The organism is Micromonospora sp. II (assembly GCF_001709195.1).
In the GTDB taxonomy this organism is placed as follows: domain Bacteria; phylum Actinomycetota; class Actinomycetes; order Mycobacteriales; family Micromonosporaceae; genus Micromonospora; species Micromonospora chalcea.
Genome location: NZ_LYXF01000067.1, coordinates 341,263 through 453,237, shown reverse-complemented (window position 1 = coordinate 453,237; position 111,975 = coordinate 341,263). Strand labels below are relative to the sequence as shown.

The window sequence follows — 111,975 nt, the reverse complement described above, 5'->3', positions numbered from 1 at the left end:
CCGGTTCACCTCGTTCCTGGCCGGGCTGCGCCCCGACCCCCGGCCCACGCTGCACTTCCTGCACCTGCTGATGCCGCACTCGCCGTGGGCGTACCTGCCGTCCGGGGCGCACTACGCCGCACCGGAGGACCTGCCCAACGACGGGACCGGCTGGGTCGACCTGGCCCGCGCCCGGCACCTGGCCCAGCTCGGCTACACCGACCGGCTGATCGGCGAGACGCTGCGGACGCTGCGAGCCACCGGCCTCTACGACAAGGCGCTGGTGGTGGTCACCGCCGACCACGGGGTGAGCTTCCGGCGGGACTGGCAGGGGCGGGGGATGGACGCCATCGAGCACGCCGCCAACGAGGTGGCCTGGGTGCCGATGTTCGTCAAGGAACCCGGCCAGCGCGCCGGCCGGGTGGACGACCGCAACTGGGAGCACGTGGACCTGCTGCCCACGATCGCCGACGAGACCCACATGCGGGTGCCCTGGCAGATGGACGGCCGGTCGGCCAAGGCGGCCCCGCGCGAGCGAGCCGACAAACGCTTCTACGACCGCCCCGGCCAGCCGGTGACGATCACCGGCGGGGTGCCCGCCCCGCTCCCGCCGCCGGCCGCTGATCCGCTCGTCGGGACCCGGGTCGGGAACGTGCCGATGGGCGGGTCCGCCACGGTGGCGAACCGGGACGCGTTCGACGCGGTCGACCCGGCGCGCGGCGGCCTGCCCGCGCTGGTCTGGGGGACGGTCCCGGACGACGTGCCCGACGGGACACGGCTCGCCGTCGCGGTGAACGGCACGGTCGGGGCGGTGGCGCCGGTGGTGCCCCCGGACGCCGGTGGCCGGCGCTTCGCGGCGTTCCTCCCCGACGACCGGCTCTTCGCCGCCGGCGCCAGTCGGCTCGACCTCTACCGGGTCGGCGACGACGGGGCGCTGCGGCGGCTCACGCTGTCGTGACGGGCCCCCGGCCGGCGCCCATGGTCGCGCTCCCAACCGGTTTCCGAACCGCCTGGCCGGGAAACAGGTGACGCACACCTCACCCCGAAACCATGACGAGCGGTGTTCTCCGCGCCGTGATTACGGTAGAAGCGAAGGCAATTCAACGAAGATCTTGCCGGCGAAGCGAGGAACAGATGACGGAAGTCAAGCTCGACCACCCCGGTGGGCAGCTGTCGATGCCGGTGCAGTCCGCGGTTGAGGGCCCCGCCGGGATCGGGGTGAGCAAGCTGCTCAAGGAAACCGGGATGACCACGTACGACCCCGGTTTCGTGAACACCGCGTCCTGCTCGTCCGCCATCACCTACATCGACGGTGATGCCGGCATCCTGCGGTACCGGGGTTACCCGATCGACCAGTTGGCCGAGAAGTCCTCCTTCCTGGAGGTCTCCTACCTGCTGATCTACGGCGAGCTGCCGACCCAGGCGCAGCTGTCGGAGTTCAGCGAGCGGATCCGGCGGCACTCGCTGCTGCACGAGGAGATGCGCCGGTTCTTCGACGGCTTCCCCCGTGACGCGCACCCGATGGCCGTGCTCTCCTCGGCCGTCAGCGCCATCTCCACCTTCTACCAGGACAGCCTGGACCCGTTCGACTCCGAGCACGTGGAGATGTCCACGGTGCGGCTGATGGCGAAGGTCCCGACCATCGCCTCGTACGCGTACAAGAAGTCGATCGGGCAGCCGCTGCTGTACCCGGACAACTCGCTCGGCTACGTCGAGAACTTCCTGCGGATGACGTTCGGTGTGCCGGCCGAGCCGTACGAGGTCGACCCGGTGGTGGCCCGGGTGCTGGACATGCTGTTCATCCTGCACGCCGACCACGAGCAGAACTGCTCCACCTCCACCGTGCGGCTGGTCGGCTCCAGCAACGCCAACCTGTTCGCCTCGGTCTCGGCCGGCGTGAACGCGCTGTTCGGCCCGCTGCACGGCGGCGCCAACCAGGCCGTGCTGGAGATGCTCCAGAAGATCCAGGCCGACGGCGGCGACGTCCGCTCCTTCGTGCAGAAGGTGAAGGACAAGCAGGACGGCGTGAAGCTGATGGGCTTCGGGCACCGGGTCTACAAGAACTACGACCCGCGTGCCGCCATCGTGAAGAAGGCCGCCCAGGACGTGCTCGGCCGGATGTCCAAGCCGGACCCGCTGCTCGACCTCGCTGTGCAGCTGGAGGAGATCGCGCTCGCCGACGACTTCTTCGTGTCCCGCCGGCTCTACCCGAACGTGGACTTCTACACCGGCCTGATCTACAAGGCCATGGGCTTCCCGACGAAGATGTTCACGGTGCTGTTCGCGCTGGGCCGCCTGCCCGGCTGGATCGCGCAGTGGCGCGAGATGATCAACGACCCGGAGACCAAGATCGGTCGCCCGCGGCAGATCTACACCGGCGCTACCGAGCGGGCGTACGTCCCCGCCGACAAGCGCTGAGCGTGCAAGGAAGGGCCCCTTCTTAACGCCTCCGGTAGAGGAGGGGCCCCCTTTTAACACGCGGACGACGAAGGCCGCCGACCCGAGCAGGGTCGGCGGCCTTCGTCCTGTGCACCGGGGGGAGGGGCGTTAACAAGGGGCCCTTCCTCTACCCGAGGCGTTAATAGGGGGCCCTTCCTTACCGCAGGCCGGCGGCGGTGAGGAGGTTGCCCTCGGGGACGCGCGGCGTGGGCCGGCCGTGTGTCATGCGGTGCTGGGCGCGGGCGGCGGTGAACGACGGGTCGCCGGCGATCGCGGCGGCGTACGCGGCAGCCGTGCGGGACGCGATGGCCGCCCAGCCGTACCGCTCGTGGACCATGGCGCGGGCCCGCCGGGCGAGCACGCGGGCCCGCTCTCGGTCCGACAGCAGCGCGTGCACCGCCTCGACGAGCCCGTCCGGGTCGTGCGGGGCGAACGTCATCCCGGTGACGCCCGGCTCGACGATCTCGGCCAGGCCGCCGGTACGGGCCACCGCCAGCGGCGCGCCCGCGGCGGCCCCCTCCAGCGCCACCATGCCGAACGGCTCGTAGATGCTGGGCACCGCGAAACAGTCCGAGGCGGCCATCACCGCGGGCAGGTCGGCGCCGCCGAGGAACCCGGGCATGCTGACGGTGCCGCCCAGCCCGAGGCGGTGCACCTCGGCCTCCAGGTCCGCCCGGTACGGCCCGTCGCCGACGATCACCGCGCGTAGGCCGGGGTGCCGGTCGCGCAGCCGGGGCAGCCCGGCCAGCAGGTGCTGTACGCCCTTCTCGTACACCAGGCGACCGGCGAACGTGACCAGCGGGCCGTCGGCGGCGAACCGCGCCCGGGCGGCGGCGACCGCCGACGCGGGCACCCGCCAGCGGTGCGGCTCGACGCCGTTGGGCACCACGTCGACGCGGGCGGCGTCCACGCCGAACAGCGCGCCCACCTCGTCGCGCATGTAGCCGGAGCACACGATCACGCGCCCGGACTCGCCGGCGAGCCAGTGCTCGACGCCGTGGATGGTGCGGTTCATCTCCTCCGGCAGCCAGCCCTGGTGCCGGCCCGCCTCGGTGGCGTGGATGGTGGTCACGAGCGGCACGTCCAGGTGCTCGCGCAGCGTCATCGCGGTGTGCGCGACGAGCCAGTCGTGGGCGTGGATCACGTCGTAGGCGCCGGACGAGGCGGCGCGCAGCGCGGCCCGCGTCAGCGTGTGGTTGAACGCCATCGTCCAGGCCAGCAGTGACCCGGTGGCCAGGGGGAAGGTGACCGGGTCCTCGGCGGCGCGGACGATACGGACGCCGTCGGCGTACTCCTCCAGGGGAGCGCCCTCGGCGTGGCGGGTGACGACCGTGACCTCGTGCCCGGCGGCGGCCAGCGCCACGGACAGCGCGTGGACGTGGCGGCCGAGCCCGCCGACGAGCACCGGCGGGTACTCCCACGACAGCATCAGGATGCGCCGGGTCCGGGGCCCGGCCCCGGCCGGCGACGGCGGGGCCGGGCGGGAGGTGAGAGTGGGCCGGTGGAGCCGGTCCGTCGCGGTGGCGGGCTGCGCGCCGACCCGCAGAGTGGTCACGTCGATCTCCGTCCATGCAGGGTGAGGCACGCCGGCAGCGGTGGCGGCGTCGAGCGGTGGTCAGGAGCGACCGGACGGCCGGCCGGGCGCCGGCACCAGCTCGCCGACGACGGCCTGGCCGGATACCGATCGCGGGCCACCGGGAGGGTGCTGACGTCGATCGGCAACCGGAACCGTCCAGTCACCCTGCCAACCTACTGTGCCGGATCCTCTCGCGCGCGGTGAGCGATCCTCATCACTCTCCGACGCCTCCGCGCACATGGGACGGTCACGGGAACGGGTGCGGATACGGGTTGATCTCCTCCGGGGCGAGCGGTTCGGCCCGGTGTCCGAGCCGGACCGGCAGCTCGCGCAGCCGGGGCAGGTCGACGCGCCGGTTGCGGTGACCGAACGTCATCGGCAGCAGCCCCGGGATCAGCACCTTCACGCTGGTGAGGCCGACGGCCTCCTGCTCGCGGGCGGTCTGGTCGACGACCACCACGTCCAGGCCCTCGTCGAGGTAGCGTCCGGTCACGTGCCGCAGGTCGTCGAGCAGGTCCGCGGCCGGGCGGTAGCGCGCCGCCGGTGGGAACGCCTCCGCCATGGACCGGATCTCGTCGCGCTCGTACAGGAACGCGAAGCGCGGCCAGGCGTCCGGGTCGGCCGCCACCAGCAGGTGGTCCTCCATGGTCCGGACCAGGTCGGAGTCGGCGACCAGGCCGGGGGCGGTGGTGTCCTCGGCGACCATCTCCCGGGTGGCCTCGGCGACGCTGGCGAGTTCCACCAGCGCGGACCACAGGGCGCGCTCCGGGTCCAGGTGCGCCCCGGCGCCGCAGAACGCCCGGGGACGTCCCGGCCGCACCTCGTCGTCGACGAGCATCAGCCAGACCGCCGGGACGCCTTCGGGCATGGTGATGTCGAAGACGTCCAGGCGGCTGCCGGTGGTGCGCTGGATCCAGTCGACGAGCACGCGGGTCATCGGGTCGGCGGAGGTCATCGGGTCCACGCGCGGCACCGGTAGCCGGGCGTACCAGGTGGACAGGAAGGCGTCCCGCTCGGCGACTTCGAAGATGCCGTGCAGGATCGCCTCTTCGAGGTTCGCGCCCAGCGCGCAGCCGTTTGAGCACTCCGGACCGAAACCCGTGCCGTGTGAGCCGTAGTAGGCGAAGGTCTCCGGCACCAGCACCGGGCCGTCGCGCCGGAACGAATACGCGTACACCCATTCCACGGGCCGGTCCGGGTCGTACGCGACCGCGTGGTCGTCGGGCGGCGCGGGCGGCAGCCCGAACTCCGTCGGCTCGACGGCCCGCCGCGGTCCGAGCTCGCGGAACGAGGCGCGGGTGACGGTACGGCGGGCGCGTGGCACGTTGCCGCCGAGCCGTTCCAGCGCCTCGGCGACGGCGACGGCCACGCTCGCCGGGTAGGTGAAGGTCCGGCCGTAGCCGGCCAGTTCACCACAGCACAACGGGCCACCGATCGCGCCGGCGAGGACCATCGGATGGTTGTGGTGGACGGTGATCGACGACAGCAGCCCGGTCTCCTCGTCGTGCAGCGCCGCCAGCAGGGCGAGGTGCTCGTCGGGAAGGCTGCGGGCCCGGTAGTCGTCCGGTGCCCGCTTCGGCCGGGACGTCAGCGTGAAGGTGCCGGCGGCCGGGCCGTCGTCCGGCAACGGGCCGCACACCGGGCAGCCGGGTTCGGGGACGAACCGGTGCCGCTTGACGGCCATCGAGGCCGTGGCGACCTCCAGCACCGCTTCCGCGCACCGGCCGTCGCCGCCCTGCGCGACCCGGCGCAGTTCGTCGGCCACGAGCGCGGCGACCGCGGCGCGTACCGGCGGGCCGAGGACGGGCCGGGCGGGCTGCACGGTGCCGTCGTAGAGCCCCTGCCACAGCGCGGACCGGTGCGGTGTCCCGGTGGTCCGCGCCCGGCGTTGCCGCACCTGGAGGCAGTGGTGGCAGCCCGGCCGGCCGGGTGTGACGAACGGTCCGATCCGTACGCCGCGCGGCGTGGTGTACACCGGCAGGAAGGACCGGCCGGCGTCGGCGGCAGCCCGGGCGGCCACGTCGACGTCCTCCGGTGGCCCGTCGACGACGAAGACGTCGACGTCGGTGACCGGGGCGGCGCCCAGCGCCTGTTCCACCGCCCGGCGCAGGGCGCCGACGCCGAGGATCCGCAGGCCGGGACGCGGCGCCACGTCGGACGGGGCGGGGACGGCCGGTGTGGTCGTGACGTCGGTCATGCGCTGCTCCCCGCTCGTGGCGACCACGCCGCCCTGATCATGAACGGCATCACCCGCTGCGCCCCGGGCAGCGAGTCGGCGGGCCGCACCAGCAGCGACCGTCCGTCCCGTGCCAGCTCGCGCAGCAGCGGCGGCAGCGCCGTGTCCCAGTCGTAGCCGCCCACGTCCGGCCCGATCTCGGCGCCGTCCGGGCGGCGTCCGGTCAGGACGGCGACCGCCGCCTGCATCGCGTTCGCCAGGGCGGTGTCCGTGTCGGTGGCGCAGCTGCGGGCGACCCATCCGCCGCCGACGGCGACGAACACGGTCGGGGTGCTCGATCCGTCGTGCCACGCCCGCGGCTCGTGGCCGAGGAGGGCCAGCTCGTGTGCCATGACGCGGGTCGGCTCCGGCCACCGCGCCCGGTCGAGCCAGCCGCCGGGCGGCCCACCGTCGGCGACCTCCGGCGGGGTCGCGGCCGCGCGTCGCAGTTTCAGGATCGCCCGGCCGCGCGCCTCCGCCCAGGTGTGACCGCCGGCGATCACCACGCCGTCCGGCCGTGCGTCGACGACAGCGCCACGCGCGGTGTCCCACCACACCGTGGCGGCGTCGCCGGCGCAGGCCCGCGCCGCGAGCGTCTCCAGTGCCGCCGTGGCGGCGCGCAGCAGCGCCTGCTCCCGGCTTGCGCCGACGGCGGTGAGCAGCCGCGGTGCGCCGCCGGCCAGGTCCACGACCGTCGCCTCGACGCAGCTGACCGAGATCTGCGAGTGGGCGCCGGTGTCGATGGCCAGCAGCGGGCCCAGCCGCGCGTCGACCAGGAACGGCATCCGGGCGACGAACTCCTCGACGCCCACCGGCGTGCGGGCGGCCATCGCGTCGACGTGCGCGGCGAGATCGGCGTACGGGGCCGGGGGCCGGCAGGAGCGGCAGCGGGGGTGCACGTCGAGCAGATGCTCGCTGGTCACAGCGTTTTCCAGGTCCACGCGGGTCATCCGGTTCGTGGCGGTGCTCTCCGCTCCCACCCGGTGGCGCAGGTACGCGAACCCGAGCGCCGCGCCGATCAGGCCGCAGACCGGCGCCGACAGCCACTCGGACGTCGTGTCGGGCTCGTCGGCGTCACCCGGGGGGAGCCCGGCGCCCTGCCGGCTGAGCAGGCCGCACTCCCAGCAGCCGCCGGTGACGCCGCCGCCGGTCGGGCCGATCCACGCCTCCGCGCCGCCGGGCACCGCGTGCAGGACCGGCACCCCGATCGCCCGGGCCGCCCGGTTCAGCCGCGTCGCCCGCCCGGCCATCGGACGCGCGGCGCAGTGCAGCACCGCGTCGTACCCCGTCAGCAGGCCGGCGAGCCCCTCGTCGGTGTCGAGGGCGGCGGCCGCGTCCAGCAGCGTCAGCCCGGTCGTCGGATCCTCGGCTCGACGCCGCTGCACGATCCGCCGGAAGCCGTCGCGTTCGGTGCCGGTCTCGGTGGTCTCGACCAGCGAGGCCGTACGCAGCCCGAGTTCGAACAGCGTCTGGACGAGCGCGAGCATGCCGGCGCCGGCGCCGACGAGCAGCACCCGCCCGTCGCGGAACGCCTCGAAGCGGCTCAGCGGCGCGTCGGTGACGTGCTCGGCGAACGCGATCGAGTCCCGGTAGGTGTCGAGTTCCCAGTCCCGCAACGTGTGTGGCGGCTCGCTGTCGAGGTCGCGGGCGATGCCCCGCCGCACCAGCATCCGGACCAGGTCGGTGACGAGCTGCCGCTGCGCCGGGGGCAGACCCGCGGTCAGCGCCTCCACCGTGCGGGTGCCGTCCAGATGCGGGGCGAGCCGCTGCACGAGGCCGTACGCCGACGCGCCCGCCAGGTGCGTGCCGGCGAGTCCCGTCTCCAGGTACACGCCGTCGTCGACCGGCACGTACATCAGGTCGTCGCGGAGCTTGACCCTCACGCGGCCCCCTCCTTCCGCAGGTGTCCCATCCGCACCGCGACCGCGCGTCCGGCGTCGGTGAACGCCTGCCGGCCGTGCAGGTACCGGGAGTTGTCCACGACCAGCACGTCACCGGACCGCCACGGCACCGCCACCGTCAGCCGCGCGGCGACGTCCGCGGCGGTGGCCACGAGGTCCTCGGGCACCGGCGCGCCGGTACCGGAGCGCACCCGCAGCCGCCGGTCGTGGTACTCGCCGGGCTGAGGGCGGCTGATGAACAGCGAGTTGCAGAACGCCGGCACACCTTCGAAGAGGGTCGGTGGCGTGCACCGGGTGCCGAAGCCGACAGTCATCGCGTCCTCGTCCACGTCGATGTGGATCGACTCCCACGGCCGCAGGTACGGCTCCCACTGCCGCAGCATCCGCTCCGCCGCCGCCGGGTCGGTCGTGCCGCACATCCGCTGCCACACCGGTGTGGGCAGCTCGCTCTCCCAGCGCAGCGTCAGTTCCTCGCAGGCGGCGCGGACCGTGGCGGGCAGGGCGGCCAGCAGCGCGAGACCGTCGCACAGCGTCGTGGCCCCGCCGTCGGCGGCGGGCCGCTCGCACCGGAACATCAGCAGGTCCGGCGCGCCGGGCGCGTACGACGCCTCCCGGTGCAGCGGCATGCCCTGCGTTCCCCGGGTGACTGTGGTCGTCGTCGGGTCACCGCCGATCACGTCCCGCTCGTCGTGGAACCCGCCCTGGTACGGCGACGCGGTCATCAGCGCGTCGCCGAGCGCGACGTAGTCCTCGTGCCGCCACCCGCCGCGCAGCAGCACCGCGCCGTGCTCGGCGACCGCCGCGAGCACCGCGTCCGGCGTGGGGGTGCCGACGAGCGCCGGAACGTCCTGTTCAGCCATGAGGGTTCCCTTCGGTGAGATGGGCCGCCAGCGCCCCGGGACGCGGCGCGGGCGTGCCGACCAGCAGTTGTGTCAGCGGGGACGCCCCGTCCGGCAGGCCGAGCCGGGCGGCGACGGCGTCGGCGGTGAGGCCGCCCAGCGCCCGGCTCGCCGCGCCGGTCGCGGTGGCGGCGAGCCCGGCCAGGTGAAGGGCCACACCGGCGAGCAGGTGCAGCCGGTGGAACGAGGCCGGGGAGAGCTGGTCGACGGGCCGGCTCCCGGCGTGGACCAGGTAGAGGGTCGCGCCGCGGGTGACCATCCGGCGGTCGACCCGGTGCGGGTACGCCGCCGCGTCGTCGGCCGCCCCCGGCGGCCCGGTCGGCACCAGCCGGTGGTGGTGCGGCTGGTAGCGGTACGCGTCCGCCGGGATGCCGTCGACGGCCCGGGCGAGGCACCAGAGCTCCGGGTACAGCGGCTGCCGGGCCAGCGCCGCCAGGGCCGGCGAACCGGCCCGGCCGGCGGCGCAGGCCAGGATGTCGGCGACCTGCCCGGCGGTCAGCCCCGGGCCGAGGTTCGCGGCGGAGGCGCGGCGGGCGGCGGCCGCGACCAGGTCGAGCGGCCGGGCCGGCGGCAGGTCCAGCGCCCGGCCCGCCGCCGGACCCACCGGAAGGCGGTCCGCCGGGAGGCGCCGGGCCGGGACGCCGTCGGCCGCAAGACGGTCGGCCGAGGGTGGCTCGGCGTCGGCGTGCCGGTCGTACCTTGCCCGGTGCAGCGCCACCGCGCTCGGGTGGGCGGCGTCGTGGCCGAGCCGGTCGTGGTCCAGCCCGGTCGCCGGGGGCGGCCCGCCGGACGCAAGCGGTGTCCCGGGGACGTCCGCGTGCGCGGGGAACTCGATCGCCGCGTAGGTGGCCTCCAGCTCGGCGTCTAGTCCGAGCAGCTCACCGGCGAGCGCCGGATCGAGGTCCAGGCGCGGTGTCGCGTCCACCGGCGACGTGAGCAGCTGGGCCAGCAGGACACCGGAGTCGACGATGCCCAGCCGGTAGCCGAACGCCCCGTACTTGCTGGTGTTCTTCCACGGCCGGTGGGTCAGCAGCAGCGCGTGCCGGGGCGCCGCCGCGACCCCGAGGAGCCGGTCGAGCCGGGCGGCCGGGCTGCCCGGGCGCAGCAGTTCCAGGCAGTGGTGCGGCGGGTCGTAGTGGTAGACGCCGGCCGCGAGGTCGGGGGAGCCGGCCCAGGCGAGGTAGATCTCGTTGGGGTGGAACGCCCCGCCGGAGGGCACCGACCGGCGCAGCGTGTGCCAGCCGGGCAGCAGCCGCGACGGCGTGCGCGTGTCCGACGGGGCGCCGGTCAACGCGGACAGCCCGGCCAGCGTGATCGTCTCCGCCCGGCGTGGCGCGTACCCGAGCAGCATCGCGCTGAGCCGGTCGAGGCAGCCGTCGCCGAGCGGCACGGACCCCGGGCCGGGCCACCGCAGCGGCCGGCGGGTCGCGCCCGGGTACCGCTTGCCGCACGGCGGCAGGTACGCCGTCGGCTGCCCGGTGTCGTCCCGCACCGCCGCCAGGTACCGGCCGGTGACGCCGGCCCGCGTGGCTGCCATCTCAGCTGCCCGCGCTCTCGTACCGGCGCAACCCGGCCCGGAAGACCGCCCACGCCCCGGCCGCGCAGGCCGCCGCGACGACCGGGGTGAGCGCGCCCGCCGTGGTCGAGGCGCCCTTGTCCAGCAGCGCGGCCGTCGGGAAGTAGCCGACGAACGCGACGGGTACGAGCGTCAGCAGCGAGCGCAGGCCGGTGCCGTACAGGGTCAGCGGATAGCGGGCCAGATCGCCCAGGGTGTGCACGCTCGCCGCGAGCGAGCTGGACGGGCTCAGCAGCCAGAAGACGACAGCGTTGGTGGCCAGGTTGACCGCCAGCTTGACCAGCACCCCGCTGGCGAGCAGCACCACCGCCCAGAGCACCGTCAGCGGCGTCCAGGCCAGGTCGAGGTGGACGGCCGCGGCGCCGAGCAGCGCCGCGCCGAAACCGACGTTGCCGAGGCCGTTGAACCCGACCGCGTTGCCGGTGACCTGGAGCACCACCGGGTAGGGCCGGACCAGCAGGTAGTCCAGCAGGCCGAGGTTGACCAGGCCGCCGAGATGCCAGGTCCCCTCGAACAGCAGGGAGCCGACGCCCTCGGCGAGCATCACCATGGCGCAGACGTACAGCACCTCCCAGCGGGTCCACCCGCCGAGCGCGGTCACCTGCCGGAACACCATCACCACGAAGACCAGCCCGGCGAGCTGACCGAGCACCGTCGCCCCGATGGTCAGGAGCGCGTCGGCCCGGTACTCGAGCACCGCCCGCAGATGCGCGCCGAGCAGCCGGCGGTAGATCCGTGCCTCGTGCATCATCGGCCGGTCACCCGCCGTGCGCGGTCAGCCGCCGCACGCCCGCGGACCACAGCAGCCGGGCCGCGCCCCACAACACCAGAACCCAGAGCAGCTGTACGCCGATCAGCGTCACCGCCTCGGCGCCACGTACCTGCCCCAGGTAGATCAGCGCCGGGGTGGAGACGATGCCGGGGAACGGGGAGAGCTGGCAGACGACCTGGAGCCAGCCGGGGAACAACGCGATCGGCACCAGCGCCCCGGACAGGATGTTGGTGACCGCCACCCGGGACAGGCTCAACCCGTGGAAGTTGCCGGTCCAGAAGCACAGCAGCCCGACGAGGTAGACCAGGCCGAACTTCAGCGGCACCACCGCCAGCAGGCTGAGCAGGAACAGCCCGGCCTGCCCGGCGGCGGGCAGCGCGGCGCCGCCGAACGCCGACACCAGCGTCGCCGCCATCACCGCCACCGTCAGCACTTCACCGACGACGTATCCGAGCGACAGCGCGAAACGCGAGAGCTGGTAGTCGATCGGCCGGACCAGGTCGAGCGCCACGGTGCCGTGCAGCACCGGGCCGGCGATCTGCGCGTCGGTGAAGCTCGACAGCAGCGCCCCGGTCAGGAACGCCACGACCAGGTAGCCCTTCATCTGCTCCCAGGACAACCCGCCCACCTCGCCGCCGGCCGCGCCGGCGAAGACCGCCTGCCAGACCGCGAACAGCGCCACTGTCTGCACCACGACCCCGGTGAGCTGGAGGAGGAACTCGCCCCGGTAGATCAGCAGCGTCGACCAGGACATCCGGGCCAGCGTCAGGTACGCCCTCATGCCGGCACCGACGGGCTCAGCTCGCCGGCGTACGCCCGGCGCACCACGTCCTCGATGGACGGCTCGTCGATCCGGATGTCCACCACCGGCGCCCGGCGGGCGACCACCGAGACGATCTCGCCCGCGCCGTACGCGCCGTGGTCGAACGTGACGGCGATCTGCCGTGCCGACCCGTCGTGGACCAGCCGGACGCCCGGCAGGTCGGCGTCGAGGTCGCCGTGCCAGTCGGCGCCGAGCGTCAGGTGCACGGTCCGCTGGTCGGCGACCAGCCGGCGGACGGCGTCGATCGAGCCGTCGAAGATGATCCGGCCCCCGTCGATGATCACGAGCCGGCGGCAGACCTGCTCGATGTCACCGATGTCGTGCGTGGTCATCAGCACCGTGGTCCCGCTCGCGCGCTGGGCCCGCAGGAAGTCCCGGACGGCCTGCCGGGCGACGATGTCCAGCCCGATGGTCGGCTCGTCGAGGAACACCACGGGCGGTGCGTGCAGCAGCGCGGCGGCCAGGTCGGCTCGCATCCGCTGGCCGAGCGAGAGCTGCCGGGCGACCACCGGCAGCAGCCGGCCGAGCCCGAGCAGCGCGTCGAACTCCTCCAGGCGTGCCGCGTACCGGGCCCGGGGGATGCGGTGGATGTCGCGCAGCAGCGCGAGGGAGTCGCGGACCTGCAGGTCCCACCAGAGCTGGCTGCGCTGGCCGAACAGCACGCCGATGTTGCGGGCGTTGGCGTGCCGGTCGCGGTGCGGGTCGAGGCCGCAGACGCGTACCCGCCCGGCGGTGGGGTGCAGGATGCCGGTGAGCAGCTTGACCGTCGTCGACTTCCCGGCGCCGTTGGGCCCGACGTACGCGACCGCCTCGCCGGAGGAGATCGACAGGTCGACGCCGTCCACCGCCACGTGCTCGACGTGCCGTGGCCGTACGAGATGGCGCAGCGAGCCGCGCAGGCCCGGCTGCTTGTCGGCGATCCGGAAGCGCTTGGTCAGGCCACTGGCCTCGATCACTGGCATCGGCGGTGTCGTTCCCGGTCAGCCGGCCGCGACGGCGGCACGGTGGTGCGGGCGCAGCCGCAGCACCGTGCCGAGGCCGTCGACCTCGGTCAGGGTGGTCTCGAACGCGGCGCCCATGACCCGGCCCAGGTAGCCCAGGCTCGCCGGGTCCGGGTCGAACCGCGCCGAGAGCTCCGCGCCGGTGGAGACCAGGTGCACCTCGTCGGCGAGGGCACCGGCGACGTTGACGAACTGGCACAGGTCCTCCCAGTAGAGGTACCGCCAGAAGTCGACGCTGACCACGGCGTCCAGGCTGTCCGCGGCGACCGGTGGCCTGATCCCGACCAGGTGGAAGTTGGCCGGACCGGCCGGCGCCCCGTAGTCGTAGGTCAGCGCGCCGTCGGGCAGCCCGGCCTCGGCGCTGCCGGTGCCGACCCACAGCACCCGGTCGCCGGGCAGGCGACCGGCGAGCCGCTGCACCGCCGGCCCGATCCGGCACCAGGAGCGGCGTACGCAGTCGTCCATCGCCCGGCGGTAGTGCACCACCCGCTCGGCCGCGCGGGCCACGTCCACCGGCCCGGCGAACTCCCACTCCACGACCGGGTACTTGAGCGCGACCCGATCCAGGTTGTCCATGAAGTCGTTCCAGTTCTGGATGACGTTGCGGTGGTGCGGCAGGTGGTAGACGGCGGCCAGGTCGTCGTAGGCGAAGTTGCGGTTGAGTACGCCGAGGTGCGCGTGCACCCGGTAGAAGAGCTCCATGTCCTCCAGGCCCCAGCGCAGGCCGAAGCCCTCGTCGAAGCCGCCGACCGCCTCGAACACGTCCCGGCGCACCGAGGCGTTGTGGGTGAAGCAGAACAGCCACCCGGCCAGCAGCCAGTCGTCGCCGGACGGTCCCTCCTCGGTCCCGAACCGCATGTCGCCGCCGCCGCGCCCACGCAGCCGGGGTACGGGCATGGTCGGCTGGTCGGCCAGCGCCGCGTGCACGTGCTCGATGCCGGTCTCGTCGCGCCGGCCCATCAGCACCGCCGGCGCGGACGGGTCGCGGTGGTGGTCGAGGTGGCGGCGCAGCAGGTCCGGCGTGGCGTACGAGTCGGCGTCGAGGAACAGCAGCAGCGGCGCGGTCGCCCGGCGCGCGGCCTCGTTGCGGGCCGCCGCCCGGCCGCCGCGCTCGGGCCGTTCGACGAAGTGCAGGCGCAGCCCCTTGCCGGCGTCGGCGATGCCGGAGTACTGGCTGCCGTCCCCGCCGTCGCGGACGACGATGACCTCGAAGCGGTCCGGGTCCAGCGTCTGACGCCGCAGCGACCGCAGCGTGAGCTCCAGGCAGGGGGCGTCCGCGTGGGTGGGGATCACCACGCTCAGCTCGACGGCTCGACCGGGTTCAACGCTCATCTGACGTACCTCTCCGCTTGTCCCACGAGCCGGGCCACCGGCCGCGCTGACGATGGGACGGAGCCGCCGGCGATCGCCGGCGGCTCCGCGATGATCAGTGGCAGTTGACGCAGCACCACTGGATCGGCCGGCCCTGGCACGCGGCGCCGCCGCAGGAGCCCTTGCCCATGGCGGACGGGTCGGTCAGCGTGATCCCAGCGGCCGTCGGCATGGCGTAGAGCCCCGCCGACGCCTCGTCACCGGCACCTGACCAGGAGACCGCTGTGGTGTCCAGGTCGGACAGGTCGATCGACATGTTCCTGCTTTCACCCATCGATTCATCCTCTTTTCGGATCGATGTGGACAGTGGAACGAAGCGTAGGCCGGTCCTGGCGGGATTCGCACCGCGCTGATGTAACAGGGAGATAAAGCGAGGCGGAACCGTCAATTCGCGCAGGTGAAGGCCGGTCGGGAACGGAAAGATTCCGGGCGGTGACGCGGCGTAGTTCGGGGATCCACTATTCGAGACGCCCAGGTCAGGTGGGGTCGAACGATGAATCACCGCATCAATTGCCTCCTTCTCCGATCGCGTGAAGCCGATGTAACGAGAAGATTAAGTAGGGGAAGGTGTCAATGAATGCGGGCGACCCTCTATTGTGAAGTGACCTGCTTATTCGCCGACCCCGGCTATGGAATGCCGGGACGGGTGGCCCCGATCGCCGCAGGCGGGCCCGAACGTGACATCCGGCCCCACGAGGGCGGATTTCGGTTACCGTCCGAACGGGTGGATTGACGAGGCGTACGACTGGGCATCACCGGCGTGCGCATCGGCGGCCCCCTGTCCGCTGCGCTCACGATCATGGGCCGAAGGAGCGACATGCAGGTCTGGCCGGGCGAGAGCTACCCCCTCGGCGCCACCTACGACGGGATGGGCACCAACTTCGCGATCTTCTCCGAGGTGGCGGAGAAGATCGAGCTCTGCCTGTTCGACGAGTGGGACATCGGCACCGAGCGCCGGGTGGAGCTGCGCGAGGTCGACGCGTACGTCTGGCACGCCTACATCCCCGGCGTCGAGCCCGGCCAGCGCTACGGCTACCGGGTGCACGGGCCGTGGAACCCGGCCGAGGGGCTGCGCTGCAACCCGCACAAGCTGCTGCTCGACCCGTACGCGAAGGCGGTCGACGGGGAGATCATGTGGCACCCGTCGGTCTACGACTACGAGGTCGGCGGCGACCCGGACCGGATGAACACCGAGGACTCGGCGCCGTACATGCCGAAGTCGGTGGTGGTGAACCCGTACTTCGACTGGGGCAACGACCGGCCGCCGCGCACCCCGTACCACCACTCGGTGATCTACGAGGCCCACGTGCGCGGGCTGACCATGCGCCACCCGGGCATCCCGGAGGAGCTGCGCGGCACGTACGCGGCGATCGCCTCGCCGGTGATGATCGAGCACTTCAAGCGGCTCGGCGTCACGGCGGTGGAGCTGATGCCGGTGCACGAGTTCGTGCACGACCACCGCCTGGCCGACCTGGGGCTGCGCAACTACTGGGGCTACAACACCATCGGCTTCTTCGCCCCGCACCACGGCTACTCCGCGCTGGGCCGCCTGGGCCAGCAGGTGCAGGAGTTCCGGGGCATGGTCAAGGCGCTGCACGCCGCCGGCATCGAGGTCATCCTCGACGTGGTCTACAACCACACCGCCGAGGGCAACCACCTCGGGCCGTCGCTGAGCTTCAAGGGCATCGACACCCCCAGCTACTACCGGCTCTCCGAGGACGACCGGCGCTACTTCGTCGACTACACCGGCACCGGCAACAGCCTCAACGTCCGCAGCCCGCACTCACTTCAGCTGATCATGGATTCGCTGCGCTACTGGGTCACCGAGATGCACGTCGACGGCTTCCGGTTCGACCTGGCGGCCACGCTGGCCCGCGAGTTCTACGAGGTGGACCGCCTGTCCACGTTCTTCGAGGTGGTGCAGCAGGACCCGGTGGTCGGCCGGGTGAAACTCATCGCCGAGCCGTGGGACGTCGGCCCCGGCGGCTACCAGGTCGGCAACTTCCCGCCGCAGTGGACCGAGTGGAACGGCAAGTACCGCGACACCGTACGCGACTTCTGGCGCGGCGAGCCGGCCACGCTCGCCGAGTTCGCCTCCCGCATCTCCGGCTCCGCAGACCTCTACCAGGACGACGGCCGCCGCCCGTTCCACAGCATCAACTTCGTCACCTGCCACGACGGGTTCACGCTGGCCGACCTGGTCTCCTACAACGACAAGCACAACGAGGCGAACGGCGAGGACAACCGGGACGGGGAGAGCCACAACCGGTCCTGGAACTGCGGCGTCGAGGGCGAGACCGACGACCCGGGCGTACGCGCGCTGCGGGCCCGGCAGCGGCGCAACTTCCTGGCCACGCTGATGCTGTCCCAGGGCGTGCCGATGCTCGGCCACGGCGACGAGCTGGGCCGCACCCAGCGCGGCAACAACAACGCCTACTGCCAGGACAGTGAGATCGCCTGGGTGGACTGGGACCGGGCCGACGACGAGCTGCTGGACTTCGTCCGCCGGCTCACCGACTTCCGCAACCGGCACCAGGTGTTCCGCCGCCGCCGGTTCTTCACCGGCCTGCCGGTGGGCGGCCGGGCCGCCGGCTCCGGACTGCCGGACCTGGCCTGGTACACCCCGGACGGCCGGGAGATGACCGGCGAGGACTGGGGCAACGACTTCGGCCGCTCGGTGGCCCTGTTCGTCAACGGCGACGGCATCGGGGAACGCGGCCAGTACGGCCAGCGCCACCGGGACGACTCGTTCCTGCTGCTGTTCAACGCGCACGACGCGCCGCTGGACTTCACGCTGCCCGGCGAGGAGTTCGGCAGCCGGTGGGAGTTGGTGATCAGCACCGCGGAACCCGACCCGGAGAAGACGACACTGGTCGAGGCGGGCGGCACGGTCTGCGTACCGGACCGCTCGCTGCTGGTCCTGGAGAGGACGGCCTGACCCATGCCCGACACCCCCCGCTCGACCTACCGGGTCCAGGTGCGTCCCGGCTTCGACCTGGACGCCACGGCCGAGCTGGCGGGCTACCTCGCCGCGCTCGGCGTCACCCACCTCTACACCGCGCCCCTGCTCACCGCCACGCCCGGCTCCACGCACGGCTACGACGTGGTCGACCACCGCGCGGTCAACCCGCAGCTCGGGGGCGAGCCCGCCCGGGCCCGGCTGGTCCGGGCGCTGCGCGCGGCCCGGCTGGGCCTGGTCGTGGACATCGTGCCCAACCACGCCGGCGTCGCCCGGCCCGAGGCCAACCCGGCCTGGTGGGACGTGCTGCGGCGGGGACGCGAATCGCCGTACGCGCGCTGGTTCGACATCGACTGGGACCGGGGGCGGCTGCTGCTGCCGGTGCTCGCCGACAGCGCCGACGCGCTCGACGACCTGAAGCTCGTCGACGGGGAGCTGCGCTACCACGAGCACCGCTTCCCGGTCGCCGACGGCACCGGTGACGGGACGCCCCGGCAGGTGCACGACCGGCAGCACTACGAGCTGGTGAACTGGCGGCGCGGCGACGCCGAGCTGACGTACCGCCGGTTCTTCGCCGTGTCCGACCTGGCCGGCCTGCGGGTGGAGGACCCGGAGGTGTTCGACGCCACCCACGCGGAGATCCTGCGCTGGGTCGACGCCGGGGAGGTCGACGGCATCCGCGTCGACCACCCGGACGGGCTGCGCGACCCGGCGGGCTACCTGGCCCGGTTGCGCGCCGCCGCGCCGCAGAGCTGGCTCGTGGTGGAGAAGATCCTGGAGTACGGCGAGGACCTGCCGGACTGGCCGGTCGACGGCACCACCGGCTACGACGCGCTGGCCGCCGTGTCCGGACTGTTCGTCGACCCGGACGCCGAGGCGGACTTCACCGCGCTCGACGGCCGGCTCACCGGCCGGCACACGTCCTGGGCGGACCTGACGCGCGCCACCAAGCTGGAGGCCGCCACCCGGCTGCTCGCCGCCGAGCTGACCCGGCTGGCCGCGCTCGTGCCGGAGCTGCCCGGCGAGCAGGTCCGCGCCGCCCTGGCCGAGCTGGCCGCGTGCTTCCCGGTCTACCGCGGATACCCGCCCGAAGGCGCCCGGCACCTGGCCGCCGCCCGCAGCGAGGCAGGCCGCCGCCGTCCCGACCTGACCGGCGTGCTCGACCAGGTCACCGCCCGGCTGCGCGACCCCGGCCACGAGCTGGCCGCCCGGTTCCCGCAGCTGACCGGCGCGGTGATGGCCAAGGGCGTGGAGGACACCGCGTACTACAGGTGGAGCCGGTTCGTCGCGCTCAACGAGGTCGGCGGCAGCCCGGCCCACTTCGGTGTGCCAGCGGCCGAGCTGCACCGCTTCGCCGCCGCCCGGCACGTGCGCTGGCCGGCGAGCATGACCGCGCTGTCCACCCACGACACCAAGCGCGGCGAGGACGTCCGCGCCCGCCTCGCGGTGCTGTCCGAGCTGCCCGGCCGCTGGGCCGAACGGGTCACCGACTGGATGTCGCGCGCGCCGCTGGCCGACCCCGCGCTGGCCCACCTGCTCTGGCAGACCGCCGTCGGGGCGTGGCCGATCGAACGGGAACGACTGCACGGGTACGCCGAGAAGGCCGCCCGGGAGGCGTCCGTCACCACCAGCTGGGCCGACCCGGACCCGGGCTTCGAGCACGAGCTGCACGCCCTGGTCGACCGGATGTACGACGACCCGGAGCTGCACGCCCAGATCACCGCGTTCGCCGCCGAGATCACGCCGCCCGGCTGGTCGAACGCGCTCGGGCAGAAGCTGGTCCAGCTCGCCATGCCCGGTGTGCCCGACGTCTACCAGGGCACCGAGCTGTGGGAGAACTCGCTCGTCGACCCGGACAACCGGCGGCCGGTCGACTTCGCCGTACGCCGGGACCTGCTGGCCCGGCTCGACGCCGGCTGGCGGCCCGCGGTGGCCGCCGACGGCGCGGCCAAGCTGCTCGTGGTGTCCCGGACGCTGCGTCTGCGCCGCGACCGCCCGGACCTGTTCGGCGGCTACCGGCCGGTGCCCGCGCGCGGCCCGGCCGCCGCGCACGCGGTGGCCTTCGACAGGGGTGGGGCGGTCGCTGTGGCGACCCGGCTGCCGCTGCGGCTGGCCCGCTCCGGCGGCTGGCGGGACACGGCGCTGTCACTTCCCGTTCACGAGTGCACCGACTTGTTCACCGGACGGGTCTACAGTGGTTCTGAGCTGCTCCTTCATGATCTGCTGAGCACCTACCCCGTCGCCCTCCTCGCACCCACCGACTCTGTGGAGGCCGCCGCATGACCGAGTTCACGGTGTGGGCGCCCGAGGCCGCCCGGGTGCGGCTGCGCCTGCCCGGCGTCGCCGACCACGCGATGCGTCAGGCGCCGGACGGCTGGTGGCGGGTCGAGGTCCCCGGCGCCGGGCCCGGCACCGACTACGCGTTCCTGCTCGACGACGACGCCCAGGCGCTGCCCGACCCCCGCTCGGCCTGGCAGCCGGCCGGGGTGCACGGGCCCAGCCGGCTCTACGACCACGCCGCGTTCGCCTGGACCGACGCCGCCTGGACCGGCCGGCAACTGCCCGGCAGCGTGCTGTACGAGCTGCACATCGGCACGTTCACCCCGGAAGGCACGTTCGACGGGGCGATCGCCAGGCTCGACCACCTCGTCGACCTCGGCGTGGACATGGTCGAGCTGCTGCCGGTGAACGCGTTCAACGGCGAGCACAACTGGGGCTACGACGGCGTCTGCTGGTTCGCGCCGCACGAGCCGTACGGCGGCCCGGACGGCCTGAAACGGTTCGTCGACGCCGCCCACGCCAAGGGCCTGGGGGTGATCCTCGACGTCGTCTACAACCATTTCGGGCCCTCCGGGGCCTACGCGCCGCGGTTCGCGCCGTACCTCACCGAGCAGAGCAACACCTGGGGCCGCACCGTCAACCTGGACGGCCCGCACTCCGACGGGGTACGCCGCTACATCGCCGACAGCGTGCTGGGCTGGCTGCGCGACTACCACGTCGACGGGCTGCGGCTGGACGCCGTGCACGCCATGCCGGACGGCCGGGCCGTGCACTGGCTGGAGGAGGTGGCCGCCGAGGTGGAGGCGCTGTCCACGCACCTCGGGCGGCCGCTGTCGCTGATCGCCGAGAGCGACCTCAACGACCCGCGCCTGATCACGCCGCGCGAGGCGGGCGGGTACGGCCTGCACGCCCAGTGGAACGACGACGCCCACCACGCGCTGCACACGCTGCTCACCGGCGAACGGCAGGGCTACTACGGCGACTTCGGCTCCCTGGAGTGCCTCACCGACGTGCTGACCGGCGGGTTCTTCCACGCCGGCACCTGGTCCAGCTTCCGCGGCCGCAGCCACGGCCGCCCGGTCGACAGGCAGCGCACGCCCGGCCACCGCTTCGTGGCGTACCTGCAGAACCACGACCAGATCGGCAACCGGGCCACCGGCGACCGGATCTCCGCCACGCTGTCGCCCGGCCTGTTGCGCGTCGGCGCGACGCTGCTGATGACCGCGCCGTTCACGCCGATGCTGTTCATGGGGGAGGAGTGGGCTGCCGCCACGCCGTGGCAGTTCTTCACCAGCCACCCCGAGCCGGAACTCGCGACGGCTGTCGCCACCGGCCGCAGACGCGAGTTCGCCGACCACGGCTGGGCCACCGACGACGTGCCGGACCCGCAGGACCCGCAGACGTTCCTGCGGTCCCGGCTGGACTGGGCCGAGCTGGACAAGCCCGACCACCGCGAGACGTACGACCTCTACCGGCGGCTGATCGCGCTGCGCCGCTCCCGGGCCGACCTGTCCGACCCCCGGCTGGACCGGGTCGACGTCCGCCACGGCGACCGGTTCCTGGTGATGCGGCGCGGCGACACGCTCGTGGTGGCGAACCTGGCCGGCCGGGCGCAGCGGATCAACCTGCCCGGGGTGGTACGCCGGGTGCTGCTCGCCACGTCCGAGGGCGTCACGGTGATGCGCGACGGGATCGAGCTGCCGCCGGAGTCGGCCGCGATCGCGGCGCTCTGACCGCTCCCGCGGCCCCGCTCCCGCGGCCCCGCTCCCGCGGCCCCGCTCCCGCGGCCCCGCTCCCGCGGCCCCGCTCCCGCGGCCCCGCTCCCGCGGCCCCGCTCCCGCGGCCCCGCTCCCGCGGCCCCGCTCCCGCGGCCCCGCTCCCGCGGCCCCGCTCCCGCGGCCCCGCTCCCGCGGCCCCGCTCCCGCGGCCCCGCCCCCGCGGCCCCGCCCCCGGGCCTCCGGCCCTCGGCGCCGATCTTGGAGTTGTGGCGCCTCGAAGGTCGCGCATGCCGGGTTTGCGAACCACCACAACTCCAAGATCGGCGGGGTGGGGAGCGGTGAGTTCGTCGACGGGGCGGGGTCCTAACTCCGACGACCCGGCCCCTGGAGGTTTCATGTCCGACACGCTGACCCGCCGTGAGCTGTGGGCGCTCGCGCACGCCGAGCGCGCCGCCTTGGCCGACGACCTCGCCGGAATCGACGCGGCGCAGTGGGCGCGGCGCTCGCTGTGCGGACGGTGGACCGTTGAGGAGACACTCGCGCACCTGACGGCGGCGGCAAGCGTCGGCCGGGCCCGCTGGGTCGCCAGCGTGCTCGGCGCCCGGTTCGACTTCGACCTGCACAACGACCGCCGGCTGGCCGAGCACCGGGGCGCCGACCCGGGGGAGACGCTCGACCGGTTCCGGCGGATCATCGGCAGCACCACGTCGACGTTCGGCCCGACCGAGGCGTGGCTCGGTGAGGTGGTCGTGCACGCCCAGGACATCCGGCGGCCGCTCGGCCTGGCCCGGACGCCCCCGGTCGAGGCGGTGACGCCGGTCGCCCGGTTCTACGCCGGGCGGGACTTCACGGTGGCCGGGCGCAGCGCGATCGACGGCCTGCGGGTGGAGGCGACCGACGGGCCGTTCACCGCCGGCGACGGCCCGCTGGTCAGCGGCACCACGCTGGCGCTGACGATGGCGATGGCCGGGCGGGCCGCGTACTGCGACGACCTCACCGGGCCCGGTGTCCCCACGCTGCGGGAGCGCTGCACGCCCGTGTGACCACGGCGGGTGCCCGGGTCACGGCTTCGGCAGCGTCAGGATCTCCGCGCCGTCGTCGGTGATGGCGATGGTGTGCTCGCTGTGCGCGGTGCGGCAGCCGGTCGCGCTGCGCAGCGTCCACCCGTCGGCGTCGGTGACGAGCGTGGCGGTGTCCGCCATCACCCACGGCTCCAGCGCCAGCAGCAGCCCGGGGCGCAGTTTGTACCCGCGTCCGGGGCGGCCGGTGTTCGACACGTGCGGGTCCTGGTGCATCGTCGACCCGACGCCGTGCCCGCCGAACTCGGTGTTGACCGTGTAACCGGCCGCGGTGAGGACCGATCCGATTGCGTGCGAGAGGTCGCCGATCCGGGCGCCGGGACCGGCGGCGGCGATCCCGGCCTGCAACGCCCGCTCGGTCGCGTCGATGAGCGCGACGCTCTCCGCGGGCCGGGCGTCACCGACGAGGAAGCTGATCGCGGAGTCGGCCACCACTCCGCCGAGGCTGACGGCCAGGTCGAGGCTCAGCAGGTCGCCGTCGGCGAGCGTATAGTCGTGCGGCAGGCCGTGCAGCACCGCGTCGTTCACCGACGTGCAGATGTAGTGGCCGAACGGCCCGCGCCCGAAGGACGGCTCGTAGTCGACGTAGCAGGACTGCGCCCCGGCCTCGACGATCATGCGCTGGGCCTGCCTGTCGATGTCGAGCAGGTTGGTGCCGACGGTGGTGCTGCTCCGGAGGGTCTGCAGGATGTGGGCGACCAGGGCGCCGGTGTCCCGCGCCCGCCGTACGTCGGTGGGGCTCAGGATCTCGATCATGCGGGCGCCTTCCTCACGCGACCAATAAGTATCCCGGTCATGTTATCCCGGTATTAGAATCTCGGCATGGTCCGGTTGCCCCTCACTCCCGCCGAGGTCGAGCGCGGGCAGCGCCTCGGCGCGCTCCTGCGCCGCGCCCGGGGTGAGCGATCCATGCTGCTCACCGCGCTCGACGCGGGTGTCTCCCCGGAGACGCTCCGCAAGATCGAGTCCGGCCGGGTGGCCACCCCGGCGTTTCCCACCATCGCCGCCATCGCCGACGTCCTCGGCCTCTCCCTGGATGCGGTCTGGTCGGAGATCAACCACTCCGACGACGTGGCGCGTCTCGCGCCGTCCGAGCGGCGCCTCGCCTCGTAGGGCAGCCCTCTCGACGGGGTCGAGCATACCGAGTATGTAAGATTCCGCGCATGCCACCCTCGCGTCGCGCCGTCGCGCTTGTCGTTCCCGTCGCCGGTTTCCTGCTCGGCTTCCTGGACTTCGTCTGGATCAAGTGGGTGCCGTTCCCGTTCGCCGAACTGGGCAACTCCACAGCCACCTGGGCGGTGGCCGCGTTCGCGCTGGGCTGGTGGATCCGGTCGGGCGCGGTGCGTGCCGCCCTGGCCGCCAGCGTCCTGCTGATCGTCGCGGTGCCCAGCTACTACCTGGCGGCGACGCTGCTCCAGGGCGACGACCTCGCCGTGATCTGGGCGCTCACCTCGTTCGTCTGGATGGCGTTCGGCGTGGTGGCGGGCGTGGTGTTCGGCGTCGCCGGCATCTGGGCGCGGACCGACGGATGGCGGCGCGTCGTGGGGACCGCGCTGCCGGTGGCCGTGTTCGTGGAGGAGGCGCTGCGGTTCGCGCTGAAGTCCGGGTCCTACCCCGGAGCCTGGTGGAACGTGGCGATCGACCTCGGGCTGGCCGTGCTGCTCGTGGTGCTGATCGGCCGGTCCGCCCGGGTACGGCTGCTGGCCGCCGCGGTGGCGCTGCCGCTGGCCGCGGCGGGCGCGCTCACGTTCGCCGCCGTCGCGGGGAGCTGACCTGCCCCGCCGCCGAGGCTGCGAGCCACCCCGCCGGCCGAGGATGCGGGCCACCGCGTCGGCCGAGGCGGCGGGCCGTCGGCCCGACCGGGATCGGCGACAATGACCCGAGAACGGTTTGGTCCGGATGACGGGGGAGGAAACGGATGATCCGACGGCAGGTGCTCACGGCGGCGATGCTCACGGCGACGGCCCTGGTGGCCGGCTGCACAAAGGACCGGCCCGAAGCCGCGTCGCCCACCAGCGCCCCGACCGCACCCGCCGCGTCGGCGACGCCGAACGCCGAGCCGGTGCCCGCGCCGGCCGAGCTGGCGGCGCTGGAGCGGCGCTTCGGCGCCCGGATCGGCGTCTACGCCGTCGACACCGGCACCGGCCGCACCCTCGCGCACCGGGCCGACGAGCGGTTCGCGTACGCCTCGACGTGCAAGGCGCTCGCCGCCGGCGCGATGCTGGCCGCCACGTCCGACGCCGACCGGGACCGGGTGGTCCGCTACCGGCGCGCCGACCTGGTGGCGCACTCACCGGTGACCGAACGGCACGTGGAGACCGGAATGACGCTGCGGGACGCCGCCGAGGCGGCGGTGCGGTACAGCGACAACACCGCCGGCAACCTGCTGTTCGACGCGCTCGGCGGCCCGGCCGGCTTCGCACGGGCGCTCCGGGAGGTGGGCGACTCGGTCACCCGGCCCGCCCGTACCGAGCCGGACCTGAACGCGGCCACGCCCGGCGACGAGCGCGACACCAGCACGCCCCGCGCGCTGGCCGGCTCGCTGCGGGCGTACACGCTGGGTGAGGCCCTGCCGCCCGCGGACCGGGACCTGCTGTTGAGCTGGATGCGGGCCAGCACCACCGGCAGCGGGCTGGTCCGGGCCGGCGTGCCGGCCGGGTGGCAGGTGGCGGACAAGTCCGGCACCGGCGGGTACGGCACCCGCAACGACATCGCCGTGGTGTGGCCGCCGGACTCCGCGCCGATCGTGCTGGCGGTCATGTCCAGTCGCGGCAGCCGCGACGCGAAGCCCGACGACACCCTGGTCGCCCAGGCCGCGCGGGCGACGGTGACCGCGTTGCGCTGACGGGAGGCCGGCTCAGGGGATGGGCCACTCGTGCACGGGCCGGTTGCTGTGCATCAGGTCGACGTAGTGGCGGACCACCTCGCGCAGCGCCGCCGGACGGTCCAGGTGGTCGGCCGACTCCAGCCGGTGCAGCGTCTCCACCTGCCAGGTCGCGCCGTTGCGGCTGGTCAGGCAGCGCTGCTCGACGATGCCGAGCAGCCGGTCCCGCTCGGCGGGGTCGAGGCCCCACCGGTCCAGCCCGTGGTGGGCCATCGGCAGCAGCCGGCGCAGCACCAGCTCGGTCACCGGCAGGTAGCCCAGGCCGGGCCAGTACACCTGGGCGTCGATGCCGTGCCGGGCGCAGGCGTTGAAGTTCTCCTCGGCCGCGCTGAACGACATCTGCGACCACAGCGGACGGTCGGACTCGGCGAGCGCCCGCACCAGGCCGAAGTAGAACGCGCCGTTGGCGACGGTGTCCAGCACCGTCGGCCCGGCCGGCAGCACCCGGTTCTCCACCCGCAGGTGCGGGCGGCCCTTCAGCACGTCGTAGACCGGCCGGTTCCACCGGTAGATGGTGCCGTTGTGCAGCCGCAGCTCGGCCAGTTTCGGCACGCCGCCGYTGTGCAGCGTGATGGCCGGGTCCTCCGGGTCGCAGACCGGCAGCAGCGCCGGAAAGTAGCGCACGTTCTCCTCGAACAGGTCGAACACGGAGGTGATCCAGCGTTCCCCGAACCACACCCGCGGGCGTACGCCCTGGGCCTTGATCTCCTCCGCCCGGGTGTCGGTGGCCTGCTGGAACAGCGGCACCCGGGTCTCGCGCCACAGCTCCCGGCCGAAGAACAGCGGCGAGTTCGCGCCGAGCGCCACCTGGATGCCGGCGATCGCCTGGGCCGCGTTCCAGTAGTCGGCGAACTGCGCCGGGCTGACCTGGAGGTGGAACTGGGTGCTGGTGCAGGCCGCCTCCGGGGTGATCGTGTCGGCGGTGGTGGCCAGCCGCTCCACCCCGCTGATCGCGATCGGCAGGTCCTCGCCCCGGGCGGCGAAGATCTGCTCGTTGAGCAGCGCGTACCGGGGATTGGCCGACAGCGTCTCGGCGGTCAGGTGCTCCGGGCGCAGCGTCGGCAGGATGCCGACCATCACCATGTGCGCGCCGACCGTGCGGGCCTTTGACTCGGCGGCGTTCAGGCTGGCCCGCACGTGTTCCTCGAACGCGGCGGTGCCGGTGCCGGCCAGCCGGCGCGGCTCGACGTTGATCTCGACGTTGAACTGGCCCAACTCGGTCTGGAACGCCGGGTCGGCGATCGCCTCCAGCACGTCGGCGTTGCGCATGGCCGGGTCGAAGTCGTCGTCGACCAGGTTCAGCTCGATCTCCAGGCCGGTCATCGGCCGCTCCACGTCGAACCGGGACTCGCGCAGCATCTCGGCGAACACGTCCAGGCACCGCCGGACCTTCTCGCGATAGCGGGCCCGGTCCTCCCGGCTGAAGGTACGCACGCCGACGTCCTCGCCCATGGTCACCACCCTGTCACCGTTGGTTCTTCCCAACCTCGCACGGAGTGGCGGGTCAGGAAAGGTCCGCCAGACCCTTTTCTGTACCCCGTGGCGGCCCCGGTGATCCCCGTCGCGGGGCAGCGGGTTCTGTCCGGGCCGCCCGGCCCGGGCGGCTAGCATGGCCGCCGACGGCGAAGGGGAGTGGCTGATGCGCGACGGGTGGATCCGGGCGTTCGTGGTGGCGGCGTTCGCCGAGGGCTGCTCGTGGGCGGCGCTGCTGGCCGGCATGGCGGTCAAGTACGGGCCGCCCGGAAACGAGATCGGCGTGAAGATCTTCGGCCCGATCCACGGCGCGTTGTTCGTGGTCTACGGACTGCTGACGCTCGTGGTGGCCCGGCGGCGCCGCTGGACGCTCGTGCAGACCGGGCTGGCCCTGGTCAGCGCGGTGCCCCCGTTCGCCACCGTGCTGTTCGAGCGCTGGGCGCGCCGCCGGGGCCTGCTCGACGCGCCGGCCCCGGTCGAGCGACCGCTCACCCCCGCCGGTCGCTGACCGAGGCAAGGTCCTCCGCGAGGAAACCGGCCAGCACGTCGGTCAGCTCCCGCGGCGCCTCCTCGGCCATGTGGTGCCCGGACGGGATCGAGGCGGTCCGCACGTCGTCGGCCCAGTCCCGCCAGATCGCGGCCGGGTCGCCGTACAGGTCGACCATGTCGTCGCGCTCGGACCAGGCGAACAGCACCGGGCAGCCGATCCGGCGTCCGGCGGCGCGGTCCGCGTCGTCCGCCGCCCGGTCCGGACCGAGCCCGGCCCGGTAGTCCTCACACATGGCGTGCACGGTGGCCGGATCGTGGATGGCTCGCCGGTAGTCGGCGTACGCCTGCTCGCCCATCTCCTCCGGTGAGCCGCCGTACCAGGCGTCCGGATCGGCGTTTATCACCCGCTCGGCCGGTTTGGCGAGCTGGCCGAGGAAGAACCAGTGCCACCAGCGGGCGGCGAACCGGGCGTCGCAGCGGGCCAGCGCCTCACCGATCGGCACCCCGTCCAGCACACCGAGGCGGCTCACCCGGTCCGGGTGGTCCAGGGCGGTGCGCATGGCCACGTACGCGCCGCGGTCGTGTCCGACGACGGCGGCCCGGCGGTGGCCGAGCGCGTCGAGCAGCCCGACCACGTCCGCGGCCATCGCCCGCTTGGAGTAGACCGTGTGCTCCGGGTCGCTCGGCGGCTTCGACGAGCCGCCGTAGCCGCGCAGGTCCGGGCAGATCACCGTGTGCCGCGCGGCCAGCCGCGGCGCCACCCGGTGCCAGGTCGCATGGGTACGCGGGTGCCCGTGCAGCAGCACCACCGGCGGCCCGGAGCCGCCGTGGCGTACGCGCAGGCGCACCGCGCCGGCGTCGATCTCGGTGAGCGTGAATCCGGCGAACATGGCCGCAGCGGTGCCCGCCACCGGCGACGGGGAAACCTAGGTCAGCGCGGAGCAGGCGGCCACGCCGAACAGCAGCACGGCGCCCAGCACGGCCTGGAGCAGCAGCGCCGGACCCAGGTGCGACCAGAGCGTGGCGGTGCGCGGGGTGAGCAGCTGCCCGGTGGTCAGGTTGACGATCCGCTCGATCCGGGGCGGCAGATCCTCGTCGCGCTGCGCCCGCAGCGTGAGCTGGACGTGGTCGCCGGGGTGCAGCGCACTCTGCGGCAGGTGGCCGTGCAGCTCGACCTCGACCAGCCGGCCGGCGGCGTCGCGGACCCGGACCGGGGTGACCAGGAACTCCGGCCCCTTCTTCAGCTCCTTGAAGCTGCGCCGGGCCCCGCCGCCACCGCTGCTGAGCAACGCGCGCACCACCTTCAGCAGCAGCCCCACCACCCCCGCGGCGGTCAGCACCGCGACCAGCGCCGGCTGCCCGACCCGTACCTCCCGGGCGTAGCCCTCCATCAACCGGACGAGACGTCCGGTGACGACGCGCTCCGCCGGGTGGACGACGCGACGGGTATGCAGCTCCGTGTCCATGTTCACCACCGAGAGTTCCGATCCGTGCACAGATGGTATCGACCCGTGGAGTTGAACGACGTGAATGAACACCGGTCACGCCCGGGCGGCCGGCAGGTGAACTCCGCCGGGGCGCGGGTATGCGTGCGGCCGAGCCGGAAAGGGGTCGAGCATGCAGCTGTCCTTCCTGCGCCCGCTCTACAACCGTCCCGGGCCCTGGTGCTCGGTGTACATGGACGCCTCCCGCGACACCCAGGACGCGCGAGCGCAGGTCGACCTGCGCTGGCGGGCCCTCAAGGGCGATTTGCTGAGCCAGGGCGCCGACCCGGTCACCGTCGAGGCGGTGGAGGAGGTCGTCCGCCGGCACCAGCCGATGCCCGGTGACTACGGGATCGCCGTGTTCGCCACCCGGGGCCGCGTGGTGCTCACCGAGTACCTGTCCGCGCCGCCGCTGCGTGACCTGGCGAGCTGGTCGGCGCTGCCGCACACCATGCCGCTCGTGGCCCAGCGCGGCGAGCAGGTGGCCTGGGTGCGGGTCCTGGCCGACCGTACCGGCGCGGACGCGATGGCGGTCAGCGCCGGCGGCGTTCCGCGCCGCGCCCACGTCACCGGCGGACAGAGCCGGCAGCTGCGGCGCGGACAGCCGGGCGGCTGGTCACAGTCCCGCTACCAGCGCGCCGCCATGGAGGCGTGGCACCAGAACGCCGGCGACGCCGCCGCGGCCACCGCAGACCTGGCCGAGCGGGTCGGCGCGGACGTCGTGGTGGTGGCCGGGGACATCCGCGCCACCGGCATGATCGCCGCCCAGCTGCCGGAACGGTGGCAGGACGTGCTGGTCCGCACCGACGCCGGCGCCCGCGACGTCGGCGCGGACGACACGCTGATGGACGACATCACGGCGCAGACCGTCGCCGAGGTCGCCGACCGGCGCGTCACCGCCGCCCTGGACCGCTTCGGCGTGCAGGAGGACGTCGGGGCCGGCCTCGACGCCGTGGTCTCCGCGCTGCAACGCAACCAGGTCGACACCATGCTCATCGTGGACGACCCGTCCGCCGACGGCGAGCTGTGGGTGGGCCCCGAGCCGACCGAGATCGCCACCGACCCGGGGCAGCTGTCGGACATGTCGGTGGCCGACCCCCAGCGGGTACGCGCCGACGCCGCGCTGCTGCGCGCGCTGATCGGCACCGACGCGGACCTGACGGTGCTCGCGCCCGAGGAGGCGCCGGAGCTGACCGACGGGGTCGGCGCGGTGCTGCGCTACGTCGACGCGAGCACGCCCGGGCGGGGTAATGGCTGAGCGCATCGTCGCCGACCTGGTGGTCGAACGCCTGCGGGCCTGGCGGGTGCCGCGGGTCTTCGGCTGTCCGGCCGCGGCGATCGCCCCGCTCGTGGGCGCGCTCGACGACGCGGGCGGGGACCCGGCGTTCGTCCCCGCCCGGCACGAGGAGACCGCTTCGTACATGGCCACCGGGCACGCGAAGTTCACCGGCGGCGTCGGGGTGTGCCTGGCCACCCAGGGGCCCAGCGCGGTGCACCTGCTCAACGGGCTCTACGACGCCAAGCTGGACAGCAAGCCGGTCGTCGCGATCGTCGGCGAGGACGTCACCGGCCCGCTCGGCGGCGCGCACGAGGAGATCGGGCTGAGCCGGCTCTTCGGCGACGTGTGCAACCAGTTCGTCCGCTACGGCCGCCGCCCGGAGCAGGTGCCGGCGCTGCTGGACCAGGCGTTCCGTACCGCCGCCGCGACGCGCAGCCCGACCTGCGTGGTGCTGCCGCGCGCGTTGCAGGTCACCGCCGTACCGGACCTGCTGCCGCAGACCGCCGGAGTGGTCACCGCGACGCCCGGCGAGCCGCTGGCCCGGGTGCTGCCGCACGACGCCGACCTGGACGCCGCCGCCTCGCTGCTGGGCAGCGGGCAGCGGGTGGCGATGCTGGTCGGCCAGGGCGCGCACGGCGCGGCCGAGGACATCGTCGCGCTCGCCGACCGGCTCGGCGCGGGCGTGGCCACGTCGCTGCTGGGCAAGCCGGTGCTGGACGAGCGGCTGCCGTTCCACACCGGCGTGCTCGGCGAGGTCGGCACCACCGCCGCCGCGCAGCTCATGGGCGGCTGCGACACGCTGCTGATGATCGGCACCAACGATCCGTGGACCGACTGGTTCCCGATGCCCGGCCAGGTACGCACCATCCAGATCGACATCGACGGCCGGCGCGTCGGCACCCGCTACCCGGTGGACGTGCCGCTCGTCGGCGACACCGCCGAGACGCTGCGGGCACTGCTGACCCGGGTGCCCGACCAGCCCCACCGCGAGTGGCGCGGCATGGTGGAGAAGATGGTGGACCGGTGGCGGGAGACCGCCGCCGAGCGGGCCGCCACGCCCGCCGAGCCGGTCAACCCGCGGCTGGTGCTCCACGAGCTGTCCGCCCGGCTGCCCCGGCACGCCTCCGTCGCCGTCGACGTCGGCTCGGTCGTCTACTGGTACGCCCGGCACCTGGAGCTGCCACCGGGGGTGCAGGCGCGGCTGTGCGGCACGCTCGGCTCGATGGGCTGCGCGCTGCCGTACGCGGTCGCGGCCAAGCTGGCCCGCCCGGACGAGCCGGTGATCGCGCTGCTCGGCGACGGCGCGATGCAGCTCAACGGCCTGGCCGAGCTGATCACGGTGGCACACCACTGGACGCGGTGGCGCGATCCCCGGCTGATCGTGCTGGTGCTGAACAACCGGGACCAGTCCGGTGTGGGCGGCGGGCGTACGCCCGGGGGACGACGCTCCGACGTGCCGTACGCCGGGTGGGCGCGCCTGCTCGGGCTGCACGGCGTACGGGTGGACCGGCCGGACCTGGTCGGCGCTGCCTGGGACGAGGTGCTCGCGGCCGACCGGCCCGCCGTGCTGGAGGCGGTGGTGGATCCGTCCACGCCGCTCGACGTGCCCGAGCCGGCGCTGGCCGACCTGCGCGGCCTGGTCGCCGACGGGGACGCCGCCCGCCGGGTGCGGGAACGGGTGATCCAGACCGAGGCCATCGCGGCCGACGAGATCGTCTAGCGGCATCCGGGCGGCCCACCCTCTCTTCCCTCGCGATCTTGCAGTTCCGGCCCCCCGAGTGCCCGGTTCAGGACGGTTTTCCGGGGACCGAAGTGCAAGATCGCGGGGAAGGTGGCAGGGGGCAGCGCTCGCGGTCGCCGGGCGGCCCGGAGACGTCTCGATACTCGGGTGTGACCAGCGCGAAGTCGTTGCGTTCCGGCGGCGGTCCGTCCCGGTACGGGGGTGATGGTCGCCGCCGGGGTGCTCCCGTCGTCGGGCATGCGCCGTGCAGTGCCCGTCCCGGTCCGGCCCATACCCGCCCGTGACGGCGGGCGCGCGGCGCGACGGCGTACCTGGGTGCCGCGGGCGGTGCGGCCACCGGGCGGGCCTTGGTCCTGCCCCGTGGGGAGATGCCCCGTTTAGACCCCAGAGGGACGGGAAGCCGGGCCGCGTGGTGAGCGAACGAGTCGAACGGGCCGGCGGCGCGGGACTGCCCGCCGAGCGGGTGGTGGCGGCCGGCAGCGCCGCCCGGACCCTGGTCGCCGCGACCGCCCGGGCGCTGCGCGGCGACGACTGCGGCGACCTCGGCCACCCGGGCGCGCTGTCGCGCCTCGGTGGCGCGCCCGAGCCGGTACGCCGGGCCGCCGCGTCGCGGGCCGCCGGGCGGGCCGCGCTCACCGCCGCCCAGATCGCCGCCGTGGACGCCGAGCGGGTGGCCGGATGGTTCACCGGACAGTACCCGGACCGGCGCTGGCCCGGCGTGGTGCTCGGTTCACCGCACGGCGCCGCCGCCCACCTCGCGGTGGCGCTCGGCGTGCCGTGGTTGCCGGCCGGCTTCGAGATCACCGCCCGGTGGAGCCGGGGGACGGTGGACCGCCCGGACGCCGCGTACGCGCACGGCGCCACGCTGGCCGCCCGGATTCTCGACGCCAATCCGCGCGTGCACGTACGCCAGGTGCACTGCCCGGCGAGCCGGGGCGCGGCGGCGGGCGCGGTGGTGACGTTCGCGGTGCGCTGGCGCACGCTGCCGAAGGCGTACGCGCGTTTCCTGGCCGACCGGCTGGAACCGGCCGCGCCGGTGCTGCTGCTGCACGACGCCCGCACCTGGCCGGTGCGCGACGGCGGCGACGGGCACAGCTTCCAGACCGGCTGCCCGGCCGGCGGGCTGGACCCGGTCGACTTCCACCCGGACGCCCGCGCGCTGGGTCAGGTGCTGCGCGCCGCCGGCGGGGACGAGTCGCGCTGGGTCACGCCGGAGGTCACTGTCGCGGGCGCGTTCGCCGAGCACGGTGTGGAGTCCGGTTTCGAGCACGACGCCCGGTCTGCGGGGGACCGGCACGGGCACCCGCTGCACCGGGTCGTGGTGCCGCAGCCGGACGCGCTGAGCGCGGTGACCGCCGACCTGTACCGGCGCTGGCTGCGGCGGGCCGGCAAGACCGGGGACCGGCTGGTGGTGGAGTGCGGGCGGCTGCTCGATCCGGGGCAGGTGCTGCGGGCCGGCCTGGTGCCCTACTGGTGCGAGAACGCCACCGCGCGCCGGGTCGCCGGCGTCGAGTGGTGGCTGGCCGGCAGCGAGCCGTTCAGCTCGGTGGACGTGCTGCCCGAGCCGCCCGGCCTGCGCTCGCCCGCGCACGCGAGCCTGCCCCAGTGGCTGGCGGTGGCCGGTTTCGGGCGCAAGCGGCGGGCCCTGGACCGGGGTGCCGCCCGCGGCTACCCGGTCGCCTCGGTACCCACCCGACGTGCCACGGAGGTGTTGCGCAACCAGCCCTGCGACCTGCCCACGCCGCCGCCGCTGCGGGCGGCCGAGGCCCTCACCGCGCTGCGTGACGCGGGCGCGCACCAGGGCCTGCTGGTCTGCTGAACCGCCGCCGGGACCGGCTGCCGGGCAACCTGGCGAAACTTCCTCGCGATCCTGCGGTCCGTGATTGAGTACCTACGGAGCGGGAAGACCGCTCGCCGCGGAACGGCCCACGACGCCGTGCGGCGGACGGCCACCGCCTTCGACGTACTCCGTCACGTAACCCAACTTCCTCACCCGGTGCGTGGTCCGACCACGCGCACGACCGGTTACGACCGGGCGGGGACCTTCGGCGAGGGGGGCGCGGATGTTCGGACAGACCACCACACCCACACCACCGACCACCGACCGGGGTCTGGAGGACCTGGACGCCGCGGCGCTCGCGTACGCGGCCCGGATCGAGGGACTGCCACCGGAACGGCGGCAGGAGGCGCGGGACGACCTGGTCCGGTTCGCGCTGCCGTTCGCCGGCCGGCTGGCCCGGCGCTACCGGGGACGCGGCGAGCCGCTGGAGGACCTGGAACAGGTGGCCCGTCTCGGGCTGGTCAACGCCGTCGACAGGTACGACCCGGAACGGGGCTCGTTCACCGCGTACGCGGCGATCACCATTGTCGGCGAGATCAAACGGCACTTCCGTGACCGCACCTGGGGCGTGCACGTGCCGCGCCGGTTGCGCGACCTGATCCTCGAGGTCGGGCAGGCCACGGCGACGCTCACCAGCGAGCTGTCCCGCGCCCCCACGGTGGCGGAGCTGTCCGCCCGGCTGGAGACGCCGGAGGAGGAGATCCTCGCCGCGCTGGAGTCGGCCGCCGGCTACAGCCCGGCGTCGCTGAACGCGCCGGTCGGCGGGGAGAGCTCGGCCGAGTTCGGTGACCTGGTCGGCGAGTCCGACCACGCGCTGGAGTCGGTGGACGACCGGGTCACGGTCAGCGGCCTGCTGCACCGGCTGCCCTGGCGGGAGCGCCGCATCCTGGCGATGCGCTTCTACGGCAACCAGACCCAGGCGGAGATCGCCGCCCGGTTCGGCATCTCGCAGATGCACGTGTCCCGGCTGCTGTCGCGGGCGCTGACCTGGCTGCGTCAGGCGATGCTGGCCGAGGCGCCGCCGCCCTGGCAGAACGGCGCCGCCGAGGCCGAGCCGGCGAAGGCCCGCATCTCGGTGAAGCAGAACGGCGACCGGGTGGTGGTCGAGGTCGGCGGCGAGGTCGACCGGGCCGGCGCGGACCAGCTGCGCCGGGCCGTGCTCAAGGCGGTCACCGGGCAGCCCCGCGAGGTGGTGGTGGACCTGGTCGGCGCGGGTGGCTTCGACGCCGGCGGGATCGCCGCGCTGATGGCCGGTCGGGACGCCGCCGCGCGTACCGGGGTGCCGCTGCGGCTGACCCGGGTGCAGCCGGCGGTGCGCCGCTCGCTGACCGCTGCCGGACTGCCGGCCGCCGACTGACCCGCCGCACGCACGTACCGCGCCGGCTCCCACCACGGGAGCCGGCGCGCGGCGTACGCGACGGGGGCCGGCACCCGCACGGCGCCGGCCCCCGTCGGGTGTCTCAGTTCTCCGGGGTGTCCCCGTGCCCGCGCGGGTGCCGCCACCTGTCGTTGGGCTGGTCGTCGCGCTCGGCGTTGAGGGCGCTGTCCTCCGGCTCGTCGGTCTCCTCGAAGCTGGGCCGGCGTACCTCCTCCGGCACCGGCACCTCCACCGGCCGGGCGCCGGACTGCGGAGCGGGCTGGTAGTCCACCGCCTCGGGCGCCCCGTACGCGCCGCCGGCCGACGGGGACTCCGGCAGGTGCCGCTCGTGGCGCAGCTCCTCGCGGAAGCTCTGCGGCGGCTTGGTGGTGCGCTGCGGCAGGTCGCGGCCCAGGTCGGAGACGAGCGGGCCGTACTTGAGGTCGAACGCCGGCCGCTCGGAGCGGATGCGCGGCATCCGGTCGAAGTTGCGCAGCGGTGGCGGGCACGTGGTGGCCCACTCCAGCGAGTTGCCGAAACCCCACGGGTCGTCCACGGTGACCATCGCGCCGTACCGCCACGACTTCCAGATGTTCCAGATCACGAACAGGGTGGACGCGCCGAGGACGAACGAGCCGATGCTGGAGATCGTGTTCAGCGTGGTGAAGCCGTCACCGGGCAGGTAGTCGGCGTACCGGCGGGGCATGCCTTCGTTGCCGAGCCAGTGCTGCACCAGGAACGTGGCGTGGAAGCCGACGAACATGGTCCAGAAGTGCATCTTGCCCAGCCGCTCGTCGAGCAGCCGCCCGGTCATCTTCGGGAACCAGAAGTAGAGCCCGCCGAACGCGGCGAACACGATGGTCCCGAACATCACGTAGTGGAAGTGCGCCACCACGAAGTAGCTGTCGGTGACCTGCCAGTCCAGCGGCGGGCTGGCCAGCAGCACCCCGGTCAGGCCGCCGAGCAGGAACGTCACCAGGAAGCCGACGGCGAACAGCATCGGCGTCTCGAACGTGATCTGTCCCTTCCACATGGTGCCGATCCAGTTGAAGAACTTCACGCCGGTCGGCACCGCGATCAGGAAGCTCAGGATGCTGAAGAACGGCAGCAGCACCTGCCCGGTGGCGAACATGTGGTGCGCCCAGACCGTCATCGACAGCACCGTGATGGCGATGGTGGCCAGCACCAGGCCGGTGTAGCCGAAGATCGGCTTGCGGGAGAACACCGGAATGATCTCGGTGATGATGCCGAAGAACGGCAGCGCGATGATGTAGACCTCGGGATGGCCGAAGAACCAGAACAGGTGCTGCCACAGCATCGGCCCGCCGGTCGTCGAGTCGTACACGTGCGAGTGCAGGAGCCGGTCCGAGGCCAGCGCCATCAGCGCGGCCGCCAGCAGCGGGAACACGAAGATCACCAGCACGCTGGTGAGCAGCGCGTTCCAGGTGAAGATCGGCATCCGGAACATGGTCATGCCCGGGGCCCGCAGCGTCACGATCGTGGTGATCAGGTTGACCGCGCCGAGGATCGTGCCCAGGCCGGACACGGCCAGGCCGACCACCCACAGGTTCCCGCCGACGCCGGGGGAGTGCTGCGCGGTGCTCAACGGCGTGTACGCGGTCCAGCCGAAGTCCGCCGCGCCGGCCGGGGTGGCGAACCCGCCCACGACCATCAGCGCGCCCAGGAAGTAGAGCCAGTACGCGAACGCGTTCAGCCGGGGGAACGCCACGTCGGCGGCGCCGATCTGCAGCGGCACCAGGTAGTTGGCGAACCCGAAGAACAGCGGCGTCGCGAACAGCAGCAGCATGACCGTGCCGTGCATGGTGAACATCTGGTTGTACTGCTCGGGGGAGACGATCTGCATCCCCGGCCGGGCCAGCTCCGCCCGGATGACCAGCGCCAGGATCCCGCCGACGATGAAGTACGCGAACGACGTGATCAGATAGAGCAGGCCGATCTGCTTGGCGTCGGTGGTGCGCAGCAACCGCCACAGCGCGTTGCCCTTCACCGCTTCCCGTACGGGCCCGGGGAAGCCCCCGAACCGGGCCGGCGCGAGGATCGCGGGCCCCCGGTCTCGTGCCGGTTCCGTGACTACCCGCTTGGGCATGGCATCTCACCCCGTGTGACGACAGACAGGACGGGCGGGCGTACCCGGCCCTCTGCCCATGTAACCAGGCGAGAGCGGAGAATTCGGTCAATTAGCGGGGAGCATGGCCCAGACGACCTTGCCGGCGCCGACCGGGGTGCTGCCCCAGCGCTGGGTCAGCTCCCGCACCAGCATCAGCCCGCGGCCCCCCTCGGCGCGCGGGTCGCGGCTGGTCGCGGCGCGCGCGTCGGCCGGGCTGCCGTCCATCACCGCCACCCGCAGGTACGGCCGGCGCAGCGTCAGCGTCACCTGCATCGGGGTGCCGGCGTGCCGCACCACGTTGCCGACCAGCTCGCTGAGCACCAGCGAGGCCGGGCCGGCCAGCTCCGGCACGTTCCACCTGCCGCACGCCTCGGTGACCAGCTCCCGGGCCCGCCGGCAGGCCCCGGCCACCGGCTCCAGCCGCGCCCGCAGCCGGGGCGCCGAATCCGCGCCGGCCAGCGCCGCCGCCTCGGCGCAGTCCCGGCGCACCGGCACCACCCGGCAGGCGGTGGTCTCGTTCAGCCAGGCCGCCGTCTCGGCGCAGGGCGCGGCGAGCACCATCGGCACCGCCGGCCAGTCGGCTGCGCGCCGCGCGGCGGCGGCGAAGACGGACAGCGCCAGCGGCTCGCCGACCTCGATCTCCTCCAGGTCGACCACCAGGGCGTCCGGCTGCGCGGCGAGGCACCGGTCCAGCACCTCGTGCACCGCGCGCATCGTGCCCAGGTCGAGCGCGCCGGCCAGCCGTACGACAGTGACCGGCGACTCGTCGCGGACCTCGCACCTGATCCGGGTCACCATCGCCGTCCTCGTTTCCGTTTCGTCGGGGAGGGTCGCCCGGCCGCGGCGGTCGCCGCCTCCCGCAGCCGGAGGACTACGGACGTACCCGGGCCCCCGGCCCCCGAAACCGGGCATCCGGGCCGCCGGGGCGCAGGTCAGCGGCGGTCGCCGCGTCGCGACGCGAGCAGCCCCAGGACCAGCATGGCGGCGCCCAGCAGCAGGTGCAGCCAGGCGTCGGCGCGGTTGACCGCCAGCACGTTCGCCGAGTCGCGCCGGTCGACCGCCAGGCCGGTGAGCCACAGCGCCAGGTACACCGCCCCGGCGCCGACCAGGAACGCGCGGGCCCCGGCGACGGTACGGGCCAGCGCCAGCCCGGCCACCCCGAGGACCAGGTGCACCAGGTTGTGCACGACCGAGACCTGGAACAGCCCCAGCAGCCGGGCGCCCGACCCCGGGCCGGCGAAGCGCAGATCCGCGTAGTCGCTGGTGATGCCGGGCACGAAGCCCAGCGCGCCGAGCAGCAGCAGGAGCACGGCGAACCCGGAGGCGATCCGGCGCACCGGCGCCCGGCCGTCGGCCGGGTTGCGGCGCGCCCGGGAGTGCGCCATCGAGTTCGTCACGCCGGCCTCCTCGCCACGCGGGGAGCGACGGTTTCCCGGGCCCGGCGCGGGCAAACGCCGGGCCGGCGGCGTACGTCAGGCGGGCTGCAACGGCTGCGCCGCGCCCTGGCGGACCCGCTCGTACAGCTCCAGGTAGCGCTGCGCCATCCGGGCCGGGGTGAACCGGCGCGCCGCCTCGCGCCGGCACTCGTCCGGCTCCAGGCCGCCGGCGGCGAGAACCAGGCCGCCGGCGGCGAGAACCAGGTCGCCCAGCTCCTCCTCGACGCCGGTGAGCAGGCCGGTGCGGCCGTGCTCGATCAGCTCCGGCAGACAGCCCCGGGCGGTGGCCACCACCGGCGTGCCCAGCGCCAGCGACTCGACCACAGCGGTGCCGCCCGGCTCCTCCCAGCGCAGCGGGAACAGCGACGCCCGCGCCGAGGCGACCAGGTCGTCGCGGTCCCGCCCGGCCACCGTGCCGACCCAGCGCACCCGGTCGCCGTCGACGTACGGCGCGACGTGGTCGTGGAAGAAGCGCACGTCCGGGTTCTGCCGCGCCTCGTCGCCGGCCGCGGCGAGATCCTCCGGCCGGTGGTACGGCCCGACCGGCCCGGCCAGCACCAGCGGGAAACCGGCCTCGTGGGCGAGCCGCGCGCCCAGGTCCTGCCCCTTGCCCGGGTTGATCCGGCCGAGGATCACCACGTGGTCGCCCTTGGGCACGGGCGCGTGCCGGTCCGCGTCCACCGCGAGCGGGGTGGACAGGTGCACGTGCCCCACCGAGTGCGCCCGGAGCGCCTCCGGCGCGCGGGCCAGCTGCGACGCGGACACCCCGTTGACCCGTACCCGGTCGCCGCCGTCGAGGTTGCCGTACAGCTCGGGGTGCTTGGCCAGGTCCCAGTGCAGCGTGTGCAGCGCGGGCGGGGCGTCCGGGCCCATCGCCGCGAGCGTGGCCAGCCCGACCGCCTCCACATGGTCGTGCACGAGGTCGATGTCATCGCGGGCGTGCAGCGCCCGCACCACCCCGGACAGGTGCGCCTGGGACACGCCGCAGACCTGGTTGTACGGCCGTTGCAGCGCGTGGAACTGGCCGTCCGGGAAGACCGCTATCTTCTCGTCCACCGGCAGCGTGCTGCTCTCCACCGAGGCCAGCACCACCCGTACGCCCAGCCGGCGCAGCTCCGGCACCAGCGTGGCCACCACGTTCTCGATCCCGCCGTAGCCGGGCGGCGGCACGGACAGCCACGGACCGGCGTTCATCAGCACGGTGAGCGTCACGGCTTGCTCCTCCTCGCGCTCACGCGGCCGCGACCCGGCGGCGGCGCGGGATGCGGTGCCGCAACTGCGCCAGCGGCGGGCGCTCCTGCACCGACACGTCGTTGACCACGATCTCGCGGTCCAGGTTGGGCAGCGTCTCCGAGCCGCCCCGGCGGAACTGGGTCAGCAACGCGCCCGGCATCACCCCGGGCGCCGCCCAGCCGCGCCGTTGCAGCCGCGACCAGGCGGTCAGCATGATCTGCGCGGACATCCGGCCCAGCGCCGCGGTGTCCTGGTGCCGGTGCTTGCGCTCGCCCAGGTCGACCTGGGCCAGCGCGTCCAGCCCGACCAGCTCCAGCAGGTCGATGAGCATGGCCGTCTCCACCCCGTACCCGGTGACGAACGGCACTCGCTCCAGCACCTGGCGGCGGCCGGCGTACTCGCCAGCGAGCGGCTGCACGAAGCCGGCCAGCTCCGGCCAGAACAGGTTGAGCAGCGGCCGGGCCATCAGCTCCGTCACCCGTCCGCCGCCGTCGGGCTCCACGCTCGTCGCGCCGACCAGCGGCCGGTGGTAGAAGCCCTTGACGAAGTCCACGCTCGGATCGGTGAGCAACGGCCCGAGCAGCCCGGTCACGAAGTGCGGCCGGAACTCGCGCAGGTCGGCGTCGATGAACGCGACCACGTCCCCCTCGGCCGCGGCCAGCCCGGCCCAGAGCGCGTCGCCCTTGCCGGTCAGCCGGGGCAGCCCGCGTGTCATGGCGTCCTGGCTGACCACCTCGGCGCCGGCCGCGCGCGCCACCTGCGCGGTCCGGTCGGTGGACCGGGAGTCGACCACGATCAGCTCGTCGACCAGCGGCACCCGGTCCATCAGGTGCTCCCGGACCGTCGACACGATCGCGCCGACTGTCGCCTCCTCGTCGCGCGCCGGCAGCACCACGCTGACCCGGCTGTTTCCCTTTGCCCGGACCAGTCGCTGCGCCGGCCAGTCGGCGGCGGTGCTGGTGCGGTACGTGGCCCACGCCTCAACCACTGGTGAGACGGCTGAATCTGCTTCCCGCACAGGCACCCCCATTGACGGTGGAATAGCGGATCTGGTTTTCCCAATCCCGCATCCGCGCTAACCGGATCTTGCCCAACATCCTGATCACCTGGCGCGTACCGGGAGGTTCCGGGCGTATGAACGTTGCGTTGCGCACCGCGGCGGAGTTTGGCGAGACGCCGCCGGGGGGAGTGGTGTCCGCAGTTTGCCAGTCGTGCGAGAGGGTTGATCGGATGCGTGCCTGCCGGGTGGGACTTGTCGGAGCCGGCGGGGTGGCGCAACGCCACGCCCGGGTGCTCACGGGCTTCGAGGACGTGGAACTGCTCGGCGTCACCGACGTCGCGCCGGACGCGGCGGGGGCGCTCGCCGGCACGTACGGCGGCCGGGTGTTCCGGGACGTGGACGAGCTGCTCGCGGCCGCCCCGGACGCGGTGTACGTCTGCGTGCCGCCGTTCGCGCACGGCCCGGTCGAGGAGGCGGTGGTCGCCGCCGGCGTGCCGATGTTCGTGGAGAAGCCGGTGGCGCTGGACCTGGAGACCGCCGAGCGGGTCGCGGCGCTGGTGGAGCAGCGCGGGCTGCTCACCGGCGTCGGGCACCACTGGCGTTACCTGCACGTGGTGGAGGAGGCCCGGCGGCTGCTGGCCGACCGTCCGGTGCGGATGGTCAACGGCGCCTGGCTGGACAAGGTGCCGCCGGTGGCGTGGTGGGCGCGGCGGGACCGCTCCGGCGGCCCGGTGGTCGAGCAGGCCGCGCACGTGCTGGACCTGGTCCGCCTGCTGGCCGGCGAGGCGGTCGAGGTGACCGCGTACGGCGACGGCAGCCCGCCGCCGGTCGACGGCGCCGACATCGACTCGGTGACCGCCGCCACGCTGCGCTTCGGCTCCGGCGCGGTCGGCACGCTCGCCGCGTCGTGCGTGCTGGGCTGGAAGCACCGGGCCGGCCTGGAGATCCTCGCCGACGGGCTGGCGCTGTGGCTGGCCGAGGACGGCCTCACCATCCGCGACGGCGACGGCGAGCGGCACCTGCCGGCCGACCCGGACGGCGCGCGGGTCGCCGTCGACCGGGCCTTCGTCGACGCCGTGTGCGGCCTCGGCGACGACGTCCGGGTGCCGTACGCCGAGGCGCTGCGCACCCACCGGCTGGCCCTGGCGGTCGCCGAGTCGGCGCGTACCGGTCGGCCGGTGGCGCTGCCGACCGGCCCGGCGGCCCGGCTCACCGCGCCGGTCGCGGACGCGGGGGTGAGCGTCGATGCGTGACCGGGTGGTGGTGGTCGGCGGCCCGGGCCGGGTCGAGCTGGCCGAACTGGACGCGCCGGAGCTGCGCGAGGGCACGTTCCGGGTGGAGACGCTCTACAGCGGCGTGTCGGCCGGCACCGAACTGAGCTTCGTCAAGGGCACCAACCCGTACCTGCACGTCACCTGGGACGCCGCGCTCGGGCTGTTCCGGCCCGGCGGGGCGAGCACGCCGTACCCGGTGACCCGGCTCGGCTACATGCAGGTCGGGCGCGTGGTGGCCAGCCGCACCCCGGCCGTCGCGGTGGGCGAGGTCGGGGCCATGACGTACGGCCACCGCAGCGGCTGGGTCGCCGACCCGCTCACCGAGCGGTTCGTGCCGCTGCCCGACGACCTGGACCCGCTGCTCGGCGTGTACGTCGCGCACATGGGCCCGATCTGCGCCAACGGGCTGCTGCACGCCGCCGCCGACCTTTGCGGCGCCGACGTGCGTACGCTCGGCGACGGCGTACGCGGTCGCCGGGTGGCGGTGGTCGGCAGCGGCGTGGTGGCGCTGCTGACCGCGCTGTTCGCCCGCCGCCACGGCGCCGCCTCGGTGGTCGTGGTCGACCCGACGCCGGCCCGGCGGCAGGTCGCCGAGGCGCTCGGCCTGGACACGCTCGACCCGGACGCGGACGACCCGGCGGTGGTGCTCAAGACCCGGTGGAACCACGCGGCCGGGGACCGGGGCGCGGACGTGGTCTTCCAGTGCCGCGGCCAGGACTGGGCGTTGCAACTGGCGCTGCGCCTGCTGCGCCCCCAGGGCACGGTGATCGACCTGGCGTTCTACCAGGCCGGCGCGGACGCGGTCCGGCTCGGCGAGGAGTTCCACCACAACGGGCTGTCGCTGCGCTGCGCGCAGATCGGCCGGGTGCCGCGCGGCCTGGCCCCCGCCTGGGACCGGGAACGGCTGTCCGCGGAGACGGTGGAGCTGCTGCGCCAGTACGGCGACGTGATCCGCAAGCACCTGATCTCGGCCGTGGTCCCCCTGGACGAGGCCCCCACCCTGCTGACCGACCTGGCCCAACGCCGCCGCACCGAACTCCAGGCGATCCTGACCCCCTGACCCCACCCCCGCTCGCGTCGATCATGAGGTTGACGGCGACAAATCGGACGCCGGCGGCCGCCAACCTCATGATCGACGGAAGCGGACGCGAAGGGCGGAACCCGGCGCGCGGCGGGCGGGGGTCACAATCGGCTCCGGTTCGCGTACCGTTGCCGCTCATGGGTGTGTCGCAACGGTTGAAGACCAGGTTCCGCCGGTTCCTCCAGCGCCCGGGGACGACTGTCGACCTGGCTCCGCTGGAGAAGCTGCTGCCGGCGATCGAGGCGCGCGAGGCTGACCTGGAGAAGCTCTCCGACGCCGAGCTGACCGAGGCCGCCGGCCAGGCGTCGGGGTACGAGGAGATCTGCGCGATCGGGCGGGAGGCGGCCCGGCGTGGGCTCGACCAGCGCCCCTACGACGTGCAGCTGCTCGGCGCGATGGCGCTGCTGTCCGGCAAGGTCGCCGAGATGGCCACCGGTGAGGGCAAGACGCTCACCGCGACCGTCGCCGCGTACGGCCACGTGCGGCTGGGCAACGGCCCGGTGCACGTGCTCACCGTCAACGACTACCTGGCCCGCCGCGACGCCGAGTGGATGACCCCGGTCTACGACCTGCTCGGGCTCAGCGTCGGCTGGGTCAACGAGGCGTCCACGCCCGACGAGCGGCGCGCCGCGTACGCCTGCGACGTCACCTACGTCTCGGTCAGCGAGGCCGGCTTCGACTTCCTGCGCGACCAGCTCGTCACCGACCTGGCCGACCGGGTGCAGCCGCCGCTGAAGACCGCGATCGTGGACGAGGCCGACTCGATCCTGATCGACGAGGCCCGGGTGCCGATGGTGCTGGCCGGAGCGGTCGGCGGCGAGCAGGACCCGGTGCACGCCGCCGCCGCGCTCGTACGCGGGCTGCGCAAGGGCAAGCACTACACCGTCGCCGAGGACGGCCGCAGCGTCGCCTTCACCTCGGTCGGCCTGGCCACCGTCGAGGCCAAGCTCGGCGGCATTGACCTGTACGACGAGGAGCACGTCGGGCAGCTCTCCGCGGTGAACGTGGCGCTGCACGCGCACGCCCTGCTGCACCGCGACGTGGACTACATCGTCCGGGACGACTCGGTCGAGCTGATCGACGAGATGCGCGGCCGGGTCGCCCAGCGCCGCCGCTGGCCCGACGGGCTGCAGGCCGCGGTCGAGGCGAAGGAGGGGCTGGACGCCACCGCCGAGGGCGAGGTGCTGGGCACGATCACCGTGCAGGCGTACATCGCGCTCTACCCGACGGTCTGCGGCATGACCGCGACCGCGGTGCTCGTCGGCGACCAGCTCCGCGAGTTCTTCGGCCTCGAGGTGGCGGTGATCCCGCCGAACACCCCCTGCGTCCGCGAGGACGAGCCGGACCGCATCTACGCCACCCGCGCCGAGAAGGAGGAGGCGCTGGTCGACGAGATCACGCGCTGCCACGAGGCGGGGCGGCCGGTGCTGGTCGGCACGCTCGACGTCAAGGAGTCCGAGGGGCTGGCCGCCGCGCTGAACGCCGCCGGCGTGTCGTGCGTGGTGCTCAACGCCAAGAACGACGACGAGGAGGCCGGGATCATCGCGGAGGCCGGCGCGTACGGCGCGGTGACGGTCTCCACCCAGATGGCCGGCCGGGGCGTCGACATCCGGCTGGGCGGCAGCGACCAGGCCGACCGGGACCGGGTGGCCGAGCTGGGCGGTCTCTACGTGATCGGCAGCGGCCGGCACGACAGCCGCCGGGTCGACGACCAGCTCCGCGGCCGGGCCGGGCGGCAGGGCGACCCGGGCGGGTCGGTGTTCTTCGTCAGCCTGGAGGACGACCTGGTGGTCCGGCACGCCGGCGACACCGTGCCGGCCTCGCCCCGGATGAACGCCGACGGCCTGGTCACCGACCCGCAGGTCGACTACGCGGTCGAGCACGCCCAGCGCGTCGCCGAGGGCGTCAACCACGAGATCCACCGCAACACGTGGCGCTACAGCCAGGTGATCGAGCAGCAGCGCAAGGCGCTCGCCGAGCGCCGGGAGCGGCTGCTGACCAGCGACATCGCCGCGCTGATGCTGCTGGAGCGGGTGCCGGAGAAGGCCGGCGAGATGGACGAGGACCTGCTCGCCGACGTGGCCCGCAAGATCGCCCTCTACCACCTGGACCGGCTCTGGGCCGACCACCTGGCCGAGCTGTCCGAGGTCCGCGAGGGCGTGCACCTGCGGGCACTGGGCCGCCTCGACCCGCTCGACGAGTTCCACCGCAGCGCGGTGCCGGCGTTCAACGCGCTGGTGCCCGAGATCGAGACGCGGACCGTGGCCACGTTCGAGGAGACCGAGTTCGACGAGGGCTGGGAGCCGGACTCGTCGAAGCTGGTGCGGCCGAGCGCCACCTGGACGTACCTCGTGCACGACAACCCGTTCGGCTCGGAGCTGGACCGGCTGATCGCCTCGGTGGGCCGGCGGCTCATCTCCGGGTCGCGCTGACCCGCGCGGAAAGGCCCTTCCCGGCGCGACCGGGAGGGGCCTTTTTGCGCGGTTTCGCCCGCGGTCTGGGAGGGTAGTAGGCCGAGGCCCGGCCACAGGAGGGACGGACATGGGACAGGCAACGGCGCCGAGCGGGGACATCGGGTGGACGGTGGAGGCCACGGCCCGGTGAACCTCGACACGCGCCAACCCATGATCGACAACCTTGGTGTGCTGGAGACCGCCGCGCTGCTGCGCGAGCTGACCGCCGGACTGATCGGCGCGGCCGGGTTCGACGAGGCGCTGGACCGCCTGGTCCGCATCGCCCGCGACGCCGTACCGGCCGTGGACAGCTGCGGCTTCACCGCGCTGCGCGCCGGTGAGCCCGCCGGTGTGGCCGCCTCCGATCCGGAGCGGGCCGAGCTGGACGACCTGCGGCACGGCCCGGACACGCCCGCGATGACCGCGATCCGCCGCCGGGAGATGATCACCGCGGGCGGGCTGTCCGGCGACCCGCGCTGGCCGGTCTGGAACGAGCGGGCCCGCGCCCTGGGGGTGCACGGGGTGATCTCCGCGCCGGTCGACATCGACGAACAGGTCATCGGCGCGATCAACCTCTACGCCGACTCGCCCGACGCGCTGACGCCCCGGCACCAGCTCACCGCGATGCTCCTGGCCGAGCACGCCGGGCTGCTGCTGGCCGCCGCGCGCGACCGCGAGCGGGCGGCCACCCGCGCCGGTCAGCTCGACGACACGCTGCTGGCCGAGGGGGTGGTCGGGCAGGCCGTCGGCGTGATCATGACGCAGCGCGGCTGTCCCGCCCCGGAGGCCCTGCGGGTGCTGCGCAGCGCGGCGTCCTCGCTGGACATCCCGCTGCGCGAGGTCGCCGAGCGGCTCGTGCTGACCGTCTCCCGGCCCCGGGACAACTGAGCGACAGTCGTTTCGCCCCGCGGCGCCTCGGGTAGCACTCTGGACTGGTGAGCTGCGCGGACCTGGGGAGGAAGCGATGCAGAGCCGTCTACGGGTGCAGGGGCACCCCATCCAACCGATGCTGGTGACGTTCCCGTTCGGCCTGTTCGTCTGTGCCGCGGTCTTCGACCTGGCCGACGTGGCGGGCGGTCCGGCGTTCCTCGGTGAGGTGGGCTACTGGACCGCGGTGGCCGCGCTCGTCGCGGCCGGGCTCACCACCGTCGCCGGAATGGTCGACCTGTGGGACGTGCGGGCCGGCCGGACCAGCCGGACGGTGCTGATGTTCAACCTCGTCAACGCCGTGATGGCGGCGCTGTTCCTGCTCTCCTGCCTGATCCGGGCGAGCGCGCCGCAGCGGGGCGCGACCGGTGTCCTGCTCGCCGCGGAACTCGTGGCGCTCGCCGTCGGCGCGGTCGGCGTGGCCCTGGGCGCGCGGCTGATGCAGCAGTTCGACCGGGTCACCGAGCCGGCCGGGTTCGAGCCGTTCGCCGACGTGCCCGCCGGTTCCACAGTCGAGATCGCCCGCCCACGCCCGTACTGACGCCGGCCGAAATCCGTTGCCGCGGTCGGCGCGGAGCGGCAGGCTCGCGGGCATGGTCGGGACGTTCGAGGAACTGGTAGCCGAAGCCGAGGCGGCGCCGGTCGAGGGCTGGGGCTTCGACTGGCTGCGCGGCCGCGCCACCGAGGAGCGCCCGCCCTGGGGGTACGCGCGACTGGTCGGCGAGCGGATGGCTGCCGTGAAGGCGGCGCTGGACATCGACACCGGCGGGGGAGAGGTGCTGGCCGAGGTGCCCGCGCCGCCGCCGCTGCTGGTCGCCACCGAGGCGTGGCCGCCGAACGTGCCGGTGGCCCGGCGCAACCTTCGCCCGCTCGGCGCGACAGTGGTGCGGGTGGGCGACCGCCCGCCGCTGCCGTTCCGGGACGCCGCCTTCGACCTGGTGGTGAGCCGTCACCCGGTGCACACCTGGTGGGACGAGGTGGCCCGGGTGCTGCGGCCCGGCGGCGCCTACCTGTCCCAGCAGATCGGCCCCGGCACGGTGCGGGAGCTGAGCGAGGCGATCCTCGGGCCGCTGCCGCCGCCGGAGCACCGCCACCCGGAGGTGGCGGTCGCCGACGCGCGGGCCGCCGGGCTGAACGTCGTCGACCTGCGCGAGGCCACGCTGCGTACCGTCTTCCACGACATCGGCGCGGTGGTCTGGTTCCTGCGCAAGGTGGTCTGGACGGTGCCCGGCTTCACCGTGGGCCGCTACACCGACGAGCTGCGCCGCCTGGACGAGCGGATCCGCGCCGACGGACCGTTCGTCGCGTACGCCCGCCGTTTCCTCATCGAGGCGCGCCGGGGCTGAGCGGGCCGGGCCGGTGGGCGGCGGCGTGGTGCGCGGCCAGCACGTCGGCGCCGAAGTCACCGGCCGGGCGGCGCAGCACGGTGTGCGCGTGGTTGCCGTCGTCGGTGGTGTTGTCGTACTCGATCAGCAGGTCGTCGCCCTGCACCCGGTAGTAGTGCCGCCGGCCCGGCTCGACCGGCCCGGCCCAGGCGAAGTGCAGCTCGCCGCCGTCGAGCCGGTCGGCCTCCCGGGCCGCCAGCTCCGGCGGGAGCCGGTCCAGGTAGAGCGCGACCAGCCGGTCCAGCAGCGCCCGGCCGGTCGGCCGCAGCCGCCCCCGGGGTACGCCGGGCGGGTCGAGCCGGCCGGGGGCGGTGGCCCGGGTGGCGCTGATGATGTCGGCGGGCGCCTCGTCGGCGATGATCGCGGCGGACCGGCCGCCCGGACCGAGCGCGTCGAGCAACTCGCGGGCCAGGTCCTCCTCCGGGCCGAGCGGCCGGGTCACCGGGCGGCCGGCGTGCCGGACGGTGGCCGGGTTCGCGCCGAGGAAGACCGGCGCGGGGGAGACCCGGTCGTCGGCGACTGTCATGCTCACCGACAGGTGGTGTCCCTCGAACCGCCAGGCCCAGTCGTCGTCGCGGTCCGGGTCGCCGAAGACGGCCACCCAGTAGTCGCCGCTGTGCCGTCCGCGCCGCCAGTCCTCGGCCCGGTCCAGCACCTCCTCCAGGGCCATCACGGTCATGGCCTGCGCGTACGCGGCCGGGCTGAGCGCGGTGGCGAGCAGCCGGTGGGCGGCCTTGCGGGCGTCGACGTCCAGGCCGGCGAGCGCGACGCCGGGCCGGGGCCGTGGCCGGTACTCCAGCCAGCGCCGGGCCGGCTCGTCGTCGAAGGCATGCCGGGCGGCGTCGCGGGCCGGCTCGTCCAGCGCGGCCAGGAACGCCGCCGCGGCCGCGCGCATCTGCTCGGGTACGGGATCCTCCACCGTCTCTGTATACCGCCTGGGGCTCACTCGCGGCGCAGCAGCGCCAGCATGTCCGGCAGCTCGAAGAACCGGGCGGTCTCGACCGCCGACGGGCCGCCGTGGTCCGGGTCGGCGCCGGCGTCCAGCAGCGCGCGGACCGCCGCCTCCTGACGCCGGAACACCGCAGCGGCGAGCGCGGTCTGTCCCCTGTCGTTCACCCGCGCCGGGTCGGCGCCCCGGGCCAGCAGCGCGGCCACCGTGTCCGGGTGGGCGTGGTACGCGGCGAGGATCAGCAGCGTGTCGCCCTTGGCGTTGGTGAGGTTGACCGGCAGCCCGGCGTCCACGTTGGCGGCCAGTTCCTCGGTGGCGCCGGCCCGGGCCAGGTCGAACATCCGGTGGGCGAAGGCGATGGTCTCGTCGTCGAGTTCGTCGGGCATCCGCCCAGGCTATGGCGTCGCGGCCGGACGCGCCTGGTAGCTTGCGCAGCCGGGCACGGGAGGCGCGCGCATGGACGATCGGGTGTACGTGGGCAACGCGGCGGTGGACGGCGCGACCGACGCGGGCTGGCTGCTGGGTCACTTCAAGCCGGCCGGGGACGTGCGGCACAGCACCGACGTCGAGGTGAAGTGGGGCGTGCACCCGGCGGGGGAGAGCCGGTCCCGGTGGGCCACCGGTGAGCGCCGTACCGCCCTGCTGGTGCTGATCAGCGGCGCGTTCCGGATCGAGTTGACGGACCGCACGGTGGTGTTGCGCGCGCCCGGTGACTACGTGGTGTGGGGCCGGGGCGTGGACCACTCCTGGTACGCCGAGCGGGAGTCCACGGTGCTCACCGTCCGCTGGCCGTCCGTGCCCGGCTACAAGGTCGATCCGCCGGTCCTGCGCTGAGCCCGCGAATCGGCGTCCCAGCATCTGGTATTACCTACTTAACCGATAGGCTTTGCCGTCTAAGCTGTGCGGGTACATCCGCTCCGCACCGTGAGGACGTCCCGCCGATGACCAGCACCGCTCCCGCCGATCTGCTCGCCGTCGCCGCCCGCTGGGCCGACCCGGACGGCTGGCCGGTGCCGCTGTGCTTCGACGCGTCCGAGCGGTGGTACGCCCGCCTGGACGCCGGCGACGAGCACGAGGTGTGGGCGCTGAGCTGGCTGCCCGGACAGGGCACCGGCCTGCACGACCACGGCGGCAGCGCCGGCGCGTTCCTGGTCGTGGCCGGCGTGCTCACCGAGGAGACGGTCAGCGGCGCGCGGCTGCGCCCGCACCGGCTCGCCGCCGGCGCCGGGCGGCGCTTCGGCGTACGGCACGTGCACCAGGTCACCAACCACGGCGACCAGCCCGCCGTGAGCGTGCACGTCTACCGGCCGGCGCTGACCCGGATGACCCGCTACCGCCTCGTCGCCGGCCGGCTCCAGGTCGCCGAGGTGGCCGAGGCCGGCGTGGCCTGGTGACCCACCCCCGCAACCCCGACGAACGGAAGGACGCCACGATGGCGCAGATCCCCACCACCGCAACCGAGCGCTGTCCGGCTCCGCCACCCGGCTCGCGGGGCATCGACGAGATCCTCGCCGCCGCCCGGGCCCGCCTGCGCCGCCTCGACCCGGAACAGGCGCACCTTGCGTGCCGGGCCGGGGCGCTGCTGGTGGACATCCGCCCGGCCGCCCAGCGCGCCGCGCAGGGCACCGTGCCGGGCGCGCTCGTCGTCGAGCGCAACGTGCTGGAGTGGCGCTTCGACCCGCGCTGCGCGGCACGGCTGCCGCAGGCCGTCGACTACGACGTGCCGGTGATCGTGCTCTGCCAGGAGGGCTACACCTCGTCGCTGGCCGCGGCCGCGCTCCAGGACATCGGCCTGCACAAGGCCACCGACGTCGTCGGCGGCTTCGCCGCCTGGCACATCGCCGGCCTGCCCACGCTCGGTCCCACCCCGCCGACCCGACCCTCGTCCGCCGCGCCCCCGGTCACCGCCGGTGGGGCGCTCCGCTGACCGTCCCGCCACACCGGCGGGGCGGGGCGACCGCCCGCACAGGAGGCTCCCATGTCCGTCGTCGCCCTCACCACCCGTCCGGCTCGATCGGGCCGCCCCGACCGGGCAGTGCCGCCCCGGCCGCGTACCGCGCCGACCGTGACCATCACCCTCGACCTGGGCGCCGGCCCACTGACGCCGGGCCTGGCCCGCCTGGCCGAACTGCTGGACGAGCTCGCCGCCTCCGGCGAGGCGGTGGTCGGCCCGGACGAGCAGCGGGCCGCCCGTACCGTGCTCGACCTGCGTCGCGCCGCCACCGCGCCGCCGCCACCGGCTGGCGGCGGCGTGCGCATCCTCACCGGCACCCGCCGGGTCCGGCTCGGCGACACCGAGATCACGCTCACCCGGATCGAGTACGACCTGCTGCTCTTCCTCGCCGAGCACCCGCGCCGGGTGTTCACCCGGCTGCAACTGCTCGCCAACGTCTGGGGCTACGAGCACGCGGTGGCCCGGACCGTCGACGTCCACGTCCGCCGGCTGCGGGCCAAGTTCGGGCCGGACACGCCGCTGGTCACCACCGTCTACGGCGTCGGCTACCGCCTCGCCGACGACGCCGCGATCACCGTGGACCGCGACGCCTGACCCGCCCTTCCCGCACGCGGCGCATCCGGAGAACCGGGTGCGCCGCGTTCACGTTCAGGTCGCATCCGCCATTGTGAACCGCCGGGGAGACCCCCCGTACCAGCCCGAAACGACGCTCTGCTGTAATCAACGGGCCTCGCACGCAGAGCGAGCGCACGGCTCCGATGTGTTCGTCAAATGTCACATTCATGCAACGCAGCCGCCTCTTGACCCTCGCAGAGACGCCGGGAAGCATCGATGAGGCGGCGTCCCGGGCCGTGGGGAGATACCCGGACCAGCCCAAGGAGGACCATGTCGGTCAGCCCCGCCTCGTCGCGCGCCGGATGGCATACGTCCCAACCCGCGGTTCCCGGTCGTCCCCCCGGCGGCCAGCGTCGTCCCGCCAACACCGCCGCGCCCATGCTCACCGTCACCCTGAACATCCCACTGGCCTGTGAGGAGTCGCTCACCCCGGCCGCGCGCCGGCTGCTCGACGCCGCCCGCGAGATGCTCGAACGCGGCGACGCGGTGGTCAGCGCCGCGGTTCCGGCCGAGCGCCGGCCCGACGCCGTCCCGGCCGGCCGCGCGCCGTCCCGGCCGCTCGCCCCGACCATCCCGACCCTGCACATCCTGGCCTCGTCCCGGTCGGTGCTGCGCGACGGCGAGCCGCTGCCGCTGACCCGGCTGGAGTTCGACCTGCTGCTGCACCTGGTCGCCCACCCCCGCCGGGTGTTCACCCGCCTGCAACTGCTCAACGCGGTCTGGGGGTACGAGCACGCCGGCGTCCGCACCGTCGACGTGCACGTCCGCCGGCTGCGCGGCAAGGTCGGCGTGGACGTCCCGCTGGTCACCACCGTCTACGGCGTCGGCTACCGGCTCGCCGACGACGCCCGCGTCACCATCGACCGCACCGGCTGACCCGGGACACCCACGCGCCGATCGCCGCCGGACGGAGCCCTGACCGCCCGGAGGGATCAGGTGGTGACCCGCCCACCCGCGCGGCACGATGGTCCGATGCGTGTCCGCCCGATCAGCCCCGACCGGCTCGTCACCGAGTTGGCCGGGCGTCTCGCCCGCACCGGGACGCCCGGCCGGCTGCGGGTCGCCGTGGACGGCCCGCCCGCCGCCGCACCGGACACGCTCGCCGAAGCCCTCGTCGCCCCGCTGCGCGCCGCCGGCCGGCCGGTGCTGCACGTACGCGCCGACGACTTCCTCCGCCCCGCCTCGGTCCGCCTGGAGCACGGCCGCACCAACCCCGACGCGTACTACGAGGGCTGGCTCGACGAGCCCGGGCTGCGCCGTGAGGTGCTCGACCCGGCCGGCCCGGACGGCTCCGGCCGGCTGCTGCCGTCGCTCTGGGACGCCGCCGCCGACCGGGCCAGCCGGGCCGCGTACGTGGATCTGCCGCCCGGCGGGGTGGTAGTGGTCAGCGGCGCGCTGCTGCTCGGCGGCGCGTTGCCGTTCGACGTCACGGTCCACCTCGTGCTGTCCCCGGCGGCGCTGGACCGGCGTACCGACCCGGCGCTTCGCTGGACGCTGCCCGCCTTCGCCCGCTACGCCGACGAGGTCGACCCCGCGTCCTTCGCCGACGTGGTGGTCCGGGCCGACGACCCGCGCCGCCCCGCGCTGGTCGAGGCGGCCTGACCAGCGGCTACGGACTCACCGGAAACACTCAGGAACAGCCGGTTTGGGCCGCCGTGGGCGGGGGTAATCGCCCGGCTCACAGAGCACGGGTGATCTCGTCGCCCGCGCATCCACAGTCGGACCGGGGTCCGGGGCGCTGGCCGCCCCGGTCCGGTATGAGGACGTAGGAAAGGCAGGCAGCGATGCTCGTCCACGACACGACAGCCACCGGCCGCTCCCAGGCGGAGGTCGACCAGATCCGGCAGTCCCTGCGGTCGCGGTACGACGAGCTGACCGCCGAGTACGAGCAGACGCTGGCGCAGAGCCACGTGCTGCGGCTGGTCGAGGTCGGCGACACCGCCGGCGACGACCAGGCCGACAGCGGCACCAAGACCGCCGAGCGGGACACCGCGCAGTCGCTGCTCCGCACCATCCTGGACCGGCGTGCGCAGTTCGAGCACGCGCTGACCCGCCTGGACGAGGGCACCTACGGCTTCTGCGAGGGCTGCACCGCCCCAATCCCGGTGGAGCGGCTGGAGATCTTCCCCTCCGCCACCTCCTGCGTGGCCTGCAAGCAGACCCGGGAGCGGCGGGCGGCCTGAACGCCGATGCGGTTGCCGGTCGGTCCGCCGACGCGATGAACTCCCACCATGGGTGAGATCAAGGTGGGCACCGCCTCGTGGACCGACCGGACGCTGCTCGACTCCGGCTGGTATCCGGACAGCGCCGACACGCCGGAGCGCCGGCTGTCCTACTACGCCCGGCAGTTCCCGCTGGTCGAGGTGGACGCCACCTACTACTCGCCGCCGGCCGAGCGCACCGCCCGGCTGTGGGCCGAACGCACCCCGGCCGGGTTCACCTTCAACGTCAAGGCGTTCAGCCTGCTGACCGGCCACCCCACCCGTGTCTCCGCGCTCTACAAGGACCTGCGCCCGGACACGGACAAGCGCAACGTCTACCCGGACGACCTGCCCGCGCAGGCGTACGAGGAGGTGTGGACGCGGTTCCTGTCCGCCCTGGACCCGCTCGTCGACGCGGGCAAGCTGGGCGCGCTGCTGTTCCAGTTCCCGCCCTGGTTCACCATCAAGCGGGACAACAAGCAGTACCTGCTGGAGGTGGCACGCCGGTGCGCGCCGCTGCGCCCGGTCTTCGAGTTCCGGCACGCCTCCTGGTTCGACGGCGACAACGCCGAGGAGACGCTCGGCTTCCTGCGCGAGCACGCGCTGCCGTTCGTCTGCGTGGACATGCCGCAGGGACACAAGTCGTCCGTCCCCCCGGTGCTGGCGGCCACCGCGGACCTCGCGATGGTCCGCTTCCACGGGCACAGCGACAAGTGGACGAGCAAGGACATCCACGAGAAGTTCGGCTACGACTACTCGAAGCGGGAGCTGCGCGACTGGGCGCCGAAACTGCGCGAGCTGGCCGGCGAGGCCGAGCAGACACACGTCCTGATGAACAACTGCTACCGGGACTACGCGCAGCGCAACGCCACCACACTCGCCGGCCTGCTGGATGCCTGAGTGGCTCACCCGGTAAGGGTGAGGCTCGCTCACCCGCCCCCGCCGCAGCATGGACCGTGGGCGCCAGCTCGGGCGCCGCGACGAGGAGGTGGGTCATGACGGTACGGGTGGTGGCGGATCGACGCCGCGGTGGCGTACTGCACGTGGTCGGCAGCTCCGAGGCGCCTCGGCGGGCCGAACGGCCCGGCCGGTTCAGTCCGACCCGGTTGTGGCGGGGACCCAGCGGACCGCCGCGCCGTGCCGAAGACCGACGCTGGGAGACCGAAACCCGGGGGTGAGCCCGATGGCCGAACAGCTGTTGTCCGCGTTCGAGTCCTCGCTGGACAAGACGAACGTGATCCTCAAGGAGATCGAGTCCGCGTACGGCTGGCCGAAGGACCAGCGCAACCAGTCCTACGCCGCGCTGCGTACGGTGCTGCACCTGCTGCGGGACCGGATGCCGGTGCAGGAGAGCGTCGAGTTCGCCCAGCAGTTGCCGGTGCTGGTGCGCGGCATCTACTTCGACGGCTGGCAGCCGGAGAACGTGCCGATCAAGCTGAACCGCGACGACTTCCTCTACGAGGTGCGCCAGGGTTTCCCGTACGACGTCGAAGGCGGCGCGCAGCGGGTGGTGCAGGTCGTGCTGGACACGTTGCGCCGGCACGTCACCCAGGGTGAGTGGCAGGACGTGAAGTCCACCATGCCGAAGGATCTGCGTCAGCTCATTCCCTGACCCGGCGCCGGTCCGGTCCGTCCCGCCCCCTCGGCGGGGCGGGCCGGCGGCGTCCGGGACACCGGCAGCCCGGCCCGCCGGGCCAGCCCGGCGAACGCGACGGCGTCGACGATCGCCGCGCCGCCCGGGTCGTTGTTGAAGTACACGTACGCCGGCTCGCCGCCGCCGAACGCCTCGGCGAGCCGGCGCGTCCAGCCGGCCAGCGCGGACCGGCCGTAGCGTGGCCACGGCCGGGCCCGGCCCTCGTGCAGCCGCAGGTAGCCGAAGTCGGTGGTGCGCCACAGCGGCGTGATCGGCCGGCTGAGCCGGTCGGCCCAGACCAGCGCCGCCCGATGCCGTTCCAGCACCCGCCTCGTGTCGTCGGTCCACCACGACGGATGCCGCGGCTCGACCGCCACCCGCACGCCGGCCGGGAACCGGCGCAGCACGTCGGCGAGCGCGTCCGGGTCGGCGCGCAGCGTCGGCGGCAGCTGCACCAGCACCGGCCCGAGCCGGTCGCCCAGCCCGGACGCCCGGTCCAGGAACCGGGCCACCGGCTCGGCCGGGTCGCGCAGCCGCTTGACGTGGGTCAGGTAGCGGCTCATCTTCACCGCCACGCAGAAGTCGCCGGGCGTACGCTCCCGCCACGCGACGAACGTGTCCCGTTCGGGCAGCCGGTAGAACGCGTTGTTCACCTCGACCGTGGCGAACCGTGACGCGAAGTGCTCCAGCCAGCGCCGCTGCGGCAGCCCGGCCGGGTAGAACCGCTCCCGCCAGTCCCGGTACTGCCAACCCGACGTGCCGACCAGGATCATCGCCGCGCCCTACTGAAGATTGATCTGGAACACCTCGAACGTGGCGCCGAACCGCGCGCCGAGCCGGCTCCCGGCCGGCCGGGCCATGCCCTCCAGGAACTCCTCGGCGTCGAAACCGCCGTCGCCGAGCCCGCTCAGGTACGCCCCGTGCGCCCGCAGCGACGCCACGCCCTTGTCGAACGTGTCGGTAACGTCCACCCCGTGCCGGGCTGCCGGCGACCCGGCCGCCCACACCTCGCGGACCCGCGACCACGGCTGCGTGCCGTCGGTGAGCTGCTCCGGGAAGATCCACCGGTTGCCGGCGTCGCGGACCGCGTCCAGCGTGGCCCGGCCGCAGGCGATGTGGTCGGCCTGGTTGAGCGCGTACGCCCCGTCCCAGGTCTCCCGGAAGTTGTTCGTCAGCACCACGTCCGGCCGGTGCCGGCGCACCACGGCGGCGATGGCCCGGCGCAGCGGCACGCCGTACTCCAGCAGCCCGTCGGGCAGGCCGAGGAACTCGACCACGGGCACCCCGACCACGGCGGCGGAGGCGCGCTGCTCCTCCTCGCGCACCACCCGGGCGCGCTCCGGCGCCATCCCGTCGATGCCCGCCTCACCGCTGGTCAGCAGGCAGTACACCACCTCCTTGCCCTGGGCGGTCCAGCGCGCCACCGCGGCGGCGGCGCCGAACTCCAGGTCGTCGGGGTGCGCCACCACTGCGAGCGCCCGCTGCCAGTCCTCGGCCAGTGGGGTGAGCGGCTCCGGCTGCGTCACGTGCGCCTCCTCGCGGTCGTCCTCCCGCCATCCTGGCATCCACCCGTCCCGGCCGCTTGCCCCGCGAACCGTCCGTACGGCGGCGTCCGGGCGTCTACCGTGTGGTTAGAGACGATCGGGCGTGGGGTACCACCCGCTGCACACGGACCCCGGCACCACGCGGGGCGGCACACCGAGGGAGCACCCATGGCATTGAACGACGACGACATCCAGAGCAGCGGCGGCAGCGGCCTGGAGGGCCCCGCCGACGGCGGTGCCACCCCGGGTCAGCACGACGGTGGCGCGGACGGCAGCGCGGAGGGCCCGGCCGACGGCGGCGCGACTCCGGGTCAGCACGACGGTGGCGCGGACGGCGGCGCCGAGGGTCCCGCCGACGGCGGCGCGACTCCGGGTCAGCACGACGGTGGCGCGGACGGCAGCGCGGAGGGCCCGGCCGACGGCGGCGCGACCCCCGGTCAGCACGACGGCGGCGCCGACGGCAGCGCCTGACACATGAGCACGCACGTCGACCCGCCGGGTGGCCACGGCCGCCCGGCGGTTCCGCTTTCCGCCGCCGAGGCGCTGGCCCGGTGCGTAACGGTGGAGCCGGCCAAGTTCGCCGCCGACCACTGGGGGCGAAGCCCGCTGCTGTCCCGCGCCGCGGAGCTGCCCAGCCCGGACGGCTTCACCGACCTGCTCAGCCCCGCCGACGCCGACGAGCTGCTCAGCCGCCGCGGCCTGCGTACCCCGTTCCTGCGGGTCGCCAAGGACGGCCGGCTCGTGCCGGCGGCGCGGTACACCGGCGGCGGTGGCGCGGGCGCCGAGATCGGCGACCAGGTCCTCGACGAGAAGGTGCTGGCGCTCTACGCCGACGGCGCGACGCTGGTGCTGCAGGGCCTGCACCGCACCTGGCCGGCGATCGTCGACTTCGCCCGCGACCTGGGCGCCGCGCTGGCCCAGCCGTTGCAGGTGAACGCCTACCTGACCCCGGCGGGCAGCCAGGGCTTCGCCACTCACTACGACACCCACGACGTGTTCGTGCTCCAGGTCGACGGACGCAAGCACTGGCGCATCCACCCGCCGGTGCTGGCCGACCCGCTGGAGCGCCAGCCCTGGGGCGGCCGGGCCGACGAGGTCTCCGCGACCGCCGAAGGACGCCCCGAGCTGGACGTGGTGCTCTCTCCGGGCGACGCGCTCTACCTGCCGCGCGGCTGGCTGCACAGCGCCCAGGCGCAGGAGTCCAGCTCGCTGCACCTGACCGTGGGCATCCGGGCGCTGACCCGGTACGCGGTGGTCGAGGAACTGCTCGCGCTGGCCGCCGAGGACGCGCGGCTGCGCGCGAGCCTGCCGTTCGGGCTGGACCTGGCCGACCCGGACGCGATCGAGCCGGAGCTGACCGAGACCGTCGAGGCGCTGCGCGACTGGCTGCTGCGGGCCGACCCGGCGGCGGTGGCCGGCCGGCTGCGTGCCCGGGTCTGGCCGGCGGCCCGCCCGGCGCCGATCCGGCCGCTGGCCCAGGCCGAGGCGCTGGCCCGGCTGAACGCGGACAGCGAGGTCGCGGTGCGCGGCGGCCTGCGCTGGCAGCTCACCCCGGCCGCCGACGGACGGGTCACGCTGCGCGTGCCCGACCGCACGCTCACCCTGCCCGGCACCTGCGAGGCGGCGCTGCGCGCGCTGCTCACCGGCGAGGTGACGAGGGTCGGCGACCTGCCCGGCCTCGACGACGACGCCGACCGCCTGGTGCTGGCCCGCCGGCTGCTCAAGGAGGCAGTCCTGGTTCCCGCCTGACCCGGTGATCATGAGGTTGACCGGCGGCGCGACGGCGTGTCGCGCCGCCAACCTCATGATCGGCGGCGGGTGAGGGGCGGCGGTCAGCGGGTGTAGGTCACCGTCAGCAGGAGCAGGGTCGTCACCAGGCCGGAGACGGCCACCAGGATCATCGGGCGTGGGGTCAGCACGGCGTGGCGGCGGTCGGCCAGCAGCCGTGCGGGCGCCAGCCCGATCACCGGGCCGAGCAGCGTCACCACCAGCGCCAGCACCGGCAGACCCACCGCCAGGTCACCGCTGGCGCCGGCCGCCAGCGCTCGCGCCGCCACCCCCAGCGCGTACGCCACCAGCGCCCCGCCGATGCCGCAGGCGATCAGCAGCGGATTCACCGAGCCGGGCAGCTCACCCGGGGCGCCGGTGCGCTCCAGCAGGTCCCGGACCGCGCGCAGCAGCGGCACCGGGTCACCGGCGGCCCCGCGTACCGGGCCGGGCGGGTCACCCAGCCGCCGGGCGCCCACACCGAGCCGGGCCCGCAACTGCGTCCACAGGTGAGTGACCTCGCCGTCGACCCGCTCGACCATCCGGGACGCCTCGGCCACCTCCGTCTCGGCCTGCCGCATCTGCTCGGTGGCCTCGGCGACCGCCCGGTCCGCGGCGGCCACCTGCTGGTCGTACCAGGTGTGCGCCTCGGCCCGCTGGGCGGCCACTCGGGCGGTCAGCTCGGCGAGCCGGCGGATCTGCGCGCTGTACGTCTCACTGGTAACCGGTTCGTTCATCGGGACGGACCATAAGGGATGATCACCTGTCCGGTGCGGTGCACCGCCCGGTCGAAGTAGAGACCGCGCCACGGCCGGGGATACCAGTCCGGCCCTCCGCTGCCCGGATACAGCGAGGAGCCCAGCTCACCGCCCTGCACGTCGAGCGCCACCCAGGCGCCGATCTGATCCGTGCGCGCGCCCGCGCCGCCCAGGTCGGCCCGCATCCGGGCCACGCCCCGCCACCAGGCCAGCACGTGCGTACGCCGTTCCGGCCCGTCGTGCAGGATCCGGCGCAGCTGCTCCAGCCCGGTGCGCGTACCGGCCTTGCCGGCGAGCGCCGCCGCGGCCGCGTCCACCGCGTACAGCAGCAGGAAGTGCGGGGTACGCGACGCGCCCGGCGCGCCCAGCCCGTCACCTGCCTCGGCCATCAGCTCCGGCACCGTCTCCTCGTCGTACCAGGAGGCGTCCCCGGCCAGGTCCTCGTAGAGCGCGCGGGCGGCCGGGTCGGCGTCCGGGTCCAGGCAGGCGATGGAGAAGCGGGCCGCGCCGGGCGGGTACTGCCGGGCCAGCGAGCGGGCGGCGGCGTCGAGCACCGCGCACGCCTCGTCCACCCGGGTGCCCAGCACCGCCAGGTTGCGGCCCGGGGCGCGGGGCAGCCGCAGCGCCGCCGAGCGGGCCTGCACGTCGATGATCTCGCCGAGCAGCGCCACCGGGTTGCGCGGGACGCCCTGCTCCGGCGCGGTCAGCGCGCGGAAGTCCGGCGCGTCGGCCAGCTTCGGGATCGCGTCGCCGTCGAACAGCCGGGCCGGCGCGGCGTCCTGCGGGCGCATCCGCCACAGCCGGTGCTGGAGCTCGCTCCACGTCTCCCAGTCGCTGGCCGACGGGATGCGGGCCACCTCGTTCCCCTCGGCCAGGCCCGACTCGGCGTTGATGACCGCGTGGTGGCGGGGCAGCGACTGCGCCGCGTCGTTGCGCTCGGCCAGGATGCGCAGCGCCTTCGGCAGCGCGATCCGCAGCGTGAACTGGGCGACCAGCGCGGGCCGCCCCCACAGCGCCTCGATGCCGCGTACGTCCTGCGAGGCGAGCACCAGGTGGATGCCCTGCGACCGGCCCCGCCGGGCCAGGTCCTCCAGCAGGTCGGCGGCCTCCCGGGCGACCACGTCCCGGCCGGCGAGCAGCGCCTGGAACTCGTCCACCACGGCCACGATGCGCGGCCAGTGCCCGTCCGGGTCGACCGCGCGCAGCTCGGCCAGCTTCGTGACCTCGTGCTTCTTCGCCGCGTCGGCACGGCGGCGCAGCTCCTCGGCGAGGAAGCGCAGCAGCGCCAGGCCGAACTCCCGGTCGGTGTTGACGTTGATGCCGACCAGCCGCATGTGCGGCAGCCAGCTCGGGTCGCGCCGGCCCTGCGCGAACCGGGCGAAGGACACGCCCTCCTTGAAGTCCAGCAGATAGAACTCCAGCTCGGCGGGGGAGTAGCGGGCGGCGAGCGCGCCGATCCAGGCGAAGATCAGATTGGTCTTGCCGGTGCCGGACGGGCCGCCGATCAGCGCGTGCGGCGGGTAGTCGCCGAGCGTGAGCAGCACCTGCCGCCCGTGCGGGCCCTCGCCGACCGGCGCGCTGAGCCCGTGCGACGAGTCCTCCCGCCAGTACTCGTCCGGAGGCGGGAGCAGGTCGGTGAACGGCGTCGGGGGAGGGCCGGCGGCGACCCGGGAGGCAACCGCGCGGCAGGTCTCGGTGACCAGCGCGGGCGGCGGCGGCGCGTCGAGCCGCACCGGCAGCCCGGCCACCCGGGCGTCGTCCGGCTCGACCACGATCCGGGTGACGGTCGGGTCGTCGGGCAGCTCGATGCCGCGGACCACCAGGTGCACGCCGCACGCGGCGCCGGTGCGTACCACCCGGTCGAGCTGGCCGCGCTCGTGCCGGGACAGCTCGTCACCGCCGAGCAGCACCGCCACCCGCCACGGCTCCGGGCGGCGTCCGGTCGCGGCGGCCAGGTCGCGCAGCGAGGCGTACTCACCGGCCAGCACCGTGGCGTTGATCCGGCGGATCTGCTCCACCAGGTCGTCCAGCAGCCGGCCCAGGCCACCCGGTCCGACGAACGTGAGCAGCCCGGCGGTGCCGAGCGGGGCGAACCCGGCCAGCCCGCCGCCCAGGTGCTCCGGGTCGTAGCCGTACAGCCGCACCGCGCCCGGGTCGGCGCGGCCGACCGAGCGCAGCAGCAGCGCCGGCACCACCGCCGCCAGGCCGTCCCGGTCGCCGCCGGCCAGGTGCGCGTGCCCGGCGTCGAGCAGCGGCACGAGCGCGGGCACCGGTTCGGCGCCGTCGAGGCGTACCGTGCCGACCCGCAACGCGCCCGGTGGCTCGGACCGGCCGGCGGGGGTGGCCTGCCAGCGGTCCCAGGGCGCGGACGCCGCGCCCGGCGCCTCCCGCTGCGCCGCGGCGGCGGCCCGGCGGGCCAGCTCCGCGAGGCGGGCGGTGTGCCGGGCGTCGATCTCGGCCAGGCGCCGGTCGCGGGCCGCGCCCACCCGGGCGGGCACTGCGGCGGCGGCTTTGCGGGTACGCGCCAGCCGCTCCCGGCTCGCGGTCAGTTCCGCCTCGGCGGCGGCGAGCCGGGTACGGGTGGCGCCCAGCGCTTCGGAGAGCATCCCCCGGACCCGCGTCACCAGTTGCGTGCGGACGTCAGCCACGGGACGTCTCCCGTTCGTCGGTGTCCTTCGGCAGGTCCCGGCCGAGCCGGTCGAGCAGCACGCCGGTGAGCACGCCGGCGGTGACCGCCGGGTCGGCCGCGTGCGGCTGCTCCGCGTCGTCGTCGCGGCGCGGCGGGGGCATCCGGCACACCCGGGTCAGCAGCGTGTCCAGCACCGGCCGCGGCAGGCCGGGCAGCAGGTCACGGACCCGGGACTCCAGCGCGCCGCGCAGCCGGGGCAGGTCGTCCGCGCGGGGCGGGTGGCCGAGCAGCTCACCGGCCAGCTCGCGCAGCAGCGGCGGGGCGATCGCGGCCAGCCCCAGCCCCACGTCGGCGTGCGCGCCGCGCAGGTCGCGGTGCAGCCGGTCCCGGTCACCGGAGCGGACCCCGGCGACCACCCGGCGCAGCAGCTCCCGGGAGTCCCCGACGCGCTCGTCCGGCTCGTCGGGCGATCCCTCCCGGCCGCCGGTCAGCTCCGCCACCCGTACCGCCCACCAGCGCCGTACCGCGGGTTGCTCGCCCGGCTCGGGCGCGGCGCCCGGCGCGGGCGGCGCCTCGCCGCGCGGCGTGTCGTGCCTGGGTGGCCGCTCGCCCGGCGGGGCCGGCGGCGCGCCGTCGGGGGCCAGCCCGATCGCGGCCAGGTACGCGGTGAGCTGCTCCTGCGCCACACGCAGCGCGTAGCCGGCGGTTTCGGCGTGCTCGGTGGCCGAGGACAGCTCCGGCACCCCCATCGGGTCGGCCGACTCCTGGCGTACCCAGCGCAGCCGCTCCTGCGCCTGGCCGAGCTTCTCCAGCGCGGCGGCGAGCTGTGCCAGCGGCAGGTCCTCGGCGGCGGCGCGGACCTGGGCGCCGATGTCCTCGACGATGGACACGGCCCGGCCTCAGAGCGTCGCGACGTAGAGTTGCGCCTGCTCGACCGCGACGAGTGTCGCGGCGAGACACTCCTCCAGCTCCTGGCTGGCCTGTGTCAGCGAGGCCTGGGCCGCCTCGACCGTCTCGTGGCCGCTGCCCTCCAGCGCGCCGGCCAGGGTCTGCTGTGCCTCGGCCAGCTTCTCGCCCGCTGCCTGCACCGCTGTCTGGCCGTCACCGATCTGCTGGAGCGCGACATCGATGGCGGCCTTCAGCTCGGCGACGCTCGCCACGGAACCTCCTGGGGGCAAAAGAGATCTCCATTACAACCCATCGGAACGAGTGGGCGAGCATCCACCCTCAGGCGGTTGTCGCCCGCGTGTCCGGTTGTGGCCCTGACGTGCGCGAAGACCTCGCCGCCGGTCCCGTCGGCGAGCCCGCCGGTCCCGTTGACGGAACCGGATGATCTAGCGGCCGAGCCAGCGCGGGCCGCGTACCTCCGCGCCGAGCGCGGTCACCCGCTCGCGCAGCTCCCGGTCGGCGGTGACCACCACCCGCCGCCGCTGCGGCGCGGCGGCCACCAGCTCCACCACCGTGTCGTCGCCGGAGCCGGGCGCGGACACCACCTCGACGCCGGGCGCCGAGGTGACGTGCCGGGCCGCGCCCTCCACCACCAGCACCACCTGCACCGGCGGGGGTAGCTCCGGCGGCAGGCCCGCCTCCCCGACGGACGCCAGCGCGTCGCGCAGGCGCGCGGCCGCGCCGGCCCGGTCCCGCCACCAGCCGTCCGGGCGCGAGCCCACCACGTTCGCGCCGTCCACGACCAGCAGCGGTCTGCTCTCCATGCCCTCAGCCTGCCATCCGGTCGCGTTTGTCGCGCCGACCGCCGGGTAGCCACCGCCGACCGTGCCGCGCGTGCCGGGTACCGGTCGTGCCGACCGACTGCGGAGGACGATGATGATGGGACCGGGTGACTTCGGCAACGACCCCTGGGACGAGTTCCTGGCCCGATACTTCGGCCGGGGCGAGGGGGGACGCCGACCGGCGCACCGGGTCGACATCACCCGACTGATGACCGCCGACGCCCGGGAGATGCTCGCCGACGCGGCCCGCCGGGCCGCTCAGAAGCACAGCAACGACCTGGACACCGACCATCTGCTCTGGGCGGCGTTGCAGCGCGAGCCGCTGCGCGACCTGGTACGCCGGGCCGGCGCCGACCCGGACACGCTCGTCAACGCGCTCGGCGGGCGGGGTGAGGGCGCGCCCCGGGGCGAGGTGCCGCCGAACCTGTCGCTGACCCCGGCCGCGAAGCGGGCGCTGCTGGACGCGCACCAGCTCTCCCGCGCGATGGGCGCCAACTACATCGGTCCCGAGCACATCCTGATGGCGCTGCCGCTGAACCCCGAGTCGCCGGCCGGCCGGATGCTCGCCGCCGGCCGGATCCAGCCGGAGTCGTTGCAGGCGGCCAGCGCCGAGCGGGGCGCGGCCGGCACGCCGCGCCCGGACCGCGGCACCCCCACCCTCGACCAGTACGGGCAGGACCTCACCGAGCTGGCCCGGATGGACCAGATCGACCCGGTGATCGGCCGCGCCGACGAGATCGAGCAGGCGGTGGAGATCCTGTCCCGGCGGACCAAGAACAACCCGGTGCTGATCGGCGAGGCCGGTGTCGGCAAGACCGCGATCGTGGAAGGGCTGGCGGAACGGATCTGCGACGGCGACGTGCCGCAGACGCTGATCGGCAAGCGGGTGATCCAGCTCGACCTGTCCGGCCTGGTCGCCGGCACCCGCTACCGGGGCGACTTCGAGGAACGCCTGAAGAAGGTGATCGACGAGATCCGCGCCCACCGCGACGAGCTGATCATCTTCCTGGACGAGATCCACACGCTGGTCGGCGCGGGCGGCGCCGGCAGCGAGGGCGGGATGGACGCGTCGAACATGCTCAAGCCGGCCCTGGCCCGCGGCGAGCTGCGGGTCATCGGCGMGACCACGCTCGACGAGTACCGGCGCAGCATCGAGAAGGACGCCGCGCTGGCCCGCCGGTTCCAGCCGGTGCTGGTGCCCGAGCCGAGCGTGGAGGACACCGTGGCGATCCTGCGCGGGCTGCGCGACCGGTACGAGGCGCACCACCAGGTCCGGTTCACCGACGAGGCGCTGATCGCCGCCGGTGAGCTGTCCGACCGGTACGTCACCGACCGGTTCCTGCCGGACAAGGCGATCGACCTGATCGACCAGGCCGGCGCGCGGGTGCGGCTGCGGACGCGCACTCCCGCCGAGGACGTGCGCGAGCTGGAGCAGCAGCTCGAGGACACGCGCCGGGACAAGGAGCAGGCGGTTTCCGACGAGCAGTACGAGCGGGCCTCCGCGCTGCGCGACCGGGTCGCCGAGCTGGAGGACCAGGTGCGCCGCGCCCGCGGCGACGAGGGACCCAACCACGTGCCCGAGGTGGGGCCGACGGAGATCGCCGAGGTGGTCTCCCGGGCCACCGGCATCCCGGTCACCCAGCTCACCGAGGAGGAACGCGACCGGCTGCTGCGCCTGGAGGGGCACCTGCACGAGAAGATCATCGGCCAGGACGACGCGGTCAGCGCCGTCTCCGAGGCGGTGCGCCGCTCCCGTACCGGGCTGGCCGACCCGAACCGGCCGATGGGCAGCTTCCTGTTCCTCGGCCCGACCGGCGTCGGCAAGACCGAGCTGGCCCGCGCGCTGGCCGAGGCGCTGTTCGGCGAGGCGGACCGGATGGTCCGGGTGGACATGAGCGAGTTCCAGGAGCGGCACACGGTCAGCCGGCTGGTCGGCGCGCCGCCCGGGTACGTCGGCTACGAGGAGGCCGGCCAGCTCACCGAGGCGGTCCGCCGCCGCCCGTACGCGGTGGTGCTGCTGGACGAGATCGAGAAGGCGCACCCGGACGTGTTCAACATCCTGCTCCAGGTGCTCGACGACGGCCGGCTCACCGACAGCCAGGGCCGGACGGTGAACTTCAAGAACACCGTGCTGATCATGACGAGCAACCTCGGCTCGGAGCTGATCACCGGCGCCCAGCGCACCGTCGGCTTCGCCAGCGGCGCGCCCGGCCAGCAGGAGAGCGACGAGCTGCGGGAACGGCTGATGCGCCGGCTCCAGGAGAACTTCCGCCCGGAGTTCCTCAACCGCATCGACGAGGTGATCATCTTCCAGCGGCTGGAGGCCGAGCAGCTGCGCCAGATCACCGGGCTGCTGCTGGAGGAGACCCGCCGCCGCATGCACGCCCAGGACATCCAGGTGGACTTCAGGACCGCCGGCGTGGACTGGCTCGCCGAGCACGGCTACCAGCCGGAGTTCGGCGCCCGCCCGCTGCGCCGGGTGATCCAGCGCGAGGTCGACAACCGGCTGTCCCGGATGCTGCTGGAGAACGAGATATCCCCGGGGCAGAAGGTCATTGTCGACGCCCGCGACGACCAGCTGGTATTCGACGTCACCGCCGGTGAACGCGGGCACGCGGCAGCCACCACGTCTCATCCCCGATGACCGGCGACGGTCCGTTCCCACGGGCCGGACCGCCTCGTCACCGACGGATCGAAAGGGCGGACATGACCGAACCCGAGGAGGTCCCCGACGGCGACATCGGGGCCGGTGAGCCGATCGAGGCGGCCCCGACGGCGAACCCGTCCCGGGTGCGGGTGCCGCCGGAGGGCCTGAAGCAGCACACACCGAACGAGGGCGAGCCGGCATCCGGGCCGCCGCCGGCAGAGGAGGCGTGATGGCACGCGAGGCGCGACTCGACCCCGAGGTCGAGGTGATCTGGGACGACTTCCACGCCGAGGTGAACGTGTCCTCCGAGACGCTGCGGCAGTGGCTGCTGACCCGCGGCTCGGGGGAGGAGGCGTTCGGCCCCGGCCCGGACCTCGACCTGCCCGAACCCGGCCGGCAGATCCTCGCCGTGCTGCGCAAGCGCAAGGTGGACCTCACGCCGGAGGACATCGAGGTGATGCGCGAGGCGATCACCCGGATCCGGGAGCTGACCGCGCAGCGGCCACGCCGGGGCAACGCCGACGACGAGTGGCGGCACGCCCTGCTCGACCTCGGCCACGACGTCCTGATCGAACGCTGAGCCGGTACGCCGGCGCCCGGGCGGGTCACCCACCCGGGCGCCGGCGTCTACTCCGACTCCAGGCTGGGCAGCCGCAGCCCGGCCGCGTCCGCCGCGGCCAGCAGGTCGTCCCGGGCCCGCTCCGCACGGCTGAGCAGGTTGGCGTACTCGGTGACGTCGGCCGGGTCCGGCACCTCCGGCAGCCGCCGCAGGAACGCCTCCACCTCGGCGGCGGCGGTGGTGTGCGCGGTGGCCGCCTGACGCAGCAGCTCCCGCTGGTCGGCGGCCGGATACAGATCAGTCATGTCGCCGGTGTTACCCGGGTTCAGGCGATTCGCACCCCGCCGGTGCCGTTGGGCTGCACGCCGAACTCCGGGTGCGCCAGCAACCAGCCCAGATAGTCGGGATGGTTGGCCAGCGCGTCCGTGTACGCCGCCACCGCCGCCGCCAGCACCGGGTCGGCCACCGCGGCCGCCGGCACGTCCGGGTGCCAGCCGAGCAGCAGCCGCCAGCGCAGCGGCGAACCGGCCAGCCGCCGCGTGACCAGCCCGGCGACCGGCCGGAACGTGGCCTGGCACAACGCCACCGCCTCGCCCGCGTCCACCAGCTCCAGGGCGGCCCGCACGTCCGCCTCGTACACCTTCTTGGGGGTGAAGCCGGCGCGGGCGCACGCGGCGGCGAAGCAGTCGCCGAAGCAGCCGTCGCCCGGCGCGGCCACCCACCGCTCGTGACTCAGGTCGACCAGGTCGATCTCGGCGCGACCGGCCAGCGGGTGGGTCTGCGGCAGCAACACGCAGATCGGCTCCACCGCCACCTCCCGCCAGCTCAGCCCGAACCCCGCCGACGGCGTCGAGTCGCCGCACACCCCGGTGAGGGCGAAGTCGAGCCGGCCGCCGGCCACCATCTGCGCCAGCTCGTCCACCGACCACGAGGCGTACGTGGTGATCTGCGCGTCCGGCCGCTCGGCGGCGAGCCGGTGCACCAGCCGGCCCATGATCGGGCTGTTCACCCCGCCGAAGCGGTAGCGGCGCAGCGGGTCGCCCGCGCCGGCCATCCGGGCCGCCTCGTCCCGCAGGCCCTTCATCGCCGGCAGCAGCACCCGCGCCCGGTCCAGCACCAGTTCGCCCAGCGCGGTCGGGCGGGCGCCGCGGCGGTCCCGTTCGAACAGCGGCCCGCCCAGCGCCCGTTCGATCCGCTGAAGCTGGGCGGTCAACGCCGGCTGGGCCAGGCCGAGCGCCGAGGCGGCCTTGGTGACGCTCCCCGTCTCCGCGATCGCGCAGACCACACGCAGGTGTCGCAGCTCCAGATCCATACCGTGACGGTAGGACCACGAACCGATACGCGAAAGGGGCGATCGGCTCAGCTCTGGCGGCGGTGTTCCAGGTCACTCAGCCGGGTACGCCGTCCGGAGACCGCGTCGCGCACCTTGTCGAGCACCCCGACCGCCGGCTCGACGATCTTGTTCCAGGGCGGGGTGGCCGGCGTACCGGGGTGCGGCCGGGTCGGCGCCGCCTCCTCCGCGATCTCCCACCGGTTGCCCAGCCGGATCAGCTCGGCGTCGCTCGCCACCTCCCGCAGCGGCGTGACCAGCGCGGCGACGCGGCTGACGTGCCGGCGCACCCGCTCGGCCACGTCGGCGACCGCCGGGTCGTCCGCGCCGGACAGCTCCTTGAGCGCGGTCAGCAGCCCGGCGTCGGCCTCGATCTCCCGCTCCACCAGCTCGACGGCGTCCGGCATGGCGGCCCGGGCCGCCGGGAACAGGTACTGCTCCTCGGCCGACAGGTGCCGGGACACCGCGGCGGTCAGCACGTCCAGCACGTCGCGCCGCTCGGCCGCCGTCAGCGCCGCGTCGCTGACCCGGTCGGCCAGCCCCAGCAGCGCCCGGTGCTCGGTGTCCACGAGGTCGGCCACGCTTCGCCCACCCGGCCGGTACGCGTCGTCGGCGGCGGGCGGCAGCGGCGGCAGCGGGACGGTCATGGGGCCCTCCTCGTGACGGCCGGGGTCGATGTCCCGGGCGCCTCCGCCGGTACCCGGCCGGGAGATCCACGAAACCGCGGCGCGCACCGACGGCCGCGACGACCCCGCCTGCTGATATAAGGAAGCGATGACGAGCGACGCCCTCCCCGCCCGGCCCGACGCCACCGACGAGGTCGTGGACCTCTGCCGCGACCTGCTGCGCATCGACACCACGAACACCGGCGACAACGACACCAGCGTGGGGGAGCGGCGCGCCGCCGAGTACGTGGCGGAGAAGCTCGCCGAGGCCGGCGTCGACGCCGAGATCCACGAATCCGCCCCCGGCCGGGCGAACGTGGTCGCCCGCATCCCCGGCACCGAGCCGGGCCGCGACGCGCTGCTCGTGCACGGCCACCTCGACGTCGTGCCCGCCGACCCGGACGAGTGGTCGGTGCACCCGTTCTCCGGCGAGATCCGCGACGGCTACCTGTGGGGCCGCGGCGCGATCGACATGAAGGACTTCGACGCCATGGTCCTCGCCGTGGTCCGCGGCTGGCAGCGCGCCGGCGTCCGCCCCCGGCGCGACATCGTGCTCGCGTTCACCGCCGACGAGGAAGCCGGCAGCGACTACGGCGCGCACTTCCTCACCCAGCGGCACCGCGACCTGTTCGACGGCTGCACCGAGGCGATCGGCGAGGTCGGCGGCTTCTCCTACTCCGTGGACGAGCAGCGCCGGCTCTACCTGATCGAGACCGCCGAGAAGGGCATCGACTGGCTGCGCCTGCACGCCAAGGGCCGGCCCGGCCACGGCTCGATGATGCACGACGACAACGCGGTCACCGCGCTGGCCGAGGCGGTCGCCCGGATCGGCCGGCACCGCTTCCCGGTGGTGATGACCGACACCGTACGCGCCTTCCTGGCCGAGGTGTCCGACGTGCTCGGCATCGAGATCGACCCGGACGACCCGGAGACCGCGATCGCCAAGCTCGGCCCGATCGCCAACATCATCGGCGCGACCATCCGCAACACCGCCAACCCGACCCGGCTGGCCGCCGGCTACAAGGACAACGTCATCCCCGGCCGGGCCACCGCCACCATCGACTGCCGCAGCCTGCCCGGACAGAGCGAGGAGCTGGAACGGCAGCTGCGCGAGCTGGTCGGGCCGGACATCGCCATCGAGTACGTCCAGCGCCAGCCGGCCCTGGAGACCACGTTCGACGGTGACCTGGTGGCGGGCATGTCGGCCGCGCTGCGCGCCGAGGACCCCGGCGCCCACCCGGTGCCGTACATGCTCTCCGGCGGCACCGACGCCAAGGCGTTCTCCCGGCTCGGCATCCGCTGCTTCGGTTTCGCGCCGCTGCGGCTGCCCGCCGACCTCAATTTCTCCGGCCTGTTCCACGGCATCGACGAGCGGGTTCCGCTGGACGGACTACAGTTCGGCGTGCGGGTTCTGGACCGCTTCCTGCGTACCTGCTGACCGCGCCCACAGCGGCGCCGTCGGCACGGAACCCTCCCCCCATCGCGAAGGGACTGCCACACATGACCGACCAGCACGGTGAGCTGGATGCCGCCCTCGAGCGGGTGATCGACGCCGCTCGCGCCCACCTGGCCGCCGTCCGGGCCGCTCAGGGCCGGATCGACGACGACGCCGTCTGGCAGGCGTACGTCGCGTTGAACAACGCCTCGTTCGCCTACGACGAGCAGCTGCTCGACGCGTTCGGCGAGGTGACGCCCTGGGACGTGGAGTCGATCGACCCGGACGAGGCCGACGAGCGCTTCGGTGCCGTGGAGGGCGGCGAGCCCACCGACCCGCACCCGCGGGTCATCTCGGTGCGGCAGCGGCGCGACTACCGGGTGCCGAGCGTCGCCGCGCTGCTGCGTGCCGCCGAGGCGGCCCGCCGCGACGGCACCCCGGAGGACGACGAGCCGGCCCCGGTGGAGGGCGTCGGCGAGGCGGTGCTGGAGCTGCTGCAGAGCGGCGACGGCTCGCTGTCCGCGCTGGACGTGCCGGAGCTGGAGCCGCTCGACGGCGTGGTCATGGTCAGCGAGGTCGGCACCCCGGTCGACCTGGAGTCGTTCGACGACGACGACCCGGTCGGGCCGTTCCAGCCCGCCGCCGACGACCGGCTGGTCGGCCGGCTCGACGAGCACCCGTTCATGGAGCTCGACGAGGAGCACGACCACGCGCACTAGGCCGTGCGCGTCCCCGGGGCGGCGCCGCGGCGCGCGGCCCCGGGGACGGGCCCGTCAGTACGACAGGCCCGGCTGCGGCTTGTTCACCAGGCGGCGGCGCAGCACCACCTGCCGCGTGCCGTCCCGGTAGAGCCGCACCCGGGCCAGCTCCCAACCGGAGAACTCGGCCTGGATCGCCAGCTGCGCCGCGGCGGTCAGCCGATCGACGTTCGAAGGCAACCGCAGCGGCGCGTATTCGTAGTCCATGCCCCTATGCTGCCCAGGTCGCGGGCCCTCCGCCACCCCCTGACGGTGACCCGGACCGCCCCGCCGCGGCTCATCCGTCGCGCTCCGGGTAGCCCACCGGCACCGCCGACACGTCGTCCAGCGCCGTGACGATCTCCTCCGGCAGCGTCATCCGCTCCACCTGCAACGCGCCGAGCAGCTGCCCGACGGTCCGGGCGCCCAGGATCGGCGCGGTCACGCCGGGCCGGTCCCGCACCCAGGCCAGCGCCACCTCCAGCGGCGACACGCCGAGCCCGCCGGCCGCGATGGCGACCGCCTCCACGATGCTGGAGCAGCGCGGCTCCAGGTAGGTGGCGACGAACCGTTCGAAGTGCGGCGACACCGCCCGCGAGTCGGCCGGGCGGCCGTTGCGGTACTTGCCGGTCAGCACGCCCCGGCCCAGCGGCGACCAGGGCAGCACGCCCAGCCCCATCCCGGCGCAGGCGGGCAGCACCTCCCGCTCCACGCCGCGCTCCAGCAGCGAGTACTCCACCTGCGCGGCGACCACCGGGGCGCGCCCCGGCCAGGCGGCCTGCCAGGCGGCGGCGCGGGCGGTCTGCCAGCCGGAGAAGTTCGACACGCCGACGTAGCGGGCCTTCCCGCTCGACACGGCATGGTCCAGGGCCGAGAGCGTCTCCTCCAGCGGGGTGTCCGGATCGTACCCGTGCACCTGCCACAGGTCGACGTGGTCGGTGCCCAGCCGGCGCAGCGAGGCGTCGAGCGTGCGCAGCAGGTGCCCGCGCGAGCCGTCCCGGCGGCGGCTGCCCGGCCGCAGCCCCGCCTTGGTGGCGATCAGCAGCTCGTCGCGGTCCACCAGGCTGCCCAGCAGCGAGCCGATCACCGATTCGGCGTCGCCGTCGGCGTACACGTCCGCGGTGTCCACGAGGTTGCCGCCCGCGTCGAGGAAACTCTTCAGCTGGGCGGCCGCGTCGTCGGCGTCGGTGTCGCGTCCCCAGGTCATGGTGCCGAGCGCGAGCCGCGATACCGCCAGCCCGCTTCGGCCGAGCGGTCGCTGTTGCATGCGTGAACCTTATTTCGAACCCGGCGTCACGGATATCCTCGCCGCAGTCAAGTTCCCGCGCGACATCAGACCGGTGTGACATGTTCGGGTGAGCCGGACGTCGAGGGCGCCACGCTCATTGCGTAACCTGATGCGACCTGTGGTGCGGATGGCGGGAGGATCAGTGCGACTCGGGCTCAACCTCGGATACCAAACGGCGTGGAGCACGCCGTTCGACCACCTGGCATTGGCCCAGGAGGCGGACCGGCTCGGCTACTCGGTCGTGTGGGCCGCGGAGGCGTACGGCTCGGACTCGCCGAGCATCCTGTCCTGGATCGCCGGACAGACCGAGCGGATCGACGTCGGGTCGGCGGTCATGCAGATCCCGGCCCGCTCGCCCGCCATGACCGCGATGACCGCGGCGACCATCGACACGATCTCCGGCGGCCGGTTCCGGCTCGGCCTGGGCGTGTCCGGCCCGCAGGTCTCGGAGGGCTGGCACGGCGTGCGGTTCGCCAAGCCGCTGGCCCGCACCCGGGAGTACGTGGACATCGTCAAGCTGGCGGTGGCCCGCAAGGAGGTCGCGTACGACGGCGAGCACTACACGCTGCCGCTGCCGGACGGCCCGGGCAAGGCGCTGCGGCTGGGCTTCCACCCGCCGCGCGAGCACATCCCGATCTACCTGGCCGCCGTCGGCCCGAAGAACCTGGAGCTGGCCGGCGAGATCGCCGACGGCTGGCTGGCCGTCTTCTACTCCCCGGAGTTCGCCGAGGAGCACCTCGCCTCGGTCCGGGCCGGCCGCGCCGCCGCCGGCAAGGAACTGGCCGGCTTCGACGTGGTGCCGTCCGTGCCGGTGGTGGTCGGCGACGACGTCGCCACCTGCGCCGAGCTGGTCCGCTGGTACGCCGCGCTGTACGTCGGCGGCATGGGCAGCCGCAAGCAGAACTTCTACAACCAGCTCGCCACCCGGATGGGCTACGGCGACGCGGCCCGCGAGGTCCAGGACCTCTACCTGGCCAAGCGGCAGCGCGACGCGGCCGCCGCCGTACCGATGGAGTTCATCGACCGCACCTCGCTGCTCGGCCCGAAGGAGCGCATCGCCGAGCGCATGCGGGAGTACGCCGCCGCGGGCGTGACCACGCTGTCGGTGTCGCTGTTCGTGGCCGACCGGGAGAGCGGGGTGCAGACCCTGCGGACCGTCGCCGAGGCGCTGGAGCTGTCCGGAGTCGGGGAGTGACCTGGATCGAGGCCATCGTCCTGGGCCTGGTCCAGGGGCTGACCGAGTTCCTTCCGGTGTCCTCGTCCGGGCACCTGCGGATCACCTCGGAGCTGTTCTTCGGCCGGGACGCGGGCGCGTCGTTCACCGCGGTGACCCAGCTCGGCACCGAGGCCGCCGTCCTGATCTACTTCGCCAAGGACATCTGGCGGATCGTCCGCACCTGGTGCCTGGGCCTGTTCGACCGCTCGGTGCGCTCCAGCCTCGACTACCGCATGGGCTGGTACGTCATCGTCGGCACCATCCCGATCGGCATCTTCGGACTGATCTTCAAGGACCAGATCCGCACCGCCGGCCGCAACCTCTGGCTGATCTCCTGCACGCTGATCATCGGCGCCGTGCTGCTGGCCTTCGCCGAGTACTGGGGCCGGCAGACCCGTACGCTGGAGAACTTCCGGATGCGCGACGGCGTAGTGATGGGCTTCGCCCAGGCCGCGGCGCTCGTACCAGGCGTGTCCCGCTCCGGCGGCACGCTGACCGCGGGCCTGCTGCTCAACCTGACCCGGGAGACCGCGGCCCGCTACTCGTTCCTGCTGGCCATCCCGGCCGTGGTGATCTCCGGCGTGTTCAGCCTGCCGGACGTCTTCGAGCCGTCCGCGCCCGGCACCGCCGCGCCGAGCGTGGCGCAGATGGTGGTGGCGACGCTGATCGCGTTCGCCGTCGGGTACGCGGCCATCGCCTGGCTGCTGCGCTACGTCGCACACCACACGCTGTACGTCTTCGTGCTCTACCGGGTCGCGCTGGGCAGCCTGGTGATCTGCCTGCTGGCCACCGGCACGATCAGCGCCACCTGACGCTGTCATGCGAAAGGCCGGCACCCGATGTTCGGGGTGCCGGCCTTTCGCTTGTCTCAGCTGTTCCAGTGCTCGGCGACCAGGTCGGCGGCCTGCTGCTCCCACTGGGCGTAGTGGTCGGGGTACGCACTCACCTGGACGGTCTGGGCGGCCTTGGTCAGCGGCATGTCCTTCCAGCCGTCGACCTGCTTGAGGCCCTTGAGGAACGCGGTGGTGGAGTATTCGGGGTCGGTGATCTGCTCGACCGTGCCCCAACCGGAGGACGGGCGCTGCTGGAACAGGCCCTGCGAGTCGTGGTCGTTGCGGTCACCGAGGTGGCCGAGGTTCTCCAGCTTCGACTCCTGCAGGGCGGTGGCGATGGAGACGACGGCGGCGCGTTCGTCCATGCCGGCCTTCTTGGTGGCGGCGATGATGGCCTTGACGTTGGCGGTCTGCTCGTCGTCGAGGTCGATGCGGGACTGGGTGCCCTGCACGCCGTGCGGGATCAGCGCGGCGCTGTCGAGCTTCGCGGCCTGGGTGGTGGTGACCGCGGCGGCGTTGCGGGTGGTGGGGGTGCTGGTGTCGTGGTTGAGGGGGCCGGCGGCGAGGCCACCGGCGACGGTCAGACCGGCGATACCGAGGATGCTCTTGCGCAGGATCGTGTTCATGAGGGGGCTCCATTCGGGGGTCGACGCACCCGGGGGCGAGTGCGTGGGCACCGTCAGGCGCTCAGAGAAGTCTGGGGGGATCCGGCGTCTGCTCACGCGGACCGTGGACGCCGGGGGTGGCGTGCGGGGCTCGCTGGTCGCGCCGGAGACATGTCCAACGACCGCCGGCCCGGGATCATTCCCGGACGCTGCCGCCCGCCTTCTCGGGCTGCGGGGGCGCTGCTGCGGTCGTTCACCAGATATAACGCCCCGGCCCCGCAGGCGATTCCGCCGTGCGGGTGTCCCCGACCACCCCGAAATCAGACACCCGACGCAAACGGACACTCCCTCCCCGACACGCCCCGCTCTCTCGTTCCGACGCATCCGGCCCACTCCGCCGACCGCTCCACCTGCGCACGCCCATCTCCGCCCCGCTCACGTAGCGCCCGCTTACGTCGCGCCCACGTCGCGCCCGCCAACGCCCGGGCTTCCCTGCCGCGTCGATCATGAAGTTGGCGGCACCTCGTGTCCGTTTTGTCGCCGTCAACCTCATGATCGTGTGGGAGGTCGGGTCGCCGACGGCAGATCAGAAGCGCATCGCCGTCTCGAAAGGGCTCGCCGGAGATCTTGGTACGTAACGGCCCCTACAAGGGCGGGAACGTACCAAGATCTCCGGCGTGCGCCGCTACCTCAGGAGATCTTGGAAGGAAATGGCTCTCATAGGGGCCCAAAACTTCCAAGATCTCCGGCGGAGTGCCGCGCGAGACGAACGAGCTGCGCAATGCGACGGGCGATCACGATCGACGCGGACGGGATGTGAGGGCGGGGACGGGGTGTGAGGGCGGGGAAGGTCGGCGTCGTGGCGGGACGATCAACGTCGGGGCGTACCGCCTAGGGTGGTCTGCGTGGCGACCCTTCTGCTTCTGCGACACGGCCGGACCACCGCGAACGCCGACGGCGGCCTGGCCGGGCGGCAACCGGTCGAGCTGGACGACACCGGCCGGGCGCAGGCGACGGCGGTGGGCGCGCGCCTCGCCGGGCTGCCGCTCGCGGCGGTGGTGACCAGCCCGCTGATCCGCTGCCGGCAGACCCTCGAACTGGCGCTGCCGCACGCCGAACCGGTGGTCGACGACGGGCTGATCGAGTGCGGGTACGGCGACTGGGAGGGGCAGTCGCTGAAGAAGCTGGCGAAGGAGCCGCTCTGGCCGGTGGTGCAGCAGCATCCGAGCGCCGCCGCGTTCCCGCAGGGGGAGTCGATGGCGGCGATGTCCGCGCGCGCGGTGGCGGCGGTACGGGCGTGGGACGCGCGGGTCACCGCCGAGCACGGACCGGAGGCGGTCTGGCTCGCGTGCAGCCACGGTGATGTGATCAAGGCGATCGTGGCGGACGCGCTCGGCGTACACCTTGATCTTTTTCAGCGGATCGTGGCCGACCCGGCGTCGGTGACCGCGATCCGCTACACGCCGCTGCGGCCGTTCCTGGTCCGGCTCAACGACACCGGCGGCGACCTGTCGGCGCTGGTCCCGCCGCCGCGCAAGCGGCGCCGGCGCGCGGCGCGGCCGGCCGAGTCGGACGCGGCGGTCGGCGGGGGCGCGGGCGCGGCCGGATAGCCGGCCCGGCGCGGCGCGTTCGCTCTGGGCGGATTCGGCGTCGGTGGGCTGCGCGGCACTTCCACGCGCCGGATAGGGTCGTGGGTATGACGCACCAGGTGCACGCCTTCGAGCCGCCGGAGCGGTTCGTCGCCGGTACGGTCGGCCCGCCGGGGGAGCGCACGTTCTTCCTCCAGGCGCGCGGCGGCGGCCGGCTGGTCAGCGTGTCGCTGGAGAAGGTCCAGGTGTCGTTGCTCGCCGAGAAGCTCGAGGAGCTGCTCGCCGAGGCGCAGCGCCGCTTCGGCGTGCAGCTGCCGGAGGCCGCGCCGCCGACGGGCGGCGACAACGAGCCGCTCGACACCCCGGTGGACGAGGAGTTCCGCGTCGGCACGCTGGGCCTGGCCTTCGACGTGGACACCGCGACAGTGGTGATCGAGGCGATCGCCGTGGGCGAGGCGGAAGTCGAGGTCGAGCTGGGCGACGCGGACGACGACGCCGACGAGGAGCCGGACGAGCCGGACGACGACCTCGACCGGCTCCGGGTCCGGCTGACCCCGGAGGCGACCCGCGAGTTCATCGAGCGGGCCAAGCGCGTCGTCAACGCCGGCCGTCCCCCCTGCCCGCTGTGCGGGCAGCCGCTGGACCCGGCCGGTCACCTCTGCCCCCGGAACAACGGCTATCACCGGTGACGTCGTCGGAACTGCAGCCCCGACAGGACGGAGCCGAGGCGCTGCGGCTGCTCGCCGACGGTGAGCTGACCCTGGAAGGGCGGCTTGTCGACGCCTCCAACGCCACGCTGCGCGCCATCGTCGCGCTCGGCGACGTCACCGCCCACTGTGTCTACAAGCCGGTGCGCGGTGAGCGCCCGCTGTGGGACTTCCCGGACGGCACGCTCGCCGGCCGCGAGGTGGCCGCCTACCTGGTGTCCCGGGCCACCGGCTGGGACCTGGTGCCCCCCACGGTGCTGCGGGACGGCCCGTTCGGCCCCGGCTCCTGCCAGCTCTGGATCGACGAGCCGGACGACGCCGAGCCACTGGTCGGGTTCGTGCCGGCGCGGGAGATCCCGCCGCGCTGGTTCCCGGTGGCCGCGGCCCGCGACGACGACGGCGCCGCGTACGCGCTGGCGCACGCCGACGACCCCCGCCTGGCCCGGCTCGCCGTGCTCGACGCGGTGATCAACAACGCCGACCGCAAGGGCGGTCACGTGCTCGTCGGCCCGGACGACCGGATCTACGGCGTCGACCACGGCGTGAGCTTCCACGTCGAGGAGAAGCTGCGTACGGTGCTGTGGGGCTGGGCCGGCCGCGAGCTGCCGCCGGACGCGGTGGAGATGCTCGACGGCCTGGCCGGTCAGCTTCGCGGCCCGCTCGGCGAGGAACTCGCCGAGCACCTGACGATCGGCGAGACGGCGGCGCTGGCGGCCCGCGTCGAGCGGCTGCGCGGGACCGGCCGGTTCCCGCTGCCTCCCGAGGAGTGGCCGGCGATGCCCTGGCCGCCGATGTGAGCCGCTGTCGCGTTGATCACCCGTAGGGCGGCACCCGAGCGTCTGACGGATCGTTAGGCTGGCGGTCATGGAGTCTTGGGCGGGACACGAGGTGCCGCGGCTGCCCGGCGAGGGCGTGCCGCTGCGGTTGTACGACTCGGCGCGGCAGGGCGCCCATCCCAGCCGGCCCGAGGGCGCGGCCTCGATGTACGTCTGCGGCATCACCCCGTACGACGCCACGCACCTGGGGCACGCCGCCACCATGATCGCGTTCGATCTGGTGCAGCGGATGTGGCGCGACGCCGGCCTCGACGTGCGGTACGTGCAGAACGTCACCGACATCGACGACCCGCTGCTGGAACGCGCCGAGCGCGACGGCGAGGACTGGAAGGTCCTGGCCATGCGGGAGACCGCGCTGTTCCGCGAGGACATGGAGGCGCTGCGGATGATCCCGCCGGCGCACTACGTCGGCGCTGTCGAGTCGATCCCGGAGATCGCCGAGAAGGTGCTGGTGCTGCTCAAGGACGGCGCGGCGTACCGGCTCGACGACGGCACCGGCGACGTCTACTTCGACATCTCCGCCGCCCCGCGCTTCGGCTACGAGTCGAACCTGTCCCGCGAGGAGATGCTCGAACTGTTCGCCGAGCGCGGCGGCGACCCGGAGCGCGCCGGCAAGCGCGACCCGCTCGACCCGCTGCTGTGGCGCGGCGCCCGCGAGGGCGAGCCGTCCTGGCCCGGCGGCGAACTCGGCGCGGGCCGCCCCGGCTGGCACATCGAGTGCACGGTCATCGCGTTGAACCTGCTCGGCGACCGGATCGACGTGCAGGGCGGCGGCAACGACCTGATCTTCCCGCACCACGAATGCTCCGCCGCGCACGCCGAGCGGCTCACCGGCGAGGCGCCGTTCGCCGACCACTACGTACACGCCGGCATGATCGGCCTGGACGGCGAGAAGATGTCGAAGTCCCAGGGCAACCTGGTCTTCGTGTCCCGGCTGCGGGCCGACAAGGTCGACCCGATGGCGGTGCGGCTGGCGCTGATGAGCGGCCACTACCGCACCGACCGCTCCTGGACCGACGATCTGCTCACCGAGGCGCAGGAGCGGCTGGGCCGCTGGCGGCGGGCCGCCGCCGCGCCGGCCGGGCCGTCGGGGGCGGCGTTGCTGGCCGAGGTACGCGAGCGCCTGGCCGACGATCTGGACACGCCGGGCGCTCTGGCGGCGGCTGACCGTTGGGCCGACGGAGCGTTGAACGGCGTCACGGACGACCCGGAGGCCCCGGTGCTGTTCACCGACACGGTCGACGCGCTCCTGGGCATCGCCCTGTAGCCGTTCCGCCCGGCCGCCCGCGCACCCGTCCCTCGCTCACCCGCCCCCGCCCCCGCGCCGCGCCGCGCCGCGCCTCGTCCTCGCCTCGCCTCGCTCCCGCCTCGCCTCGCCGATCTTGCACTTGCGGCCCGCGTTCTCGCCGTTTCGCCCCAGTTTGCGGGGTCCGAAACCGCAAGATCGCGTCGCTCGGCGGGCGGGTGGAACGTGACGGGTGTCTCGAGGGCGGTTTGACACCCACGGTGTTCCACCCGGCACGACCCGACCCGGGGGCTCCGCCCGGGCGTGGCCGTTCCGGGAGCATGTGTGCGCCGGCCCCGCCGGCACGCCTCGGCGATCTTGCACTCGCGGCCCCTGGAGCGTCGGAAATGCGCCGTCTGCTGGGGCGGAAAGTGCAAGATCGCCGGGGCGGGGGCAAAGCGGTCAGCCCAGGACCAGGCCGGGGTCGGGGTCCTGGTCGGGAGCCGGGGCGGGGATCCTGTACTCCTCGGTGAGCGTGGTCATCGGGCCGGGCCAGGTCGCCTGCGCGACCTCGATCGGCTTGCGTCGCTCGTCGTACGCCACGTGCAGCAGGTGCAGCACCGGCGTGTCCGGGCGGATCTGGAGGATCTCCGCCTCCTCCCGGCTGGGCTGGCGCGCGCTGATCGTGTCGGTGGCGGTGACGTACCGCCGGCCGGTGACCTCCTCGGCCTCCTGGTAGAGCGGCCGGCCGAACGCCTCGGCCCGCTCCAGTGACGTGCCGGCGGTGTCGGCGGGCAGGAACCAGGACGCGCCGACCTCGACCGGGGAGTCGTCGGTGCGTACCAGGTGCCGGCGGCAGAGCAGTTCGGTGCCGTCGGCGACGCCGAACGCGTCGGCCACCTCGGCCGGGGCGGGGGAACGGCCGACCGAGACGAGTTGCTGGCGGTACCGGGCGGCCAGGTCGGTGTGGTAGCCGCGGAAGCCGCCGTACCGGCCCCGGGACAGGCGGTTGAGGCGGCGCCGGGTGCCCCGGACGTACGTACCGGAGCCGGGTTTGGTGATCAGGATGCCCTCGACCCGCAGCTGGTCGACGGCGCGCTGCACGGTCTGCTTCGCCACGCCGAACATCTCGGCGATGGCCGGGATGGACGGCAGCCGCTCGCCGGGGCCCCAGTCGCCGCGGCGCACCTGGGCCTTGAGCTGCGCGGCGATCTGCCGGTGCGGGAACTCGGCCGCGCCGGGGTTGATCTGCATCCGGGCCTCCTCAGAACAGCTAGGTTCCTAGGATGCCCTAGAGGGTATGACCGCGCCACCCCGGACACGCAGAAGCCGGGCCCCGGCAGGGGGACCCGGCTTCGACGGAAAACGGCTACCAGGAACCCGCTGTCGGCCCGGCGGAACCGCCGCGGCGACGCAGGTACTTCTCGAACTCCTGGGCGATCTCGTCCCCGGTCAACGGGGTGATGCCGGCGTCGCCGACCCGTTCCTCCAGCTCACGCACGTACTCGCCGAGTTCCGCGTCCTGCTCGGCGGCGCTGCGCACCCGCTGCTCCCATTCGGCTGCCTCCTCGGCCAGGTCGGCCATCGGCACCGGCAGGTCGAGTACCTCCTCGACCCGGTGCAGCAGCGCCAGCGTGGCCTTCGGGCAGGGCGGGTTGTTGGCGTAGTGCGGCACGTGCACCCAGAACGACACCGCGTCGACCTCGGCGCGGGTGCAGGCGTCGTGCAGCACGCCGACGATGCCGGTCGGCCCGTCGTACCGGGTGGGGGTGAGCTGGTAGCGCTTGGCGGCGTCGGCGTCCGACGCGCTGCCGCTGATCGGCAGCGGCCGGGTGTACGGCACGTCTGCGAGCAACGCGCCGAGCAGCACCACCCGCTCGACCTCCAGGCTGTGGCAGATCTCCAGCACCTGCTCGCAGAACGTCCGCCAGCGCATGCTCGGCTCGATGCCCCGGATCAGCACCACGTCCCGTTCGGTGCCCTCCGGGCTGGCCACCATGAACCGCGTGGTGGGCCACTCGACGCGCCGGGTCTCCCCGTCGGCCATGGTGATCGTCGGGCGGCTCACCTGGAAGTCGTAGAAGTCCTCCGGGTCCAGCTCGGTCACCTCCCGGGCCTGCCAGACCTGCTCCAGGTGTTCCACGGCGGCGGTGGAGGCGTCGGCGGCGTCGTTCCAGCCCTCGAAGGCCGCGATGGCGACCGGCGAGCGCAGTACCGGCAGCCCGTCGAACTCGGTCACGCCGTCACCTCACCCTGCTCGTCGGGCGCGGCGTCGCCCCGTCGCACTGTCGCACCCCTGTTGTCCTTCACGTCCGCCAGCCTACGTGCCGCCGCCGGAGCGGGCCCGTCGGCCGCGCCGGTCGCCGAGCCCGACCACCCGGGCGAACCGGCGCAAAGGCGTACGCGGTCCGCCGGGCAGTATGTGGGAAGGCCCGGTTCGGGTGAGTCTGGCGTACTCGGGCGCACTAACCTGGGCCATGTGCCTATTTCGTTGCGTGACCTGCTGGCCGATCGGATCCTGATCGCGGACGGCGCGATGGGGACGATGCTCCAGGCCGCCGATCTCACCCTTGACGACTTCGACGGCCTCGAAGGCTGCAACGAGATCCTCAACGTGACCCGGCCGGACGTGGTCCGAGGCGTGCACGACGCCTATCTGGCCGCCGGCGCGGACTGCGTGGAGACCAACACGTTCGGCGCGAACCTGCCCAACCTCGCCGAGTACGGCATCCCCGGCCGCATCCGGGAGCTGTCCGAGGCGGGCGCGCGGATCGCGCGGGAGGCCGCCGACGAGTACGCGACGCCGGAGCACCCCCGGTTCGTGCTCGGCTCGATGGGTCCGGGCACCAAGCTGCCCACGCTCGGGCACGCGACCTACGCCTCGCTGCGTGACGCGTACCAGGAGAACGCCGCCGGTCTGATCGCCGGCGGGGCGGACGCGCTGATCATCGAGACCTGCCAGGACCTGCTCCAGGTCAAGGCGGCGGTGGTCGGGTCGAAGCGGGCCCGTGCCGAGGCGGGCCGGGACGTGCCGATCATCTGTCAGGTGGCGGTGGAGACCACCGGCACGATGCTGCTGGGCAGCGAGATCGGCGCGGCGCTGACCGCGATCGAGCCGCTCGGCGTCGACCTGATCGGGCTCAACTGCTCGACCGGCCCGGCGGAGATGGGCGAGCACCTGCGCTACCTGGCGCAGCACTCGCGTATCCCGATCTCGGTGATGCCGAACGCGGGCCTGCCGGTGCTCACGGCCGACGGGGCGTACTTCCCGCTCAGCCCGGACGAGCTGGCCGACGCGCTGGAGCGGTTCGTCACCGACTACGGCGTGGGCCTGATCGGCGGCTGCTGCGGCACCACCCCGGAGCACATCCGGGTGCTGGTGGAGCGCCTCGGCGGGCGGGCGCCGGTGGCGCGGGAGCCGAAGCCGGAGGCCGGGGTCTCCTCGATCTACCACCACGTGCCGTTCGCCCAGGACGCCAGCATCCTGATGGTGGGGGAGCGGACCAACGCCAACGGCTCGAAGGCGTTCCGCGAGTCCATGCTCGCCGGGGACTGGCAGGCCTGCGTGGAGGTCGCCCGCAGCCAGGCCCGGGACGGCTCGCACCTGCTCGACCTCTGCGTCGACTACGTGGGCCGCGACGGCACGCAGGACATGCGGGAGCTGGCCGGGCGGTTCGCCACCGCGTCGACGCTGCCGATCGTGCTGGACTCCACCGAACCGGCGGTGATCGAGGCCGGCCTGGAGATGCTCGGCGGCCGGTGCGTGGTCAACTCGGTCAACTTCGAGGACGGCGACGGCCCCGACTCCCGCTATGCGCGGGTCATGCCGGTGGTCAAGGAGCACGGCGCCGCCGTCGTGGCGCTGCTCATCGACGAGGAGGGCCAGGCCCGCACCCGCGATTGGAAGGTACGGGTGGCCTCCCGGCTGATCGACGACCTGACCGGCCGGTGGGGGATGCGCCGGGAGGACATCCTCATCGACGCGCTGACGTTCCCGATCGCCACCGGGCAGGAGGAGACCCGCCGCGACGGCATCGAGACGATCGAGGCGATCCGGGAGATCGCGGCCCGTTATCCGGGCGTCAACTTCACCGCCGGCATCTCCAACGTCTCGTTCGGCCTCAACCCGGCGGCCCGGCAGGTGCTCAACTCGGTGTTCCTGCACGAGTGCGCCCAGGCCGGGCTGACCTCGGCGATCGTGCACGCCAGCAAGATCCTGCCGATGTCGCGGATCCCGGACGAGCAGCGCGAGGTGGCGCTCGACCTGGTGTACGACCGGCGCCGCGAGGGCTACGACCCGGTGCAGCGGTTCATCGAGGCGTTCGAGGGCGTGGACGCGGCGTCGGCGCGCGCCACCCGGGCCGAGGAACTGGCCGCGCTGCCGCTGGACGAGCGGCTCAAGCGGCGGATCATCGACGGTGAGCGCAACGGCCTGGAGGCCGACCTGGACACGGCGATGGCGCAGGGGCGTACGCCGCTGTCCATCATCAACGACCTGCTGCTGGACGGCATGAAGGTGGTCGGCGAGCTGTTCGGCTCCGGCCAGATGCAGTTGCCGTTCGTGCTCCAGTCCGCCGAGGTGATGAAGACCGCGGTGGCGTACCTGGAGCCGCACATGGAGAAGACCGATGACGACGGCAAGGGCCGGATCGTGCTCGCCACGGTGAAGGGCGACGTGCACGACATCGGCAAGAACCTGGTCGACATCATCCTGTCCAACAACGGCTACGACGTGGTCAACATCGGCATCAAGCAACCGATCAACGCGATCCTCGACGCGGCCGAGGAACACCGCGCCGACGCGATCGGCATGTCCGGCCTGCTGGTCAAGAGCACAGTCATCATGAAGGAGAACCTGGCCGAGATGGCCTCCCGCGGCGTGGCCGAGCGCTGGCCGGTGCTGCTCGGCGGCGCGGCGCTGACCCGCGCGTACGTGGAGGACGACCTGCGGTCGATCTACCCGGGTCAGGTGCACTACGCCCGCGACGCGTTCGAAGGGCTGTCCCTGATGGACCGCGTGATGGCGGCCAAGCGCGGCGGCGCGCCGGTGATCGACCCGGAGCGCGAGGCGGCGCTGGCGGCCCGCCGGGAGCGCCGCGAGCGGCAGCGCGCGCAGGTGCGCGAGGCGCTGCCCGAACTGGACGACGCCTCGGTCCGCTCCGACGTGGCGGTGGACGTGGCGGTGCCGAAGCCGCCGTTCTTCGGCACCCGCGTCGTCAAGGGCGTGCCGCTGGCCGACTACGCGGCGCTGCTGGACGAGCGGGCCACGTTCCTGGGCCAGTGGGGGCTGCGCGGCGCCCGCGGCGGCAAGGGCCCGTCGTACGAGGAACTGGTCGAGACCGAGGGCCGGCCCCGGCTGCGGTACTGGCTGGACCGCCTGATCTCCGACCAGGTGCTGGAGGCGGCCGTGGTGTACGGCTACTTCCCGGCGTACTCCGAGGGCAACGACCTGGTGGTGCTGGACGAGAACGGGCACAGCGAGCGGGCCCGGTTCTCCTTCCCCCGGCAGCGGCAGGAGCGGCGGCTGTGCCTGGCCGACTTCTTCCGGCCCAAGGGCGACCAGCTCGACGTGGTGGCGTTGCAGCTGGTCACCGTCGGGCAGCCGATCAGCGAGTACACGGCGAAGATGTTCGCCGGTAACGAGTACCGCGACTACCTGGAGGTGCACGGCCTGTCGGTGCAGCTCACCGAGGCCCTCGCGGAGTACTGGCACCGGCGGATCCGCGCCGAGCTGGTGCTGCCCGGCGGCGGCACGGTCGCCGACGAGGATCCGGCCGACCTGGCGGGTCTGCTGCGCACCGACTACCGGGGCTGCCGGTACGCGTTCGGCTACCCGGCCTGCCCCGACCTGGAGGACCGGGCGAAGATCGTGGAGCTGCTGGGGGCCGAGCGGATCGGGGTGCAGTTGTCGGAGGAGTTCCAGTTGGTGCCGGAGCAGGCCACCGACGCGATCGTGGTGCACCACCCGGAGGCGAACTACTTCAACGCCAAGTGATCGCCGTAGGCGCTCTGACCTCCGGTGGAGCGCCTACGGCAAGCTCCAGCCGTTAGAGGTGGACCAACGGTGCCGAACCGTGACCATGCAGCCTCGAACCGGCGGAACAACGCCGCCCTTACTCATGTGGTCGGTGTGCCGTCACGTGTCGTAGAGGCCGTCCCACGGCTCGTGGAACCCTAGGCGATCCGGATACAGCTCGACCCAGTCGACGTGGCTGCCGTCGCCCGCCCGGTCGCCGGACTCGTCGACCAGACCGAACACGACGCCGTCCTGACGGGTCTGGAACAGTTGTACGGCGATGTCGCCGTACGACCTGCCGGGCAGGCTCGCGAGCAGCCCGTCGAGCGCCTCGCTCAGCGCGCCTCGATGCGGAACCCGCGTAATGGTCGAGTTCCGGTACGTCCCGTCGTGGTCGAACAGGTGCACGTACGCGTGGTGGTCCCACGCCGAGGCGAGGAACAGCCCTTCGTCGTAGCGGCCGATCGTGTCCGTCCGGTGGCCGGGCTCGTGCGCGATGGGAATCAGCCGGGGTACGGGCACCCGGTCAAAGTAGCGTACGAGCGCGGGGCGCCCGCCGCGACGGCGGACGCCCCGAAGCGTCGACGTGCCGGTCAGCCGATCAGCGTGACCGAGTAGTCGTACGTCGTACCGGTCACCGAGTACGTGGCGGTCTGCCCGTTCTCGCAGTACGACACGAAGCTGCTCGGGGTCCGCGTCGCTCCGGCGACCGCGTCCACCACCGGGCGGACGTCGGCGCCGACCGGCAGCGCCGTGGTGGTGAGATCGATCGTCCGCGACTGGTTGATCGGGTAGTTGTCGGTGTTCGCCGTCTCCAGGCCGTTGCTCGCCTGAACGCTGAAGGACATCACGAAGGCGGCGTTGTTCACCACGGCGATGCGCTGAACGCAGGGTTCGGCCTGCGCGCTGGCCGCGGAGGCCCCAGCCAGTGCCGATGCACCGGCGGCGAGCGTCCCGGCGAGTGCGGCTCCGACGAGCCTGGCGCGGAAGGTCATGGTGTCACCTCTCGGTCGAACGTGGCGCCGGGCGCCGACTGGCGGCGCCCGGCGTTCGGTCCATATCGGAGTGCCCGCACGTTTTCGATCGAACCCTGCGAATCAAGAGTGTTTTGTGGCCCAGCCCACTCACCGGGAGCGGAGTGTCAGTCGGTCCTCGCGACCAGGCATCGCGTCAGGGCGGGGATCATCACTGCCGCCGCGACCAGGTGCATCGCGACCAGCGTGACGCTCGTCGTGGCGGTGGCCCCGACGAGGAACGGCGGCGCCAGCGACAGCGTGGTCAGCGCCACCGCCGTCCACACGAACCGCGACGCGGGACGCGCGCTGAACCGCAGCAGTACGGCGGCGATGACGACCCCGACGAGGGAGAAGAATCCGGTCACCACGGTGAAGCCGCCGAGCGGGATGGCCTCGTCACCGCCGTCCGGGATCGCGAAGTCGACGCCGGCGGCCCGCGCGAGCGCCGCGCCGAGCGTGGTTGCAGTCATCGCGACGAGTGTGGCGACGACGCCGGTGACGGCGAGCCGCCGGAAGCCGTGCGAACGGCGAGAGCCCACGCCGGTGCCGGTGCTGCTGATCATGTCGCTCCTCCAGAAGTCGGGGGTCAGGACTCGTACCGTCGCGGTGCGGCGGCCGGGGTTGCGCAGCGCGCGTACTCCGGTGTCGCGCAGCCAGAAGCCGGCGTCGCGGCGCAGGACCGGCCCGGGCGCGCCGTCGCGCGGCTCCAGCTGCACCCGTCCGCGTGTGACCACGCCGTACGCGTGCTGCCACTGGGCTGCGACCACCGCGACGCGCGCGCCGCCGGGCAGCGCGAGCGTCCGCACCGGCACTACGGGGTACGGTCGGCCGGCAGGCGCTCGGGCAGCCCGAGGCGCGGGAACTGGTCGGCGTGGAACGTGACGATCTCGGTGATCGCCCCGCCGGTGACGCGCAGGGCGTCGACGGTGAGCGGCAGGTACGCGCCGTCGCTCTCCTGCCACAGGTAGAACGCGACGGCGGGCTGCCGGTTCACGGCGGTGGGCACGGCCCGCATGCTGCCCAGGCTCTCGAAGCCGTCCGCGACCCAGTCGGCGACCACCGCGTCCCGGCCGATCTGCAGCCCCGGGGTGGGGGGCATCGAGCAGCGCACGTCGTCGCGCATCATGGCGGCGAGAGCGGCGACGTCCTTGGCGACGGCGGCGTCGGTGAAGCGGCGTACCAGCTCGCGGGTGCGGGTGTCCGCCTCGTCGCCGGTCCAGTCCTGCCGCTGCGCGGGCAGGTGTTCCCGCATGCCGGCGCGGGCGCGCTGCAACGCGCTGTTCACCGAGTTGACCGAGTCGCCCAGGAGTTCCGCGACGTCCTTGGCCGGCCAGCCGAGCACGTCGCGCAGGATCAGCACGGCACGCGGGCGTGGCGCGAGGTGCTGCACCGCGACCAGGTACGCCAGCTCGATCGTCTCCCGCGCCACCGCGACGGCTTCCGGCTCGTCCGCGCCGGCCGCGGGCAGCTCGTCGAGCAGCCGGTCCGGGTAGGGCTGCAGCCACCGCACCTCGCCGCCGGTTGCGGGCTCGGGCCGGCACTTGGCCAGCAGGTCCAGGCAGGCGTTCGTGGCGATGCGGTACAGCCAGGCCCGGAACGTGGAGCGGCCGGCGAACGTCTCGCGCCGCCGCCAGGCGCGCAGGAACGTCTCCTGGACGGTGTCCTCGGCGTCCTCGAACGATCCGAGCATCCGGTAGCAGTGCACGTGCAGCTCCCGCCGGTGCCGCTGCGCCAGCCCGGCGAACGCCGGCTCGTCGACCTCACCCAGATCGCGTACGCCCAGCTCCGCCCGCCGTGGCTCCGCACCCATCACGTCATCCTCCCGCCTCGTCGTGTCCCGTCGTCTGTGTGACGGGAACGGGCGGGAAAACTCATCACCGCGCCGTCAGCTCGTGCGCGGCGCGTACATGATGAGCGCGACGCCGACCAGGCAGATGGCCGCGCCGGCGAGGTCGTAGCGGTCGGGCCGGAACTTGTCGACGACCATGCCCCAGGCGAGCGACCCGGCGACGAACACGCCGCCGTAGGCGGCGAGGATGCGGCCGAAGTTCGGGTCCGGCTGGAACGTGGCGACGAATCCGTAGGCGCCGAGCGCGATCACCCCGGCGGCGATCCAGAGCAGGCCGCGGTTCTCCCGCCAGCCCTGCCACACCAGCCAGGCGCCGCCGATCTCGGCGAGCGCGGCGAGCAGGAACAGCAGGATGGACCGGACGACAGTCATGCGTCAGACCGTAGCCGGGCGCGAGGGTCGCGACGCCTGGCACGGCGACCTGCTGCGCCACCTGCGGGCCGCCCGGTCCGCAGGCGTGATCACCAGCCGCCACCTGCGGCGACGTCGGGAATACGGCTGTGCTCGGCGGCCCGGCGGACTACCGTCACCGGAGTACGGGCCGACGCCGGACCAGGCGGCGCGTCCACGCCCCCGCCGTCGGCGTTGACGTGGCGGAAACGCCCGAGGGCGAGCATGGGTACAACGAAAGGGGCGGACATGACCGACGAGGTGACGTCGCAGGTCCCGCCGGACCCGGCTCCCGTGCTGAGCGCGCCCGCCGGCACCGGGCCGGTCGGACCGCCGAGCAGCCTGGACCTGTGGGCGCGTGCCCAGGTGCTGCACCGCTGCTTCGGCGACGACGACGGCGAACCGCACATCATGCGCGGCCTGGACTGACCACGCCGCTCAGCGCACCGTCACGCCGGCCCGCGCCAGCGTCTCCGACCAGGACGCGAGGTCGGGCACCGGCTCGGTGCGGGCGCTGAGCTCGTCCAGCCGCCGCAGTTGTTCCCTGCTCGGTGACGGTGAGACGGTGGCACCCACGCCGACCAGGGCGTACCGGTGGCCGCCGACGGTGAGCAGCATCGTGCCGAAGATCGTTCCCCGGGCCTCGACCTGCCCGACGGGCGCGGCGAACACCTCCGCGCCGTGCCGGTCGCCGGCCCGCAGCCAGCCCTCGTCGAGGGTCATCAGCACCGGCACGCACCGCAGGCCGTTCCAGAGACTACGTCGCCAGTAGACAATTCCGGCGTACGACGGGTGCGGCTCCATCCCGGCGACGGTACCCGGGCCGATCCAGCGTGACCGGCGCGGACGCCCGGGACGCCGTCGCCTGGTGAACGTTTCCCGGCGGCCGTGCGTGTGAGCCGGTGAGCATCACCGGCGTCCGCCGGGGGTACTGCTGCGGGACACGGGTACGAAAACCGGGAGGTCATGGTGGGGGACAGGGCGGGACGTCAGGGGCGCGGGCCGATCGTCGGGCTGGTGGTGGCCGCGCTGGTCGCGGCTGGCTGCATGGCCGGCGGCGTCGACCAGGGCGGGCCGCAGCAGCCCGCACCCCCGCGCAGCGCGCAGCCCGAGTCGCAGACCACCCGGGCGGACGGCACCACGAGCGTCGCCGAGTTCAAGCAGGACATCGAGGACGCGGTCCGGCTGGCCGAACGCTACTGGGCGCAGCAGTTCCGCGCCTCCGGTCAGCGGTTCACCCCGATCCGGCGGGTGGTGGCCTACAGCCGGGAGGGCGAGGTGGCCTGCGCCGGGCAGGCGCTGCCCCGCAACAACGCCGTGTACTGCTCGGCCGGCGACTTCATCGCCTACGACGTGAACTGGTCGGTGGCGGCGTTCCGGCAGATCGGCGACGCGTTCCTGTTCTACCTGCTCGGCCACGAGTACGCCCACGGCATGCAGGTGCGGCTCGGCATCCGCTACAACTTCACCATCCAGCAGGAGCTGCAGGCCGACTGCATGGCCGGGGCGTACCTCGGGGACAGCGTGCGGTCCGGTGCGCTGGAGCTGGAGGACGGTGACCTGGAGGAGTTCCGGGAAGGGCTGCTGGCGGTCGGCGACGACCCCGACCAGCCGTGGTTCGCCGAGGGCTCGCACGGCACCGCCGAGCAGCGCAGCGATTCGTTCTTCCGGGGATACGAGAAGTCGCTGGGCGCGTGCGGTCTCGGGTGATGCCGCGGGTCACCAGGGGCGGGGACGGTGACGGGCGGGCCCGGCGCGGCTGGCAGGATCGGCGGGGTACCCGTATCGAAGGAGGCCCCCGCTGAGCAGCAAGCACCCCGCCGCCGTGCTCTTCGACATGGACGGCACGCTGGTCGACAGCGAGAAGCTGTGGGACGTCGCGTTGCAGGAACTGGCCGCCGTGTACGGCGGTGTCCTGTCCGACGACGCCCGCCGCGCGATCGTCGGCACCGGGATGGTCGACGCGATGCGGATCGTGCACGACGACCTGGGCCAGCCGGAGCGGGACGTGCAGGAAAGCGCCGACTGGATCAGCGCCCGGATCCTGGAGCTGTTCCGCACCGGGCTGCAGTGGCGTCCGGGCGCGCTGGCGCTGCTGCGGGCGGTACGGGACGCCGGCATCCCCACCGCGCTGGTCACCTCCAGCGGCCGGTCCCTGGTCGAGGTGGCCCTGGACACGCTGGGCCGGGACAGCTTCGACGCGGTGGTCTGCGGCGACGAGGTGGACGCGGCCAAGCCGCACCCGGAGCCGTACCTGACCGCCGCGCGTCTGCTGGGCGTACCGGTCGAGCGGTGCGTGGCGATCGAGGACTCACCGACCGGAGTGGCGAGCGCGCTGGCAGCCGGTGCGGCGGTGCTGGCCGTTCCGGCCGAGGTGCCGCTGGCGCCCGCCGACGGCGTACACCAGATGGAGAGCCTGCTCGGGGCGGACCTGGAGCTGCTCGCGGCGCTGCTCAACCGTTAGGAAGGGCCCCTTCTTATGCACGAGGCGTTAAGAAGGGGCCCTTCCTTTCACGTCAGTCGTGGGCGATGGCGCCCAGGACGTTGATCCGCGCGGCGCGGATCGCCGGCAGCACCGCCGCGACCACGCCGATGATCGCGGCCAGGATCAGGAACGTCACCATCTGACCCCACGGCAGGATCAGGTCGGTGATGCCCTCGTCCTTGAGCGCCTCCACCACCGCCGCGCCGAGACCGGTGCCGACCACCACGCCGAGCAGCGCGCCGAAGATCGAGATCACCACCGCCTCGACCGTGATCATGCGCATGGTCTGGGCGCGGCGCAGGCCGATCGCCCGCAGCAGACCCAGCTCCCGGGTGCGTTCCAGCACCGACAGCGCGAGCGTGTTGATGATGCCCAGCACCGCGATCACGATGGCCAGCGCCAGCAGGATCTGGATCATCTGGAGCAGGGAGTCCAACTGACCGGTCTGCTGCTCGATGAACCCGGCCCGGTCGGCCACCGACACCTCGGGGCTGTCCGCCAGCAGCCGCTCGATCTGCGGCTGCACCGCGTCCACCGACGTGCCGGGGGCGAGCTGCAGGAAACCCTGGATCGGCTGCGGGATGGCGAAGTCCGCCGTTGCCTGCGGCGGCAGCGTCACCGGGTTGGTCAGCTGTGAACTCTCGTAGATGCCGCTGACCGTGTAGGTGCGGGCGTCGCCACGGGACAGCTGCACCGGCACCGTCGAACCGACGCTGAGGTTGCGTGCCTTCGCGGTGTCCGAGCTGACCAGCATCTGGTCCGGCGCCAGCTTGCTGATGTCACCGGCGGCGGCCTTCGCCCCGAAGATCTGCTGCAGCGCGGCCACGTTGCTCGACACGGCCACCCAGGTCCGCTCGCCGCCGACCACTGCCATGTCGCCGTACTCGCCGTCGACCATCTGCACGCCCGGGATCGCCGCGGCCTTCTCCAGGACCGCCGGGTCGAAGCTCGCCGGACGCGGCCCGGACGTGGACCCGGAGATCACCAGCTCCGCCTTGATGGTGTCCTCGGCCAGCGCGCCGATGCTGCCCTTGGCCGAGTCCAGGATCACCGTCACGCCGGTGACCAGGGCGATGCCCACCATCAGCGCGGCGGCCGTGATCGCGGTACGGCGCGGGTTGCGGCCCGAGTTGAGCCGGCCCAGCTTGCCCGGCACCGACCAGGAGAACATCGCGCCGAGCAGCGAGACCACCGGCCGGCTGATGATCGGGGTCAGCAGCGCCACCCCGATGAACGCGAACAGCACGCCGCCGAGGATGGTCGCCAGGGTGCTGTCGCCGGCGTGCCCGCCGAGACCGAGGAACAGCAGCACCGCGCCGATGCCGGTGACCACGGCACCGCCGATGGTGACCTTGGTCAGCGGCCGGTCCGGCGTGGCCACGTCCTGCATCGCGGCGATCGGCGGGATGCGCGAGGCGCGCAGCGCCGGCAGCAGCGCGGCGACCACAGTGATGAGCATGCCGACCGCGAACGCGCCGATCACCGCCGAGGCGGGCACGCCCAGCCCGGCCAGGGTGAGACCCCCGGCGAGCTGACCGAACAGGTACGCAAGCAGCGCGCCCACGCCGATACCGGCGGCGAGCCCCAGCACCGAGGCGATCAGGCCGACCGCGAGCGCCTCCAGCACCACCGAGCCGATGACCTGCTTGCCGCTGGCCCCGATCGCGCGCATCAGGGCCAGCTCACGGGTGCGCTGCGCCACGATGATCGAGAACGTGTTGAGGATCAGGAACGTGCCGACCAGCAGCGCCACCGCGGCGAACCCGAGGAGGATCTTGTTGAAGAACGACAGCCCTTCCTTGAGGCCGGCCGAGGCGTCGGCGGCGAGCTGCTCGCCGGTCTTGACCTGGTAGTCGGCACCCAGCGTGCGGGCCAGCTCGTCGCGCAGCGCGGCCGGCGTGGTGCCGTCGGCGGCCTGGACGCTGATGTTGCTGAACACGTCCGGCTTGCCCAGCATCAGCTGCTGCGCCACCGGGGTCGTGAAGTAGACCTCGTTCGCGCCACCGATCGAGTCCCGGCCGCCGCTGTAGCCGAACACGCCGACGAGCGTGAACTCCTTCTTCGGGGCGAGGGTCAGCACGCCGACCCGGTCGCCGACCTTGACCTTGCCCGCCTCGGCCAGCGCGGCGTTGATCACGATCTCGTCGTCGGCCTGCGGGCCGCGGCCCTCGCGCAGCTCCAGCAGGTCGCTCTCACCGAGCCAGTTCTGGCCCAGCTGCGGCGGGCCGAACGAGGTGACCACCTTGCCGTTGCTGCCGATCATCCGGGCGCCCTCGGCGGCCACCACGCCCTCGGCGTCGGCGACGCCGGGCACCGCCTTGACCCGGTCCAGCACCGACGCCGGCATCGGGGTGCTCAGCGGCATCCCCTCCGCCGTGGAGACGTCGATCTTCGGCTTGGCCTCGACGCTCACGTCGACCTCGGCGTACGCGTCGGCGAAGACCGCGTCGAAGGAACGCCCGAGCGTGTCGGTGAGCACGAACGCGCCGGAGACGAACATGACGCCGAGCACCACCGCCAGCCCGGACAGCAGCAGGCGCAGCTTGCGCGCCAGCAGGCTCTTGAGCGTTGCCCGCAGCATCAGTTGCCCACCTCGACCGGGGAGTCCAGCTTCTTCATCGTGTCCAGCACCGTCTCGGCGGTCGGCTCGATCAACTCCGAGACGATCTGCCCGTCGGCGAGGAAGACCACCCGGTCGGCGTACGCGGCGGCGGTCGGGTCGTGCGTGACCATGACGATGGTCTGGCCGTGCTCGCGTACCGAGTTGCGCAGGAACTTCAGCACCTCGGCGCCGGAGCGGGAGTCCAGGTTGCCGGTCGGCTCGTCCGCGAAGATCACCTCGGGGCGGGCCACGAGCGCCCGGGCGCACGCCACGCGCTGCTGCTGGCCACCGGAGAGCTGCGCCGGGCGGTGCCCGAGCCGCTCCCGCAGGCCGACCGTGTCGATCACGACGTCGTACCAGGCCGGGTCGGGCTTGCGCCCGGCGATCGACAGCGGCAGCAGGATGTTCTCCTGCGCGGTGAGCGTCGGCAGCAGGTTGAACTGCTGGAAGATGAAGCCGACCTTGTCCCGGCGCAGCTTCGTCAGACCGGCGTCGTTGAGACCGGTCACAGTGGTGTCGCCGATCATCACGGTGCCCTTGGTCACCGTGTCCAGACCCGCGAGGCAGTGCATCAGTGTGGACTTCCCGGAACCCGACGGCCCCATGATCGCGGTGAACCGGCCGCGCTCGAACTCGGCGCTCACCCCCCGCAGCGCGGCGACCTGCGCCTCGCCGCTGCCGTACACCTTCCACACATCGTTCGCCCGGGCCGCGGCCTGCTCTTGGCCTACCGTCGCGGTCACGTCATGTACCTCTTCCGTCTGTCGTTCTCAATGCCGCACCGCCCCCGCTGGTCGGTGCGGCGGAATCCATCCTCGGGGTCGCGAGCCCGAAAGCCCTCCGACCTGGGGTGGAATCCGTGCCGATCTTCCGGTGAGGGTCGACCCCCATCCGGGCTCAGGGTGACCCCTGACCGGCCGGCGGCGCCGACGCTAGAGCCTCACCCGGCGTGATGGTCAACACATCAGCCCCGCCGCTGGTCACGGTAGGTGACCCGCGCCACCTCACCGCCCCGGACGAACCAGACCCGTCTCGTACGCGAGCACGACCGCCTGAACCCGGTCGCGCAACCGTAGCTTCGTCAGCACATGCCCGACATGGGTTTTCACAGTCGTCTCGCTGACCGACAGCACCCGGGCGATCTCCGCGTTGGACAGACCGCGCGCCATGTGGGTGAGCACCTCCCGCTCCCGGTCGGTCAGCGGATCAAGCGCCCGCGCCGGCGCGGCGGCCGGATCGGGCAGCATCTCGGCGAAGCGGTCCAGCAGCCGGCGCAGGATGCGCGGAGACATCGCCGCGTCCCCGGCCGCCACCGTGCGGATCGCCGCGACCAGGTCCTCAGCCGGCACATCCTTAGTCAGGAACCCGCTGGCGCCGGCCCGCAGCGCCCCGACGACGTGTTCGTCCTGCTCGAACGTGGTGAGCACCAGCACCCGAACCGGTAGCCGCGCGGACACGATCGCGCGCGTCGCGGTCACCCCGTCCATCCGCGGCATCCGGATGTCCATCAGCACCACGTCGGGCAGCAGCCGCCGCGCCAGGTCCACCGCCTCCGCGCCGTCGCCGGCCTCACCCACCACGTCCAGGTCGTCCTCCGCGCCCAGTACCATCCGGAATCCGGTACGCAGCAGCGGCTGGTCGTCGGCGAGCAGAACCCGCACCGGCCGGGACACGGCGCCGTCGGTCATGCGTCCCCCTCGTCGTCCGGGCGGCGGTCCGGCCGGGACCCGTCGGCGCCGGCACGCGCGCGATACGCCCGGCGTGAGCCGGGCCGCGGTAACCACCGTAGAGGTCACCGGTCGCGCGGTCGCCGATCAGGCCGCCCCGATCCCGCAGGTTGGCCGGGCTCCGCGCGCTCAGGCCCGCGCGGGATCGCAGGCGCTCTGCGTCCTGGGTCCGCGCGGGATAGCGGGCGGTCTGCGCGCCGGTCATGCGCGGAATGGCCCGCCGGTCCGGGGCGGTCCGGCCAGGCGTCAGCCCGGGCGCCCTCCGGCCAGCGCCGAATACTCGACGGCTGGGGCCGGAGGTTACTCGTCGGCGCCGGGCGCCACCGGGCGGGAGCGGGCGTCCACCAGCGGGTCGGGCGCGGCGGCGGCCACCGGGAACGGCGGCGGCGTGCCGCCGTAGCTCGGGCACAGCGCCTGGTGGCTGCACCAGTCGCACAGGCGGCTCGGGCGGGGCCGGAAGTCCTGCCGGGCGGTGGCCTGCTCGATCGCCCGCCACAGCGCCACCACTGTGCGCTCGAAGCGCACCAGCTCGTCGGCGTCGGGGGCGTAGTCGCAGACCTCGGCGTCCTTGAGGTAGAGCAGGCGCAGCACCCGCGGCACCACGCCCCGGGTGCGCCACAGCACCAGGGCGTAGAACTTGAGCTGGAACAGCGCCCGCGCCTCGAACGCCTCGCGCGGCGCGCCGCCGGTCTTGTAGTCGACCACTCGCAGCGCGCCGTCGGGCGCCACGTCGAGGCGGTCGAGGTAGCCCCGGATGAGCAGTTCGTCGTCCACCACCGCGGAGATCAGCGCCTCCCGCTCGGCCGGCTCCAGCCGGCGTGGGTCCTCCACCGCGAAGTAGCCGTCCAGCAGCGCCGTCGCCGACCGGAGGAACTCCTGCGGACCGGTGGTGTCGCCGTCGGCGAACAGCGAGGCCAGCTCCGGCTCCTCGGTGACCAGCCGGTCCCACTGCGGCGCGACCAGATCACCGGCCGACTCCGGGGTGCGGGCGGCGGCCGGAAGGTCGAACAGCCGCTCCAGCACGGCGTGCACGAGCGTGCCCCGGGCCTGCTCGACAGTCGGCCGCTCGGGCAGCCGGTCGATGCTGCGGAACCGGTAGAGCAGCGGGCAGGTCTTGAAGTCGGCCGCCCGGGACGGCGACAGCGACGCCCGCACCGTGACCGGCGCCGGTGCCGTCTGGTCGCCGTGGCTGTCGATCATCGGTTCCGCCGTCATGCCCGGAAGGTTAGGCCACGCCTGTGACACCGCCACCGTCGCCGCACCGGAGCATGATCGGATCTCCCTCTCAGTGACCGCGGCGGCCCGCCGCGCACGCTCACGTAGCATCGGGCCGGTGCAGCAGCGGAGCCGAGGACCCCGCCGGCCGGGGCTCAGCCTCGGCCGGGTGCTCGGGGTGCCGCTGCGCGTCGACGCCTCGATGCTGCTGCTCACCGTCGTCGTCACGGTGCTGTACGCGGCGCTGGCCCGCCGCCAGCTCGACCTCGGCCCGCTCGGCGGCTACCTGGTCGGGTTCGGCTTCGTGGTCTCGCTGCTCGGCTCGGTGCTGCTGCACGAGCTGGGCCACGCGCTGACCGCCCGCCGCTACGGCATCGGTGTGCGCGGGATCACGCTGGAACTGCTCGGCGGGTACACCGAGATGGACCGCGACGCACCCACGCCGCGGATCGAGCTGCTGATCTCGCTGGCCGGGCCGGCCGTGTCCGCCGTACTCGGCGCCGGCGCGGTCGCCGCCACCCTCGCGTTGCCCGCCGGCACGCTCGGCCACCAGCTCGCCTTCCAGCTCGCGGTCAGCAACGTCGTGGTGGCGATCTTCAACAGCCTGCCCGGTCTGCCGCTGGACGGCGGGCGGGCGCTGCGCGCCGCGGTGTGGGCGCTCACCCGCGACCGGCACCGCGGCACCGAGGTGGCCGGCTGGGTCGGCCGGGCCGTCGCGCTGGGCACGCTGGCGCTGGTCGTGGTGCTCACCATGCGCCGGGCGCTGGCCCCGCTGGCCCTGCCGCTGCTGCTGCTCGTCGCACTGACGCTGTGGCGCGGCGCCGGCCAGTCCATCCGGCTGGCCCGTATCGGCCGGCGCCTGCACCTGGTCGACCTGGCCCGGCTGGCCCGCCCGCTGCTGCCGGTGCCCACCGGCACGCCGCTGGCCGAGGCCCAGCGCCGCCGCGACGAGGCGGCCACCCCGCACGCGGCGCTGGGCGTCATCGACTCCGCCGGCCGTACCGTCGCTGTGGTCGACCCGGCGCGCGCCGCCGCCGTACCCCCGGAACGGAGGCCGTGGGTCGCGGTGGACGAGGTGGCCCGCGACCTGTCCGCGGTGCCGGCCCTGCCGGTCGGCGCGGACGGCGAGCGGGTCCTGGAGACCGTACGCACCCACCCGGGCGCGCAGTACGTCGTGACGGCAGGCGAAGATGTGGTCGGCGTGCTGCACATCGCGGATCTCGCCCAGCTCCTGGAACCCAAACGGAAGACGAACACGTGACCGTAGAGATCTCCACCGTCCCGGCGTTGCCCCCGGTCCACCGCGGGCCGTTCCGGCCGGGCGACCGGGTCCAGCTGACCGACCCCAAGGGCCGGATGCACACCGTGACGCTGGAGCCCGGCAAGGAGTTCCACACCCACCGGGGGATCCTCAAGCACGACACCCTGATCGGCCTGCCCGACGGCAGCGTGGTCACCACCGCCGGCGGCGGCACCGCGTTCCTGGCGCTGCGGCCGCTGCTGTCGGACTACGTGCTCTCCATGCCGCGGGGCGCCCAGGTGATCTACCCGAAGGACTCGGCGCAGATCGTCGCCATGGGCGACATCTTCCCCGGCGCCAAGGTGCTGGAGGCCGGCGCCGGGTCCGGCGCGCTGTCCTGCTCGCTGCTGCGGGCCGTCGGCACCGAGGGCGAGCTGCACTCGTTCGAGCTGCGCGACGACTTCGCCCAGATCGCCCGCCGCAACGTGGAGGCGTTCTTCAACGGCCCGCACCCGGCCTGGAACCTGCACGTCGGCGACGTCGCCGACTGCGCCGAGACCGGTTTCGACCGGATCATCCTGGACATGCTGACCCCGTGGGAGATGCTCGACATGGTCGAGCGGGCGCTGGTGCCCGGCGGCGTGCTGATCGGCTACGTGGCCACCACGCCGCAGCTGTCCGAGCTGGTCGAGGCGCTGCGCGAGCGTGGCGGCTGGACCGAGCCGCGCGCCTGGGAGTCGCTGGTGCGCGACTGGCACGCCGAAGGGCTGGCGGTCCGCCCGGACCACCGGATGATCGCCCACACCGCGTTCCTGGTCTCCGCCCGCAAACTCGCCCCCGGGGTCACCGCGCCGCCGCGCCGCCGCAAGCCCAGCAAGGGCGCCGAGGCGTACGCGCAGCGCCGCGACGCCCTGCGCGCCGCCGCCGCGGCCCGCGCGGAGCAGGAGCCGCAGGAGTCCTGACCCCCGACGCGCGGGCGCGCGCGTACGGGCGGATCATGTGTGCCGGTGGGCACGACACCTGAGCGGGTGGAGACGGTGGCATGAGCGAGCGGATCGGGGCGCGCGTCGGGCGGCGCGCCCGTGCCGGTGACCTGGACCGGTGGCAGCACGGCGGCGCGGCCCGGTGGGAGGCGGCGTGAGCAACCCCGGTTACGGCAACGGTGACCTGCCCGCCGTCTTCCCGGACTGGTCGCCCTACACCGACCTGGAGTCGGCCGCCCGCGCGTACCTGCGCGACCCGGACATCGCGCTGGAGGCGCTCGACGGTGTGCTGCGCGGCGCCTCCGTGCTCGGCTTCACGCTGGAGCGGTTCGTCAACGAGGTGAACGGCGTGTGGCAGGAGGTCGTCGTCTGCGACGGCAGCCGGCTGGTGCTCTGGCACGGCGAGGACGTGCCGCCGGGGGAGGGGCCGCCCGGCGCGATGACCTCGTCGCTGCGGGTGGTGCCGCTGTCGACAGTCACCGAGGTCGGCTGCCGGCGGCGGCTCATGCGGGCCGAGAACGGCACCGTACGGGTCGACAGCATCGACGTGTACCTGCTGCTCAGCTCCCTGGACGAGGCGCCGCCCAGCGACGAGGTGGCGGGCGCGCCCCGGCACGACGCGCTGCGTTTCGGCAAGACCCTCGACGACGGCGGGGCGGGGCAGATCGCCCGGCTGGAGGAGTTCGCCCGGCTGGTCGCCTCGGTGGTCGGCCGGCCCCTGCTCTGAGGCGGACGAACGGCGGGCCGGGGACGTGTGGTCCCCGGCCCGCCGTGCAGCTGTCCGGGCCTCAGTCGTCGGCCTCCGGGCCGGCCACCTCCACGCCGTCGCTGCCGCGCACCACGTGGATGCACTCGCCCGGGCACTCCTTCGCCGAGTCGATCACCTCGAGGCGCAGGTGCTCCGGCACGTCCACCCGGGCGCCGGGGGCCTGCCGCAGCTCGCCGTCGGGGCCCTTGACGTACGCCAGGCCGTCGACGTCGAACYCGAAGACCTCCGGCGCGTACTGCACGCAGAGCCCGTCACCGGTGCAGAGGTCCTGGTCGACCCAGACCTGCAACTGGTCGGTCGCGACGTCGGTCACGAAGCACCCCCCATGTTCTCCCGTCCCACGCTCCGACGGTACCCGAACGCCCGTACCCACCCCGCGACCAGCCCTTCGCGATCAAGCTTCGGTGACGAGCGCGTTGCTGTGGACCGAATCGGGCTCATAGCGGCTAGTGTTAGGTCAGAACGTTCAAGCCCCCCGGGGAGGTGGGACGTGGCACGCAGCGACGACGCGGACTCGCGCGCCGCACGGTGGGAAAAGGAAGCCCACGATCTCTCCACGCAGGTCGCGTTCCTGCAAGAGGAACTCGCTCTGGTGCGGCGCAAGTTGACCGAAAGCCCTCGACACGTCCGGCAGCTCGAAGAGCGGCTGGCGGCCACCCAGGCCCAGTTGGCGCGGCTGACCGAGAACAACGAACGGCTCGTGAGCACCCTCAAGGAGGCTCGCGCGCAGATCGTGACGCTCAAGGAGGAGATCGACCGGCTCGCCCAGCCACCGAGTGGCTACGGCGTCTTCCTGGCCAAGCACGACGACGGCACGGTGGACGTGTTCACCGGCGGGCGCAAGCTCCGGGTGGCGGTCTCGCCGTCGCTGGAGGCCGACGAGCTGCGCCGTGGCCAGGAGGTCCTGCTCAACGACGCGCTCAACATCGTCGACGCGTTCGGTTTCGAGCGGGTCGGCGAGGTCGTGATGCTCAAGGAGATCCTGGCGGGCCCGGACGGCGCGCCGGGTGACCGGGCGCTCGTGGTGTCGCACTCCGACGAGGAGCGGATCGTGCACCTCGCCGAGACCCTGATCGGCAGCGCGATCCGGGCCGGCGACTCGCTCATGATCGAGCCCCGCTCGGCGTACGCCTACGAGCGGATCCCGAAGAGCGAGGTCGAGGAACTGGTCCTGGAGGAGGTGCCCGACGTCAACTACGAGGACATCGGTGGCCTCCAGGCGCAGATCGAGCAGATCCGCGACGCGGTGGAGCTGCCCTTCCTGCACTCCGACCTGTTCCGTGAGCACCAGCTCCGGCCGCCGAAGGGCATCCTGCTCTACGGTCCGCCCGGCTGCGGTAAGACGCTGATCGCCAAGGCGGTGGCCAACTCGCTGGCCAAGAAGATCGCCGAGCGGGAGGGCAAGGAGCGGCACACCAGCTTCTTCCTCAACATCAAGGGCCCGGAGCTGCTCAACAAGTACGTCGGCGAGACCGAGCGGCACATCCGGCTGATCTTCCAGCGGGCACGGGAGAAGGCCGGTGAGGGCACTCCGGTGATCGTGTTCTTCGACGAGATGGACTCCGTGTTCCGCACCCGCGGCTCCGGCGTCTCCTCGGACGTGGAGAACACCATCGTCCCGCAGCTGCTCAGCGAGATCGACGGCGTGGAGGGCCTGGAGAACGTCATCGTCATCGGCGCCTCCAACCGGGAAGACATGATCGACCCGGCGATCCTGCGTCCCGGCCGGCTCGACGTGAAGATCAAGATCGAGCGGCCGGACGCCGAGGCGGCGAAGGACATCTTCTCCAAGTACATCCTCGCCGGCCTGCCGCTGCACGCCGACGACCTGGCCGAACACGGCGGCGACGCCCAGGCCACCGTCGCGGCGATGATCGACGCGGTGGTCCTGCGGATGTACTCCGAGACCGAGGAGAACCGCTTCCTCGAGGTCACCTACGCCAACGGCGACAAGGAAGTCCTCTACTTCAAGGACTTCAACTCCGGCGCGATGATCCAGAACATCGTCGACCGGGGCAAGAAGATGGCCATCAAGGAGTTCCTCACCTCCGGCCGCAAGGGGCTGCGCCTGCAGCACCTGCTCGACGCCTGCGTCGACGAGTTCCGGGAGAACGAGGACCTGCCCAACACCACCAACCCCGACGACTGGGCCCGCATCTCCGGCAAGAAGGGCGAGCGGATCGTCTACATCCGCACGCTCGTCTCCGGCGGCAAGGGCGCCGAGGCCGGACGGTCCATCGAGACCGCCAGCAACACCGGCCAGTACCTGTAGTCCGACCCTGCGACGAAGGCCCGTGGCGCACCCGCCACGGGCCTTCGCGCGTACGCAGGGAAGCCGCCACACCGGACCCGGCGCTGCCGCCACGCCCCCTCGGCGCGTCACGCCGACTACGCTCGACATGACGGGGACCGGGACGGCGAGCGGGAGCGGGCAGGTCGATGAGCGTCAGAAGGATCATGGGCACCGAGGTCGAGTACGGCATCTCCGTGCCCGGTCAGGCCGGAGCCAACCCGATGGTCACCTCCTCCCAGGTGGTAAACGCCTACGGGGCGCGGCCGGAACTCAACCGGGGCGGCCGGGCCCGCTGGGACTACGAGGAGGAGTCGCCACTGCGCGACGCGCGCGGGTTCACCTACTCCGGCGCCGCGTACGACCCGGCCGAGGCGCTCGCCGACGAGGACCTCGGCCTCGCCAACGTCATACTCACCAACGGCGCGCGGCTCTACGTCGACCACGCCCACCCGGAATACTCCACGCCCGAGGTGACCAACCCCCTCGACGTGGTCCGGTGGGACAAGGCGGGGGAGCGGGTGATGGCCGAGGCGGCCCGGCGGGCCGCGACCATCCCGGGCACCCAGCCGATCCACCTGTACAAGAACAACACCGACAACAAGGGCGCCAGCTACGGCGCGCACGAGAACTACCTGATGCGCCGGCAGACGCCGTTCGCCGACATCGTGGCGTACCTGACGCCGTTCTTCGTCACCCGGCAGATCGTCTGCGGCGCCGGGCGGGTCGGCATCGGCCAGGACGGCGGCCAGACCGGTTTCCAGATCTCCCAGCGGGCCGACTTCTTCGAGGTCGAGGTGGGGCTGGAGACGACGCTCAAGCGGCCCATCATCAACACCCGCGACGAGCCGCACGCCGACGCCGACAAGTACCGCCGGCTGCACGTCATCATCGGCGACGCCAACCTCTCCGAGATCTCCACGTTCCTCAAGGTCGGCACCACCGCGCTGATCCTCACCATGATCGAGGAGAAGGCGCTCGGCGCGGACCTGGGCATCGCCGACCCGGTGGGGGAGCTGCGCGCGGTCAGCCACGACCCGTCGCTGAAGCACCTGATGCGGATGCGCGACGGCCGCAAGCTCACCGCGCTGGACGTGCAGTGGGCGTACCTGGAACGGGTCAGCTCCTTCGTGGACGACCGCTACGGCAAGGACGTGGACGCGCAGACCGCCGACGTGCTGCGCCGCTGGGAGAGCGTGCTGGACCGGCTCGGCCGCGACGCGTTCGAGTGCGCAGACGAGCTGGACTGGGTGGCGAAGCTGCGGCTGCTGGAGGGCTACCGGGAGCGGGAGAAGCTCGGCTGGGGCTCGCACAAGCTGCAGCTGGTCGACCTGCAGTACTCCGACGTGCGGCCGGAGAAGGGCCTCTACCACCGCCTGGTGCAGCGTGGCTCGATGAAGACGATGCTCAGCGACGAGCAGACCCGCACCGCGATGACCGAGCCGCCGGAGGACACCCGGGCCTACTTCCGGGGCCGCTGCCTGGCGCAGTACGCCTCCGAGGTGGTCGCCGCGAGCTGGGACTCGGTCATCTTTGACGTGGGCCGGGAGTCGCTGGTGCGGGTGCCGATGATGGAACCCGAGCGGGGCACCCGGGCGCACGTCGGTGAGCTGTTCGACCGCTGCGAGAGCGCCAAGGATCTGCTGGAGACGCTCACCGGCGGGTGACCCGGATGCCGGAAGGCCCGTCGGGTGCCGGAACCGGGCGCGCGGCGGGCCTTTCGTCGCTCCCGCGAGGTAAGTTGATCGCAGGCGATCGTGGAGGAGGCACCACCATGGCGACCCAAGAGGGTGGGCAGACCCAGTCCGGCAAGTCCCGCGAGGAGGTCGACGAGGTCACCGCGGAGGCGAACCCCGAGGTGGCCGAGCGGCACGCCGAGATCACCGAGGACGTCGACGACCTGCTCGACGAGATCGACTCCGTCCTGGAGGAGAACGCAGAGGAGTTCGTGAGGGGATACGTACAAAAGGGAGGTCAGTGATCAAATAGGGCTGAAACGGACATGCCGGTTCCCCTTGACGATCAGGATGGCCGACGTCGTTGCCGCGACTGCGGTGACTGGAAGCCGCTCGATGAGTTCTGTGCGAGCAGCAAACGTCCCAGCGGCCGCGGCAGCTACTGCAAGCCCTGCTTCAACGCTCGCTCGAAGGCGAGCTATGCGAAGCGGGTGAAGCAGCGGTACGACCGTGAGGTGAAAACGCCGAGGGAAGTCCCGGACGGCCATCGCTTCTGCGCCGACTGCGGAACCGTCAAGCCCCTAGCCGACTTCCCTCGTAACCGCTCTGACAGCACGGGCTATGCGACCTACTGCAAGCCGTGCCACAACCTCCGGACTCGTGAGACCAAGCAGCGACTCTACGGCGGCAATCGCGAGTACCACCTGCGCCGCCGCTACGGGGTCGGGGAGAAGGAGTTCCAGGAGCTCCTGACCGAGCAGGGCGGCGTGTGCGCGATCTGTCGGCGCCCCGATCCGGAACATCTGGACCACGATCATCGCACCGGATGGGTGCGCGGGATACTCTGCTTCAACTGCAACGGTGGTCTTGGCCAGTTCAAGGACAACGCCGAAGTCCTGGCCAGGGCGATCACGTACCTGAGAGGAACCACGTGGCAGCGGGTTTTGATCCATCCGGGCGTCTTCCAGATGTGTTCACCAACGCGGGGACGTCCTCCTTCACAGCGTTCCTGAGCAAGGTGGCCCCCGAGATGCTGCCCGGCCGTCGGCCGCTGCCGCCCGGCATGGCCGCCGACATGGCGCCGCACGCGACCACCATCGTGGCCATCTCGGCCGCCGGTGGCGTGGTCATGGCCGGCGACCGGCGCGCCACGATGGGCAACCTGATCGCCCAGCGCGACATCGAGAAGGTGCACCCGGCCGACGCGTACTCGCTGGTCGGCATCGCGGGCACCGCGGGCATCGGCATCGAGCTGATGCGACTGTTCCAGGTGGAGCTGGAGCACTACGAGAAGATCGAGGGCGCGATGCTCTCGCTCGACGGCAAGGCCAACCGGCTCGCCTCGATGATCCGCGGCAACCTGGGCGCGGCCATGCAGGGCCTGGCCGTGGTCCCGCTGTTCGCCGGTTTCGACCTGGCGGCGAGCGACCCGGCGCGGGCCGGGCGGATCTTCAGCTTCGACGTGACCGGCGGCCCGTACGAGGAGACCGGCTACGACGCGATCGGCTCCGGCTCGCTGTTCGCCAAGTCGGCGCTGAAGAAGCGGTTCCGGACCGGCCTGTCGGTCGAGGACGCGACGCGGCTGGCGGTCGAGGCGCTCTACGACGCGGCGGACGACGACACCGCCACCGGCGGTCCGGACCTGACCCGGCGGATCTACCCGGTCGTGATGACCGCTACCGCCGAGGGCACGCACCGGCTCACCGACGCCGAGACGGCGGCGATCGCGGAGAGCGTGGTGGCCGGCCGGATGGAGAACCCCGGCGGCTGAGGCCGATCCCACCGTCCACCGAGTCAGCAGTCCCGCAGAAGGAGAACCGCCGCCGTGGCCATGCAGTTCTACGCCTCGCCCGAGCAGATCATGCGCGACCGCTCCGAGCTGGCCCGCAAGGGCATCGCCCGGGGCCGCAGCGCGGTGGTCCTGAGCTACGCCGGCGGGGTGCTCTTCGTCGCCGAGAACCTGTCCAGCACGCTGCACAAGGTCAGCGAGATCTACGACCGGATCGGCTTCGCCGCCGTCGGCCGGTACAACGAGTTCGAGAACCTGCGTCGCGCGGGCGTGCGGATGGCCGACCTCAACGGCCTGAGCTACGACCGGCGGGACGTGACCGGCCTGGCCCTGGCGAACGCGTACGCGCAGACGCTGGGCGCGATCTTCACCGAGCAGTCGAAGCCGTTCGAGGTGGAGATCTGCGTGGCCGAGGTGGGCGCCACGCCCGAGGACGACTCCCTCTACCGGGTGACCTACGACGGTTCGGTGAACGACGAGCCGGGCCGGATGGCGATGGGCGGCCAGGCCGAGGCGATCAGCGGGGTGCTGAAGAACGAGCACCGGCCGGAGATGTCGCTGTCGGAGGCGGTCCGCGCCGCCATGAAGGCGCTGAGCAGCGTCGGCGGCGAGGGCGGCGCGGCCCGCACGATCGCCGCGAACCAGCTGGAGGTTGCGGTCCTGGACCGGCGCCGGGTGGGGCGTACGTTCCGGCGGGTCACCGGCGCGGCGCTGACCGCGCTGCTGGACGGTGACGCGGAGGCCGACACCGCGCCCGCGCCGGGCCGGGCGAAGACGCCGACGGTGCCGACGGAGGAGGCGAAGAAGCCGACCACGTCGGCGGGCTCGGCCGATCTGGAGGGCAACGCGGAGGACAAGCCCGCCGAGTGACACCTACGCGAAAGACCCCGTCGCCGCGTCGCGGTGGCGGGGTCTTTCGCGTACGGGAGGCCGCCGGCTTTGCGGTCCGCGCGGGGAAGATCGCAAGCGGTGAGCGTCGGCGATGCCCATCGGAGGCTCCGGGCGGCTAATGTCTCATCATGGAGCGGCGAATCTTCGGCCTCGAAACCGAGTACGGCGTCACCTGCACCTATCGCGGGCAACGCCGACTGTCCCCCGACGAGGTCGCGCGGTACCTGTTCCGGCGGGTGGTGTCGTGGGGCCGGTCGAGCAACGTGTTCCTACGCAACGGCGCCCGTCTCTATCTGGACGTGGGCTCGCACCCGGAGTACGCGACTCCGGAGTGCGACTCGGTGACCGACCTGGTGGCGCACGACCGGGCCGGTGAGCGGATCCTGGAGGGGCTGCTCGTCGACGCGGAGAAGCGGCTGCACGACGAGGGCATCGCGGGTGAGATCTACCTGTTCAAGAACAACACCGACTCGGCCGGCAACTCGTACGGCTGCCACGAGAACTACCTGGTGTCCCGGCACGGCGAGTTCGGCCGGCTCGCCGACGTGCTCATCCCGTTCCTGGTCACCCGGCAGTTGATCTGCGGCGCGGGCAAGGTGCTGCAGACGCCGCGCGGCGCGGTCTACTGCCTGTCGCAGCGGGCCGAGCACATCTGGGAGGGCGTCTCGTCGGCGACCACCCGCAGCCGGCCGATCATCAACACCCGGGACGAGCCGCACGCGGACGCGGAGCGGTACCGCCGGCTGCACGTGATCGTCGGTGACTCGAACATGAACGAGGTCACCACGCTGCTGAAGGTCGGCACCGCCGACATCGTGCTGCGGATGATCGAGGCGGGCGTGGTGATGCGGGACCTCACGCTGGAGAACCCGATCCGGGCGATCCGCGAGGTGTCGCACGACATCACCGGCCGGCGCAAGGTGCGGCTGGCGGCCGGCAAGGAGGTCTCGGCGCTGGAGATCCAGCAGGAATACCTGGCCAAGGCGACGGAGTTCGTGGAGCGCCGGGGCGGTGACCAGACCGCGAAGCGGGTGGTCGACCTGTGGGGGCGGGTGCTGCGCGCGGTCGAGACCGGCGACCTGGACCCGGTGGCCCGGGAGATCGACTGGGTCACGAAGCTGAAGCTGATCGAGCGGTACCAGCGCAAGCACGACCTGCCGCTGTCGCACCCGCGGGTGGCGCAGATGGATCTGGCGTACCACGACCTGCGGCGTGGGCGCGGCCTGTACGGGCTGCTGGAGCGTCGCCGCGAGGTGGACCGGGTGGCCACGGACCCGGAGATCTTCGAGGCGAAGGAGACGCCGCCGCAGACCACCCGGGCGCGGCTGCGCGGCGAGTTCATCCGGCACGCCCAGGAGAAGCGGCGTGACTTCACGGTGGACTGGGTGCACCTGAAGCTGAACGACCAGGCGCAGCGCACGGTGCTGTGCAAGGACCCGTTCCGGGCCTACGACGAGCGGGTGGAGCGCCTGATCGCCAGCATGTGACCGCCCACGGGCGGCCGGTGCCCGGCACCGGCCGCCCGTGGCACGGGTAGGCTGTCGTCGCGATGAACACTTCCGAATCCGCCGGTCGCCCCGACCGTGAGACGTCCTCCGGCCGCGACGGCGGCGAGAAGCTCAACTGGATCGATCGCCGCCGGGAGAAGATCCGGGCCGAGATCGAGCGCAACCGGCGCGGTGACTACACGGTCCCGACGTGGGTGCTGGCGGCGGCGCTGGTGCTGATCGTCGGCGGGTGGCTGGCGTTGATCCTGCTGCTCGGCTGAGTTCGGCTCAGTTGTACGGCATCCGGGGGAACCAGCCGAAGCCGAACATGGCCGGCACCCGGATGTCCCAGTAGATGACGGTGAAGACGCCGAGCGCGACAAGCAGCGCTCCGGTGACGGCGGCGGCGCGGCGGGGGTCCGCCATCCAGGCGAGGAAGCGTCCGCGGCTGATCGCCACGGCCAGGGCGAAGACGGCCGTGACGAGCAGGATGTTCCCGAGGGACTGCAGCGTGAACGCCAGCGCCCCGTAGAGCGGGTTGCCGGTGTCGACGGCCCAGTGGAACAGCTTGTTGAACATCGGGTAGGGGCGGCCGACGAGGAACCCGCCGACGAGCGCGCCGATGGTGATCACCCGGGCGACGGGCCGGTGCGCGAAGATGTCCGGCACGAGCTTGAGCGCGGCGAGCCCGAGGTAGGTGAGGGCGAGTCCGATGACGCCGAAGACGACCGAGGACTGGATGAGGCGTACCGGGACGGTGCCGACCGTCTCGGTGGACAGCTGGGGCAGCCGGTCGCCGAGCAGGACGCCGATGATGCCGTAGGCGGCCGAGACGACGACCATGCCGAGCGCGAGCCAGCCGACCGGGCGCAGCAGGGCGCGCAGCGCGGACCGGGTGCCGCCGGCGGGGTCGGCGCCGGAGACCTGGCTCATCGGCCCGACCGAGGCCGCCACGGCGATGTTGCAGGCGGTGAAGGTGCCGGCGAAGCCGGAGACGAAGGCGAAGAGCATCCCGGCGACGGCGCCGGTGATGGCGGTCTCCTTGGCGTCGTGGCCGAGCACGGTGTTGGCGACGTTGTCGCCGATGACCTTGTCGACGAGCTCGAAGGACCACAGGACGGCCAGCAGCACGCCGGCCGCCGCGCTGATCAGGGCGAGTCGGAGGGGATGCGGCGGGCGGTGGGTGGAGATCCCGGCGTCGGGGGCCGCGTTCGGGAGTTGTCGCAGTGCCATGGGGGGTCGCCTCCTAACGGCGGCCAGCCGCGTTTCCCGCGCGGCTGCCTGGCGCGGACGGCGGTGACGGGATGGCCGGAGTCGATTTCCCGGACAGTATGGGGAGGCCGCGTGGGGCCCTGGTTCTTCGATCATGCTGACCTGTCTCCGGTGTCTGGCCCGGGCGGCGGGGGTGGCGGCACTCTGGACGGCGGGCCGCCGGCGTGACCGGGCCGGCACGGACAGGGGAGCGTGACGTCATCGCACACATCGATCTCGGGCTGGACGAGAAGGCCTATCCGGGCATCCAGGGGCCGCTGCGGTTCCGTCCGGAGACGGCGAAGCCGCTGGGCGAGCTGGCGGAGGTGCTGTTGCGCGCTCCGCATCCCACCTTGACGCCGGGGGAGCGGGAGCTGATCGCGGCGTACGTCTCCGGCCTCAACGACTGCGACTTCTGCTGTTCGTCACACGCGGCGTTCGCCGCCGCGCAGCTGCCCACGGGGATGGAGTTCGTCGACCGGGTGCGCGCGGACGTGGCGACCGCGCCGGTCGGCGCGAAGCTGCGGGCGCTGCTGCACATCGCCGCCGCGGTCCGGCGCAGCGGCCGGGAGGTCACCACCGAGCTGGTGGAGGCGGCACGCGCGGAGGGCGCCACCGACCTGGAGATCCACGACACGGTGCTGATCGCGGCGGCGTTCTGCATGTTCAACCGCTACGTCGACGGGCTGGGCACGTGGACGCCGCAGGATCCCGAGGTGTTCGCGCGGGCCGCAGACCACCTGGTCGCGAACGGCTACCTGGCGATCTGAGGGCGGCGGGGCTCAGCCCAGCAGGCGGGCCGCGTGGCGGCCGGCGGCAGCGGCGGCCAGGAAGTAGGCGTGGTCGGCGTCCAGGCCCCGGCCCATCGTGGACAGGCCGACCGGGCCGGCCCGCAGAGCCGCGTCGAGGCCGTCGGTGGGCACTGTGACGATCGTGTGCCGGTCGGCCAGCGGCGCGAGCGCCGCGGCGACCTCCGCCGCGAGGGCGGGGTCGAGGCCGTCCGGCACCACCAGCTCCGCGGGGGCCAGCGCGACCCGGCCGTACGCGGTCAGGCTGTGGTGGGAGACGCCACGGTGCCGGGGCCGGGCGTCGGCGTCGGAGATGCGCAGCGAGCCGACCGGGCGCCCGCCCAGCGTGGCGACCGCGTTGACGGCTTCGCCGACGGCGACGCCGGAGAAGCCCCAGCGGGTTCCGGTGCCGAGGTTGCCGGGGCCCTGGGCGACGATCGTCAGGTCCGCGCCGAGTACGTGCCGGGCGGCGAGCAGGCCGCTGTGCAGCGTGCTCGCCTCCAGGTCGCCGCCGAACGCCTGGCCCACGCTCACCGTGCCCACGAGGTGACCGGCCAGGCCGGCCAGGGTGCGGGAGAACCAGGCGGGCAGCGCCCCGCCGTCGGTGAGCACGTACGCGACCCGGGCGTCGGGCGCGTCGGCGCGTACCCCGGCCAGGATCGCCGGCAGCGCGGAGTGCAGGTCGGCGGTGACCACCGGCATGCCGTCGACCGACTCGGCGGCGGCGAGCAGTTCGTGGTGCGGCGACGCCTCCTCGTCCACGCCCAGCAGGATCGGCTGCAGCGGCGTGTAGCGGGCCTTGACCAGGTGCCCGGCGTCGCGGCTGTCGCCGGCCTGCGGCGGGTCGGCGGGCAGCCGGTCGGGCAGCGCGACGACCAGCGCGTAGCCGCCGGTGCCGAGGCCCATCAGCAGCGCCCCGGCGTTGAGCAGCACCCGGTCGCCGGGCTCCGGCTCGCCGACCAGCGCCGGGTAGGCCAGGGCGCGCATCCGGACGCCGTCGGGCAGGTCGACGTCGAGTTCGACGGCGCCGGACCACCGTCGCCGTACCGCCGTGACCGTGCCGGACCGCCATCGCACCATGCGGTGCACGGTATCGGCCGGGGTGCGGGCGGGCCGGGGGCGGGTCAGGTGTCGCCGTCGAGCGGGCGACCCGTCTCGTCCTGGGTGGTGCGGGCGGGCCGCCCGGCCGTGCGGGAGCGGGTGGGGTCGAGGAAGACGTACGCGATCTCCGGGAAGCGCCCGGTGAGCCGGCGTTCGGCCTCGTCGGCGGCGGCCTCGATGTCGGCGCCGGTGGCGTCGTCGTGGAAGTCGACCTTGGCGGCGACGAGGATGTCGTCGGGGCCGAGGAACATGGTCATCAGCGTGTCGATCCGGTCCACGGTCGGCACGTCCGCGAGCTCCCGTTCGATGCGCCGGTGCAGCCGGTCGGAGACCGAACGGCCGACCAGCAGCGAGATGTTGCTGCGGGCCAGCACGACGGCGACCACGAGCAGCAGCACGCCGATGAGGATCGAGGCGATCCCGTCGTACAGCTCGTCGCCGGTGAGGTGGGACAGGGTGAGCCCGGCGGCGGCGATCAGCAGGCCGACCAGCGCGGCGCTGTCCTCCAGGAAGACCGCCTTGACCGTGGTGTCGGCGGTCAGGCGCAGGTAGCGGCGAGGGGTGGTGCCCCAGCGGCGCGACTCGCCGCGCACCTGCCGCACCGCCCGGGCCAGCGACACCGACTCGATGGCGAACGAGACCGCCAGCACCACGTACGCGACGAGGTACTCGCCGCTGTGCTCGTGCACCAGGATGGTGGTGACGCCGTGGGTGATGGCGAAGCCGGCCCCGGCGACGAAGGTGAACAGCGCGGCGAGGAACGCCCAGACGTAGCTCTCCTTGCCGTACCCGAAGGGGTGCCGGGTGTCGGCGGGCCGCGCGCCCCGGCGCAGCGCCAGATAGAGCAGCACCTCGGTGGTGGTGTCGGCGAGCGAGTGGGCGGCCTCGGAGAGCATCGCCGCGGAG

The 111,975-nt window shown here is 73.5% G+C and carries 108 protein-coding genes (2 of these 108 cut by a window edge); 58 read left to right on the top strand and 50 right to left on the bottom strand.

Annotated elements, in window-relative coordinates; genetic code table 11:
- Both A8711_RS27950 and A8711_RS27945 read left to right on the top strand, forming a co-directional pair.
- Positions 1–937, top strand: the final stretch of a protein-coding gene (locus tag A8711_RS27950; protein WP_069089840.1) for a sulfatase-like hydrolase/transferase. It extends 1,109 nt beyond the left edge of the window; the window shows 937 of its 2,046 coding nt (coding positions 1,110–2,046); its start codon lies off the left edge, out of view; the stop codon is at positions 935–937.
- A gap of 176 nt (positions 938–1,113) precedes the next feature.
- Entirely contained in the window at positions 1,114–2,397 is a 1,284-nt protein-coding gene (locus A8711_RS27945) for a citrate synthase (RefSeq protein WP_069089839.1), read from the top strand.
- Positions 2,398–2,575: 178 nt separating this feature from the next.
- Here the strand turns inward: A8711_RS27945 and A8711_RS27940 are convergent, their stop codons facing one another.
- The 10 genes from A8711_RS27940 to A8711_RS27895 form a co-directional block, all read right to left on the bottom strand.
- Positions 2,576–3,973 (bottom strand): glycosyltransferase family 4 protein, encoded by a 1,398-nt coding sequence (locus A8711_RS27940; protein WP_069089838.1) that lies wholly within the window; start codon positions 3,971–3,973, stop codon positions 2,576–2,578.
- 268 nt (positions 3,974–4,241) lie between these two features.
- Positions 4,242–6,191, bottom strand: a complete 1,950-nt coding sequence (locus A8711_RS27935; protein WP_158629849.1) for a TOMM precursor leader peptide-binding protein — start codon at positions 6,189–6,191, stop codon at positions 4,242–4,244.
- Positions 6,188–8,092 (bottom strand): hypothetical protein, encoded by a 1,905-nt coding sequence (locus A8711_RS32540; RefSeq protein ID WP_069089837.1) that lies wholly within the window; start codon positions 8,090–8,092, stop codon positions 6,188–6,190. Before A8711_RS32540 ends, A8711_RS27935 begins: the two co-directional genes overlap by 4 nt.
- The gene (locus A8711_RS27925; RefSeq protein ID WP_069089836.1) at positions 8,089–8,970 is read right to left on the bottom strand and encodes a TauD/TfdA family dioxygenase; all 882 of its coding nucleotides are present in this window, start codon (positions 8,968–8,970) and stop codon (positions 8,089–8,091) included. Before A8711_RS27925 ends, A8711_RS32540 begins: the two co-directional genes overlap by 4 nt.
- Positions 8,963–10,546, bottom strand: a complete 1,584-nt coding sequence (locus A8711_RS27920; protein ID WP_069089835.1) for a hypothetical protein — start codon at positions 10,544–10,546, stop codon at positions 8,963–8,965. The genes A8711_RS27925 and A8711_RS27920 overlap by 8 nt, the downstream gene beginning before the upstream one ends.
- A gap of 1 nt (position 10,547) precedes the next feature.
- Entirely contained in the window at positions 10,548–11,336 is a 789-nt protein-coding gene (locus tag A8711_RS27915; RefSeq protein ID WP_223201086.1) for an ABC transporter permease, read from the bottom strand.
- Positions 11,337–11,343: 7 nt separating this feature from the next.
- Positions 11,344–12,138, bottom strand: coding sequence for an ABC-2 family transporter protein (locus tag A8711_RS27910; RefSeq protein ID WP_069089834.1), 795 nt, complete (start codon positions 12,136–12,138; stop codon positions 11,344–11,346).
- Positions 12,135–13,142 (bottom strand): ATP-binding cassette domain-containing protein, encoded by a 1,008-nt coding sequence (locus A8711_RS27905; RefSeq protein WP_043324526.1) that lies wholly within the window; start codon positions 13,140–13,142, stop codon positions 12,135–12,137. The genes A8711_RS27910 and A8711_RS27905 overlap by 4 nt, the downstream gene beginning before the upstream one ends.
- Positions 13,143–13,160: 18 nt before the next feature.
- The gene (locus tag A8711_RS27900; RefSeq protein WP_082930928.1) at positions 13,161–14,513 is read right to left on the bottom strand and encodes a glycosyltransferase family 2 protein; all 1,353 of its coding nucleotides are present in this window, start codon (positions 14,511–14,513) and stop codon (positions 13,161–13,163) included.
- 94 nt (positions 14,514–14,607) lie between these two features.
- Positions 14,608–14,826, bottom strand: a complete 219-nt coding sequence (locus tag A8711_RS27895) for a hypothetical protein (protein ID WP_124778744.1) — start codon at positions 14,824–14,826, stop codon at positions 14,608–14,610.
- 543 nt (positions 14,827–15,369) lie between these two features.
- Here A8711_RS27895 and glgX point away from each other — a divergent pair.
- The 4 genes from glgX (at position 15,370) to A8711_RS27875 (ending at position 22,552) form a co-directional block, all read left to right on the top strand.
- Complete coding sequence (glgX, locus tag A8711_RS27890; RefSeq protein ID WP_064446146.1) at positions 15,370–17,490, top strand: glycogen debranching protein GlgX; 2,121 nt, start codon at positions 15,370–15,372, stop codon at positions 17,488–17,490.
- Positions 17,491–17,493: 3 nt separating this feature from the next.
- Positions 17,494–19,794 (top strand): malto-oligosyltrehalose synthase, encoded by a 2,301-nt coding sequence (gene treY / locus A8711_RS27885; protein WP_064446145.1) that lies wholly within the window; start codon positions 17,494–17,496, stop codon positions 19,792–19,794.
- A complete protein-coding gene (gene treZ, locus A8711_RS27880; protein WP_043324517.1) occupies positions 19,791–21,524 on the top strand; it encodes a malto-oligosyltrehalose trehalohydrolase in 1,734 nt (577 codons plus the stop codon). The genes treY and treZ overlap by 4 nt, the downstream gene beginning before the upstream one ends.
- A gap of 380 nt (positions 21,525–21,904) precedes the next feature.
- The gene (locus tag A8711_RS27875) at positions 21,905–22,552 is read left to right on the top strand and encodes a maleylpyruvate isomerase family mycothiol-dependent enzyme (RefSeq protein ID WP_069089832.1); all 648 of its coding nucleotides are present in this window, start codon (positions 21,905–21,907) and stop codon (positions 22,550–22,552) included.
- Between the two features lie 18 nt (positions 22,553–22,570).
- Here the strand turns inward: A8711_RS27875 and map are convergent, their stop codons facing one another.
- Entirely contained in the window at positions 22,571–23,344 is a 774-nt protein-coding gene (gene map / locus A8711_RS27870) for a type I methionyl aminopeptidase (protein ID WP_064446143.1), read from the bottom strand.
- A 66-nt stretch (positions 23,345–23,410) separates the two neighbouring features.
- On the opposite strand from map, the gene A8711_RS27865 reads away from it, so the two are divergent.
- The 3 genes from A8711_RS27865 to bla all read left to right on the top strand — a co-directional run bounded on the left by A8711_RS27865 (position 23,411) and on the right by bla (position 25,433).
- Positions 23,411–23,701: a helix-turn-helix domain-containing protein gene (locus tag A8711_RS27865; protein ID WP_069089831.1), complete on the top strand. Its 291-nt coding sequence runs from the start codon at positions 23,411–23,413 to the stop codon at positions 23,699–23,701.
- A 50-nt stretch (positions 23,702–23,751) separates the two neighbouring features.
- Positions 23,752–24,360, top strand: coding sequence for a DUF6518 family protein (locus A8711_RS27860; protein ID WP_069089830.1), 609 nt, complete (start codon positions 23,752–23,754; stop codon positions 24,358–24,360).
- 146 nt (positions 24,361–24,506) lie between these two features.
- Positions 24,507–25,433, top strand: coding sequence for a class A beta-lactamase (gene bla / locus A8711_RS27855; RefSeq protein WP_069089829.1), 927 nt, complete (start codon positions 24,507–24,509; stop codon positions 25,431–25,433).
- 12 nt (positions 25,434–25,445) lie between these two features.
- Here the strand turns inward: bla and A8711_RS27850 are convergent, their stop codons facing one another.
- The gene (locus A8711_RS27850) at positions 25,446–26,924 is read right to left on the bottom strand and encodes a hypothetical protein (protein ID WP_069089828.1); all 1,479 of its coding nucleotides are present in this window, start codon (positions 26,922–26,924) and stop codon (positions 25,446–25,448) included.
- A 157-nt stretch (positions 26,925–27,081) separates the two neighbouring features.
- Between A8711_RS27850 and A8711_RS27845 the strand changes: the two genes are divergently transcribed.
- Complete coding sequence (locus tag A8711_RS27845) at positions 27,082–27,453, top strand: DUF3817 domain-containing protein (protein ID WP_069089827.1); 372 nt, start codon at positions 27,082–27,084, stop codon at positions 27,451–27,453.
- On the opposite strand, the gene A8711_RS27840 is transcribed toward A8711_RS27845, so the two are convergent.
- A complete protein-coding gene (locus tag A8711_RS27840) occupies positions 27,434–28,324 on the bottom strand; it encodes an alpha/beta fold hydrolase (protein WP_069089871.1) in 891 nt (296 codons plus the stop codon). The genes A8711_RS27845 and A8711_RS27840 overlap by 20 nt on opposite strands.
- A 36-nt stretch (positions 28,325–28,360) precedes the next feature.
- Complete coding sequence (locus tag A8711_RS27835) at positions 28,361–28,909, bottom strand: hypothetical protein (RefSeq protein WP_176722897.1); 549 nt, start codon at positions 28,907–28,909, stop codon at positions 28,361–28,363.
- A 142-nt stretch (positions 28,910–29,051) separates the two neighbouring features.
- Between A8711_RS27835 and A8711_RS27830 the strand changes: the two genes are divergently transcribed.
- The 4 genes from A8711_RS27830 (at position 29,052) to A8711_RS27815 (ending at position 35,135) form a co-directional block, all read left to right on the top strand.
- The gene (locus A8711_RS27830) at positions 29,052–30,176 is read left to right on the top strand and encodes a Vms1/Ankzf1 family peptidyl-tRNA hydrolase (RefSeq protein ID WP_069089826.1); all 1,125 of its coding nucleotides are present in this window, start codon (positions 29,052–29,054) and stop codon (positions 30,174–30,176) included.
- On the top strand, positions 30,169–31,917 hold the full coding sequence (locus A8711_RS27825) for a thiamine pyrophosphate-binding protein (RefSeq protein ID WP_069089825.1): 1,749 nt from the start codon (positions 30,169–30,171) through the stop codon (positions 31,915–31,917). Before A8711_RS27830 ends, A8711_RS27825 begins: the two co-directional genes overlap by 8 nt.
- A 430-nt stretch (positions 31,918–32,347) precedes the next feature.
- Entirely contained in the window at positions 32,348–33,757 is a 1,410-nt protein-coding gene (locus tag A8711_RS27820; protein ID WP_069089824.1) for a hypothetical protein, read from the top strand.
- A 244-nt stretch (positions 33,758–34,001) separates the two neighbouring features.
- A complete protein-coding gene (locus A8711_RS27815; protein WP_064446137.1) occupies positions 34,002–35,135 on the top strand; it encodes a SigB/SigF/SigG family RNA polymerase sigma factor in 1,134 nt (377 codons plus the stop codon).
- 103 nt (positions 35,136–35,238) lie between these two features.
- Here the strand turns inward: A8711_RS27815 and ctaD are convergent, their stop codons facing one another.
- From ctaD to A8711_RS27790, 5 genes are all read right to left on the bottom strand, one after another.
- A complete protein-coding gene (gene ctaD / locus A8711_RS27810; protein WP_043324493.1) occupies positions 35,239–37,242 on the bottom strand; it encodes a cytochrome c oxidase subunit I in 2,004 nt (667 codons plus the stop codon).
- Between the two features lie 87 nt (positions 37,243–37,329).
- Positions 37,330–38,061 (bottom strand): ATP-binding protein, encoded by a 732-nt coding sequence (locus tag A8711_RS27805; RefSeq protein WP_043324490.1) that lies wholly within the window; start codon positions 38,059–38,061, stop codon positions 37,330–37,332.
- A 134-nt stretch (positions 38,062–38,195) separates the two neighbouring features.
- Positions 38,196–38,648, bottom strand: coding sequence for a DUF4383 domain-containing protein (locus tag A8711_RS27800; protein WP_069089870.1), 453 nt, complete (start codon positions 38,646–38,648; stop codon positions 38,196–38,198).
- A gap of 87 nt (positions 38,649–38,735) precedes the next feature.
- Entirely contained in the window at positions 38,736–39,911 is a 1,176-nt protein-coding gene (locus tag A8711_RS27795) for a glycosyltransferase (protein WP_069089823.1), read from the bottom strand.
- Positions 39,912–39,930: 19 nt separating this feature from the next.
- Positions 39,931–40,962, bottom strand: coding sequence for a glucosyl-3-phosphoglycerate synthase (locus A8711_RS27790; protein WP_176722896.1), 1,032 nt, complete (start codon positions 40,960–40,962; stop codon positions 39,931–39,933).
- Between the two features lie 200 nt (positions 40,963–41,162).
- On the opposite strand from A8711_RS27790, the gene A8711_RS27785 reads away from it, so the two are divergent.
- From A8711_RS27785 to A8711_RS27760, 6 genes are all read left to right on the top strand, one after another.
- Entirely contained in the window at positions 41,163–42,185 is a 1,023-nt protein-coding gene (locus A8711_RS27785; RefSeq protein ID WP_069089821.1) for a Gfo/Idh/MocA family protein, read from the top strand.
- Positions 42,178–43,266, top strand: a complete 1,089-nt coding sequence (locus A8711_RS27780) for a zinc-binding alcohol dehydrogenase (protein ID WP_069089820.1) — start codon at positions 42,178–42,180, stop codon at positions 43,264–43,266. Before A8711_RS27785 ends, A8711_RS27780 begins: the two co-directional genes overlap by 8 nt.
- Before the next feature lie 158 nt (positions 43,267–43,424).
- The gene (secA2, locus tag A8711_RS27775; RefSeq protein ID WP_043324478.1) at positions 43,425–45,719 is read left to right on the top strand and encodes an accessory Sec system translocase SecA2; all 2,295 of its coding nucleotides are present in this window, start codon (positions 43,425–43,427) and stop codon (positions 45,717–45,719) included.
- A gap of 192 nt (positions 45,720–45,911) precedes the next feature.
- Entirely contained in the window at positions 45,912–46,628 is a 717-nt protein-coding gene (locus tag A8711_RS27770) for a GAF and ANTAR domain-containing protein (protein WP_205796412.1), read from the top strand.
- A 76-nt stretch (positions 46,629–46,704) separates the two neighbouring features.
- Positions 46,705–47,208, top strand: a complete 504-nt coding sequence (locus A8711_RS27765; protein WP_043324476.1) for a DUF2231 domain-containing protein — start codon at positions 46,705–46,707, stop codon at positions 47,206–47,208.
- A gap of 52 nt (positions 47,209–47,260) precedes the next feature.
- The gene (locus A8711_RS27760) at positions 47,261–48,013 is read left to right on the top strand and encodes a class I SAM-dependent methyltransferase (RefSeq protein ID WP_069089819.1); all 753 of its coding nucleotides are present in this window, start codon (positions 47,261–47,263) and stop codon (positions 48,011–48,013) included.
- On the opposite strand, the gene A8711_RS27755 is transcribed toward A8711_RS27760, so the two are convergent.
- Together A8711_RS27755 and A8711_RS27750 are read right to left on the bottom strand one after the other, a co-directional pair.
- Entirely contained in the window at positions 47,991–48,947 is a 957-nt protein-coding gene (locus tag A8711_RS27755) for a DUF3500 domain-containing protein (protein ID WP_369830132.1), read from the bottom strand. The two genes, A8711_RS27760 and A8711_RS27755, sit on opposite strands and share 23 nt — an antisense overlap.
- 47 nt (positions 48,948–48,994) lie before the next feature.
- A complete protein-coding gene (locus tag A8711_RS27750) occupies positions 48,995–49,387 on the bottom strand; it encodes an ankyrin repeat domain-containing protein (RefSeq protein ID WP_064446128.1) in 393 nt (130 codons plus the stop codon).
- 70 nt (positions 49,388–49,457) lie between these two features.
- On the opposite strand from A8711_RS27750, the gene A8711_RS27745 reads away from it, so the two are divergent.
- The 9 genes from A8711_RS27745 (at position 49,458) to A8711_RS27705 (ending at position 55,383) form a co-directional block, all read left to right on the top strand.
- Positions 49,458–49,835: a signal peptidase I gene (locus A8711_RS27745; protein WP_069089817.1), complete on the top strand. Its 378-nt coding sequence runs from the start codon at positions 49,458–49,460 to the stop codon at positions 49,833–49,835.
- Positions 49,836–49,942: 107 nt separating this feature from the next.
- The gene (locus A8711_RS27740) at positions 49,943–50,395 is read left to right on the top strand and encodes a cysteine dioxygenase family protein (RefSeq protein WP_069089816.1); all 453 of its coding nucleotides are present in this window, start codon (positions 49,943–49,945) and stop codon (positions 50,393–50,395) included.
- 38 nt (positions 50,396–50,433) lie between these two features.
- Positions 50,434–50,928 (top strand): rhodanese-like domain-containing protein, encoded by a 495-nt coding sequence (locus A8711_RS27735; RefSeq protein ID WP_069089869.1) that lies wholly within the window; start codon positions 50,434–50,436, stop codon positions 50,926–50,928.
- 51 nt (positions 50,929–50,979) lie between these two features.
- The gene (locus A8711_RS27730; protein WP_069089815.1) at positions 50,980–51,549 is read left to right on the top strand and encodes a winged helix-turn-helix domain-containing protein; all 570 of its coding nucleotides are present in this window, start codon (positions 50,980–50,982) and stop codon (positions 51,547–51,549) included.
- 291 nt (positions 51,550–51,840) lie between these two features.
- Positions 51,841–52,446, top strand: coding sequence for a winged helix-turn-helix domain-containing protein (locus A8711_RS27725; protein ID WP_030504027.1), 606 nt, complete (start codon positions 51,841–51,843; stop codon positions 52,444–52,446).
- 96 nt (positions 52,447–52,542) lie between these two features.
- The gene (locus A8711_RS27720) at positions 52,543–53,172 is read left to right on the top strand and encodes a uridine kinase (protein WP_069089814.1); all 630 of its coding nucleotides are present in this window, start codon (positions 52,543–52,545) and stop codon (positions 53,170–53,172) included.
- Between the two features lie 182 nt (positions 53,173–53,354).
- Positions 53,355–53,753, top strand: a complete 399-nt coding sequence (locus A8711_RS27715; RefSeq protein ID WP_043324464.1) for a TraR/DksA C4-type zinc finger protein — start codon at positions 53,355–53,357, stop codon at positions 53,751–53,753.
- A 48-nt stretch (positions 53,754–53,801) separates the two neighbouring features.
- Complete coding sequence (locus A8711_RS27710; RefSeq protein WP_069089813.1) at positions 53,802–54,671, top strand: DUF72 domain-containing protein; 870 nt, start codon at positions 53,802–53,804, stop codon at positions 54,669–54,671.
- A 283-nt stretch (positions 54,672–54,954) separates the two neighbouring features.
- Positions 54,955–55,383: a DUF2267 domain-containing protein gene (locus A8711_RS27705; protein WP_069089812.1), complete on the top strand. Its 429-nt coding sequence runs from the start codon at positions 54,955–54,957 to the stop codon at positions 55,381–55,383.
- Here A8711_RS27705 and A8711_RS27700 read toward each other — a convergent pair.
- Both A8711_RS27700 and A8711_RS27695 read right to left on the bottom strand, forming a co-directional pair.
- Positions 55,368–56,177 (bottom strand): DUF72 domain-containing protein, encoded by an 810-nt coding sequence (locus A8711_RS27700; RefSeq protein WP_069089811.1) that lies wholly within the window; start codon positions 56,175–56,177, stop codon positions 55,368–55,370. The two genes, A8711_RS27705 and A8711_RS27700, sit on opposite strands and share 16 nt — an antisense overlap.
- 9 nt (positions 56,178–56,186) lie before the next feature.
- A complete protein-coding gene (locus A8711_RS27695) occupies positions 56,187–56,930 on the bottom strand; it encodes a PIG-L deacetylase family protein (RefSeq protein WP_069089868.1) in 744 nt (247 codons plus the stop codon).
- A gap of 186 nt (positions 56,931–57,116) precedes the next feature.
- Here A8711_RS27695 and A8711_RS27690 point away from each other — a divergent pair, with 186 nt between their 5' ends.
- Together A8711_RS27690 and A8711_RS27685 are read left to right on the top strand one after the other, a co-directional pair.
- The gene (locus A8711_RS27690; protein WP_030504021.1) at positions 57,117–57,419 is read left to right on the top strand and encodes a hypothetical protein; all 303 of its coding nucleotides are present in this window, start codon (positions 57,117–57,119) and stop codon (positions 57,417–57,419) included.
- Between the two features lie 3 nt (positions 57,420–57,422).
- Positions 57,423–58,697 (top strand): cupin domain-containing protein, encoded by a 1,275-nt coding sequence (locus tag A8711_RS27685; protein WP_069089810.1) that lies wholly within the window; start codon positions 57,423–57,425, stop codon positions 58,695–58,697.
- A gap of 83 nt (positions 58,698–58,780) precedes the next feature.
- Here A8711_RS27685 and A8711_RS27680 read toward each other — a convergent pair whose 3' ends face one another.
- From A8711_RS27680 to A8711_RS27660, 5 genes are all read right to left on the bottom strand, one after another.
- Entirely contained in the window at positions 58,781–59,452 is a 672-nt protein-coding gene (locus A8711_RS27680; protein ID WP_069089809.1) for a hypothetical protein, read from the bottom strand.
- The gene (locus A8711_RS27675; RefSeq protein ID WP_069089808.1) at positions 59,449–62,121 is read right to left on the bottom strand and encodes an FtsK/SpoIIIE domain-containing protein; all 2,673 of its coding nucleotides are present in this window, start codon (positions 62,119–62,121) and stop codon (positions 59,449–59,451) included. Before A8711_RS27675 ends, A8711_RS27680 begins: the two co-directional genes overlap by 4 nt.
- On the bottom strand, positions 62,114–62,992 hold the full coding sequence (locus A8711_RS27670) for a hypothetical protein (protein WP_069089807.1): 879 nt from the start codon (positions 62,990–62,992) through the stop codon (positions 62,114–62,116). The genes A8711_RS27675 and A8711_RS27670 overlap by 8 nt, the downstream gene beginning before the upstream one ends.
- A 9-nt stretch (positions 62,993–63,001) precedes the next feature.
- Complete coding sequence (locus tag A8711_RS27665; RefSeq protein ID WP_030504016.1) at positions 63,002–63,262, bottom strand: hypothetical protein; 261 nt, start codon at positions 63,260–63,262, stop codon at positions 63,002–63,004.
- A 174-nt stretch (positions 63,263–63,436) separates the two neighbouring features.
- Positions 63,437–63,814 (bottom strand): hypothetical protein, encoded by a 378-nt coding sequence (locus A8711_RS27660; protein WP_043324447.1) that lies wholly within the window; start codon positions 63,812–63,814, stop codon positions 63,437–63,439.
- Positions 63,815–63,926: 112 nt separating this feature from the next.
- Between A8711_RS27660 and A8711_RS27655 the strand changes: the two genes are divergently transcribed.
- The 3 genes from A8711_RS27655 to A8711_RS27650 all read left to right on the top strand — a co-directional run bounded on the left by A8711_RS27655 (position 63,927) and on the right by A8711_RS27650 (position 67,059).
- A complete protein-coding gene (locus tag A8711_RS27655) occupies positions 63,927–66,476 on the top strand; it encodes an ATP-dependent Clp protease ATP-binding subunit (protein ID WP_069089867.1) in 2,550 nt (849 codons plus the stop codon).
- Between the two features lie 62 nt (positions 66,477–66,538).
- Positions 66,539–66,709, top strand: coding sequence for a hypothetical protein (locus A8711_RS32535; RefSeq protein ID WP_166456064.1), 171 nt, complete (start codon positions 66,539–66,541; stop codon positions 66,707–66,709).
- Positions 66,709–67,059, top strand: coding sequence for a DUF3140 domain-containing protein (locus tag A8711_RS27650; RefSeq protein ID WP_043324444.1), 351 nt, complete (start codon positions 66,709–66,711; stop codon positions 67,057–67,059). Before A8711_RS32535 ends, A8711_RS27650 begins: the two co-directional genes overlap by 1 nt.
- A 47-nt stretch (positions 67,060–67,106) precedes the next feature.
- Here A8711_RS27650 and A8711_RS27645 read toward each other — a convergent pair whose 3' ends face one another.
- The 3 genes from A8711_RS27645 to A8711_RS27635 are packed head-to-tail and all read right to left on the bottom strand — an operon-like array spanning position 67,107 to position 69,015.
- A complete protein-coding gene (locus A8711_RS27645; RefSeq protein ID WP_043324442.1) occupies positions 67,107–67,343 on the bottom strand; it encodes a hypothetical protein in 237 nt (78 codons plus the stop codon).
- A 20-nt stretch (positions 67,344–67,363) separates the two neighbouring features.
- Complete coding sequence (locus tag A8711_RS27640; protein ID WP_043324440.1) at positions 67,364–68,350, bottom strand: LysR family transcriptional regulator; 987 nt, start codon at positions 68,348–68,350, stop codon at positions 67,364–67,366.
- 47 nt (positions 68,351–68,397) lie between these two features.
- Positions 68,398–69,015, bottom strand: a complete 618-nt coding sequence (locus tag A8711_RS27635) for a hemerythrin domain-containing protein (RefSeq protein WP_043324439.1) — start codon at positions 69,013–69,015, stop codon at positions 68,398–68,400.
- A 127-nt stretch (positions 69,016–69,142) separates the two neighbouring features.
- Here A8711_RS27635 and A8711_RS27630 point away from each other — a divergent pair, with 127 nt between their 5' ends.
- Together A8711_RS27630 and A8711_RS27625 are read left to right on the top strand one after the other, a co-directional pair.
- Entirely contained in the window at positions 69,143–70,471 is a 1,329-nt protein-coding gene (locus tag A8711_RS27630; RefSeq protein ID WP_043324436.1) for a M20/M25/M40 family metallo-hydrolase, read from the top strand.
- A gap of 62 nt (positions 70,472–70,533) precedes the next feature.
- On the top strand, positions 70,534–71,187 hold the full coding sequence (locus A8711_RS27625; protein ID WP_030504008.1) for a hypothetical protein: 654 nt from the start codon (positions 70,534–70,536) through the stop codon (positions 71,185–71,187).
- 54 nt (positions 71,188–71,241) lie between these two features.
- On the opposite strand, the gene A8711_RS27620 is transcribed toward A8711_RS27625, so the two are convergent.
- Positions 71,242–71,433, bottom strand: coding sequence for a DUF5703 family protein (locus A8711_RS27620; protein ID WP_043324435.1), 192 nt, complete (start codon positions 71,431–71,433; stop codon positions 71,242–71,244).
- A 70-nt stretch (positions 71,434–71,503) separates the two neighbouring features.
- Complete coding sequence (locus tag A8711_RS27615) at positions 71,504–72,472, bottom strand: aldo/keto reductase (protein WP_030504007.1); 969 nt, start codon at positions 72,470–72,472, stop codon at positions 71,504–71,506.
- A gap of 163 nt (positions 72,473–72,635) precedes the next feature.
- On the opposite strand from A8711_RS27615, the gene A8711_RS27610 reads away from it, so the two are divergent.
- A complete protein-coding gene (locus tag A8711_RS27610) occupies positions 72,636–73,688 on the top strand; it encodes an LLM class F420-dependent oxidoreductase (RefSeq protein ID WP_043324433.1) in 1,053 nt (350 codons plus the stop codon).
- On the top strand, positions 73,685–74,521 hold the full coding sequence (locus tag A8711_RS27605; RefSeq protein ID WP_043324430.1) for an undecaprenyl-diphosphate phosphatase: 837 nt from the start codon (positions 73,685–73,687) through the stop codon (positions 74,519–74,521). Before A8711_RS27610 ends, A8711_RS27605 begins: the two co-directional genes overlap by 4 nt.
- Before the next feature lie 56 nt (positions 74,522–74,577).
- Here the strand turns inward: A8711_RS27605 and A8711_RS27600 are convergent, their stop codons facing one another.
- Positions 74,578–75,168, bottom strand: coding sequence for a hypothetical protein (locus A8711_RS27600; protein WP_069089806.1), 591 nt, complete (start codon positions 75,166–75,168; stop codon positions 74,578–74,580).
- 875 nt (positions 75,169–76,043) lie between these two features.
- Here A8711_RS27600 and A8711_RS27595 point away from each other — a divergent pair.
- The 4 genes from A8711_RS27595 to mshC all read left to right on the top strand — a co-directional run bounded on the left by A8711_RS27595 (position 76,044) and on the right by mshC (position 79,546).
- A complete protein-coding gene (locus tag A8711_RS27595) occupies positions 76,044–76,757 on the top strand; it encodes a histidine phosphatase family protein (protein ID WP_069089805.1) in 714 nt (237 codons plus the stop codon).
- Between the two features lie 86 nt (positions 76,758–76,843).
- Entirely contained in the window at positions 76,844–77,425 is a 582-nt protein-coding gene (locus tag A8711_RS27590) for a DUF3090 domain-containing protein (RefSeq protein WP_043324423.1), read from the top strand.
- Entirely contained in the window at positions 77,422–78,240 is an 819-nt protein-coding gene (locus tag A8711_RS27585; protein ID WP_069089804.1) for an SCO1664 family protein, read from the top strand. The genes A8711_RS27590 and A8711_RS27585 overlap by 4 nt, the downstream gene beginning before the upstream one ends.
- A 67-nt stretch (positions 78,241–78,307) precedes the next feature.
- Positions 78,308–79,546 carry a cysteine--1-D-myo-inosityl 2-amino-2-deoxy-alpha-D-glucopyranoside ligase gene (gene mshC, locus A8711_RS27580; RefSeq protein WP_069089803.1) on the top strand — a complete coding sequence of 413 codons (1,239 nt, stop codon included), beginning with the start codon at positions 78,308–78,310 and terminating at the stop codon, positions 79,544–79,546.
- A gap of 420 nt (positions 79,547–79,966) precedes the next feature.
- Here mshC and A8711_RS27575 read toward each other — a convergent pair whose 3' ends face one another.
- Both A8711_RS27575 and A8711_RS27570 read right to left on the bottom strand, forming a co-directional pair.
- Entirely contained in the window at positions 79,967–80,758 is a 792-nt protein-coding gene (locus A8711_RS27575) for a GntR family transcriptional regulator (RefSeq protein WP_064446114.1), read from the bottom strand.
- Between the two features lie 115 nt (positions 80,759–80,873).
- Positions 80,874–81,743, bottom strand: a complete 870-nt coding sequence (locus A8711_RS27570; protein WP_013286081.1) for a PAC2 family protein — start codon at positions 81,741–81,743, stop codon at positions 80,874–80,876.
- 240 nt (positions 81,744–81,983) lie between these two features.
- On the opposite strand from A8711_RS27570, the gene metH reads away from it, so the two are divergent.
- The gene (metH, locus tag A8711_RS27565) at positions 81,984–85,499 is read left to right on the top strand and encodes a methionine synthase (RefSeq protein ID WP_176722895.1); all 3,516 of its coding nucleotides are present in this window, start codon (positions 81,984–81,986) and stop codon (positions 85,497–85,499) included.
- Positions 85,500–85,640: 141 nt separating this feature from the next.
- Here metH and A8711_RS27560 read toward each other — a convergent pair whose 3' ends face one another.
- The 5 genes from A8711_RS27560 to A8711_RS27540 all read right to left on the bottom strand — a co-directional run bounded on the left by A8711_RS27560 (position 85,641) and on the right by A8711_RS27540 (position 88,757).
- Positions 85,641–86,042: a hypothetical protein gene (locus A8711_RS27560; protein ID WP_043324412.1), complete on the bottom strand. Its 402-nt coding sequence runs from the start codon at positions 86,040–86,042 to the stop codon at positions 85,641–85,643.
- A gap of 71 nt (positions 86,043–86,113) precedes the next feature.
- Positions 86,114–86,515, bottom strand: a complete 402-nt coding sequence (locus tag A8711_RS27555; protein WP_069089801.1) for a hypothetical protein — start codon at positions 86,513–86,515, stop codon at positions 86,114–86,116.
- A gap of 146 nt (positions 86,516–86,661) precedes the next feature.
- On the bottom strand, positions 86,662–87,342 hold the full coding sequence (locus A8711_RS27550) for a DUF6069 family protein (protein ID WP_233607711.1): 681 nt from the start codon (positions 87,340–87,342) through the stop codon (positions 86,662–86,664).
- A 5-nt stretch (positions 87,343–87,347) separates the two neighbouring features.
- Positions 87,348–88,349 (bottom strand): RNA polymerase subunit sigma-70, encoded by a 1,002-nt coding sequence (locus tag A8711_RS27545; RefSeq protein WP_369830131.1) that lies wholly within the window; start codon positions 88,347–88,349, stop codon positions 87,348–87,350.
- A 72-nt stretch (positions 88,350–88,421) separates the two neighbouring features.
- Complete coding sequence (locus A8711_RS27540; RefSeq protein WP_069089798.1) at positions 88,422–88,757, bottom strand: YnfA family protein; 336 nt, start codon at positions 88,755–88,757, stop codon at positions 88,422–88,424.
- 267 nt (positions 88,758–89,024) lie between these two features.
- On the opposite strand from A8711_RS27540, the gene A8711_RS27535 reads away from it, so the two are divergent.
- Complete coding sequence (locus A8711_RS27535; RefSeq protein ID WP_043324402.1) at positions 89,025–89,204, top strand: hypothetical protein; 180 nt, start codon at positions 89,025–89,027, stop codon at positions 89,202–89,204.
- Between the two features lie 9 nt (positions 89,205–89,213).
- Here the strand turns inward: A8711_RS27535 and A8711_RS27530 are convergent, their stop codons facing one another.
- Positions 89,214–89,579 carry a hypothetical protein gene (locus A8711_RS27530; protein WP_124778818.1) on the bottom strand — a complete coding sequence of 122 codons (366 nt, stop codon included), beginning with the start codon at positions 89,577–89,579 and terminating at the stop codon, positions 89,214–89,216.
- A 165-nt stretch (positions 89,580–89,744) separates the two neighbouring features.
- Between A8711_RS27530 and A8711_RS27525 the strand changes: the two genes are divergently transcribed.
- Positions 89,745–90,485 carry a neutral zinc metallopeptidase gene (locus A8711_RS27525; RefSeq protein WP_069089866.1) on the top strand — a complete coding sequence of 247 codons (741 nt, stop codon included), beginning with the start codon at positions 89,745–89,747 and terminating at the stop codon, positions 90,483–90,485.
- Positions 90,486–90,600: 115 nt separating this feature from the next.
- Entirely contained in the window at positions 90,601–91,239 is a 639-nt protein-coding gene (locus A8711_RS27520; RefSeq protein WP_069089796.1) for an HAD family phosphatase, read from the top strand.
- Positions 91,240–91,291: 52 nt separating this feature from the next.
- Here the strand turns inward: A8711_RS27520 and A8711_RS27515 are convergent, their stop codons facing one another.
- The 4 genes from A8711_RS27515 to A8711_RS27500 all read right to left on the bottom strand — a co-directional run bounded on the left by A8711_RS27515 (position 91,292) and on the right by A8711_RS27500 (position 96,804).
- The gene (locus A8711_RS27515) at positions 91,292–93,841 is read right to left on the bottom strand and encodes an ABC transporter permease (protein WP_064446105.1); all 2,550 of its coding nucleotides are present in this window, start codon (positions 93,839–93,841) and stop codon (positions 91,292–91,294) included.
- Complete coding sequence (locus A8711_RS27510; RefSeq protein ID WP_069089795.1) at positions 93,841–94,605, bottom strand: ABC transporter ATP-binding protein; 765 nt, start codon at positions 94,603–94,605, stop codon at positions 93,841–93,843. The genes A8711_RS27515 and A8711_RS27510 overlap by 1 nt, the downstream gene beginning before the upstream one ends.
- 261 nt (positions 94,606–94,866) lie before the next feature.
- The gene (locus A8711_RS27505) at positions 94,867–95,550 is read right to left on the bottom strand and encodes a response regulator transcription factor (RefSeq protein ID WP_069089794.1); all 684 of its coding nucleotides are present in this window, start codon (positions 95,548–95,550) and stop codon (positions 94,867–94,869) included.
- Between the two features lie 339 nt (positions 95,551–95,889).
- Entirely contained in the window at positions 95,890–96,804 is a 915-nt protein-coding gene (locus A8711_RS27500; RefSeq protein WP_069089793.1) for a PD-(D/E)XK nuclease family protein, read from the bottom strand.
- Positions 96,805–96,922: 118 nt separating this feature from the next.
- Here A8711_RS27500 and A8711_RS27495 point away from each other — a divergent pair, with 118 nt between their 5' ends.
- The 3 genes from A8711_RS27495 (at position 96,923) to A8711_RS27485 (ending at position 99,754) form a co-directional block, all read left to right on the top strand.
- On the top strand, positions 96,923–98,065 hold the full coding sequence (locus A8711_RS27495; protein WP_369830130.1) for a M50 family metallopeptidase: 1,143 nt from the start codon (positions 96,923–96,925) through the stop codon (positions 98,063–98,065).
- Complete coding sequence (locus tag A8711_RS27490; protein ID WP_043324388.1) at positions 98,062–99,006, top strand: tRNA (adenine-N1)-methyltransferase; 945 nt, start codon at positions 98,062–98,064, stop codon at positions 99,004–99,006. The genes A8711_RS27495 and A8711_RS27490 overlap by 4 nt, the downstream gene beginning before the upstream one ends.
- Before the next feature lie 175 nt (positions 99,007–99,181).
- Positions 99,182–99,754: a hypothetical protein gene (locus tag A8711_RS27485; RefSeq protein ID WP_043330176.1), complete on the top strand. Its 573-nt coding sequence runs from the start codon at positions 99,182–99,184 to the stop codon at positions 99,752–99,754.
- 61 nt (positions 99,755–99,815) lie between these two features.
- Here the strand turns inward: A8711_RS27485 and A8711_RS27480 are convergent, their stop codons facing one another.
- Entirely contained in the window at positions 99,816–100,109 is a 294-nt protein-coding gene (locus A8711_RS27480) for a ferredoxin (RefSeq protein ID WP_069089791.1), read from the bottom strand.
- A 177-nt stretch (positions 100,110–100,286) separates the two neighbouring features.
- Here A8711_RS27480 and arc point away from each other — a divergent pair, with 177 nt between their 5' ends.
- The 8 genes from arc (at position 100,287) to A8711_RS27440 (ending at position 108,210) form a co-directional block, all read left to right on the top strand.
- Complete coding sequence (arc, locus tag A8711_RS27475; RefSeq protein ID WP_043324384.1) at positions 100,287–102,068, top strand: proteasome ATPase; 1,782 nt, start codon at positions 100,287–100,289, stop codon at positions 102,066–102,068.
- A 167-nt stretch (positions 102,069–102,235) separates the two neighbouring features.
- Positions 102,236–103,753, top strand: coding sequence for a depupylase/deamidase Dop (dop, locus tag A8711_RS27470; protein ID WP_036344014.1), 1,518 nt, complete (start codon positions 102,236–102,238; stop codon positions 103,751–103,753).
- 107 nt (positions 103,754–103,860) lie between these two features.
- Complete coding sequence (locus A8711_RS27465) at positions 103,861–104,067, top strand: ubiquitin-like protein Pup (RefSeq protein ID WP_030504127.1); 207 nt, start codon at positions 103,861–103,863, stop codon at positions 104,065–104,067.
- A gap of 21 nt (positions 104,068–104,088) precedes the next feature.
- Entirely contained in the window at positions 104,089–104,775 is a 687-nt protein-coding gene (locus A8711_RS31805; RefSeq protein ID WP_176722894.1) for an endonuclease VII domain-containing protein, read from the top strand.
- Positions 104,694–105,533, top strand: coding sequence for a proteasome subunit beta (gene prcB / locus A8711_RS27455; protein ID WP_030504129.1), 840 nt, complete (start codon positions 104,694–104,696; stop codon positions 105,531–105,533). Before A8711_RS31805 ends, prcB begins: the two co-directional genes overlap by 82 nt.
- Before the next feature lie 54 nt (positions 105,534–105,587).
- Positions 105,588–106,421, top strand: a complete 834-nt coding sequence (gene prcA, locus A8711_RS27450) for a proteasome subunit alpha (RefSeq protein ID WP_043324381.1) — start codon at positions 105,588–105,590, stop codon at positions 106,419–106,421.
- Positions 106,422–106,570: 149 nt separating this feature from the next.
- A complete protein-coding gene (pafA, locus tag A8711_RS27445) occupies positions 106,571–107,929 on the top strand; it encodes a Pup--protein ligase (protein ID WP_030504131.1) in 1,359 nt (452 codons plus the stop codon).
- A 62-nt stretch (positions 107,930–107,991) separates the two neighbouring features.
- Positions 107,992–108,210, top strand: coding sequence for a hypothetical protein (locus tag A8711_RS27440; protein WP_030504132.1), 219 nt, complete (start codon positions 107,992–107,994; stop codon positions 108,208–108,210).
- Between the two features lie 7 nt (positions 108,211–108,217).
- On the opposite strand, the gene A8711_RS27435 is transcribed toward A8711_RS27440, so the two are convergent.
- Complete coding sequence (locus A8711_RS27435) at positions 108,218–109,162, bottom strand: hypothetical protein (protein ID WP_043324379.1); 945 nt, start codon at positions 109,160–109,162, stop codon at positions 108,218–108,220.
- 239 nt (positions 109,163–109,401) lie between these two features.
- On the opposite strand from A8711_RS27435, the gene A8711_RS27430 reads away from it, so the two are divergent.
- Positions 109,402–109,950, top strand: a complete 549-nt coding sequence (locus A8711_RS27430) for a carboxymuconolactone decarboxylase family protein (RefSeq protein ID WP_043330172.1) — start codon at positions 109,402–109,404, stop codon at positions 109,948–109,950.
- 12 nt (positions 109,951–109,962) lie between these two features.
- Here A8711_RS27430 and A8711_RS27425 read toward each other — a convergent pair whose 3' ends face one another.
- Entirely contained in the window at positions 109,963–111,048 is a 1,086-nt protein-coding gene (locus A8711_RS27425) for a DUF3866 family protein (protein WP_043324377.1), read from the bottom strand.
- A gap of 44 nt (positions 111,049–111,092) precedes the next feature.
- Positions 111,093–111,975: the 3' portion of a cation diffusion facilitator family transporter gene (locus A8711_RS27420; RefSeq protein WP_043324375.1), read on the bottom strand. 107 nt of this gene lie beyond the right edge of the window; 883 of the gene's 990 nt are visible here — the last part of the coding sequence; its start codon lies beyond the right edge, outside the window; its stop codon occupies positions 111,093–111,095.

What these genes read in the sequence shown, in the direction of transcription:
- A8711_RS27860 (WP_069089830.1), top strand. Translation starts at nt 23,752, where the DNA reads ATGCCACCCTCGCGTCGCGCCGTCGCGCTTGTCGTTCCCGTCGCCGGT.
- A8711_RS27735 (WP_069089869.1), top strand. Translation starts at nt 50,434, where the DNA reads ATGGCGCAGATCCCCACCACCGCAACCGAGCGCTGTCCGGCTCCGCCA.
- treZ (WP_043324517.1), top strand. Translation starts at nt 19,791, where the DNA reads ATGACCGAGTTCACGGTGTGGGCGCCCGAGGCCGCCCGGGTGCGGCTG.
- dop (WP_036344014.1), top strand. Translation starts at nt 102,236, where the DNA reads ATGAGCGTCAGAAGGATCATGGGCACCGAGGTCGAGTACGGCATCTCC.
- mshC (WP_069089803.1), top strand. Translation starts at nt 78,308, where the DNA reads ATGGAGTCTTGGGCGGGACACGAGGTGCCGCGGCTGCCCGGCGAGGGC.
- A8711_RS27650 (WP_043324444.1), top strand. Translation starts at nt 66,709, where the DNA reads ATGGCACGCGAGGCGCGACTCGACCCCGAGGTCGAGGTGATCTGGGAC.
- A8711_RS27755 (WP_369830132.1), bottom strand. Translation starts at nt 48,947, where the DNA reads ATGCGCGCGGCCGCGGCGGCGTTCCTGGCCGCGCTGGACGAGCCGGCC.
- map (WP_064446143.1), bottom strand. Translation starts at nt 23,344, where the DNA reads ATGATCGAGATCCTGAGCCCCACCGACGTACGGCGGGCGCGGGACACC.
- A8711_RS27645 (WP_043324442.1), bottom strand. Translation starts at nt 67,343, where the DNA reads ATGACTGATCTGTATCCGGCCGCCGACCAGCGGGAGCTGCTGCGTCAG.
- A8711_RS27680 (WP_069089809.1), bottom strand. Translation starts at nt 59,452, where the DNA reads ATGAACGAACCGGTTACCAGTGAGACGTACAGCGCGCAGATCCGCCGG.
- A8711_RS27620 (WP_043324435.1), bottom strand. Translation starts at nt 71,433, where the DNA reads ATGGACTACGAATACGCGCCGCTGCGGTTGCCTTCGAACGTCGATCGG.
- A8711_RS27535 (WP_043324402.1), top strand. Translation starts at nt 89,025, where the DNA reads ATGACCGACGAGGTGACGTCGCAGGTCCCGCCGGACCCGGCTCCCGTG.
- A8711_RS27900 (WP_082930928.1), bottom strand. Translation starts at nt 14,513, where the DNA reads ATGAGCGTTGAACCCGGTCGAGCCGTCGAGCTGAGCGTGGTGATCCCC.
- A8711_RS27720 (WP_069089814.1), top strand. Translation starts at nt 52,543, where the DNA reads ATGCGTGTCCGCCCGATCAGCCCCGACCGGCTCGTCACCGAGTTGGCC.
- A8711_RS27615 (WP_030504007.1), bottom strand. Translation starts at nt 72,472, where the DNA reads ATGCAACAGCGACCGCTCGGCCGAAGCGGGCTGGCGGTATCGCGGCTC.
- A8711_RS27725 (WP_030504027.1), top strand. Translation starts at nt 51,841, where the DNA reads ATGTCGGTCAGCCCCGCCTCGTCGCGCGCCGGATGGCATACGTCCCAA.
- A8711_RS27905 (WP_043324526.1), bottom strand. Translation starts at nt 13,142, where the DNA reads ATGCCAGTGATCGAGGCCAGTGGCCTGACCAAGCGCTTCCGGATCGCC.
- A8711_RS27770 (WP_205796412.1), top strand. Translation starts at nt 45,912, where the DNA reads ATGATCGACAACCTTGGTGTGCTGGAGACCGCCGCGCTGCTGCGCGAG.
- bla (WP_069089829.1), top strand. Translation starts at nt 24,507, where the DNA reads ATGATCCGACGGCAGGTGCTCACGGCGGCGATGCTCACGGCGACGGCC.
- A8711_RS27915 (WP_223201086.1), bottom strand. Translation starts at nt 11,336, where the DNA reads ATGATGCACGAGGCACGGATCTACCGCCGGCTGCTCGGCGCGCATCTG.
- A8711_RS27935 (WP_158629849.1), bottom strand. Translation starts at nt 6,191, where the DNA reads ATGACCGACGTCACGACCACACCGGCCGTCCCCGCCCCGTCCGACGTG.
- A8711_RS27805 (WP_043324490.1), bottom strand. Translation starts at nt 38,061, where the DNA reads ATGGTGACCCGGATCAGGTGCGAGGTCCGCGACGAGTCGCCGGTCACT.
- A8711_RS27690 (WP_030504021.1), top strand. Translation starts at nt 57,117, where the DNA reads ATGGCATTGAACGACGACGACATCCAGAGCAGCGGCGGCAGCGGCCTG.
- A8711_RS27425 (WP_043324377.1), bottom strand. Translation starts at nt 111,048, where the DNA reads ATGGTGCGATGGCGGTCCGGCACGGTCACGGCGGTACGGCGACGGTGG.
- secA2 (WP_043324478.1), top strand. Translation starts at nt 43,425, where the DNA reads ATGGGTGTGTCGCAACGGTTGAAGACCAGGTTCCGCCGGTTCCTCCAG.
- glgX (WP_064446146.1), top strand. Translation starts at nt 15,370, where the DNA reads ATGCAGGTCTGGCCGGGCGAGAGCTACCCCCTCGGCGCCACCTACGAC.
- A8711_RS27845 (WP_069089827.1), top strand. Translation starts at nt 27,082, where the DNA reads ATGGCCGCCGACGGCGAAGGGGAGTGGCTGATGCGCGACGGGTGGATC.
- pafA (WP_030504131.1), top strand. Translation starts at nt 106,571, where the DNA reads ATGGAGCGGCGAATCTTCGGCCTCGAAACCGAGTACGGCGTCACCTGC.
- A8711_RS27910 (WP_069089834.1), bottom strand. Translation starts at nt 12,138, where the DNA reads ATGAGGGCGTACCTGACGCTGGCCCGGATGTCCTGGTCGACGCTGCTG.
- A8711_RS27600 (WP_069089806.1), bottom strand. Translation starts at nt 75,168, where the DNA reads ATGAACACGATCCTGCGCAAGAGCATCCTCGGTATCGCCGGTCTGACC.
- treY (WP_064446145.1), top strand. Translation starts at nt 17,494, where the DNA reads ATGCCCGACACCCCCCGCTCGACCTACCGGGTCCAGGTGCGTCCCGGC.
- A8711_RS27625 (WP_030504008.1), top strand. Translation starts at nt 70,534, where the DNA reads ATGACCGACCAGCACGGTGAGCTGGATGCCGCCCTCGAGCGGGTGATC.
- A8711_RS27825 (WP_069089825.1), top strand. Translation starts at nt 30,169, where the DNA reads ATGGCTGAGCGCATCGTCGCCGACCTGGTGGTCGAACGCCTGCGGGCC.
- A8711_RS27540 (WP_069089798.1), bottom strand. Translation starts at nt 88,757, where the DNA reads ATGACTGTCGTCCGGTCCATCCTGCTGTTCCTGCTCGCCGCGCTCGCC.
- A8711_RS27715 (WP_043324464.1), top strand. Translation starts at nt 53,355, where the DNA reads ATGCTCGTCCACGACACGACAGCCACCGGCCGCTCCCAGGCGGAGGTC.
- A8711_RS27785 (WP_069089821.1), top strand. Translation starts at nt 41,163, where the DNA reads ATGCGTGCCTGCCGGGTGGGACTTGTCGGAGCCGGCGGGGTGGCGCAA.
- A8711_RS27780 (WP_069089820.1), top strand. Translation starts at nt 42,178, where the DNA reads ATGCGTGACCGGGTGGTGGTGGTCGGCGGCCCGGGCCGGGTCGAGCTG.
- A8711_RS27635 (WP_043324439.1), bottom strand. Translation starts at nt 69,015, where the DNA reads ATGACCGTCCCGCTGCCGCCGCTGCCGCCCGCCGCCGACGACGCGTAC.
- A8711_RS27800 (WP_069089870.1), bottom strand. Translation starts at nt 38,648, where the DNA reads ATGGCGCACTCCCGGGCGCGCCGCAACCCGGCCGACGGCCGGGCGCCG.
- A8711_RS27790 (WP_176722896.1), bottom strand. Translation starts at nt 40,962, where the DNA reads ATGGGGGTGCCTGTGCGGGAAGCAGATTCAGCCGTCTCACCAGTGGTT.
- A8711_RS27875 (WP_069089832.1), top strand. Translation starts at nt 21,905, where the DNA reads ATGTCCGACACGCTGACCCGCCGTGAGCTGTGGGCGCTCGCGCACGCC.
- A8711_RS27745 (WP_069089817.1), top strand. Translation starts at nt 49,458, where the DNA reads ATGGACGATCGGGTGTACGTGGGCAACGCGGCGGTGGACGGCGCGACC.
- A8711_RS31805 (WP_176722894.1), top strand. Translation starts at nt 104,089, where the DNA reads ATGCCGGTTCCCCTTGACGATCAGGATGGCCGACGTCGTTGCCGCGAC.
- A8711_RS27505 (WP_069089794.1), bottom strand. Translation starts at nt 95,550, where the DNA reads ATGACCGACGGCGCCGTGTCCCGGCCGGTGCGGGTTCTGCTCGCCGAC.
- A8711_RS27700 (WP_069089811.1), bottom strand. Translation starts at nt 56,177, where the DNA reads ATGATCCTGGTCGGCACGTCGGGTTGGCAGTACCGGGACTGGCGGGAG.
- A8711_RS27895 (WP_124778744.1), bottom strand. Translation starts at nt 14,826, where the DNA reads ATGGGTGAAAGCAGGAACATGTCGATCGACCTGTCCGACCTGGACACC.
- A8711_RS27920 (WP_069089835.1), bottom strand. Translation starts at nt 10,546, where the DNA reads ATGGCAGCCACGCGGGCCGGCGTCACCGGCCGGTACCTGGCGGCGGTG.
- A8711_RS27465 (WP_030504127.1), top strand. Translation starts at nt 103,861, where the DNA reads ATGGCGACCCAAGAGGGTGGGCAGACCCAGTCCGGCAAGTCCCGCGAG.
- A8711_RS27840 (WP_069089871.1), bottom strand. Translation starts at nt 28,324, where the DNA reads ATGTTCGCCGGATTCACGCTCACCGAGATCGACGCCGGCGCGGTGCGC.
- A8711_RS27705 (WP_069089812.1), top strand. Translation starts at nt 54,955, where the DNA reads ATGGCCGAACAGCTGTTGTCCGCGTTCGAGTCCTCGCTGGACAAGACG.
- A8711_RS27440 (WP_030504132.1), top strand. Translation starts at nt 107,992, where the DNA reads ATGAACACTTCCGAATCCGCCGGTCGCCCCGACCGTGAGACGTCCTCC.
- A8711_RS27830 (WP_069089826.1), top strand. Translation starts at nt 29,052, where the DNA reads ATGCAGCTGTCCTTCCTGCGCCCGCTCTACAACCGTCCCGGGCCCTGG.
- A8711_RS27555 (WP_069089801.1), bottom strand. Translation starts at nt 86,515, where the DNA reads ATGACCTTCCGCGCCAGGCTCGTCGGAGCCGCACTCGCCGGGACGCTC.
- A8711_RS27760 (WP_069089819.1), top strand. Translation starts at nt 47,261, where the DNA reads ATGGTCGGGACGTTCGAGGAACTGGTAGCCGAAGCCGAGGCGGCGCCG.
- A8711_RS27500 (WP_069089793.1), bottom strand. Translation starts at nt 96,804, where the DNA reads ATGACGGCGGAACCGATGATCGACAGCCACGGCGACCAGACGGCACCG.
- A8711_RS27660 (WP_043324447.1), bottom strand. Translation starts at nt 63,814, where the DNA reads ATGGAGAGCAGACCGCTGCTGGTCGTGGACGGCGCGAACGTGGTGGGC.
- A8711_RS27750 (WP_064446128.1), bottom strand. Translation starts at nt 49,387, where the DNA reads ATGCCCGACGAACTCGACGACGAGACCATCGCCTTCGCCCACCGGATG.
- A8711_RS27630 (WP_043324436.1), top strand. Translation starts at nt 69,143, where the DNA reads ATGACGAGCGACGCCCTCCCCGCCCGGCCCGACGCCACCGACGAGGTC.
- ctaD (WP_043324493.1), bottom strand. Translation starts at nt 37,242, where the DNA reads ATGCCCAAGCGGGTAGTCACGGAACCGGCACGAGACCGGGGGCCCGCG.
- A8711_RS27640 (WP_043324440.1), bottom strand. Translation starts at nt 68,350, where the DNA reads ATGGATCTGGAGCTGCGACACCTGCGTGTGGTCTGCGCGATCGCGGAG.
- A8711_RS32535 (WP_166456064.1), top strand. Translation starts at nt 66,539, where the DNA reads ATGACCGAACCCGAGGAGGTCCCCGACGGCGACATCGGGGCCGGTGAG.
- A8711_RS27530 (WP_124778818.1), bottom strand. Translation starts at nt 89,579, where the DNA reads ATGGAGCCGCACCCGTCGTACGCCGGAATTGTCTACTGGCGACGTAGT.
- A8711_RS27710 (WP_069089813.1), top strand. Translation starts at nt 53,802, where the DNA reads ATGGGTGAGATCAAGGTGGGCACCGCCTCGTGGACCGACCGGACGCTG.
- A8711_RS27765 (WP_043324476.1), top strand. Translation starts at nt 46,705, where the DNA reads ATGCAGAGCCGTCTACGGGTGCAGGGGCACCCCATCCAACCGATGCTG.
- A8711_RS27865 (WP_069089831.1), top strand. Translation starts at nt 23,411, where the DNA reads ATGGTCCGGTTGCCCCTCACTCCCGCCGAGGTCGAGCGCGGGCAGCGC.
- A8711_RS27515 (WP_064446105.1), bottom strand. Translation starts at nt 93,841, where the DNA reads ATGCTGCGGGCAACGCTCAAGAGCCTGCTGGCGCGCAAGCTGCGCCTG.
- A8711_RS27685 (WP_069089810.1), top strand. Translation starts at nt 57,423, where the DNA reads ATGAGCACGCACGTCGACCCGCCGGGTGGCCACGGCCGCCCGGCGGTT.
- A8711_RS27815 (WP_064446137.1), top strand. Translation starts at nt 34,002, where the DNA reads ATGTTCGGACAGACCACCACACCCACACCACCGACCACCGACCGGGGT.
- A8711_RS27740 (WP_069089816.1), top strand. Translation starts at nt 49,943, where the DNA reads ATGACCAGCACCGCTCCCGCCGATCTGCTCGCCGTCGCCGCCCGCTGG.
- A8711_RS27575 (WP_064446114.1), bottom strand. Translation starts at nt 80,758, where the DNA reads ATGCAGATCAACCCCGGCGCGGCCGAGTTCCCGCACCGGCAGATCGCC.
- A8711_RS27925 (WP_069089836.1), bottom strand. Translation starts at nt 8,970, where the DNA reads ATGGCTGAACAGGACGTTCCGGCGCTCGTCGGCACCCCCACGCCGGAC.
- A8711_RS27435 (WP_043324379.1), bottom strand. Translation starts at nt 109,162, where the DNA reads ATGGCACTGCGACAACTCCCGAACGCGGCCCCCGACGCCGGGATCTCC.
- A8711_RS27590 (WP_043324423.1), top strand. Translation starts at nt 76,844, where the DNA reads ATGACGCACCAGGTGCACGCCTTCGAGCCGCCGGAGCGGTTCGTCGCC.
- A8711_RS27730 (WP_069089815.1), top strand. Translation starts at nt 50,980, where the DNA reads ATGTCCGTCGTCGCCCTCACCACCCGTCCGGCTCGATCGGGCCGCCCC.
- A8711_RS27945 (WP_069089839.1), top strand. Translation starts at nt 1,114, where the DNA reads ATGACGGAAGTCAAGCTCGACCACCCCGGTGGGCAGCTGTCGATGCCG.